This window comes from Streptomyces bungoensis (assembly GCF_001514215.1).
GTDB classification, from domain to species: domain Bacteria; phylum Actinomycetota; class Actinomycetes; order Streptomycetales; family Streptomycetaceae; genus Streptomyces; species Streptomyces bungoensis.
On sequence record NZ_KQ948864.1, the window covers coordinates 29,558 to 144,026 of the forward strand.

The 114,469-nt window shown below is 70.9% G+C and carries 92 protein-coding genes and 12 pseudogenes; 50 read left to right on the forward strand and 54 right to left on the reverse strand.

Annotated features, from left to right (window positions below):
- Window positions 1-183: 183 nt before the first annotated feature.
- Window positions 184-669: a PAS domain-containing protein gene (locus AQJ66_RS24820; RefSeq protein ID WP_079060409.1), complete on the forward strand. Its 486-nt coding sequence runs from the start codon at window positions 184-186 to the stop codon at window positions 667-669.
- Window positions 670-755: 86 nt separating this feature from the next.
- On the opposite strand, the pseudogene AQJ66_RS37680 reads toward AQJ66_RS24820, so the two are convergent.
- Window positions 756-902, reverse strand: a pseudogene (locus tag AQJ66_RS37680) (superoxide dismutase); the annotation flags it as partial.
- A 635-nt stretch (window positions 903-1,537) separates the two neighbouring features.
- On the opposite strand from AQJ66_RS37680, the gene AQJ66_RS24825 reads away from it, so the two are divergent.
- Window positions 1,538-2,254 carry a TetR-like C-terminal domain-containing protein gene (locus AQJ66_RS24825; protein WP_061926430.1) on the forward strand — a complete coding sequence of 239 codons (717 nt, stop codon included), beginning with the start codon at window positions 1,538-1,540 and terminating at the stop codon, window positions 2,252-2,254.
- A gap of 91 nt (window positions 2,255-2,345) precedes the next feature.
- On the opposite strand, the pseudogene AQJ66_RS24830 reads toward AQJ66_RS24825, so the two are convergent.
- The 3 genes and pseudogenes from AQJ66_RS24830 to AQJ66_RS24840 all read right to left on the reverse strand — a co-directional run bounded on the left by AQJ66_RS24830 (window position 2,346) and on the right by AQJ66_RS24840 (window position 4,796).
- A pseudogene (locus AQJ66_RS24830) lies at window positions 2,346-3,125 on the reverse strand (transposase).
- Window positions 3,126-3,314: 189 nt separating this feature from the next.
- Complete coding sequence (locus tag AQJ66_RS40290; RefSeq protein WP_079060410.1) at window positions 3,315-3,905, reverse strand: VOC family protein; 591 nt, start codon at window positions 3,903-3,905, stop codon at window positions 3,315-3,317.
- Window positions 3,905-4,796, reverse strand: a pseudogene (locus AQJ66_RS24840) (ketopantoate reductase family protein). Before AQJ66_RS24840 ends, AQJ66_RS40290 begins: the two are co-directional and overlap by 1 nt.
- A gap of 630 nt (window positions 4,797-5,426) precedes the next feature.
- Between AQJ66_RS24840 and AQJ66_RS24845 the strand changes: the two are divergent.
- Complete coding sequence (locus AQJ66_RS24845; protein WP_061926432.1) at window positions 5,427-5,957, forward strand: SRPBCC family protein; 531 nt, start codon at window positions 5,427-5,429, stop codon at window positions 5,955-5,957.
- Window positions 5,958-6,600: 643 nt separating this feature from the next.
- Here AQJ66_RS24845 and AQJ66_RS24850 read toward each other — a convergent pair.
- Window positions 6,601-7,392, reverse strand: coding sequence for a TetR/AcrR family transcriptional regulator (locus AQJ66_RS24850; RefSeq protein ID WP_061926434.1), 792 nt, complete (start codon window positions 7,390-7,392; stop codon window positions 6,601-6,603).
- A 221-nt stretch (window positions 7,393-7,613) separates the two neighbouring features.
- Between AQJ66_RS24850 and AQJ66_RS24855 the strand changes: the two genes are divergently transcribed.
- The 5 genes and pseudogenes from AQJ66_RS24855 (at window position 7,614) to AQJ66_RS39515 (ending at window position 12,123) form a co-directional block, all read left to right on the forward strand.
- Complete coding sequence (locus AQJ66_RS24855; protein WP_061926436.1) at window positions 7,614-9,326, forward strand: MFS transporter; 1,713 nt, start codon at window positions 7,614-7,616, stop codon at window positions 9,324-9,326.
- Between the two features lie 237 nt (window positions 9,327-9,563).
- On the forward strand, window positions 9,564-10,676 hold the full coding sequence (locus tag AQJ66_RS24860) for an aminotransferase class V-fold PLP-dependent enzyme (RefSeq protein WP_061926438.1): 1,113 nt from the start codon (window positions 9,564-9,566) through the stop codon (window positions 10,674-10,676).
- A gap of 40 nt (window positions 10,677-10,716) precedes the next feature.
- Window positions 10,717-10,869 (forward strand): annotated as a pseudogene (locus AQJ66_RS38470) (M24 family metallopeptidase); the annotation flags it as partial.
- Window positions 10,870-11,024: 155 nt separating this feature from the next.
- A complete protein-coding gene (locus AQJ66_RS24865) occupies window positions 11,025-11,732 on the forward strand; it encodes a GntR family transcriptional regulator (protein WP_061926440.1) in 708 nt (235 codons plus the stop codon).
- Window positions 11,733-11,778: 46 nt separating this feature from the next.
- Window positions 11,779-12,123 (forward strand): hypothetical protein, encoded by a 345-nt coding sequence (locus AQJ66_RS39515; protein WP_167359185.1) that lies wholly within the window; start codon window positions 11,779-11,781, stop codon window positions 12,121-12,123.
- Here the strand turns inward: AQJ66_RS39515 and AQJ66_RS37695 are convergent.
- Window positions 12,086-12,735: pseudogene (locus AQJ66_RS37695) on the reverse strand (transposase). The gene AQJ66_RS39515 and the pseudogene AQJ66_RS37695 sit on opposite strands and share 38 nt — an antisense overlap.
- A gap of 327 nt (window positions 12,736-13,062) precedes the next feature.
- On the opposite strand from AQJ66_RS37695, the gene AQJ66_RS24875 reads away from it, so the two are divergent.
- On the forward strand, window positions 13,063-15,585 hold the full coding sequence (locus tag AQJ66_RS24875; protein ID WP_425264305.1) for a collagenase: 2,523 nt from the start codon (window positions 13,063-13,065) through the stop codon (window positions 15,583-15,585).
- 585 nt (window positions 15,586-16,170) lie between these two features.
- A complete protein-coding gene (locus AQJ66_RS40690) occupies window positions 16,171-16,416 on the forward strand; it encodes a hypothetical protein (protein ID WP_159052628.1) in 246 nt (81 codons plus the stop codon).
- Between the two features lie 463 nt (window positions 16,417-16,879).
- Here the strand turns inward: AQJ66_RS40690 and AQJ66_RS24890 are convergent, their stop codons facing one another.
- From AQJ66_RS24890 to AQJ66_RS39030, 6 genes are all read right to left on the reverse strand, one after another.
- Entirely contained in the window at window positions 16,880-17,881 is a 1,002-nt protein-coding gene (locus tag AQJ66_RS24890) for a proline racemase family protein (protein ID WP_061926451.1), read from the reverse strand.
- A gap of 2 nt (window positions 17,882-17,883) precedes the next feature.
- Window positions 17,884-18,780, reverse strand: a complete 897-nt coding sequence (locus AQJ66_RS24895) for a dihydrodipicolinate synthase family protein (RefSeq protein ID WP_061926454.1) — start codon at window positions 18,778-18,780, stop codon at window positions 17,884-17,886.
- Window positions 18,781-18,800: 20 nt separating this feature from the next.
- The gene (locus AQJ66_RS24900) at window positions 18,801-20,225 is read right to left on the reverse strand and encodes an FAD-dependent oxidoreductase (RefSeq protein ID WP_061926456.1); all 1,425 of its coding nucleotides are present in this window, start codon (window positions 20,223-20,225) and stop codon (window positions 18,801-18,803) included.
- Window positions 20,218-20,472: a (2Fe-2S)-binding protein gene (locus tag AQJ66_RS24905; protein ID WP_061926458.1), complete on the reverse strand. Its 255-nt coding sequence runs from the start codon at window positions 20,470-20,472 to the stop codon at window positions 20,218-20,220. Before AQJ66_RS24905 ends, AQJ66_RS24900 begins: the two co-directional genes overlap by 8 nt.
- Window positions 20,469-21,629, reverse strand: a complete 1,161-nt coding sequence (locus AQJ66_RS24910) for an NAD(P)/FAD-dependent oxidoreductase (protein ID WP_244162934.1) — start codon at window positions 21,627-21,629, stop codon at window positions 20,469-20,471. Before AQJ66_RS24910 ends, AQJ66_RS24905 begins: the two co-directional genes overlap by 4 nt.
- Window positions 21,630-21,898: 269 nt before the next feature.
- Complete coding sequence (locus AQJ66_RS39030) at window positions 21,899-22,069, reverse strand: hypothetical protein (protein ID WP_159052629.1); 171 nt, start codon at window positions 22,067-22,069, stop codon at window positions 21,899-21,901.
- A gap of 320 nt (window positions 22,070-22,389) precedes the next feature.
- On the opposite strand from AQJ66_RS39030, the gene AQJ66_RS24920 reads away from it, so the two are divergent.
- The 4 genes and pseudogenes from AQJ66_RS24920 to AQJ66_RS37705 all read left to right on the forward strand — a co-directional run bounded on the left by AQJ66_RS24920 (window position 22,390) and on the right by AQJ66_RS37705 (window position 24,120).
- On the forward strand, window positions 22,390-22,572 hold the full coding sequence (locus AQJ66_RS24920; RefSeq protein ID WP_061926464.1) for a hypothetical protein: 183 nt from the start codon (window positions 22,390-22,392) through the stop codon (window positions 22,570-22,572).
- A gap of 282 nt (window positions 22,573-22,854) precedes the next feature.
- A pseudogene (locus AQJ66_RS37700) lies at window positions 22,855-23,479 on the forward strand (integrase core domain-containing protein).
- Window positions 23,480-23,654: 175 nt separating this feature from the next.
- Window positions 23,655-23,858 carry a hypothetical protein gene (locus tag AQJ66_RS24925; RefSeq protein WP_061926466.1) on the forward strand — a complete coding sequence of 68 codons (204 nt, stop codon included), beginning with the start codon at window positions 23,655-23,657 and terminating at the stop codon, window positions 23,856-23,858.
- Between the two features lie 64 nt (window positions 23,859-23,922).
- On the forward strand, window positions 23,923-24,120 hold the full coding sequence (locus AQJ66_RS37705) for a transposase (RefSeq protein WP_159052630.1): 198 nt from the start codon (window positions 23,923-23,925) through the stop codon (window positions 24,118-24,120).
- Window positions 24,121-24,333: 213 nt separating this feature from the next.
- On the opposite strand, the gene AQJ66_RS24930 is transcribed toward AQJ66_RS37705, so the two are convergent.
- Complete coding sequence (locus AQJ66_RS24930) at window positions 24,334-25,155, reverse strand: Rossmann-fold NAD(P)-binding domain-containing protein (RefSeq protein ID WP_061926468.1); 822 nt, start codon at window positions 25,153-25,155, stop codon at window positions 24,334-24,336.
- A gap of 207 nt (window positions 25,156-25,362) precedes the next feature.
- On the opposite strand from AQJ66_RS24930, the gene AQJ66_RS24935 reads away from it, so the two are divergent.
- Window positions 25,363-26,808 (forward strand): flavin monoamine oxidase family protein, encoded by a 1,446-nt coding sequence (locus AQJ66_RS24935; RefSeq protein WP_061926470.1) that lies wholly within the window; start codon window positions 25,363-25,365, stop codon window positions 26,806-26,808.
- 32 nt (window positions 26,809-26,840) lie between these two features.
- Here AQJ66_RS24935 and AQJ66_RS24940 read toward each other — a convergent pair whose 3' ends face one another.
- On the reverse strand, window positions 26,841-29,048 hold the full coding sequence (locus tag AQJ66_RS24940) for a chorismate-binding protein (protein WP_061926472.1): 2,208 nt from the start codon (window positions 29,046-29,048) through the stop codon (window positions 26,841-26,843).
- A 194-nt stretch (window positions 29,049-29,242) separates the two neighbouring features.
- Here AQJ66_RS24940 and AQJ66_RS24945 point away from each other — a divergent pair, with 194 nt between their 5' ends.
- Window positions 29,243-30,403: an FAD-dependent monooxygenase gene (locus AQJ66_RS24945; RefSeq protein ID WP_061926474.1), complete on the forward strand. Its 1,161-nt coding sequence runs from the start codon at window positions 29,243-29,245 to the stop codon at window positions 30,401-30,403.
- A 29-nt stretch (window positions 30,404-30,432) separates the two neighbouring features.
- Here AQJ66_RS24945 and AQJ66_RS24950 read toward each other — a convergent pair whose 3' ends face one another.
- The 7 genes from AQJ66_RS24950 to AQJ66_RS24980 all read right to left on the reverse strand — a co-directional run bounded on the left by AQJ66_RS24950 (window position 30,433) and on the right by AQJ66_RS24980 (window position 38,250).
- Window positions 30,433-30,636, reverse strand: coding sequence for a tautomerase family protein (locus AQJ66_RS24950; protein ID WP_061926476.1), 204 nt, complete (start codon window positions 30,634-30,636; stop codon window positions 30,433-30,435).
- An 87-nt stretch (window positions 30,637-30,723) separates the two neighbouring features.
- Window positions 30,724-33,018 carry an ATP-binding cassette domain-containing protein gene (locus tag AQJ66_RS24955; protein ID WP_061926478.1) on the reverse strand — a complete coding sequence of 765 codons (2,295 nt, stop codon included), beginning with the start codon at window positions 33,016-33,018 and terminating at the stop codon, window positions 30,724-30,726.
- Between the two features lie 65 nt (window positions 33,019-33,083).
- A complete protein-coding gene (locus tag AQJ66_RS24960; RefSeq protein WP_061926479.1) occupies window positions 33,084-34,877 on the reverse strand; it encodes a gamma-glutamyltransferase family protein in 1,794 nt (597 codons plus the stop codon).
- A 105-nt stretch (window positions 34,878-34,982) separates the two neighbouring features.
- A complete protein-coding gene (locus tag AQJ66_RS24965) occupies window positions 34,983-35,858 on the reverse strand; it encodes a PhzF family phenazine biosynthesis protein (RefSeq protein ID WP_061926481.1) in 876 nt (291 codons plus the stop codon).
- Window positions 35,855-36,754, reverse strand: a complete 900-nt coding sequence (locus AQJ66_RS24970) for an LLM class flavin-dependent oxidoreductase (protein ID WP_061926483.1) — start codon at window positions 36,752-36,754, stop codon at window positions 35,855-35,857. The genes AQJ66_RS24965 and AQJ66_RS24970 overlap by 4 nt, the downstream gene beginning before the upstream one ends.
- Window positions 36,755-36,799: 45 nt before the next feature.
- Window positions 36,800-37,753: a hypothetical protein gene (locus AQJ66_RS24975; RefSeq protein WP_061926485.1), complete on the reverse strand. Its 954-nt coding sequence runs from the start codon at window positions 37,751-37,753 to the stop codon at window positions 36,800-36,802.
- The gene (locus tag AQJ66_RS24980; protein WP_341849427.1) at window positions 37,750-38,250 is read right to left on the reverse strand and encodes a VOC family protein; all 501 of its coding nucleotides are present in this window, start codon (window positions 38,248-38,250) and stop codon (window positions 37,750-37,752) included. The genes AQJ66_RS24975 and AQJ66_RS24980 overlap by 4 nt, the downstream gene beginning before the upstream one ends.
- A 252-nt stretch (window positions 38,251-38,502) precedes the next feature.
- Between AQJ66_RS24980 and AQJ66_RS24985 the strand changes: the two genes are divergently transcribed.
- Window positions 38,503-39,171 (forward strand): O-methyltransferase, encoded by a 669-nt coding sequence (locus tag AQJ66_RS24985; protein ID WP_061926653.1) that lies wholly within the window; start codon window positions 38,503-38,505, stop codon window positions 39,169-39,171.
- An 85-nt stretch (window positions 39,172-39,256) separates the two neighbouring features.
- On the opposite strand, the gene AQJ66_RS24990 is transcribed toward AQJ66_RS24985, so the two are convergent.
- From AQJ66_RS24990 to AQJ66_RS25015, 6 genes are all read right to left on the reverse strand, one after another.
- Window positions 39,257-40,828, reverse strand: a complete 1,572-nt coding sequence (locus tag AQJ66_RS24990; protein ID WP_244162926.1) for a 4-hydroxyphenylacetate 3-hydroxylase N-terminal domain-containing protein — start codon at window positions 40,826-40,828, stop codon at window positions 39,257-39,259.
- Between the two features lie 4 nt (window positions 40,829-40,832).
- Window positions 40,833-41,420 (reverse strand): flavin reductase family protein, encoded by a 588-nt coding sequence (locus AQJ66_RS24995; protein WP_061926489.1) that lies wholly within the window; start codon window positions 41,418-41,420, stop codon window positions 40,833-40,835.
- Window positions 41,417-43,417 (reverse strand): anthranilate synthase family protein, encoded by a 2,001-nt coding sequence (locus tag AQJ66_RS25000; protein WP_061926491.1) that lies wholly within the window; start codon window positions 43,415-43,417, stop codon window positions 41,417-41,419. The genes AQJ66_RS24995 and AQJ66_RS25000 overlap by 4 nt, the downstream gene beginning before the upstream one ends.
- Window positions 43,414-44,637, reverse strand: a complete 1,224-nt coding sequence (locus AQJ66_RS25005; protein ID WP_061926493.1) for a 3-deoxy-7-phosphoheptulonate synthase — start codon at window positions 44,635-44,637, stop codon at window positions 43,414-43,416. Before AQJ66_RS25005 ends, AQJ66_RS25000 begins: the two co-directional genes overlap by 4 nt.
- A 117-nt stretch (window positions 44,638-44,754) precedes the next feature.
- The gene (locus tag AQJ66_RS25010) at window positions 44,755-49,359 is read right to left on the reverse strand and encodes a non-ribosomal peptide synthetase family protein (RefSeq protein WP_061926494.1); all 4,605 of its coding nucleotides are present in this window, start codon (window positions 49,357-49,359) and stop codon (window positions 44,755-44,757) included.
- A gap of 71 nt (window positions 49,360-49,430) precedes the next feature.
- The gene (locus AQJ66_RS25015; protein ID WP_061926496.1) at window positions 49,431-51,260 is read right to left on the reverse strand and encodes a non-ribosomal peptide synthetase; all 1,830 of its coding nucleotides are present in this window, start codon (window positions 51,258-51,260) and stop codon (window positions 49,431-49,433) included.
- A gap of 650 nt (window positions 51,261-51,910) precedes the next feature.
- On the opposite strand from AQJ66_RS25015, the gene AQJ66_RS25020 reads away from it, so the two are divergent.
- Window positions 51,911-52,396 (forward strand): MarR family winged helix-turn-helix transcriptional regulator, encoded by a 486-nt coding sequence (locus AQJ66_RS25020; protein WP_061926498.1) that lies wholly within the window; start codon window positions 51,911-51,913, stop codon window positions 52,394-52,396.
- A 564-nt stretch (window positions 52,397-52,960) separates the two neighbouring features.
- Here AQJ66_RS25020 and AQJ66_RS25025 read toward each other — a convergent pair.
- The 5 genes from AQJ66_RS25025 to AQJ66_RS25045 all read right to left on the reverse strand — a co-directional run bounded on the left by AQJ66_RS25025 (window position 52,961) and on the right by AQJ66_RS25045 (window position 59,507).
- Window positions 52,961-53,236: a hypothetical protein gene (locus AQJ66_RS25025; RefSeq protein WP_061926500.1), complete on the reverse strand. Its 276-nt coding sequence runs from the start codon at window positions 53,234-53,236 to the stop codon at window positions 52,961-52,963.
- A gap of 298 nt (window positions 53,237-53,534) precedes the next feature.
- Window positions 53,535-55,142 (reverse strand): hypothetical protein, encoded by a 1,608-nt coding sequence (locus AQJ66_RS25030; RefSeq protein WP_063804082.1) that lies wholly within the window; start codon window positions 55,140-55,142, stop codon window positions 53,535-53,537.
- 1,391 nt (window positions 55,143-56,533) lie between these two features.
- Window positions 56,534-57,754 carry a hypothetical protein gene (locus tag AQJ66_RS25035; RefSeq protein WP_061926502.1) on the reverse strand — a complete coding sequence of 407 codons (1,221 nt, stop codon included), beginning with the start codon at window positions 57,752-57,754 and terminating at the stop codon, window positions 56,534-56,536.
- Window positions 57,751-58,308 (reverse strand): SigE family RNA polymerase sigma factor, encoded by a 558-nt coding sequence (locus AQJ66_RS25040; protein ID WP_061926658.1) that lies wholly within the window; start codon window positions 58,306-58,308, stop codon window positions 57,751-57,753. Before AQJ66_RS25040 ends, AQJ66_RS25035 begins: the two co-directional genes overlap by 4 nt.
- Before the next feature lie 206 nt (window positions 58,309-58,514).
- Window positions 58,515-59,507, reverse strand: coding sequence for a helix-turn-helix domain-containing protein (locus tag AQJ66_RS25045; RefSeq protein ID WP_061926504.1), 993 nt, complete (start codon window positions 59,505-59,507; stop codon window positions 58,515-58,517).
- Window positions 59,508-59,615: 108 nt separating this feature from the next.
- On the opposite strand from AQJ66_RS25045, the gene AQJ66_RS25050 reads away from it, so the two are divergent.
- From AQJ66_RS25050 to AQJ66_RS41035, 6 genes and pseudogenes are all read left to right on the forward strand, one after another.
- Window positions 59,616-60,650, forward strand: a complete 1,035-nt coding sequence (locus AQJ66_RS25050) for a saccharopine dehydrogenase family protein (RefSeq protein ID WP_061926506.1) — start codon at window positions 59,616-59,618, stop codon at window positions 60,648-60,650.
- A 255-nt stretch (window positions 60,651-60,905) separates the two neighbouring features.
- Window positions 60,906-61,202 carry a hypothetical protein gene (locus AQJ66_RS25055; protein WP_061926508.1) on the forward strand — a complete coding sequence of 99 codons (297 nt, stop codon included), beginning with the start codon at window positions 60,906-60,908 and terminating at the stop codon, window positions 61,200-61,202.
- Between the two features lie 57 nt (window positions 61,203-61,259).
- Window positions 61,260-61,427: pseudogene (locus AQJ66_RS39035) on the forward strand (IS5/IS1182 family transposase); the annotation flags it as partial.
- A 339-nt stretch (window positions 61,428-61,766) separates the two neighbouring features.
- Window positions 61,767-62,306 carry a M20/M25/M40 family metallo-hydrolase gene (locus AQJ66_RS25060; RefSeq protein ID WP_079060415.1) on the forward strand — a complete coding sequence of 180 codons (540 nt, stop codon included), beginning with the start codon at window positions 61,767-61,769 and terminating at the stop codon, window positions 62,304-62,306.
- Complete coding sequence (locus AQJ66_RS25065; RefSeq protein WP_061926509.1) at window positions 62,297-62,707, forward strand: hypothetical protein; 411 nt, start codon at window positions 62,297-62,299, stop codon at window positions 62,705-62,707. Before AQJ66_RS25060 ends, AQJ66_RS25065 begins: the two co-directional genes overlap by 10 nt.
- Window positions 62,708-63,168: 461 nt before the next feature.
- A pseudogene (locus tag AQJ66_RS41035) lies at window positions 63,169-63,272 on the forward strand (VOC family protein); the annotation flags it as partial.
- 19 nt (window positions 63,273-63,291) lie between these two features.
- On the opposite strand, the gene AQJ66_RS25070 reads toward AQJ66_RS41035, so the two are convergent.
- Complete coding sequence (locus AQJ66_RS25070; RefSeq protein WP_061926511.1) at window positions 63,292-64,233, reverse strand: SDR family NAD(P)-dependent oxidoreductase; 942 nt, start codon at window positions 64,231-64,233, stop codon at window positions 63,292-63,294.
- Window positions 64,234-64,399: 166 nt separating this feature from the next.
- Between AQJ66_RS25070 and AQJ66_RS25075 the strand changes: the two genes are divergently transcribed.
- Window positions 64,400-64,981, forward strand: a complete 582-nt coding sequence (locus AQJ66_RS25075; protein ID WP_061926513.1) for a TetR/AcrR family transcriptional regulator — start codon at window positions 64,400-64,402, stop codon at window positions 64,979-64,981.
- Between the two features lie 123 nt (window positions 64,982-65,104).
- On the opposite strand, the gene AQJ66_RS37720 is transcribed toward AQJ66_RS25075, so the two are convergent.
- The 3 genes from AQJ66_RS37720 to AQJ66_RS25090 all read right to left on the reverse strand — a co-directional run bounded on the left by AQJ66_RS37720 (window position 65,105) and on the right by AQJ66_RS25090 (window position 67,842).
- Window positions 65,105-65,335: a CBS domain-containing protein gene (locus AQJ66_RS37720; protein ID WP_079060416.1), complete on the reverse strand. Its 231-nt coding sequence runs from the start codon at window positions 65,333-65,335 to the stop codon at window positions 65,105-65,107.
- Window positions 65,336-65,487: 152 nt separating this feature from the next.
- Window positions 65,488-67,212, reverse strand: a complete 1,725-nt coding sequence (locus AQJ66_RS25085; RefSeq protein WP_061926515.1) for an acyl-CoA dehydrogenase family protein — start codon at window positions 67,210-67,212, stop codon at window positions 65,488-65,490.
- Between the two features lie 72 nt (window positions 67,213-67,284).
- A complete protein-coding gene (locus AQJ66_RS25090; protein ID WP_061926517.1) occupies window positions 67,285-67,842 on the reverse strand; it encodes a PadR family transcriptional regulator in 558 nt (185 codons plus the stop codon).
- A gap of 679 nt (window positions 67,843-68,521) precedes the next feature.
- Between AQJ66_RS25090 and AQJ66_RS25095 the strand changes: the two genes are divergently transcribed.
- Entirely contained in the window at window positions 68,522-69,052 is a 531-nt protein-coding gene (locus tag AQJ66_RS25095) for a GNAT family N-acetyltransferase (RefSeq protein ID WP_061926519.1), read from the forward strand.
- Window positions 69,053-69,066: 14 nt separating this feature from the next.
- Here AQJ66_RS25095 and AQJ66_RS25100 read toward each other — a convergent pair whose 3' ends face one another.
- Window positions 69,067-69,939 (reverse strand): helix-turn-helix domain-containing protein, encoded by an 873-nt coding sequence (locus AQJ66_RS25100; RefSeq protein ID WP_061926521.1) that lies wholly within the window; start codon window positions 69,937-69,939, stop codon window positions 69,067-69,069.
- Window positions 69,940-70,050: 111 nt separating this feature from the next.
- On the opposite strand from AQJ66_RS25100, the gene AQJ66_RS25105 reads away from it, so the two are divergent.
- Both AQJ66_RS25105 and AQJ66_RS25110 read left to right on the forward strand, forming a co-directional pair.
- Window positions 70,051-70,827 (forward strand): alpha/beta fold hydrolase, encoded by a 777-nt coding sequence (locus AQJ66_RS25105; protein WP_061926523.1) that lies wholly within the window; start codon window positions 70,051-70,053, stop codon window positions 70,825-70,827.
- A 125-nt stretch (window positions 70,828-70,952) separates the two neighbouring features.
- Complete coding sequence (locus AQJ66_RS25110; RefSeq protein ID WP_061926525.1) at window positions 70,953-71,645, forward strand: MBL fold metallo-hydrolase; 693 nt, start codon at window positions 70,953-70,955, stop codon at window positions 71,643-71,645.
- A gap of 380 nt (window positions 71,646-72,025) precedes the next feature.
- On the opposite strand, the gene AQJ66_RS39755 is transcribed toward AQJ66_RS25110, so the two are convergent.
- Window positions 72,026-72,355, reverse strand: a complete 330-nt coding sequence (locus AQJ66_RS39755) for a hypothetical protein (RefSeq protein ID WP_208611457.1) — start codon at window positions 72,353-72,355, stop codon at window positions 72,026-72,028.
- A 532-nt stretch (window positions 72,356-72,887) separates the two neighbouring features.
- Between AQJ66_RS39755 and AQJ66_RS25115 the strand changes: the two genes are divergently transcribed.
- The gene (locus AQJ66_RS25115; protein WP_061926526.1) at window positions 72,888-73,340 is read left to right on the forward strand and encodes a hypothetical protein; all 453 of its coding nucleotides are present in this window, start codon (window positions 72,888-72,890) and stop codon (window positions 73,338-73,340) included.
- Between the two features lie 88 nt (window positions 73,341-73,428).
- On the opposite strand, the pseudogene AQJ66_RS41040 reads toward AQJ66_RS25115, so the two are convergent.
- The 6 genes and pseudogenes from AQJ66_RS41040 to AQJ66_RS25135 form a co-directional block, all read right to left on the reverse strand.
- A pseudogene (locus tag AQJ66_RS41040) lies at window positions 73,429-73,770 on the reverse strand (hypothetical protein); the annotation flags it as partial.
- A gap of 26 nt (window positions 73,771-73,796) precedes the next feature.
- Window positions 73,797-73,937, reverse strand: a pseudogene (locus AQJ66_RS41045) (polysaccharide deacetylase family protein); the annotation flags it as partial.
- A gap of 623 nt (window positions 73,938-74,560) precedes the next feature.
- The gene (locus tag AQJ66_RS25120) at window positions 74,561-74,917 is read right to left on the reverse strand and encodes a hypothetical protein (protein WP_244162928.1); all 357 of its coding nucleotides are present in this window, start codon (window positions 74,915-74,917) and stop codon (window positions 74,561-74,563) included.
- A 372-nt stretch (window positions 74,918-75,289) separates the two neighbouring features.
- Window positions 75,290-75,829 (reverse strand): hypothetical protein, encoded by a 540-nt coding sequence (locus AQJ66_RS25125; RefSeq protein WP_061926528.1) that lies wholly within the window; start codon window positions 75,827-75,829, stop codon window positions 75,290-75,292.
- A 949-nt stretch (window positions 75,830-76,778) separates the two neighbouring features.
- Entirely contained in the window at window positions 76,779-77,738 is a 960-nt protein-coding gene (locus AQJ66_RS25130) for a ferritin family protein (protein ID WP_244162929.1), read from the reverse strand.
- Between the two features lie 230 nt (window positions 77,739-77,968).
- Complete coding sequence (locus tag AQJ66_RS25135) at window positions 77,969-82,699, reverse strand: HAD-IC family P-type ATPase (protein ID WP_159052633.1); 4,731 nt, start codon at window positions 82,697-82,699, stop codon at window positions 77,969-77,971.
- Between the two features lie 571 nt (window positions 82,700-83,270).
- On the opposite strand from AQJ66_RS25135, the pseudogene AQJ66_RS37735 reads away from it, so the two are divergent.
- From AQJ66_RS37735 to AQJ66_RS25155, 5 genes and pseudogenes are all read left to right on the forward strand, one after another.
- A pseudogene (locus AQJ66_RS37735) lies at window positions 83,271-83,432 on the forward strand (SDR family oxidoreductase); the annotation flags it as partial.
- 46 nt (window positions 83,433-83,478) lie between these two features.
- Complete coding sequence (locus AQJ66_RS25140; protein ID WP_061926532.1) at window positions 83,479-84,246, forward strand: glucose 1-dehydrogenase; 768 nt, start codon at window positions 83,479-83,481, stop codon at window positions 84,244-84,246.
- 540 nt (window positions 84,247-84,786) lie between these two features.
- On the forward strand, window positions 84,787-85,473 hold the full coding sequence (gene uppS / locus AQJ66_RS25145; RefSeq protein WP_061926663.1) for a polyprenyl diphosphate synthase: 687 nt from the start codon (window positions 84,787-84,789) through the stop codon (window positions 85,471-85,473).
- A complete protein-coding gene (locus AQJ66_RS25150) occupies window positions 85,470-86,939 on the forward strand; it encodes an oxygenase MpaB family protein (RefSeq protein WP_061926534.1) in 1,470 nt (489 codons plus the stop codon). The genes uppS and AQJ66_RS25150 overlap by 4 nt, the downstream gene beginning before the upstream one ends.
- Window positions 86,940-87,161: 222 nt before the next feature.
- A complete protein-coding gene (locus tag AQJ66_RS25155) occupies window positions 87,162-88,073 on the forward strand; it encodes a TolB-like translocation protein (protein ID WP_061926536.1) in 912 nt (303 codons plus the stop codon).
- A gap of 47 nt (window positions 88,074-88,120) precedes the next feature.
- On the opposite strand, the gene AQJ66_RS25160 is transcribed toward AQJ66_RS25155, so the two are convergent.
- On the reverse strand, window positions 88,121-88,684 hold the full coding sequence (locus AQJ66_RS25160; RefSeq protein WP_061926538.1) for a hypothetical protein: 564 nt from the start codon (window positions 88,682-88,684) through the stop codon (window positions 88,121-88,123).
- Window positions 88,685-88,847: 163 nt separating this feature from the next.
- Here AQJ66_RS25160 and AQJ66_RS25165 point away from each other — a divergent pair, with 163 nt between their 5' ends.
- Together AQJ66_RS25165 and AQJ66_RS25170 are read left to right on the forward strand one after the other, a co-directional pair.
- Window positions 88,848-89,783: a DUF5996 family protein gene (locus tag AQJ66_RS25165; protein WP_061926540.1), complete on the forward strand. Its 936-nt coding sequence runs from the start codon at window positions 88,848-88,850 to the stop codon at window positions 89,781-89,783.
- A gap of 533 nt (window positions 89,784-90,316) precedes the next feature.
- Window positions 90,317-91,477 (forward strand): S1 family peptidase, encoded by a 1,161-nt coding sequence (locus tag AQJ66_RS25170; RefSeq protein ID WP_061926542.1) that lies wholly within the window; start codon window positions 90,317-90,319, stop codon window positions 91,475-91,477.
- Between the two features lie 471 nt (window positions 91,478-91,948).
- Here the strand turns inward: AQJ66_RS25170 and AQJ66_RS25175 are convergent, their stop codons facing one another.
- The 3 genes from AQJ66_RS25175 to AQJ66_RS25185 all read right to left on the reverse strand — a co-directional run bounded on the left by AQJ66_RS25175 (window position 91,949) and on the right by AQJ66_RS25185 (window position 94,878).
- The gene (locus tag AQJ66_RS25175) at window positions 91,949-92,782 is read right to left on the reverse strand and encodes a PIG-L family deacetylase (protein ID WP_061926665.1); all 834 of its coding nucleotides are present in this window, start codon (window positions 92,780-92,782) and stop codon (window positions 91,949-91,951) included.
- 381 nt (window positions 92,783-93,163) lie between these two features.
- On the reverse strand, window positions 93,164-93,928 hold the full coding sequence (locus tag AQJ66_RS25180; protein WP_244162930.1) for a hypothetical protein: 765 nt from the start codon (window positions 93,926-93,928) through the stop codon (window positions 93,164-93,166).
- Window positions 93,929-94,134: 206 nt separating this feature from the next.
- Window positions 94,135-94,878, reverse strand: a complete 744-nt coding sequence (locus AQJ66_RS25185) for a hypothetical protein (RefSeq protein ID WP_063804087.1) — start codon at window positions 94,876-94,878, stop codon at window positions 94,135-94,137.
- Window positions 94,879-95,125: 247 nt separating this feature from the next.
- Between AQJ66_RS25185 and AQJ66_RS25190 the strand changes: the two genes are divergently transcribed.
- Both AQJ66_RS25190 and AQJ66_RS25195 read left to right on the forward strand, forming a co-directional pair.
- Window positions 95,126-95,668: a hypothetical protein gene (locus AQJ66_RS25190; RefSeq protein WP_061926546.1), complete on the forward strand. Its 543-nt coding sequence runs from the start codon at window positions 95,126-95,128 to the stop codon at window positions 95,666-95,668.
- A gap of 428 nt (window positions 95,669-96,096) precedes the next feature.
- Complete coding sequence (locus tag AQJ66_RS25195; RefSeq protein WP_061926549.1) at window positions 96,097-96,642, forward strand: hypothetical protein; 546 nt, start codon at window positions 96,097-96,099, stop codon at window positions 96,640-96,642.
- A 192-nt stretch (window positions 96,643-96,834) separates the two neighbouring features.
- On the opposite strand, the gene AQJ66_RS25200 is transcribed toward AQJ66_RS25195, so the two are convergent.
- Window positions 96,835-97,440, reverse strand: a complete 606-nt coding sequence (locus AQJ66_RS25200) for a dihydrofolate reductase family protein (RefSeq protein WP_061926551.1) — start codon at window positions 97,438-97,440, stop codon at window positions 96,835-96,837.
- Between the two features lie 282 nt (window positions 97,441-97,722).
- On the opposite strand from AQJ66_RS25200, the gene AQJ66_RS25205 reads away from it, so the two are divergent.
- The 5 genes from AQJ66_RS25205 to AQJ66_RS25230 all read left to right on the forward strand — a co-directional run bounded on the left by AQJ66_RS25205 (window position 97,723) and on the right by AQJ66_RS25230 (window position 103,945).
- A complete protein-coding gene (locus AQJ66_RS25205; protein ID WP_159052634.1) occupies window positions 97,723-99,480 on the forward strand; it encodes a serine/threonine-protein kinase in 1,758 nt (585 codons plus the stop codon).
- Window positions 99,481-99,702: 222 nt separating this feature from the next.
- Window positions 99,703-100,167, forward strand: coding sequence for a hypothetical protein (locus AQJ66_RS25210; RefSeq protein WP_159052635.1), 465 nt, complete (start codon window positions 99,703-99,705; stop codon window positions 100,165-100,167).
- 790 nt (window positions 100,168-100,957) lie between these two features.
- The gene (locus AQJ66_RS25220; protein ID WP_208611450.1) at window positions 100,958-101,599 is read left to right on the forward strand and encodes a DUF1345 domain-containing protein; all 642 of its coding nucleotides are present in this window, start codon (window positions 100,958-100,960) and stop codon (window positions 101,597-101,599) included.
- A gap of 189 nt (window positions 101,600-101,788) precedes the next feature.
- Window positions 101,789-102,733: a potassium channel family protein gene (locus tag AQJ66_RS25225; RefSeq protein ID WP_159052636.1), complete on the forward strand. Its 945-nt coding sequence runs from the start codon at window positions 101,789-101,791 to the stop codon at window positions 102,731-102,733.
- Window positions 102,734-102,901: 168 nt separating this feature from the next.
- Window positions 102,902-103,945, forward strand: coding sequence for a PP2C family protein-serine/threonine phosphatase (locus tag AQJ66_RS25230; RefSeq protein WP_244162931.1), 1,044 nt, complete (start codon window positions 102,902-102,904; stop codon window positions 103,943-103,945).
- A gap of 207 nt (window positions 103,946-104,152) precedes the next feature.
- Here AQJ66_RS25230 and AQJ66_RS25235 read toward each other — a convergent pair whose 3' ends face one another.
- Window positions 104,153-104,755, reverse strand: a complete 603-nt coding sequence (locus tag AQJ66_RS25235) for a cadmium resistance transporter (RefSeq protein ID WP_061926562.1) — start codon at window positions 104,753-104,755, stop codon at window positions 104,153-104,155.
- Between the two features lie 209 nt (window positions 104,756-104,964).
- Window positions 104,965-105,843: an NAD(P)H-binding protein gene (locus AQJ66_RS25240; RefSeq protein ID WP_425264306.1), complete on the reverse strand. Its 879-nt coding sequence runs from the start codon at window positions 105,841-105,843 to the stop codon at window positions 104,965-104,967.
- 63 nt (window positions 105,844-105,906) lie between these two features.
- Between AQJ66_RS25240 and AQJ66_RS25245 the strand changes: the two genes are divergently transcribed.
- Together AQJ66_RS25245 and AQJ66_RS25250 are read left to right on the forward strand one after the other, a co-directional pair.
- The gene (locus AQJ66_RS25245; protein ID WP_061926566.1) at window positions 105,907-106,503 is read left to right on the forward strand and encodes a TetR/AcrR family transcriptional regulator; all 597 of its coding nucleotides are present in this window, start codon (window positions 105,907-105,909) and stop codon (window positions 106,501-106,503) included.
- A gap of 293 nt (window positions 106,504-106,796) precedes the next feature.
- Window positions 106,797-107,438: a carbonic anhydrase gene (locus tag AQJ66_RS25250; RefSeq protein ID WP_061926568.1), complete on the forward strand. Its 642-nt coding sequence runs from the start codon at window positions 106,797-106,799 to the stop codon at window positions 107,436-107,438.
- Between the two features lie 27 nt (window positions 107,439-107,465).
- Here AQJ66_RS25250 and AQJ66_RS41135 read toward each other — a convergent pair.
- A pseudogene (locus AQJ66_RS41135) lies at window positions 107,466-107,546 on the reverse strand (L-threonylcarbamoyladenylate synthase); the annotation flags it as partial.
- 393 nt (window positions 107,547-107,939) lie between these two features.
- The gene (locus tag AQJ66_RS25255) at window positions 107,940-108,785 is read right to left on the reverse strand and encodes an SDR family NAD(P)-dependent oxidoreductase (protein WP_061926570.1); all 846 of its coding nucleotides are present in this window, start codon (window positions 108,783-108,785) and stop codon (window positions 107,940-107,942) included.
- Between the two features lie 82 nt (window positions 108,786-108,867).
- Here AQJ66_RS25255 and AQJ66_RS25260 point away from each other — a divergent pair, with 82 nt between their 5' ends.
- Both AQJ66_RS25260 and AQJ66_RS25265 read left to right on the forward strand, forming a co-directional pair.
- On the forward strand, window positions 108,868-109,353 hold the full coding sequence (locus AQJ66_RS25260; protein WP_061926572.1) for a MarR family winged helix-turn-helix transcriptional regulator: 486 nt from the start codon (window positions 108,868-108,870) through the stop codon (window positions 109,351-109,353).
- A 230-nt stretch (window positions 109,354-109,583) separates the two neighbouring features.
- Entirely contained in the window at window positions 109,584-110,075 is a 492-nt protein-coding gene (locus AQJ66_RS25265) for a hemerythrin domain-containing protein (protein WP_061926573.1), read from the forward strand.
- Window positions 110,076-110,417: 342 nt separating this feature from the next.
- Here the strand turns inward: AQJ66_RS25265 and AQJ66_RS25270 are convergent, their stop codons facing one another.
- Window positions 110,418-111,128 (reverse strand): HAD family hydrolase, encoded by a 711-nt coding sequence (locus AQJ66_RS25270; protein ID WP_061926575.1) that lies wholly within the window; start codon window positions 111,126-111,128, stop codon window positions 110,418-110,420.
- 395 nt (window positions 111,129-111,523) lie between these two features.
- Between AQJ66_RS25270 and AQJ66_RS25275 the strand changes: the two genes are divergently transcribed.
- The 3 genes from AQJ66_RS25275 (at window position 111,524) to AQJ66_RS25285 (ending at window position 114,432) form a co-directional block, all read left to right on the forward strand.
- A complete protein-coding gene (locus AQJ66_RS25275) occupies window positions 111,524-112,153 on the forward strand; it encodes a ScbR family autoregulator-binding transcription factor (protein WP_061926577.1) in 630 nt (209 codons plus the stop codon).
- A 251-nt stretch (window positions 112,154-112,404) separates the two neighbouring features.
- Window positions 112,405-113,709, forward strand: coding sequence for an ion channel protein (locus AQJ66_RS25280; RefSeq protein WP_425264307.1), 1,305 nt, complete (start codon window positions 112,405-112,407; stop codon window positions 113,707-113,709).
- Between the two features lie 456 nt (window positions 113,710-114,165).
- The gene (locus AQJ66_RS25285) at window positions 114,166-114,432 is read left to right on the forward strand and encodes a hypothetical protein (protein ID WP_061926668.1); all 267 of its coding nucleotides are present in this window, start codon (window positions 114,166-114,168) and stop codon (window positions 114,430-114,432) included.
- Window positions 114,433-114,469 lie beyond the last annotated feature (37 nt).

Here is a 114,469-nt window from a genome sequence, read left to right on the forward strand (position 1 = left end):
GGGGGGGGGGGGGGGGGGGGCGGCGGGCGAGCTTTGAGGGCGGAGGGTGGTGCGGTGCGCGGCAGCGGACGGTGTGGGCGGGCGACGGCGAGGCGCGCTGACGCCGGTACCATTCCCGGGCCGAGTGAAGACTCGATGACGCCGGTAGAACGCATTGACACCCTGCGTCCTTGTTCTGCGTCCATGGCTATCGACTGCGCGGCAGTCTTCCAAGCGCTGCCCGGTGCGGTCGCTCTGATGACTCCCGACCTGGTGTTCGCCGACGCCAACCTCGCGTGGCTGCACCAGGCCGGACGCAGCCGCGACCAGGTGGTGGGCCGCTACCTCTTCGACGCCTTCCCCGGCAGCCCGCGGGACCCGGCAGCCTCCGGCGCCCGCCACCTGGAGGCACCCCTGCGCGCGGTCCTGGCCAACCGCGAGATCGACACTATGGATCTGCAGCGCTACGACGTGGAATCCGCGCAGCGCCCCGGCCAGTGGGAGGAACGCTACTGGAGCTCGGTCAACGCGCCCGTCTTCGCGCCCGACGGCCACATCGCCCTGGTGATCCACCGCGTCGAGGAAGTCACCGAACTTCTGCGCGCCGCCAGCCGGCCGGACGGCTCCGGCGACGCACGCACCCGCGAAACGCCCGGCTGCCCTGAGCCGATCCGGTTTCCCGGCCCGTAGGGTGCTGGCGACCGCCGCCGGGGCGGTCGCCGCCGTCCGGGGCGAGGCTCTGCCGGAAGATCGAGTGATCCGCTCCTTCTCGCGGCCTCGGCGACCTGCTCGAGGGTGTCGTTGGCGCCCTTGACGTAGGCGGCGTGGTGCTCGGCATGGTGCAGTTCCAGGATCTGCCCGGTGATGGCCGGCTCCAGTGCGGCGTAGTCGTAGGGCAGGTCGGGAAGCGCGTAGGTGCCCATCAGACACGTCCCCTTCCGGGTGAGTGATCGTCCCGGGACACCCTCCGCCTTCATTGCATATTCCTTGCAACAACAACGACAGTGATGCATCACCATGATCTTTGGCGGGGTCGGCCGTAGGGGGCCGTGCCGGCTGATGATCCGGCCGACGGTCGCCGGGAGATCCCGAACACAGCGGTGCGAACAGGTGCATGGTGAGGTCAGGAATGCTCTAACCGGGCCCGGACCTGCCGGTAGGAGGCGTTGTGCCGCTCCTTTCAGTCCGGGAGCCGTTCCTGTCCGGCCTGGCGCCGGTGGGATGAGGACCCTGGTGCCCTGGTCGCGTTGCCACAGGCGTCCTTCACGCCGGAGTCGGCGAAGGCGGCCAGTGCATATGCGAGTCCTGCGTGACGTGAATCCGCCGGGTCAGGACGGAGCGGTGCCCTTCGCGGGGCTCGCCCGGCTCTTCCGCCGTGATCTGTAGGGCCTGGCGACCAGGCCCGACAAACTGATCAGCCTTCAAAGAGACACGTTTTAGACGCCGTTCCGCGCCAACGGGGCCTGGTTCGAGCCCCTTGGCCAGAACTAGCCGCATTCAAGCCGTATTACCCGCCATGTAATCGACGCGATGCAGGACCTCTGACAGGGTCGGGATCATGACGACTTCCGAAGCTCATGACCCCCGCCAGGACAGCCCCGAGGCGGCCGTCTCCCGGCTCAGGGCCGAGGCGGGCGGCCGCCTCGCGGCCCGGCACCGCGTCGACCTGGACCCGGCCGAGCTGGCCCGCGCGGCCGGCGTCGACCCGGCCCTGATCGAGGAGCGATTCCCGGACCGGGACGCCCTGTTGACCGACCTGGTGCTGGCCGCCTACAACGCGATGGGCGACAGCGCGGAGCGGGCCGCGGCCGAGGCGGAGAAGGCCGGGGCCGAGCTGCTGGGCCGCTGGGTCGCGTGCTGCGAGGGCGTCCGCACGTGGGCGCTCGCCCACCCCGAGGAGTACGTGCTGATCTGGGGCCGCCCGGTGCCCGGTTACGACGCCCCGCCGGAGACGATGGCCGCGGGCGCCCGCACGGTCCTGGTCCTGCTCGGCCTGGTCCGCGAGGCGTTGGCGGCCGGCGAACTCGCCCTGGACCACGTGCCCGCGCCCGAGCTGTCCGAGGGCATGGCCCGCACGATCGAGCCGCTGGCCCAGGGCATGCTGAGCGGCCTGCCCACCCCGGTCATCACCCGTATGCTGATCGTCTGGACCCAGCTGCACGGCATGGTCGGCTTCGAGGTCAACGGCCATATCGCGGGTGTCGCCGCCGACCCGGCCGCCTTCTTCACCCACGCGGCCACCGCCATGGGCCAGTACATCGGCCTGCCCCACTGATCCCGTGATCCCGTGATCCCTAAAGGCTGTCTCGTAACTGCATCAGGGGTGGTTGAGTGAGGCCGGTGCTGGGTCACGGGCTTGGGGCTCGTTACTGGCTGAGAGTCAGGTTGCGCATGCGGGCGATATCGCTGGCGCCCAGTAGACGCCGTCACGGCGACGGCGGCAGTCTCGGAGGATCTTCCAGTTCTTCATGCGGGCGAAGGCGTACTCGACGCGGGCACGTACTCGGGCGATGGGAGGCGTTGTGGTCGTCTTTCCAGCCCTCGAGCCGGTCCTGGCCGGCCTTGCGGCGATGCGGGATGCGGGCACCGGTGCCCTGATAGCCGCCGTCGGCGAGGACGGTCGCTTTGCCGCAGGCAGCGTCGATGCCGGACTCGCGGAAGGCTGTGCAGTCGTTGCGATTTCCCGGCAGTGGACGGCCCAAGGCCAGCACCCGGCGAGTGTCGGCGTGCACGAGGACCTGCAGGTGCGCCGAGTACCGTTAGTTCGTGGAGGAAGCAGCCACGTTGCGGTCGCGGGTCGGCACGAGCGTGCCGTCGACGATGACGACCTCGTCCGACTTCGGCTTGCGGCGAGCCCGCGCCAGGGCGAGCAGCGGGCTGTGTCGGTCGATGATCCGGACGACCGCTGCCGGAGAAATCCCGAACAGGGGCGCCAGCTGCCGCATCGTGAGGTTGGTGCGGTAGTACATCGCCACCAGCAGGACCCGGTCCTGCAGATCCAGTGCCCACGGCCGCCCCGGCCGGGACGGTGCAAGGGCGCGTCCGCCTTTGATCCGTACCGCCAGCATCAGGCGGCGGAACTGGGCCGGACGCAGCCCGGTGGACACCTCGATGAACACAGTCCGTTGAGCGGAGAGCACCTGCACGACCAGCTCGACGCCAACCAACTCACCGATACTGCAGGCCGAGGGCTACCTGGTCACCCGTCGGCTCGGCCACCCGAGTCGCCGCCTGCGCACCCGCCGCCCCCGCATGGGACGCTCCTCGTTGCGCGGCTCTCGGCCGGAGGCCGGGGGCCGGGGGCCGGGGGCAACAGCTTCGCTCAGGGGGCCTGGTCAGGTATATGTGGAGATTTCGATCAGGTTGCCGTCCGGATCGCGCAGGTAGGTGCTGAGGATCGGGCCGAGGGCGCCGGTGCGCGGTACTGGGCCTTCCTCCACGGGTACCCCGCAGGCGGCCAGATGAGCCAGCACCCGCTCCTGCGGGGGCTCGGTGACCAGGCAGAGGTCGGCGCTGCCGGGGGTGGGCCGGGCGGCGTGGGGGACGAGTTCGCGGCCTGCCCGGTGGAGGTTGATCTTGCTGCTGCCGAGGCTCAGCGCGCGACGCCCGTCCCCGAAGGTGACGGGCCGCATGCCGAGGACCCGCTGGGAAGGCGGTGGTCCGCTCGACGCGCGATCGCCGATCAGTTCGGCGAGCACCCCGCGCTCGGTGGTGCCCAGGAGCGACCCGTCGAATCCGTCCGTTCCGTAGGCGGCGCGGCACAGCCCCGCGAGCTGGGCGTCGGGGTCGGCGCCCCAGGCGGAGAGCAGGTGGGCGACGCGGTGCAGATGTTCCAGGAGAGTTCCACCCGGATGGGCCGTCCGGTCGGCGCCGCGGGCGGACAGGAACTCCTCGGCCCGGGGCCATCGTGACGCGGGCCGCCCCATCAGGCCACCCGCTTTGCGGACTGTGCCACCTCGGCGACCAGTCGGGCGGTGGCCGGGAGGGCGATGCCGTGGGCGGCTCCGGCACGTAGGACGGCTGCGCCGATGGCGTCGAGTTCGAGCGGACGGCCGGCCTCGGCGTCGCGCTGCATCGAGGACCTCATCGTCCCAGGGACGCTGTCGAGGTAGGAGAGCAGCCCTTCGGCGGTCATCGGCGCGCCGGCGGCGCGGGCTACGGCCGCGATCTCGTCGAGGACGGTGAGCAGCTCGGGCCGGTGCCGATCACGGACGGCACCGACGTCGGCCTGGTGGCGGCTGGTCAGCAGGGCGAACGGGGCGAGGAAGGCCAGCTTGTCCCAGAGCATCGCGCTCTCGTCCTCGCGTACGGTCACGCCCAGACCGGCCTGTCGCAGCAGTTCCGCGAAGTCGTCCTCGCGGGGGCGAGTTCGAGGTCGGCGAACGGGCTGGTGTGGGCGATGCGGCCGGGCGCCGTGCGGGTGGCCTCGACCCGGATGGTGCCCGCGACGACCCGGGCAGAGGGGAAGCGCTCGCGGAGCACGGCGAGATGGTCGAGGCCGTTGAGCAGCGGGACCACGACCGCCGTGCCGAGCCCCTCGGCCGGGATGCGGTCGAGCGCCTCGGCGAGCGTGGTCTGCTTGACCGTCACGAAGACGGCGTCTACCGGCTCGCGCAACTCGTGTCGGACTCCACCGCCGCGGTGAAGTCCCCGTAACGGTTGCTGTCGACGCGCAGCCCGTCCTGGCGCAGCACGACGACGGTCTGTTCCCCCGCCAGGCAGACGACGCGGTGTCCGGCACGGGCGAGCAGCGCGCCGACCAGGCCGCCGACGCCGCCTGGGCCGAGAACCGCCACGGTCGTCCTGGTTGTGCTCATGTGTGCTCCTGTCCGGGAACCGATGAGTCGAGAGGCCGGGCGGCCGGGCCGGGAAGCCGGTCGGTCCGTGGCGGGGCAAGACGATCGCTCCCGCTGCCACCGTCGACCGACCGGCCGACGCACCAAGGAGCGCTCCGGTGGGACTCCTCCGGCCCCCGCCCCCTCCACCGGTCCGTGAACTTTTTCTGCCGGGCATCACCAAGATCCGCCTGCTCGTGGCCGCGCACCTGAAGGCACGCCAGGCGTTGCCCGTGGCAGCCGCAGGACAATGGCCGCCCACCGCTCGCGGCAGCCAATGCCGACGGCTGGCGCCCCGGGCTCGCTCAGGTATGTTCCAAAAGGCGCACCGGTGACGCTGTGATCACACGATGGGGCTTGCCAGGAGGCAACACCCTGACGGGCGCCTGCCACACTTGATCAATGCCTGCAAGTGCGACTTTGAGATGCCGAGCGCGTCGCGGCCTGCGGCATGCTGATCGTGACCGGCCATCGCGAGTCTCGTCGAGCGTAGGGCACCGCTTCTCCGTGACGGCTACCTGTTCATGAGGCAGAGGCCAGGGGGAACTCAAGCCCGTTGCGAAAGTGGATCAAAGCCGTGAATGATTCCGGAGTCTGACATTGGGGAGCGACATGCGATTTGCCGACGGCCCGAGCGTGCACTGCGAAGTTCATGTCGAGGCAGGCGTGCCGCGGGTCTGGGGGCTGGTGACCGACATTCGTCTGCCTGCCCTGCTCAGCCCGGAGCTGCAGCGCGTCGCTTGGCTCGACGGCGCGGACGGGCCTCTGGTAGGCGCGTGCTTCGAGGGCTACAACTCTCACCAGCAACTCGGTGAGTGGCGAACCGTCTCCCATGTGGTCGAGCTGGACGAACAGCGGGTGTTCGCCTGGGTCGTCACGGATGCGGACGGTCGATACGGAGAACCGACGTCGGATCCGGCGAATTCCATGGCGTCCTGGTGCTATGAACTCGAGGCCGAGGGCGACGGGACCCGGTTGCGGCAGTCGGCTCTCATGGGGCCGGGCCGCAGCGGAGTCACGTTGGCCGTCGAGCGCCGGCCGGACCGGGAGGAGGAGATCGTCACCTTCCGGATGAAGGAACTGCGCGCCGGAATGAAGGCCACCCTTCGCGGCATCAAGGCGCTTGCTGAGGGCCGCAGCTGAGGTCCTGTTACGGGGTGCCACGGCCATACGTCAGCGCGGGCCACCGCGGCACGCGCCCACTGCCGCCGCTGTACGGTTCACCAGGCTTCGGGCAGGTGTTCGTCGCCGACCACGGCGGCCAGGGCGCGGCGACCGTGAGGCGGAGGCGGAGCGGCTGCGTCGGGAAGTAGCGAGGGGGTCGGTGGGGGCGCGGCGTCGGGCTCGATGGGCGTCATCGGATGCTGCTCGGTGACGGTCACGTACACGTAGGCGTCGGGGTCGGGCCGGTGGTCGGTGCCCGCCCATTACAGCGGCTCAGTGCGGGTTGCGGGCTACGTCGACGGCGACCTCCATCACGACGTTCGGGCTACACCTACGTCGACGTCCCACAGATCACCGGCAGCACCCGCGGCCCGCTGGTCACGCAGAAGACAATCCCGCCGGTCCGTCACCGTCACCGTCGGCAACAGCGTCATGAGGCGGTCCGGCTCACGGACGAGGACCCTGCCGAGTAGGCGACGAAGCGGTCACCGGGTCAGCGCGTGCTCAGGCATGTTGGCAGCCCAGTCGTCACCGCCTGCCATGTGCTCACCTCCCTCACTCGGCAGTCCGCCGGGTGTCCAGCGACCTGCGGGTGTCACGCCGGCGGCGGCTGGGCGGATCGTCAGTCGTCCGGGACGGGGCGGTCCGGCTGGTCCGGCAGGTAGCTCGCCAGGCCACGCAGGATGATCTGCAGGCCGATGTCGAACCTCTCGTCGGAAGAGTCCGTCACCATGAGTCCGGACAGGGCGCGCAGGTGGGGGAAGTTCGCCTCGGGCAGGGACGCGAAGTAGTTCTGCATCTCGCCGGCCATCTCACGCCAGTCGGGGCGGGCCAGCGAGGAGGCGTCACCGCCCTGCTGGGCGGCGCGGTCCTGCCACATGCCCTCCTCCAGCACGAAGCCGTCGATGTACGTGGAGATGAGGCCACCGGCCTCCGCCGCGATGCGGTCGGGCAGGCCCGCGGTGCGGAATATGGCGAGCAACCCCTCCACGTGCGGGAGCAGTTCGGCGGTGAAGGGGACGTGGGCCATGGAGATCCTGGCCATGTCGCGATGGGACAGCAGACGCTGCCTCCCGGCCCGCGCGAAGTCCAGCAACTGCTCCTGCCACCGCTCCGGATCGGCTTCGGGCACCTCGAAGCCGTCGAAGAGACGTGTGTACATCAACTCCAGGAGATCGTCCTTGGAGTGGACGTGGGCGTAGAGGGCGGAGACGGTCACGCCCAGTTCGGCGGCCACCTGACGCATCGACAGCCCGTCGAGTCCCTGCCGGTCCAGTACGGCGAAGGCCGCCTCGACGACGCGCTCCCGGGAGAGCGGCGTGCGCGCGGGAGCCGCGTGCGTACGAGCGGGACGCTCGCGTTCCCACGGAGACGGCGGTGGGGTTGCTGGGCTGTCGGCGGCCGCGTCTGTCATGGGGCCAGTCTAGGAGCACGGGAGAACAGTGTTCTGCGCCGGTGAGCGACGTTCACACGCACTCACCCCGGCCGCCCAGGACGCGATATATCTTGTGCGGTCGGCCCGAGTTGCGCTATATCTTGATGAACAGCGTTCACTGGATGAGCACTGTTCTGTTACGGTGAACACCGTTCACCTCCGAGTTCTTCCGTTCATGCACCTCTCTGCGAGGAGTTCCGATGTCCACCACCGGCGTCGCGTCCACGGAGACGCCCACCAACTCGCCCACGCCCTACCGCTGGCGCTGGGTTGCGCTCTTCGTGATCCTCGCGGCCGAGGTGATGGACCTCCTCGACGCCGTCGTCACAAACATCGCCGGCCCCTCCATGCGGGCCGATCTCGGCGGCGGGGCCTCCACCCTGCAGTGGCTCGCCGCCGCGTACACGCTGTCGATGGCCGTCGGCCTCGTCACCGGAGGCCGGCTCGGCGACATTCACGGACGCCGCAGGCTGTTTCTGGTGGGCGCCGTCGGCTTCACCGTGGGCTCGCTGCTGTGCGCGGTGTCCGTCTCGCCCGGGATGCTGATAGGCGCGCGCGTCGTACAGGGCTTGTTCGGCGCGGTGATGCTCCCGCAGGGCCTCGGCATGATCAAGGAGATGTTCCCGCCGAGGGAGTCGCAGAAGGCCTTCGGGATGTTCGGTCCGGTCATGGGCCTGTCCGCGGTGTGCGGGCCGATCCTGGCGGGCTGGCTCGTGGACGCCGACTACTTCGGCACCGGCTGGCGGATGATATTTCTGATCAACCTGCCGCTGGGCGCCGTGGCCTTCCTCGGTGCGCTGCGTTATTTGCCCAGGGGTCGAGCCGAGAGCAAGCCGCGCCTCGACATCCCCGGCATGCTCCTGGTCTCGCTGGCCGCGCTGCTCATCATCTTCCCGCTGGTCCAAGGCCGTGAATACGACTGGCCCGTGTGGGCGTTCGTGATGATGGGCGCCTCCGTCGTCGTCTCCGCGGTCTTCGCCCGGTACGAGTCGCGCCGCAGCAGCGCCGGTCTGGACCCGCTGGTCGTCCCGAGCCTCTTCCGCAAGCGCGGGTTCAGCGGCGGCATGATCCTCGGACTGGTCTTCTTCTCGACCATGCAGGGCTTCATGCTGGTCTTCAACCTCTACACCCAGATCGGCCTCGGCTATTCGCCGCTCAAGGCGGGTCTGGTCATGGTGCCCTGGTCGGGGGGCATGATCGTCGGGTTCGGTATCGCCCAGGGTGTCGCCCGGTTCGGACGTGCCGTCCTTCAGGCGGGCACCGTGGTCATGGCGGCCGGCGTGTTCGGGGTGTGGCGGACCCTCGAAACTGTGGGAAGCGGCGTCGGCCCCTGGCAGCTGCTGCCGTCGCTGCTCGTCACCGGCATCGGCATGGGTCTGCTCATGGCACCGTTCTTCGACATCGTGCTGGCCAGCGTCGAGCAGCACGAGACCGGTTCGGCATCCGGCACGATGACCGCCATGCAGCAGCTCGGGGGCGCCTTCGGCGTGGCCATCCTCGGCACCGTGTTCTTCGGCCTGCTGGGCGGCGGGATCGCCACCGCCGTCGACCACCGCGCGGACGGTCTGCGCGGGCAGCTGGCCGCCGCCCACGTCGCGCCCGCCGCGCAGGATCGCGTCGTGGCGGACTTGCGCAAGTGCGCCTCGGACCGCGCCGTCACCAAGGACCCCGCCGCCACCCCGGCCTCCTGCGCGCGCCTGGAGAAGGACACGCGGGCCGCGATGACCTCCCCCGAGGCCGGTGCCCGGATACCCGCAGCCCTGAAGGCCACCGCGTCCTCGGCCTTCGAAGGCGGCTTCGGCTCGGCCATGAAGACGGTGCTGTGGGTCGTTGACGGCATGCTCGCCCTGACTTTCCTCCTCTCCTTCCTCCTGCCGCGCCAGGCCCGCCCCGAAGAATCCGGCGCACACTGACACCGGCGCGGGCCGCAGGCAGCAGGCCGAACCGGCGAACGGACCGGCCGGGTCCCCCCCTTCAGCGGGGTGCCCGGTCGTCCCGTTCTCGACGACCAACGCGTACCGTGCGTGCATGCGGGTGGGGACATCGAACACGCCACGCTTCCCGCCCGGCGCTACCGGCACACCCGCCGGCCCGCTGCCCACCCCGCACGTCGCCCACCCACCGTCCACCGTGGCGAAAGGACCAGCCCCGTGCTCACGCCGTACGCAGCCCACTTCGACACGCCCGCCGGGTACCTCGACTTCGCACGGTTCGGCCCGCCGTCGCGTGACGTCGTGACCGCCACCACGCGCGCCATGGAGGAGTCCGCACGCGCCGACCACACCACCGTGGACGGCCTGATGCGCGCGGATGGCGTCGCCCGGGACACGGCCGCGCGGCTCGCGGGCGCCGACGCCGAGCACACCGTGCTGCTGCCCAACGCGTCCACCGGCCTGTTCCACGCCGCTCTCGGCGTCCGGGAGGGTGTGGTCCTCGCCCCGCGCACCGACTTCCCGGCCAACCACTACCCGTGGCGCCGCACCGCGGAGCTGGGCCGGGCCACGCCGCGCTGGATCGACCCGGCGCCCGGAGGCGGGGTGACCGCCGACCTCGTGCGCTCCGCGCTGACCGACGATGTGGTCGCCGTGTCCGTCAGCGCGGTCGACTTCCGCACCGGTTTCCGTGTCGACCTTGCGGCACTGCGCGAGGCGATCGGCCCCCACCGCCTGCTGATCGTCGACGCCATCCAGGCGTTCGGCGTGGCCGAGATGGCGTGGGACGCGGCCGACGTCGTGGTCGCGGGCGGCCAGAAGTGGCTGCGCGCGGGCTGGGCCACCGGCTTCGCGACGCTGTCCGGCCGCGCGCTGGAGGCCCTGGAGCCGGTCCTCACCGGCTGGACGGGGGTCGAGGGCGCCGGTGTCTTCGACGGGGCGGAACACTCGCCCGCCCCGGACGCGCGACGCTGGTCGATCACCCATCTCAGCCCGGTGACGGCCGCCGCGTTCGCGGCGGCACTGGGCCTGGTCGAGCGGTACGGCGTCGCCGCGATCGAGGACGCGATCGCTACGCGCGTCGCCGAACTCACCGACGTCGTCGAGCGCTTCGGCGGTCGCGTCCTCTCCCCCGCCGACCCGGCCCGGCGCGCGGGCGTGCTCTCCTTCGCCATGCCGGAGCACGATCCCGCGCTCGTCGCGAAGGCGCTGCACGCGGAGGGCGTCACCCCGACCGTGCGCGGCGACTCACTCAGGCTCTCCCCGCACGCCTCGACCCCGCCGGAGGCGTCGGAGCGGCTGGCCGCGGCGCTGTCGTCGCTGACAGCCTGAAGCAAGCGGGCTGTGGCCGAGCGCGCTCGTTCGCGCACGCCCGGTGCGGGACGGAGATCTGCTCCTACTGGACGCAGGCGTCGAATTCGACTCCTTCTACACAGGGGCCGTCACCAGGACACTGTCAGTAAGCAGGCATTTCACCGAGGTCCAGCGCCGCGTCTACGACCTGGCGCTCGCCTGCCACGCGGCGCCGGAGTCAGCACGCAGCCGATTCACTCTGTGTAGTCCTCGAATACGGCCGGCGGCCACCTTTCACGGGCCCGTCAGGCTACCCGCGCCGGTTCGCAAAGCAACGTGACATTGTATAGTGGGAGGTCATTGGGCTGGATCAGCGGAGGAGCGGAGATGCCTCATCTCGAATCACGGGCGATCCCCGTCCAGACCCATCTGCGCGACCAGGTGGCCAATGCTCTCCGGGCGGCTCTGATAGCGGGCGAGCTTCGTCCTGGGGTCATCTACTCCGCCCCCACCCTGGCGACGGAACTCGGTGTTTCCGCCACACCAGTGCGCGAGGCCATGCTGGACCTGGCCAGAGAAGGCCTGGTGGAAGCGGTGCGCAATAAGGGCTTCCGCATCACGGAGATGACCGAGCAGGAGCTCGACGAGTTCACCGACATCCGAGCACTGATCGAGGTTCCCACGGTGGGTCGCGTGGCCGAGACGGCGAGCGTCGAGCAGTTGGAGACGCTTCGCCCGCTCGCAGAGCAGATCGTCATGGCGGCCCAGGAGCACGATGTCATCAGGTATCTCGAAGCCGATCATCGGTTCCATCTGGAACTGCTGGCCCTGGCCGGCAACCATCACCTCGTAGAGGTGGTGGCCGACCTGCGCAAACGATCGCGCCTGTTCGGGCTGGCCAGCCTCAATGAGACAGGTCGCCTGATCGCTTCGGCCCAGGAGCACGTCGAGCTACTCGACCTGATGGCGGCCGGCCGGGTCCAGGAGGCTGAGGACTGCATGCGTCAGCATCTCGCCCATGTGCGCACCCTGTGGGCGGACGGCCGGGCAGAGGCCGGAAGGCGCGAACCTGCCCTTCGGCTCGGTGGCCGCTAGCTAGTCTAGACCGTGTCCGGCGGATCATGAGGTCACAGGTCTGACCGTGACTAACCTCCAGGTCCGAGGCGAGAACGGCACGATCGAGGCCCGCGCAAAGCACGGTGTGGTCTGGGGTCCGGAGCTGGCTGTTCTTGATCAGTCAGTGTTTCCAATGCTGGGACACCTGCTGCCGTACGCGGACACCGTTTTCAACCACCGGCTGGTGTCAACCCTGTTGGAGGAGGTACCGCGGCTGCCTGCAGGCGTGCTGACTGATGAGTTCGCCCGCGACTTGATCGAGCTGGGCCAGATGGTTCTCGACGGACAGGCCTGTACCTGTGGTTCCTCAAGGCCTGAGACTGCAGGCCGGCTCAGCCCCGGAGCCATAGCCGGACAGCCGCGGTGGTGACGGTGCCGTGGAAGACATAGGCCCTCTTGTCGTAGCGGGTGGCGACGGCCCGGAGTTCTTGAGCCGGTTGATCGTCCGCTCGACCTCGTTGCGGTGTTTGTAGATCTCGCTGTCGAAGCGGGTGGGCCGGCCGCCCCCACTGGATGCCTCGTCGCCGCCCAAGTGGTCCGGCCTGGTACGGGGGCGACCGCCCTGGGGGGCGGGAAACGCGGATGCGTTCGAGAACCTCGATCATCTGCGGCGCGTCGCCCCAGTGGCCGGGCGTGATCAGGAAGGCCATCGGCCGGCAGCCGCCTTCACCCGGGAGGTGAATCTTGCAGGTCACCGGCCCGCGAGGTCGGCGTCGGCCTGGACGGCACACAGGATCCGCCTCCACGTGCCGTCCGCCGACCAACGCCGGTGCCGTTGATGAACAGTCTTCCAGCTGCCGAAACGCTCGGGAAGGTCCCGCCACGGTATGCCCGTCCGGACCCGGAACAAGATCCCGTTGATCACTCTGCGGTGGTCGTTCCACCGCCCCCCACGCGGCCCCGAGGCCGGCAAGTGCGGCTCCAGCCGGACCCACTCGGCATTCGTCAGATCACCCCGCCCATGCCAGACGCAACGAGCCAGCAATCTGACAGTCACATGATTTACCGGACATGGCCGGTCAAGTCACGGCTCGCGTACACCACTTGGCAACTTCGAATTGCGCCAGACGACTTCCCCAGCACATGTCACCTGTGCAATGGTACATGTCACAGGTCGTGGCCATGCCAATCGTGGCGCTGGTCGTGGTGCTCCCTTCGCATCGACGGCGCGGCCCTCCCCTCCACGGCCCTCCTCCACCCCATCGGCCACGCCCCGCGTGGCCCGCCCCTCATGGGAGGCGTAGTGAGAAGGTCACTGGTCGGACGAAGTCTGGGCGGCGCGGCGCTATCGCTAGCCCTGACCCTCGCCATGGGCACCGGCCTATTGCCACAACCCGCCAGCGCACGCACCGGAGCGCCCCTGTCCACCACCACGCACGCGGTGACGGGAGGCGGGAAGCACGCCGGTCCCGCGCCCGAGGCACAGACCGCCGGCGCGGACGCGGAACACGTCGGAATGGGGCGTCTGAAGGCGTCCGAGCTTCCGCCGCTGGCAGCGAGCAAGGACGCGCTCAAGGAGTCCTACGGCAGGGCCGCGAAACCGCCGGCCCGGCCCTCGACGACGTGGGAGACGGCCGGGAAGAGGAGCGCCGCCGCGGCCGCCGCGTGCAACGTCTCCGACTTCACCAGCCGCACCGGCAGCGCGCTGGTGCACCAGGTCAAGGCGTCCACGACCGACTGCGTCAACAGGCTGTTCAACGTGACCGGAAGCGACGCCTACAACGCCTTCCGCGAAGCCCAGATGGCCACGGTCGCGTACGCCGTACGCGACGACTCGGCGTCCTATCCCGGCAACGCCAGCACCGGTATGCCTCAGCTGGTCCTCTACCTGCGCGCCGGCTACTACGTCCACTACTACAACACCGGCACAGTGGGCACCTACGGCAGCAGCCTGCGGACCGCCATACGTTCTGGTCTGGACGCTTTCTTCGCCAGCCCGCACTCTCGCGACGTCACCGACGCCAACGGTGAGACCCTCGCCGAGGCCGTCACCCTCATCGACAGCGCCGAGGAGAACGCCCGCTACATCTACGTCCTCAAGCGGCTGCTGGCGGACTACAACTCCTCGTGGAACGCGTCCTGGTGGATGCTCAACGCGGTCAACAACGTCTACACCGTGACGTTCCGCGGCCACCAGGTGCCCGCCTTCGTGACGGCCGTCCAGAGGGACTCGAGTCTGATCGACTCTCTGTACAGCTTCGCCTCCGGCCACCTCTCGCTGCTGGGGACCGACCAGTCCTACCTCACGTCCAACGCGGGACGCGAACTCGGCAGATTCCTGCAGGAGTCCCCTCTGCAGTCGAAGGTGCGTCCGCTGGCCGTCGGCCTGCTGAACTCGAGCTCCATCAAGGGCACCTCCGCTCCGCTGTGGGTCGGCGTGGCCGAGATGACCGACTACTACGACAAGGCCCACTGCTCCTACTACGGCACCTGCAACCTGCAGTCGCAGCTGGCCAGCTCGGTGCTGACGGTGACCTACCCGTGCAGCTCCAGCATCACCATCAAGGCCCAGCAGATGACCTCGAGCGAGTTGTCGTCGAGCTGCTCCAGCCTGCGCAGCCAGGACGCGTACTTCCACAACATCGTCCACGACAGCGGCCCCGTCGCCAACGACAACAACAGCACCATCGAGGTCGTGGTCTTCGACTCCAGCACCGACTATCAGACCTACGCCGGTGCCATGTACGGCATCGACACCAACAACGGCGGCATGTACCTCGAGGGTAACCCGGCGGCAGCCGGCAACCAGCCGCGCTTCATCGCCTACGAGGCCGAGTGGCTGCGCCCGGACTTCCAGATCTGGAACCTCAACCACGAGTACACCCACTACCTCGACGGCCGGTTCGACATGTACGGCGACTTCAACGCCGGCGTCACCACTCCGACCGTCTGGTGGATCGAGGGATTCGCCGAGTACGTCTCCTACTCCTACCGCGGTGTCCCCTACAACGAGGCCATGACCGAGGCAGGCCGCGGCACCTACGCCCTGAGCACCCTCTTCGACACCACCTACAGCAACGACACCACGCGCATCTACCGCTGGGGCTACCTCGCCGTCCGGTACATGCTCGAAAAGCACCCCTCCGACATGAACACCGTGCTCGGCTACTACCGCTCGGGCAACTGGAACGCCGCCCGCAGCTATTTGACCAGCACCATCGGCACGCGCTACGACAGCGACTGGTACACCTGGCTGGCCGGCTGCGCGGCCGGTGACTGCGGCGGCGGCACCAACCCGCCCGGCAACCAGGCACCCACCGCCGCGTTCACCACCGCTGTGCAGGGTCTAGAGGTCGCCTTCACCGATCAGTCCACGGACGCCGACGGCACCATCGCATCCCGCACGTGGAACTTCGGTGACGGAACCACCTCGACCGCCACCAGCCCCAGCAAAACGTATGCGGCCGCCGGCACCTACACGGTGAAGCTGACCGTCACCGACGACAAGCGCGCCACCTCCACCGCCGGCAGGACCGTCACCGTCAGCAGCGGTGGCACCGGCACCGAGTGCACCGGCACCGACACCCGGGAACTGGGCCAGAACTGCCGGCGCAGCAACCAGTCCGCCACCACCGGCAACTACGCCTACCTCTACCTGTACGTTCCGTCCGGAACCACTCAGCTGAAGATCACCACCTCCGGCGGCACGGGCGACGCGGACCTGTACTACAGCTACAGCGGCTGGCCCAGCACCACCAGCTCCACGCAGCGCGCCACTGGTGCCGGCAACGGCCACACCCTGATCATCACCGACCCGACGGCCGGCGCCCAGTACGTCAGCCTGTACGCGGTGAGCAGCTTCAGCGGGGTCACCGTCAGCACCAGCTACTGACAGACGCTCTGCTCCATCAGAAGGACAGCTCCACCATCGGCCCGGGGTGGCTCCCCCCGCCCCGGGCTGAGTCCGGAGCGGGGGTGGTGGGGACTCTCGCTCCGGACTGCACCGCCTCGCCCGGCAGCAGCCGGGCGCTCTCGCCACCCGAGGAGGTCCCACATGAAGGCATTACCACCGGCAGGTACGCGATGACGCCTCTTCCGGCCGGTCCTGGCATCTCTCGCCGTCACCTGCACCCTCGCCTCGCCCGCCGTGGGAAACAGCAACCAGAACATGCCGGCGCTCAGCGCCTCACAGCGGGCCGCCGCCGCAACTCGCCGCGGACCAGCATGTCTTTGCCCTGGAAGCGCAGCGGCGTGCGCTCCGCCAGGACCACCTCACCGATGTCGCGGTCTCGCTGCGCAAGCGCCTCGGTGCCCGCTTCGGCGGTATGCCTGGATCGACCGGAAGCACGGCGGCCGACTCAGCGTCGCCGTCACACAGCCGTCCGCCTCGGCTCTCGCCGGACAGCAGGCGGCGCGGGCCCAGGCACCCGACACCTCCACCGCCGTCGTGCGTCACAGTCTTATGCAGCTCACCCGCATGTCTGACACCCCGGTCAAGCGGATCTCCGCCGCGAACAAGTCGGCCGCCCACCACGGCCTGCAGTCCGCCGTAGTGATGCAGGCCAACAAACTGCGTCTCGACTTGCCGAAGGGCAAGGACCTCACCGTCAGCACCTACGCGCACGCCTCCAAGCCGTTCGCCTGTGACGGCCAGTACTCCTTCGACCGGTCGCTACGCTCAGGACTGACCGGCACACCGTCGGGTTCGCGCGCCGGCGGCTAGTGCGAACCCGACGGCCAGGACGGCAGCCGAGTCGCGCACAAGGTGTCCGGCGACGACCGGTGCGCGGGCCGACGTCGCAGCGACGACGACGTCCGCGCCGCGGACGCGGTCGGCGACCGCCGTGTCGTCCGCCGCCAGGTGGCGGTCCGCCCATGCCGGGGTCGCGCCGCCGCGCGTGACGGCCGTGACATCGGCGACCGGTACGCGGGCCCGGATGGTACGGACGTGTCCCTCGCCCTGCGGACCTGTACCGAAGACCACGAGCCGCAGACCCTCGTCCGAGAAGTCCGCGAGCGTGCGCAGCCGCTCCAACAGGCCGCGACCGCAGGCGTGCGCATGCTGGTCAGCGCGACCCCGTCGAGGATCGCGACGGGGGTCAGCGTCTCGCTGTCGTGCAGGACGTACGGTGGTGGTGTGACTTTTCGGCCACCTCCTACGCCGCGAGGGCGGCGTACGAGGTCACTCACAGAGTGAAGCCGGCCGGGTAGGGATCCGACGGATCGAGCAGATACTGGGCGGTGCCGGTGATCCAGGCGCGGCCGGTCACGGAAGGCAGGACGGCCGGTCGGCCTCCGACCGTCGTCTCTTGCCTGATGCGCCCGATGAAACGGGAGCCGATGAACGACTCGTTGAGGAAGTCCTGGCCGATGGAGAGCTCTCCGCGGGCGTGCAGTTGCGCCATGCGGGCGCTGGTGCCGGTGCCGCAGGGAGATCGGTCGAACCATCCGGGGTGGATGGCCATGGCGTGCCGGGAGTGCTCCGCGGTCGATCCGGGGGCCTCGAGATAGACGTGGTGGCAGACGTTGATCTCCGGGTTCTCCGGGTGGGCGACAGGCTTGTGCTTGTTGATCGCGTTCATGACGGCCAGCCCGGCGTCGAGCAGCCGCTGCTTCTGCGTCCGGTCGAAGGGAATGCCGAGGTCCTCGGTCCGGACGAAGGCGTAGAAGTTGCCGCCGTAGGCGATGTCGTAGCGCACCGCTCCGTAGCCGGGAACGTCGACGACCTGGTCGAGTGCGTGGCAGTACGACGCGACGTTTTCCAGGGTCACCGATTCGGCGTGCCCGTCACGGACCCGTACCCGTGCCGTGACCAGTCCGGCCGGGGTGTCCAGCCGGACGTGGGTCTCCGGCTCGATGACCTCGACCATGCCGGTTTCGACGAGGACCGTGGCGACACCTATGGTCCCGTGCCCGCACATCGGCAGGCAGCCCGATACCTCCACGAAGAGCACGCCGAAGTCGGCGTCCGGCCGGGTCGAAGGCTGCAGGACGGCGCCGGACATCGACGCATGCCCGCGCGGCTCGCACATGAGCAGGGTGCGCAGGTGGTCGCGTTCCGCGACGAACCGCTGCCGCCTCTCGAACATCGTCGCCCCGGGAAGGACGCCCACTCCGCCCGTGATCACGCGGGTCGGCATCCCCTCGGTGTGCGAGTCGACGGCGTGGTAGCACACGGTCGAGCGCATCGTCAGCTCACCCCGCTGTCGATGAGGGCCTGGGTGGCGGCGCGGACATCGGCCTCCGTCTCCGGGCCGAGCGGCTGCCGCGGTGGGCGGCACCGGCCGCCGGGGCGGCCGATCATCTCCTGGCCGAGCTTGATGGCCTGGACGAACTCCGTCTTGCTGTCCCATCGCAGCACCGGGTGGAGCTGACGGTAGAGCGGTAGCACCGTCTCCAGGTCTCCGGCGACCGAGGCGTTGTACAGGGCGAGGCATGCCTGAGGGAACACCTGCGGGTAGCCGGCGATCCAGCCCTTGGCACCGGCGAGACCGACTTCCAGGACGGTGTCGTCGGTGCCGATCATGAGGTCGAGTCCGGGGGCGAGTTCGGAGATCTCGTAGCAGCGCCGTACGTCGCCGGAGAACTCCTTGACGCCGACGATGAGACCCTCGGCGTGCAGCTTGGCCAGCAGTTCCGGGCGCAGGTCGACCTTGGTGTCGATGGGGTTGTTGTACGCGGTGACCGGCAGGCCCACCGAGGCGACCAGTTCGAAGTGCTCCAGGACCGCACGGTCGTCGGCGCGGTAGGCGTTGGGCGGCAGGCACATGACGGCCTGGCAGCCCGCGTCCTTGGCGAACTGGGCGTGCCGTCTGGCTTCGACGCCGCCGTAGGCGCCGACGCCCGGCATCACGGTGAACCCGTCCGGAGCGTTGGCGACAGCCGTCTCCACGACGCGGTCGCGCTCCTCGTGGGTCAGTGTCTGGTATTCGCCGAGCGATCCGTTCGGCGCAACGCCGTGCAGCCCCTTTTCGGCGAGCCAGGCGACGCTCACCCCGTAGGCCTCGAAGTCGACCGTGAGGTCCTCGTTGAAGGGCAGACTGGTCGCGACGATGACGCCGTGCCAGGGCTTGCGGTTGTCGTTCATGCAGGCTCCTTGTCCGGTTTTCACTGTTGTTCATCGAGGTCGGCGAGCGCACCGAGGGTGACGGGCGTCGCGACGAGTCGTTCCGCGGGCGTGTAGACCTGGTTCTGCGAGGTGAGGCAGTGCACGGCCGGTCCGCACATCCGTCCTTGGCACCAGCCCATGCCGGCCCGGGTCAGCTGCTTGACCTGCCGGTGATCGTGTGCGCCGCCCTCGGTGCAGGCGGTGCGGACCGCGCCCGCGGTCACCTCCTCGCAGCGGCATACGACGGTCTCGTCGGTGAGCCACGAGGACCATGCCGCCGGGATCGGATGGGCAAGGGCCATCGCCCGGGCGAAGGCCCGTTGCCTGGCTACGGTTGCGCGCACTGCGACCAGGCGCCGGTTGCCCAGCACCGCGGCCGATCCGGAATCGGTGAGGGCGGATTGTGCGGCAAGGTGTCCCTCGCCCACTGCGAGTGCCGCTCCACCCACACCGCACGCCTCGCCCGCGGCGTAGAGACCGGGGACGCTTGTGCGCTGTCCGCCGTCGACGGCGACGACCGCGTTGCCGTCCGCGGAGTTGGTGAGGTCGCAGCCCAGGGGGATGAGCAGGTCGAGTTGAGGCGTGAAGCCCCAGCCGACGCCGACGGCATCGACCTCGATCCGCCGCTCCGTGCCCGGGCGCGGGCTGCCGTCGGACGCCACGGCGGCGATCCGGACCGCTGTCACCCGGTCGCCTCCTTCCGCGCCGGTGATCGCCGTGCGCGGGCGGACCCGAATGCGGTGTCGGGCGAGCCCGAAGGCGTAGCCGGCTCCTTCGGCCCACTTGCCGGGGTTGCGCAGAACGGGGAGCGGATGACGCAGCCATGCCAGCGGGTTGCCCGCCTCGCACACCGTGACCACCTCGACGCCGCGCGCCGCGAGGCCGGCAGCCACCGGCAGCAGGAACGGCCCGGTCCCGCCCAGTGCCACGCGGCTCCCGGCCGTGACGCCCCCTCCTTTCAGTAGCGCCTGCAGGCCGCCGATGGTGAGCACACCCGGCAAGTCCCAGCCTTGGAAAGGCAGTTGCCGGTCGTAGGCCCCGGTCGCCACGAGCAGCCTGGGCGCGTGCAGGGTCACGGCGCTCTCCCGCGGCGCGTCTCGCCTGTCGACCGCGTGGACCGCGAATCCGTCGCCTTCCCGGACGGCGGACCACACGTGATGCGCCAGGCGCAGGTCGAGCCGTCCCGCCTTCCGGGCCATCGACAGTTCGCGCGAGAGGGCGCGGTACTCGCGCAGTCCGTGATGGAGATCGTCGGTCGGAATCGCTGATCGCGCGTGCTGTGGCGGGTGCCGCCAGAACTGGCCGCCGACGGCGGTGCCGGAGTCCACCTGCGCCACGCGCAGCCCGCCGGCCAGGGCTGTTGCCGCCGCGGCCATGCCGGCCGGGCCCGCGCCCACGATGATGATGTCGCTTGGTCTACCCATCGCCGTCCCTCCCGGTCGTCACGGCCATGCCCGGGCGCGCCGGCACCAGACAGGCGCGCTGGCCGCCGGCTCCGTCGATGGTTACCAGGCAGTCGAAGCAGACGCCGATGCCGCAGAAGACACCGCGCGGGCGGTGCTGGACGCGGGTGGTGCGCCAGGCGACCCGGCCCGCGGCGACCAGAGCGGCGGCGACGGTCTGTCCCTCGATGAAAGGCAGGAGCTCGCCGTCGATGATGATCTCGCTCATTGCGGCGCACCTCCGGAGGTGAAGAAGCGGTCGGGTAGAAGACCGGTGTGTGCCGCCGGATCGGCGCCGCGCCAGGGACGGCCGAGCAGGTGGGCGGTCACGAGCGCGCCGGTCGCGGGGGCGAGGCCGATCCCCGCCCCTTCGTGACCGCAGGCGTGGACGACCCCCGTCACCCGCGGGTCGGGGCCGACGACCGGCAGGTGGTCCGGGCAGTACGGCCGAAAGCCTCGGTAGGCGCGGATCAGGTGCACCTCGCGCAGGAAGGGGAACAGCCGGCAGGCCTGTACCGCGAGCCGGGCGACCACGGCGGTGTTCATCGTGGTGTCGAAGCCGACGCGTTCGCGGCTGGCGCCGATGAGGATGGTGCCGCCGCGCGTGCCCTCCACGACGCACGAGGTCTCCAGTCCGGCGTCGGACGAGGCGACGTTCGCGACGTAGTCCGCCGAGTAGACCTTGTGCCGGACCACCACCGGCAGCGGCTCGGTCACCAGGACGAAGCCTCGGCGCGGCAGCACCTCGACGGGAGCGCCGAGCCGGCGGCCGACCTCGCCGCCCCAGGTCCCGGCGGCATTGACGACGGCGTCGGCGGGCAGGACCTCGCCGGCCCCCATCCGGACACCGGTGACCCGGCCGGCCCCACCGGTCACGGCGCCGACGACCTCCCCTGTATGAAGGCGCGCGCCGCGCCGCACGGCGGCGCGTAGCAGCGCGGCCGTCGCGAGAACCGGCTGAACCTGGGCGTCCTGCGAGTACAGGACGCCGCCGCGAAGTCCGGGGGTGATGAGGGGCTCGACCTCGCGGAGCCGGGTGACCGGCTCGATGTGGACGCCGGCCGCTGCCTGCCGTGCGGCGAAAGCGTGAAGCGCCGCGAGGCCTTCGGCTGTGCCGGCGACGACCAAGCCGCCCTTGGGCTCGAGCTCGAAGGATGCCGGACCGAGTTCCTGACCGATCTCCTCCCACAGCGTGCGACTCAGGCGGGCCAGGTCGAGTTCAGGGCCGGGTTCCTTGTCGGAGAGAAGGATGTTGCCCTCTCCCCGGCTTGTCGTCCCGGCACCCACAGGTCCACGGTCGACGACGGCGACGTCCATACCCGCCGAGGCTGCATGGAAGGCGCACGCGGCGCCGACGACGCCCGCGCCCACGACGACGACCTTCAGGGTCACCGACTCCCCCTTCTGTGCAATGTCACATGCCATTGCTTAGGCTATAGACCCGAGCGACCCGAGACAACGACAAGTTCTGCGTGACTTTGTCGAGACGTCGTTTCGAACGGACAAGCGCAGGGAGCACTGTGATACTGACTCGAAACTCGATCGTGGCCGGCCATGACGTCGCCGGGTACGGGGGAAGCGTGGCGCGCCTTCGAAGCCGCGACCGATGAGCCCCGAGGCCCCCAACTGCGGGACGCCTCACCCGACCTCGTCGCTCAGGCCGCACAGCAGGCCGCCTCAGTCGCGCGGGTCTTCTTCCCGACCGGGGTGAGCGCGGTGGCGTGGTGTTCGCCCTTACCGACGTCCAGGCCGAGGTAGACGTCGATGTCGCCAGTTCGATCACGTGCCGGGTCCTCCGGTCGTACTCGTCCGGCCTGCCACGGCACTTGGCTTCCTCGATGTCAGTGTCGTCGCTGTTCCAGGCCCAGCGGTCGAGATCGTCGGGAGGTGGCGCGGCGGCTCGATGAGGAGGATGGCGGCTGCGCGGACGATGGCGGCGGCTTGTTCGAGTCAGTCGGCGAGATCTTGCGCCGGGCCACTGAGGGCGATGCCGTTACTGCCGGTCCAGATGGCGATAGCGAGTTCGCCGGGGTCGACGGTAGCGCCGCGATGTCCTCGCCGGGGAACAGGAGTTGCGCGCCGCTGGTGATGTCGGGCCATTCGAGTCGGTTGGACATGTAGGGGTGCCTCGAGTCTGTTCATCACCGTGCTCGTGCTCGTCCTGTGCGTTGCGCTGCTCCTGGTCGTCGTCGACCTGGCCGTGGTCGTCGGCCTCGGCTACGTCGTTCACCGCCGTCCGGCGCTCGCGGTGCCGGTCGGAGTTTCCCTCACTGCCGCCGGTGTCCTCATCACCGCCACGGTCGGCATTCTCCAGGCCGCCGTGTCGTGACCGGACGCCGTACCGGGGAAAGGGCTGTGGGGACCCGGCGGGACCGGGCCGGTACCGCCGGGGAACTTGCCAGGGAAGTAGTCGGCACGTCGAAGCGTCCGGAATCAGGGCGATGAACTGGGATTTGATAGGCCCCGGGACGACGTCCGGCGCGACCCGGGACGCGACCTAGGTGTGCTGTCCCGGGACGTTGGTGACACGCGGCCTGGGTGCTTGAACAGGTGAGGGCCTTCTGGGTTCGGTGTGGATTGCGAAGTCTGCACCGACGTCCAGGAGGCCCTCGTGTCCCACCGTAATGCCCCGCTGACTCCGACCGGCAGGCTGCGTCTGGCCCGGTGTGTCGTCGACGACGGCTGGCCGCTGCGCCGGGCCGCGGAACGTTTCCAGGTCAGCCACACCACCGCCGCACGCTGGGCGGGCCGTTACCGGCAGCACGGCGAGGCGGGCATGCGGGACCGCTCCAGCCGCCCGCACCGTCAGCCGCGCCGGACACCGGCCCAGATGGAGGCACACGTCGTGCGGCTGCGGCGAGAACACCGCATCGGCCCGCTGCGGCTGGCCGCCCGATGCGGCATCGCTGCCTCCACCGCACACCGCATCCTCATGCGGCACGGTCTGCCCGTCCTGGCCATCCTGGACCGGGCCACCGGCGAACCCGTCCGCCCCTACGAACGCTCCCGGCCCGGTCAGCCCCCGCTGGACCAGGACCTGGCGGCCCCAGACCAACGGCAAGGTCGAACGCTTCCACCGCACCCTGCTCGAAGAATGGGCCTACATCCAGCCCTACACCTCAGACAGCGAACGTCAGGCAGCGTTTCCCGGCTGGCTGGACTGGTACAACTACCACCGACCCCACACCGGCATCGGCGGCCACACCCCAGCCAGCCGCGTCACCAACCTGTCCTGACAGCACACCTAGGGCGGGACCCGGGATGCGACTTGAGAGCTCGTTACGGAATGAGCCGTCCGCGACTGGTCGGGTTTCCTGCCCGTCCCTCTGTCCCGGCGCCGCAACCTACCCGTCGCCGACCGTTGGCCACCGGTCTTGGATAGGCTGCGTGGGGAGCCTTTCAGGAGGGGTCATGGCGAAGGTCACCATCAGTCTGGACAGCGATCTGGCTATCGAGGTAATGCTGCTGGCTGGTACCAGGAGTCCGCAGGACGCTGTCGAGTTGATCGTCCGGGACTACCTGGCACGGGGTCACCGCACCGAGGCTCGTACCGGTAACGTCGCCGACCAGGATCGCCTCGCCGATCGGCGGTCCGCGCCGGAAGAAGGCCGATGAGCACTTCGGGTGAGATCGGCGTGTCGGCTGGTGGTTGAGGGTCCTTCTGGGCAGGGTCCGGCTGGTGTCTATTGATCTTGTTTCCGACGACTTTTGGGAGCGAACAGCTCCACTGCTGCCAGAGCGGCCGCCCCGACGTCACCGTCATCCCGGACGGCTGCCGGTGCCGGACCGGGTTGCGGTGGCGGGCATCGTGTACGTGCTGCGCAAGGCAGTGGCCTGGTGCGACGTGCGAGTCCAGGTCGTGGGCTGCTCGGGGTGACCTGACTGGCGCTGGCGGCTGGCCGCGGCGGGCGACGCCTTCGCCATGAGGGTGCTGGCCGCCGCGGGTGGGCCCGAGGGCAGCAATGGCGTCTGCTGCTCAGGCCGCCGGGCCCAGATCGCTGCTGTTGCTCGCCAGGCGGGTCAGGCGGCGGGTCATCAGGATGATCGCCTCCTAGGTGCTCAATGTCTCCGTGTGCTGGCGGCGGAGGGGTCAGGGGCGGGGCCAGTCGGGTCCCGTCGCCGCGTCGGTGACGTACTCCCGGAAGGTGCGGGCGCGGTGCCCGGTCAGCCGCGGGACCGTGTCCAGGGGCTCGGTGTCGCCCAGTGCCCGCAGCGCCGCGTAGGAGGCGAGTTCTCGTTCGACCGACTCCTCGGGGCGGCCGGCGGCGGCCTGTGCGACGCGGTAGGCGTCCTCGCTGCCGTGGAACGTCATCGGCCGGCCGGTGACATCCTCGATGACGGCGCAGGCCTCGGCGAAGGACAGCGCCTGCGGCCCGGTGAGTTCGTAGGTCCGGTCGGTGTGCCCGTCCTCGGTCAGGACGCGCGCGGCCACGGCCCCGACGTCGTCGAGGTCCACGAATCCCTGCCGACAGTCCCCCACCGGGACCGCCAGCTCCCCCGCCAGGACCGCTCCGCGGAAGGGCCCCTCGTCGAAGTTCTGGTCGAACCAGTCGACGCGCAGGACCGTCCAGGCCGCGCCGCACTTCTTCACGGTGTCCTCGGCCTCGATCAGCCGCTGGTCCCCCATGGTCTCGATGGCGCGGCTGGACAGCAGGACGATGTGACCAACCCCGAGGTCCGCGGCCAGGCCGGCGAGGTCCGGGTCGACGGGGATGCCGTCGGGGGCCATGAGGAACATGCGTCCGGCGCCGCGCAGAGCCGGTTCCCAGGTGCCGCGGTCGTGCCAGTCGAACCGGGTGGCGCCGTGCCGGGACGCGGGCCGGACCGGTACGCCCAGGGTCCGCAGGTGCGCGGCGACGCGTCGGCCCGCGGAGCCGGTCGCCCCGAGGACGAGGATCGGTGTGGTGCCCATGCCCTCGTGAACGACGGGCGGGCGGCAGGGCAACGGTCGCCCGCGAGGTGCACTCAATTGCCCTAAGGCAGTCGTTGCGTGCCTGCTTGCCATCAACTCGCAGCAGTATGGCCGGTTTAGTCGCATGCCGCACGTCCATATGATTTCCTGTTTTCAACCATATGGACGTGACAACCCCGCGCCGTCGCGGGTGAGAGGGGAGGGCCGATGGCCGAGGTCACACAGACCGACGTGCGTCGCGAGTTCGACCGGGGCATGCCCGGGGTGCGGGTGCCCGGCAGGGTCGTCGTCATCGGAGCGGGTCTGTCGGGCCTCGCCGTGGCGTACGAACTGGCCGAGCGGGGCGGGGACGTCACGGTGCTGGAGGCGTCGGACCGCCCGGGCGGGCGGGCGTACACCCTGCGCGCGCCCTTCGCGGACGGCCTGTACGCGGAGGCCGGCGCGATGACCCTGACCCCGCACTGCCACTACGCCATGCACTACCTACGCGAGCTGGGGGTCGAGCTGGACACGGCCGACCTGGTCGGCAGCCGGTTCTCGTACTTCGCCGGCGGCCGATTCTTCGGTCCCGACGCCGACTCGCTCGACCGCTCCGGGCTCCCGCTCGCCCCGCACGAGAAGGGGCTGGGCGTCACCGACATGATCGACCGTTACGTGCGCCGCACCTACGCGACGTTGGAGCCCGACATCACGGCGGCCGACTGGACACCGACCCCGCTGCTCGCACCGTACGACCGGCGGTCGGTGTACGAGGTGCTGTCCGAGCGCGGTGCCTCGCCGACGGCGATCGACCTGGTGGAGCCGCACTTCCTGGAGATGCGCGGCGGCGACCTGAAGACCGCCTCGGCCCTGTCCTGGCTGCGGCACGAGGCCAGCCCGCACTCCCTGGCCAACGCCGATCCCCGGTGGTCGAAGGTCAAGGGCGGCACCGACCGGTTCCCACGGGCGTTCGCCGAGCGGCTGAAGGACCGCATCCGCTACCGGGCTCCCGTGGTGCGCGTCACGCAGGACGACGCGGGCGCACGGGTCACCTTCCTGCACGGCACCCGGATGCACACCCTGGACGCCGACCGGGTGGTGGTAACCGTGCCGTTCAGCGCGATCCGGCACATCGACCTCACCGACGCCGCACTGTCCGGTGCCAAGCAGGACGCGATGCGCAGGGTGAAGTACTCGTCGATCGTGCGCGTCTACCTCCAGATGCGCCGGCAGTTCTGGCCCCAGGACAACGCGAGCTTCTCCACGGACCTGCCGGTGCGGTGGGTGCGGGACGCCACGCCCCGGCTGCCCGGACCCCGCAAGATACTGGAGTGCCTGATCACCGGCTGGCGGGCCCGCGCCCTGGCCGTGCTCAGCCCCGAGGAGCGGATCCGGTTCGCCCTGGACCAGGTCGAGGTGATGCTGCCCGGCGCCCGGGAGCACTTCGAGACCGGCACGTCCGTGGTCTGGGACCAGCAGCGGTACATCGAAGGCGCCTACATTCTGCCCGAGGTGGGGCACAGCTCCCTGATGCCGGCCATGCGCAGGCCGGAGGGCCGGCTGCACTTCGCCGGCGACCACACCTCGTTCGAGCCCAACGGCGGTTCCATGACGCTCGCGCTGGAGTCGGCCGCGCGGACCGTCCTCGAACTGGGGAGCGCTACGACCGCGTGACCGGGCCGGGGCCGCGGCCCGGTGCGCCGCGCTCACTCCAGCAGCAGGGTCAGCAGTTCCGCCCCCTCGACGCTCAGCACCGACGCGGGGAGGAAGGCGCAACCGCCGGTACGAGGGCCCCGCAGGGCCGCCAGCTCGCCGTCGCCGGGGCCGTACCAGAGCGTCAGCCCCAGCCGCCGGGCCAGGGCGTCCGTGTGCGGGCCGGCCAGCACCGCGTACGCGCCACCGTACCCCACCGTCGCACGCCGGCCGAGGACGTCGATCTCCTGCTGGGCGGCGGCCTCGCCCCGCGGCCGAACGGATCCGGCCAGACCCAGTCGGGCGAGCAGGGGGTGGAAGCCGAGTCCGACGCCGACGGTGCGCGCCCCCTGGGACATCAGGCCGGCGACCAGAGCGCGCAGGGCGGCGATCCGGTCGTCACCGGTGGCGAACGGGTCGCCGGGTCCCGGACCGACGACCACCGTGGTGCCGGGCGCCAAGGGGTCCGCGGCACGAATTGCGCCGCCGTGGGCCGTGGGCCCCGCGCAACGTGTCCCGGCGCCCTGCATACCGCGGTCCGCGGAACGCACCCGGGCGTCGGGCGCCACGGGGTCCCCGGGACGCACCCCGGCCGCGTGGGCCACGCGGTCCACGGAACACACCTCGACGGCACGGCCGAGTCCGCGCAGCATGGCGGCGAGCGCCGCCGTCTCCTCGCCCCCCGCGTCGACCAGCAACACCGGCCCGCCGGGAGCCGGCCGGCCGCCCGGCCGCGACCGGCCCCGCCAGTGTGCGGACAGCAGCGCACGGCGCCGGTCCAGTTCGGCGCTCACCGACGGCCACGCCGCCGGGTCGACGGGGACGGTGGAGCGGGGCCCGGTGCGCCGGTGGCCGGGTGTGCGGCCACCCGGCGCCCCGTCGCCTTGTGCTGCGGCCGGGGTGTCACACCCCTCCAGGGCGTCGTGCGGCGCGGGGTCGCCGGGGACGGGGTCCGCCCGTCGGCAGCCGGCGGCGGTGTCACCGGGGGCGGTGGCGGCGGTGCTCTCGAACACCGACAGCAGGGCCGATGCCTTGGCGCGGGTCTCGGCCGCCTCGTCGGCGGGCACCGAGCGCGGCCCGACGGTGGCTCCGACCGACAGCTTCACGGTGCCCCGCCCGGAGAGCTCGAAGGTGCGGATGAGCACCGCCGTGTCCAGCTGCTCGCCGCCCGAGGCGTCGTGGCCCAGCAGCGCGATCAGCCCGCCGTAGTAACCGCGTCCGGAGGGTTCGCGCCGGGCGATGACACGGCAGGCCTCCGCGAAGGGACGGCCCACCGCGGTCGCCGCGAACAGGGTGCCGGCGAGGGTGTGCCGGACGTCGAGCGCGGCGGTCCCGCTGATGCGGCACTCGGTGTGCAGCACACGGGCCAGCGGACGCAGGCCGGGTCCCTCCAGCCGTACGTTCCCGGCGGTGACCCCGCACAGCATGGCCAGCTCCGCGTCGACCACGGCTCCCAGTTCCTCGGCCTCCTTGCGGTCGCGCAGGAAGGCGGCCAGGTCCTCGGCGGCAGGCAGGCCACCGGGCGGGAGGCGCAGCGTCCCGCACATCGGGTGCATCACCACCCGGCCCTGCTCCACGCTGACGTGGCCCTGCGGGGAGGCACCGGCCAGTGCGGCGCCGCGCGGACCTCCGGTGTGGACCGCGAACGTCCAGTGCGCGCCACGCTCGGCGGCGGACAGCCGGCGGAACAGCTCCCCCACGGCGGCGGCCCCGTGGCCGGGCAGCCGCGCGGTGAAGTCCCGGCGGATCAGGACGTGCAGGCCGGTGCGCGCCACCTCGTGGGCCAGGAGGTTGCGCACCCGGCCGGCGTACTCCTCGTCGGTGTCGTCGAAGGCCGCCTCCTCCCAGCGGAGGTCTCCCGCGGGCCGCACGGCGGCGAGGGCCGCGGTGAGCGTGGCGGTGTCGGCCGTGTGCCACCGGCGGATCTGCATGACCCGCACGGGGGTGCCGTCATCACGGCAGTCCAGCCCTCGTTCGGCCAGACACCGGTACGGCAGCACGGCGAGCGCGTGGGGCCCGCCGCCCGGCCGGGGCGGGCCCGACGGCAGGTCCGTCACCCGCCGTACCGTGTGCATGGCGCCTATGTACACGTCGAACGGGTCACTGGCACTTCCGTCGTGCGGGTGGCGGCGCACGAGGGCGAAGGGCGGCGGGTCGGGGGCCGAGAACAGGTCGGCCAGGTCGGCCGCCGCGAGCGGAGTGGGCGTCGGGACGTCCGGCATGAGGCGCCCTTTCGTGGAGGGACTCGTGGGAAGGGAACCTGGCAGGTAGGAACTTGGTTACGTTCGGGAAATGAATGGCGCGGCTCGGAGCGGTAACACTCCTCATGTCTTCGGTAGTTGATTCTCCGTTCATTTCCACTCAGATATCATGTTCGGCACGTCCATCCCTCCCCTCAGAGCCCCAGCGAGGTGTCATGCGGATAGCGGTGATCGGAGCCGGTCCCGGCGGGCTGTACACGGCCTGCCTGGTCAAGCGCCTGCGACCCCACGACGTCGTGGAGGTCTGGGAGGCCAACGCGGCCCGGGACACGTTCGGGTTCGGGGTCGTCTTCTCCGACGGCGCCCTCGGCGGCATCGAGGCCGCCGACCCGGCCCTGTTCGAGGCCGTCACGGCCGAGTTCGCCCGGTGGACGCGGATCGACGTCCACTACCGGGACCGCACCCAGCGCAACGAGGGGTACGGGTTCGCCGCGGTCAGCCGCCACACCCTGCTGCGGCTCCTGCAGGAGCGCTGCGCCGGTCTCGGGGTGCGCCTGCACTTCGGCACCCGGGCGCCGGAGGTGGCCCGGCTGCGCGCGTCCCACGACCTCGTCGTCGCGGCGGACGGCGTGGGATCGCGCACCCGGGCCCGGTACGCGGCCGCGTTCGGCACGGAGCGGCAGGAGGCGGGGTCGCGGTACATGTGGCTCGGCACGGACCGCCCGTTCGACGCGCTGACGTTCGCCGTCGTCGAGACCCAGCACGGCCCTGTACAGGCCCACGCCTACCCGTACGCGCCCGGCCGCAGCACGTTCATCGTGGAGGTGGGCGACGCGGTCTGGCGGGCGGCCGGCTTCCGGTCCGCGGAGCGCCGGCCCGCGGACCCCGTGGGCGACCGGGACGGCATCGACGAGGTGGCGCGGTACTTCTCCGGCCTGCTGGACGGGCACGCGCTGTGGGGAAACCGGTCGTACTGGGGCCGCTTCACCGCCGTGCGCAACCGGAACTGGAGCCACGGCAACCTCGTCCTCCTCGGCGACAGCGCGCACACGACCCACTTCTCGATCGGTTCCGGTACCAAGCTGGCCATGGAGGACGGCCTCGCCCTCGCCACGGCCCTGCACGAGCACCGGACGGTGCCCGAGGCGCTGGCGGCGTACGAGGCCGAACGGCGGCCCGCCGTGGAGCGGATGCAGCGGACCGCGCTGACCAGCCTGGAGTGGTTCGAGAACATCGACCGGTGCGTGGGGCTGCCGCCGGACGCCTTCAACGCGCACCTGCTGACGCGCAGCGGCCGGCTCACCCGGGACGATCTGCCCGCGGTCGACGCCGAGCACGTCGGGCGGATCCGCCGGCGGTTCGCCGACGCGGCCTGAGCCGCGGCGCCCGGGGCGGCCTGGCCGGGTCAGCCGTCCCGGGCCGCCTTCTTGTCCGCCACCGAGGTGCCGCCGACGAACCAGTGCCGCGGCGGGCATTCGTCCACCGTCACCCGGATCGCCTCCCGGGGTGTGCCGAGCGCGGTGTGCGCGGCCTCGGTGAGGGCCCGGCCGAGTGCGGCGATCTCCTCCTCGCTGCGGCCGCTCAGCAGGGTGACGTGGATGAGGGGCATGGCAACTCCTTGTCGGGGTGGCGCCGGAGCACCTGGCGTGCCGTCGGGTGCTCCGGGCCGGTCGGAGGTGGTGGTGCGCGGGGCCGGTCAGAGGTGACCGTGCGCGGCGAGGTCCTCGGCCAGGCAGCGGCCGGTGTGCGAGTCACGGCGGCGGACCAGGTCCGCGGGGGTGCCCTCGAACACCACCCGGCCACCGTGCCGGCCCGCCTCCGGGCCGAGGTCGATGATCCAGTCGGCGTACTTCAGTACGTCCAGGTCGTGTTCGATCACCACCACCGTGTTGCCGCCGTCGACGAGGCGGTCGAACAGGGCGAGCAGATTGCCGAGGTCGGCCATGTGCAGTCCGGTGGACGGTTCGTCGAACACGTAGACGCTGCCGGAGGTGTGCAGCCGGTGCGCCAGCTTCAGCCGCTGGCGCTCACCGCCGGACAGGGTGGACAGGGGGCGGCCGAGCGTGAGGTAGCCGAGTCCGACCTCGGTGAGCAGGATCAGCTTGCGGCGGACGGAGTCCTCGCCGAAGAACGCGATCGCCTCCTCGGCCGTCATGGCGAGGACGTCGACGATGGTCCGGCCGGACAGCGTGTGGCGCAGCGCCTCGTCGTTGAAGCGGCGCCCTTCGCAGCGCTCGCAGACGGTGGTGACCGGGTCCATGAAGGCGAGGTCGGTCTCGATCACCCCGCGGCCCTGGCACTCCGGGCAGGCGCCTGCGGAGTTGAAGCTGAACAGTCCGGAGTCGGCCCCGGAGGCGCGGGCGAACAGGCGCCGGACGGTGTCCATGATGTCGGTGTACGTCGCGGGGGTGGACCGGGAGGAGATCCCGATCGACGACTGGTCGACCACGACCGCTTCGCCCGGGTGCCGGTCGACCAGTTCCCGGGCGAGCGAGCTCTTCCCCGAGCCGGCGACGCCGCTGAGCGCCACCAGCACACCGGTGGGCACGTCGACCGTGACGTCCTGGAGGTTGTGCAGCCGGGCGTCCCGGATCGTCAGCTTGCCCTGGGGGGCCCGCAGTCGCTCCTTCAGCCCGGGCACCGAGTCCAGGGCCCGGCCGGTCGGGGTGCCGGCTTTGCGTAACCCGGCCGTCGAACCCTCGTAGACCACTTCGCCGCCCTGGCTGCCCGCGCCCGGGCCCATGTCGACGACATGGTCGGCGATGGCGATGACGTCCCGGTCGTGCTCCACCACGAGCACCGTGTTGCCCTTGTCGCGCAGCGCGAGGAGCAGTTCGTTCAGGCGGCGCACATCGCGCGGGTGCAGGCCCACGCTCGGCTCGTCGAAGATGTACGTCAGCCCGGTCAGACTGCTGCCCAGGTGGCGCACGGTCTTCAGGCGCTGCGCCTCGCCGCCGGAGAGGGTGCTGGTCCGACGGTCGAGGCTGAGGTAGCCCAGTCCGACGGCCTGGATCCTGCGCAGCGCGGACAGGGACGCCTGCACCACCGGTTTGACCGACGGCGCGTCGATGCGCTCCAGGCGGCCGATGAGGTCGGTGACCTCGAGGGCGCAGTAGTCGGCAATGGTGTCGCCGGCGATGCGCGAGGCGAGCGCGGCCGGTCCCAGCCGGGCGCCGCCGCAGACCTCGCAGGGCCCTTCCGTCACCACCTCTTCCACGGCCGCCCGTTCCTTCGCCTTGAGGGCGTCGAGGCCGCCCTTGAGGTAGCGGCGGGTGAAGCGCAGCACGATCCCCTCGTACTCGTTCTTGTAGACGCCGTGCCGTCCGGCCCGGTCGACCTTGAACCCGGAGCCGTGCAGCAGCAGTTCGCGGTCGCCGGCGGAGAACCGGCGCAGCGGCAGGTCGGGGTCGAACAGGCCGGACTCCGCGTACAGCTGCCACTGGAAGGTGCCGACGGCGAAGGCGGGGAAGCGGATGGCGCCCTCGTTGAGGCTCTTGTCCTCGTCCAGCAGCCGGTCCAGGTCCAGGCGCAGCCGGGAACCGAGCCCCTCGCACCGCGGGCACATGCCGCGGGGGTCGTTGAAGGAGTACATGTGCGAGGGGCCCGCGCTGGGCGTGCCGTGCCGGGAGAACAGCACCCGCAGCATGGCGTGTACCTCGGTCATGGTGCCGACCGTCGAGCGGGCGTTGCCGCCGACCGGCCGCTGGTCGATCACGATGGCGGTGGAGAGGTTCTCGATGACCTCGGCGGCGGGCCGCTCGTACTTGGGCAGCCGGTTGCGGATGAACGCGGGGTACGTCTCGTTCATCTGCCGCTGCGACTCGACGGCGATCGTCGCGAAGACCAGGGAGGACTTGCCCGATCCCGACACGCCGGTGAAGACGGTCAGCCGTTCCTTCGGGATGCGCAGGCTGACGCCCTTGAGGTTGTTCTGCCGTGCTTCCCCGAGAACGATGAAGTCACCCGGGTCCGGTGACGGGTGGGACACCATGCCGTTCCTCTTCCATCCGCCGAAATGGTTTCTTCACAGAAACTTATTCCATCGCGAGACAATCCTCAATCCGCCACAGCGTAGGCCTGCGCGCCGCGCGGGCTGGCCGCAGCCGTGACCATGTCGTCGCTGCTCAGAGCCGTGGCGCAGACCTTGCTCAGACTGTAGTCGGCGACCGTGCGCACCTGGTGGCCGCGCCGCCGCAGTTCCTCGATGGTTTCCTGAGGCATCCCCTCTTCCAGGACGACCGTCCCGGGGGCGAAGCGTCGGGGGGTGAAGGACGTCGGTACGTGGTCGGTGTGGAAGGTCCGCGCCTCGACGGCCTCCTGGAGTCCCATGCCGTGCTCGGTGTGGCGCAGGAAGAACTGCAGGGTCCACTGGTCCTGCTGGTCGCCGCCCGGTGTGCCGAAGGCGAGGCAGGGTCGGCCGTCCCGGAGCACCAGGGTCGGGCTGAGGGTGGTGCGCGGGCGCTTGCCGGGAGCCAGCGCGTTGGCGTGCCCCCGGGTCAGCGTGGCCATCTGCCCCCGGGTGCCGAGCGGGAACCCGAGGCCCGGCACCACCGGCGAGCTCTTCAGCCAGCCTCCGCTGGGGGTGGCGACGACCATGTTCCCGCGGGCGTCGGCGGCCGTGACGCAGCAGGTGTCGCCCCGGGCGGCCGTGGAACGCACCACGGCTGGGATGCCTTCCTCCAGCTCACCGAGCCATGCGGGGCCGGCGGGGCCCGCGGACTCGTCGTGGACCGGGGGCAGCACCGGCGTCCGGCCGCCGGGCGAGCCCGGTCGCAGTGCGGTGGAGGCCTCCCGGCCGATCAGTTCGCGGCGGGTCGCGGTGTAGGCGGGGTCGAGCAGGTCGTCGACCGGCACGTCGGCGTGGGCGGGGTCGCCGTACCAGGCCTCGCGGTCGGCGAAGGCCAGTTTGGCCGCCTCGGTGACCGTGTGCAGGAACTCGGCGCTCACCGGTCCCATGGCGGCCAGGTCGAAGCCTTGGAGCAGCGCGAGCTGCTGGAGGAAGACCGGGCCCTGCGACCAGGGACCGGGCTTGTGCACCGACAGGCCGCGGTGGTCCAGGCACAGCGAGGGCTCGACCGTGGCGCGCCAGCCGGCCAGGTCCGCCCCGGTGAGCAGGCCGCGGTGGCGGCGGCCGGTGGCGTCGATCTCCTCGGCGGTGGCAAGGTAGCGGTCGATGGCCTCGGCCACGAAGCCCTCGTAGAAGGCGCGCAGGGCCGCGTCGATCTGCTTGTCGCGGTCGGCGCCGGCCGCTCCGGCCTCGTCGAGGAGGCGCCGGTAGGTCCGGGCCAGGTCGGGGTTGGTCATGCGCTGACCGGGCCGGGGCGCGGCCCCGCGGACCAGGTACGTGCGACCGGACTCCGTCCACTCCTCGCGGAAGAGCTCCCGCAGCGCCCCGATCATCGCCGCCGCCTTGGGGAGCAGCGGGTACCCGTGTTCGGCGTAGCCGATGGCCGGCTCCAGGACGTCCTTCAGGCGCAGGGTGCCGTACTCGGCGAGGACGCGCAGCCACGCGCCGAAGGCGCCGGGCACCACCGCGGGCAGCAGGCCCGAGCCGGGCACCACGGAGAGGCCGAGCTGCTCGAACCTGTCGATGGTCGCCGCCCGGGGCATGGGGCCCTGGCCGCAGACGACGTCGACCCGGCCGGACCCGGCCCGGTGGGCGAGGACGGGTACGTCTCCGCCGGGCCCGTTGAGGTGGGGTTCCACGACCTGGATGACGAACGCGGCGGCGACGGCCGCGTCGAACGCGTTGCCGCCCTTGTCGTACATGCGCAAGCCCGCGGACGAGGCCAGCCAGTGGGTCGAGGCGACCGCGCCCCGGGTGCCGCGCAGTTCTGGACGGAACAACACAGTCGGGTTCCTCTCCTCTTCGTACCAGTTCTTCTTCGGCGGGTTCTTCTTCGTCGAGCTCTCCGTGACGAGCTCTCCGTCCCGTGTGGTGCGTGGAGCGGTGGTTCAGCGAGCGACGGCCGCCGTGCGGGGCAGGTGCATGCGGCCGGCGCCGGTGGCCGCGACCTCTCCGGTCACCTCGGCCGCCACCGCCCGGCCCCCGCGCACGGTCACGGCGCAGTCGAGCCGGGCCGGGCGGCCCAGTACCGCCCCCTGCCGGACCTGGTACGCGCTGGTGCCGTCCACCACTGGCACCAGTCCCGCACGGACGAGCCAGGCGCCCAGGCCGAGGGCCGCGGAGGCGCACGCCGGGTCCTCCGGCATGCCGTACCCGGGAGCGAACACCCGCACGTCGGCCCGCTGCCGGCGGCTGTCGTAGGCGACCACCACCGCGTCGGGGCAGTCGTCCCACACCGGGTGCGCCGCCTGGTGCACGGCGCGGGCGACCGCCCCGCTCGCGACGGGCAGCACGTGGAACGCCGGCCCGAAACCGGTCACGCACGGCTCGGCCACCAGGTCGTCCCCGGTCAGTCCGCACGCTTCCAGCAGCGGTTCCGCGTCCCAGGCGGCGGGCGGCGCGGGCTCACCGCGCACGGCGAGCGTGGCGCGGTGGGCGCTCGCGCGCACCGTCATCAGCCGCCCGCCGCACTCCTGGACCAGCTCCCCCGCCCGCAGCCGGCCCAGGCGGACCAGGGTGGCGGCCGTGCCGACGGCGGAGTGCCCGCCGTACGGCGACTCCCGCTGCGGGGTGAAGACCCGGACCCGGTGGGTGGCAGCGACCGTCCCGGGGGGCAGGACGAACGCGGTCTCGGTGAGACCGACCTCGCGGGCGACGGCCTGCATGCCGGCGTCGTCGAGTGCGCTCGCGTCCGGGACGACCCCGAGCGCGCAGCCCTCGAACGGGGTGCCGGTGAACATGTCGACGATCTCGTAGTCGATCACGGCTGCTCCTCGCTCCGGACGGTCAGCACGTCGCGTGCGATCCGCTCCAGCACCCGCACGCTGCCCCGGTAGGGGAAGGACGGCCGGGGCCAGTGCACGACGAAGTCGGTGACGCCGAGCTCGCCGAAGCGTCCGACGGCGTCGCGGTACGCCTCGACGGAGTCGAGGGTGCCGCCCACCATGGCACCGGTGAGCAGCAGCCGGCGCAAGGTGGCGGGGTCGCGTCCGGACCGCTCGCACGCCTCGTCCAGGCGTGCCAGCTGCTCCTTGATCTCCGGCAGCGTCTCCTCGTACGGCCGGGCGTCGAAGTCGCCGGGCCGCCCCGCGGTGACCCACAGATCGGCGTGGCGAGCCGCCAGCCGCATGCCGCGCGGTCCGGTCGCCGCGATGGCGAACGACACCCGGGGCGCGCCCAGGCAGCCCGGGTGCATGGGGACCTCCCGGACGTCGTAGTGGGTGCCCGTGTACGTGGTGCTGCGCCGGGTCAGCAGTTCGTCGAGCAGCTCCACGAACTCGGCGAAACGGTCGGCACGTTGCCGTGGGGAGTAGGCGGTCGGGTCCACGACGCGGTCGTCGAGGCCGCCGGCTCCGGCTCCCAGCCCGCAGATGAAGCGGCCGCCGGCGATGTCCTCGAGCGTCATCACGTCCTTGGCCAGCGTCACCGGGTGCCGGTAGGTGGGGGTGGCCACCATGGTGCCCACGGTGAGGGTGGAGGTGGCCTCGGCCGCCGCCGCCAGGGTGGGCACGGCACCGAACCAGGGTTCGTCGCGCAGCCACCGCCACATCAGCTGGTCGTAGGTCCAGGCGTGGTCGAAGCCGAACTCCTCTGCGCGGACCCACTGTTCGCGGGCCCGTGACCAGCGCTGTTCGGGCAGGACGACGACTCCGTGCCGCACGGTCCGTCAGCTCCTCTCCTGTCGTGTGTTCCGGGGGGCGCGGGCTCAGCGGGCGATGCTGCCGTGGAGCAACCGCCCGTCGAGCGCGGCCGCCAGGCCGTCGACGCGGGCGAGCACGGCGTCGAAGTCGCGTTCGCAGGCCCGGGCGTCCTCGCCGCGCAGTTCCTCCGGGAGCGCGGCGTCCTCGGGCTCGGTCAGTCCGGGGTACAGGCCGTTGACCGAGACGTCCAGGCGCACCGCGGTCAGCCGGCGCCGAAGCTGGTCGAGCACATCGGCGGTCGGCACGTCGGCGCGCAGGGTGAGGAAGTAGTTGTCGTAGACCAGCGACTGCAGCCGGGGGTCGTGGGGCCGGGCCGCCGGGACGGTGTCCTGGAGCAGGGACCTGCCGCCGGGCACGAGCTTCGCGGCGACGCCCGAGTGCACCAGGTGGTAGAGGCGGACCTCGTCGGCCAGCCGTCCGCCCTCGGGGGTGTCGTGCCACGGTGTCTTCCTGCCGCGCAGCAGCCGGCGGACGGGGGCGAAGTCCGGTGCCCAGGTGCCGCTGAAGCCGCGGTGCTGCAGGAACATGCTGGGCCGGATGACGTCGCCGTAGACGTCCTCGGGGCAGGAGCTGGTGTAGAGCAGCATCGCCGTGTAGGCCCGGGTGAGTTCCGTCATGGCCTCCAACGAGGGGGCGGGGTCCGGCCGCTCGTGCGCCTGGTGCAGCGCGTGGCCGAGCAGCTGCCAGACGGCGAAGGTCACCTGGTGCCCGGTGATCCAGCGGAACCAGAAGAGCTGGTGGGCCAGTTCGGGGAGGCCGGGAGCCGGTCCGGTGCGCGGGCAGGGTGGCCCGGCCGCACCGGTGGCGGGCTCGGCGCACAGCACGTCCGGGACGTCGGCCGCGGGCCGGTGCGGCGGTTCGGGCAGGGTCAGCGGCTCCAGGCCGTAGGGGAAGTCCCCGAAGTCCCAGCCCTCGGCCACCGGCAGTTCGGTGACGGTCCTGTGCGGTCCGGCGCTCATGCGGCACCCCCCGGGACGTAGGTGAACTCGAACTCCAGGCCGTTGGGGTCGAACAGGTAGCAGCTGTGCACCCCGTCGGCGTCGACCACGATGTCGGTGGGCTGCTCGTCGGTCGCGAAGTGGTAGCGGCCCGAGCGGTACAGGTTCAGCCAGCGGTCGCGCCAGGCCCGCAGCTCCTCGGGGGAGCCGGCGGCGAGGCAGACGTGCTGGAACTGGGCCTTGTTGCCGCCGGGCAGCACCGGCTCGTGCCCGGTGCGTTCGAACAGGTGGAAGCGGACGTCGGCGACGCTGACCTCGGTGAGCCGGGTGATGCCCGGGAGCCTGCTGAGGGTGAGGTCCGAGAAGGTGGTGAGCGTCCACGTCTCGGCGCAGCCGAAGAAGTCCTTGTACCAGGCCAGGCAGTTGTCCAGGTCGCCGGTCTGGACGCCCAGGTGGTGCATCGCCGGGACCAGTTTCGCGGGGGGTGCCTCCATGGTGGGGGCCGAGCTTTCTCGCACGGTGTGACACTCCTTGACGGGATGGTTTATCGCATGGTTCCGAATAGAGAGGCTAGGGAGCGGCGAAGACCGCAGTCAATGCCGTACCCAAAGAATTGAAGGATACCCCCAAGAAACTTCTCTAATTCACTGATCCGGAATTCAGGGCAGCCTGGATCAGGCCGCTGACCTGCACATTCAACAGATCCGCGACAGCATTACAGCCGAATCGCGCTCTTGCCACCCACGATTTTCTCGTGAATTATGGCGGTCATGGAACAAGAGCGATGGAACAGTGTCGACGCCTACTTCAGCTCCCTTCTCGTGAAGGAGGACGAAGCACTTTCGAAAGCCGCCAGGGCCCATGAGGACTTCGATCTGCCGGACCTGGCCGTCAGTGCCCCGCAGGGCAAGCTGCTGCATCTGCTGGCGCGTATCGGCCAGGCGCGGCGCATCCTGGAGATCGGTACCTTCGGCGGCTACAGCAGCATCTGGCTGGCCCGCGCGCTGCCGCCGGACGGCCGTCTGGTCACCATCGAGTGGGAGCGGTCCTTCGCCGACGCGGCCGCGTCCCGCCTCGCCGAGGCGGGGGTCGCCCACCTCGTCGAACAGCACGTCGGCCGGGCGCTGGACATCCTGCCCGCCCTGGACCGGCCCGGTACCACCCCCTTCGACATGGTGTTCGTGGACGCCAACAAGCCCGACATCCCCGAGTACTTCACCTGGGCGCTGAAGCTGTCCCGGCCGGGCGCGGTGGTCGTCGTCGACAACGTCGTCCTGGGCGGCGCGGTGACCGACCCGGACCACACGGACGCCGGTGTCCAGGGGGTGCGCCGGTTCCACGAGCTGCTGGCCGGCCGCACGGACGTCACCGCCACCTCGATCCAGACCGTCGGCACCAAGGGGTACGACGGCTTCACGCTGGCCCTGATCACCGGTTGAGCCGGGTGGAGCGGCACGGGGCGGGCGGTCCTCCCCCGCCCCGTGCCGTGCCGTACCGTCCGGCTCGCCCGGCGGGCGGCGCCGCTCAGTCGATGTCGGGCGGCACCAGGTCGGGGGCCGTCCAGCCGTCCAGGTCGTACTCCGCCATGCACTGTTCGGCGAACCCCTTGTACTGGTCGACGAGGCCGGAGGCCGTCTGGGCGTGCAGCAGTTCGATGCGGACGCTCTCGTGGTTGCCGGAGTAGTTCCGCTCGTAGAGCTCGTGCCGTCCGGCGAACTCCGTGCCCACCGAGTCCCAGATGAGCTTCATGAGCTTGGCGCGCTCCACCGCCTCGTAGCCGCCCGAGCCCCGCATGAAGCGGTCCAGGTGGGGCCGGAGTTCGGGTTCCTGGAAGTCCTTGGCGGACGAGGTGAGGTAGATCAGACCGCTGCTGAGGTCCTGCATGATGATCTCGCGCACCCTCGGGTAGCCGACGGTCATGAACCACCGGTACGCCATGCCGTAGTCGAGGTTGGGCAGCAGGGCACCGTCGTGCCAGGGGTCCGGGTTGTGCGCCATCGCGTCGCTCAGCGCCCAGAACATGTTCCGCCAGGCGAGCACCTCACCGACCCGGGTCTGGATGCCCCGGAAGTCCTTGGTGCCGGTCACCTCCAGGCCCTTGAGCAACAGGCCCGCGAGGAAGTCGAGTTTGACGGCCAGCCGGGTCACGCCGTGGAAGGTCAGCCGGTGGGTGAATCCGGACGTCTGCAGGAACGTGCCGGCCCGCGCGGTGTCCCCGTAGATGAGGACGTTCTCCCACGGGATCTTGACCTTGTCCAGGATGAAGATGGTGTCGTTCTCGTCGAGCCGGCTCGACAGCGGGTAGTCGAACGGGCTGCCCATACGGCTCGCGGCCAGTTCGTAGGACTGGCGGCAGACCAGCTTCACACCGGGCGCCCCCAGGGGCAGGGTGGCGACGAGGGCGAACTCCTTCTTCTTCACGGGCAGTCCGTAGTGCGCCACGAAGTTGAAGTGGGTGAGCGCCGATCCGGTCGCCACCACCTTGGCACCGCTGACCACCAGGCCGTCGTCGCACTCCTTCTCGACGTGCACGAAGACGTCGTCGACCTCGTCCGCGGGCCGGTGCCGGTCGACCGGCGGGTTGATCACCGCGTGGTTCCAGAACAGCACCTGCTCCTGGGCGGTGGCGTACCACCGGCGGGCGTTGTCCGCGAAGTCGCCGTAGTATTCCGGGTTCGCTCCCAGTGTGACCAGGAAGCTGGCTTTGTAGTCGGGGCTGCGCCCCATCCAGCCGTAGGTCAGCCGGGCCCACTCGGCGATGGCGTCCCGGTCCCCCACCAGGTCCTGCACGCTGTGCGGCACCCGGTAGAACTTGTGGGTGAAGCCGTCGCTGCCGGTGTCGGTGGGCGCGGTGAGGGTGTCGTGGTGCTCGGGGTCGTGCAGGGCGTCGTACAGACGGGCCGTCATCCGGACGGTGTTGCGGAACGCCGGGTGCTTGGTGACGTCGTCGACCTTCTCGCCGTACGCCCAGATCTCCCGCCCGTCGCGGATGCTTTCGATGTACTCGTCCCCCGTCAGCGGCCGGGTGACCCGGGCGCCGCCGGCGGGCTCCCCGGCCGTGCCGGGAGCTGCGGACTGTCCGTTGTCGGGTGCCATGTCCCTACTTCCGTATCTGGTGATCGGTGACGAACTGCTCCATGGCCGGTCCGGGGCCGTCCAGACAGAGCGACCACACCGCCGCGGGCCCCTGCGGCTGCGGCTCCTCCGGCATCAGACGGGGGAAGAGACCGCAGTGGAACAGCAGCGGGCGGCCCCCGGTCGCGGCGAACTCCTCGACGCGGCCGACGTGCAGCGTGTGGTCGCCGCCGTCGTAGGTGCGCCACGGGCGGCACACCAGGTGGCCGAGCGTGCCGTCCAGCCGGGGCCGTTCGCCGTCGCCGTCCGCCCAGGGCACGGCGTGTGCCGAGGGGCGGCCGGCGAAGTGCAGCGCCAGGTCCTGCTGGTGCTCGCCGAGCAGGTTGACGACGAACGGGCCGTCGTCCAGCAGGGCCGCCAGGCGGGTGCGGCGGTCCAGGGCGACCAGGGCGAGCGGCGGGTCGAGCGACACGGAGGTGAAGGAGTTCACCGTCGCCCCGTGCAGCAGGGTGCCGCGCCGGCAGGTCACGACCGTCACACCGGTCGCGAAGTGGCCGAGTGTGCGGCGCAGTTCCCGCGGGTCGACGGCGGGTGCGGTTCGGGTCGGGCTCACGCGTGCTCCTCCGCTCGGTGGGACGTCAGGACGCCGGTGCGCCGCCCGGTCCGGCGGGCCCGGTCCACCAGTTCGCGCAGGAGGTCCGGACCGTCCTCGGTGAGCAGCGACTCGGCATGGAACTGGACGGTGGCCAGCCCCGGGCCGTCCAGCGCGATCACCTCTCCCCCGTCCTCGCGCCACACGCGGGCCGCGGCGTCCGGCCCGGGCAGCGTGCACCGGTCGGTGTCGCAGCGCGCGGTGAAGCTGTTGTAGAAGCCGACGTGCCGCTCGCGCCCCCACAGGCCGACCCGCATCCGCGCTCCCTGGCGGGGCCGGGCGAGCCGCACCAGGCGCAGTCCCAGCACCCCGCAGACAGCCTGGTGGCCGAGGCACACCGCGGCCAGGGGCAGCCGCTGGGCGAGGCGCCGGGCGGCCAGCGAGCGCAGCCGCGCCACCCGGGGGTCGGCCACGTCCCGGGGGTCGCCGGGCCCCGGCCCCAGGAGCAGGACGGTGGCGGGGTCGTCGGCCGCCTCCAGGGCCGACCACCAGGGGTGGAGGTCGACCCGGCAGCCCACCGCGCCGAGCTGCTGGGCGAGCATGCTGGTGAACCGGTCCTCCGCGTCGACCACCGCCACCCGCGGGCCGGGGCGGCGGGGCCTGGGCGGCCGCGCCCGGTCGCCGAGCCAGAAGGCGGCGACGGCGTCGTTGCGGGCGCGCAGTGCCGCGCGCACCGCCGGGTCCGCGTCCAGCGAACCGTCCGGGCTCGCGGCAGCGGGGGCCGGGAGGCGGGCGCGGTCGTCGCGGGTCAGCGCGGTGAGCAGTCCGGCGGCCTTCGCCGTGGTCTCCGCGGCCTCCTCGGCGGGTACCGAGTCGCGCACCACGGTCGCACCGGTGCTCAGGCGTACGGCGCCGTCCGCGGTGATGTCGGCGGTGCGCAGCAGGATGACCGCGTCCAGGGCGCGCCGTCCGTCCTCCCGGCCGGCCAGGGCGAGCACGCCGCTGTAGTAGCCCCGGCCCGCGGGTTCGTGCCGGGCGATGACCCGGCAGGCGTTCTCCACCGGGCTGCCCGTCACCGTGGGCGCGGGCAGGGTGGCGCGCAGGACGTCGGTCAGCGGCAGCGCGGACTCGCCGTGCAGGTGGTACTGGGTGTGAGCGAGGCGCGACATCCAGGCGAGCGTGGGCCCGCAGACACGCACCCGGGGTCCGCACAGCTCGGTCATCATCTTGAGTTCCTCGTCCACGACCATGTACAGCTCGTGGATCTCCTTGGGGTCGGCGAGGAACCGCAGCAGGCCGTCGCGGTCCGGGCCGCTGCCGGGCGGGTAGCGGTAGGTGCCGCTGATGGGGTTCATCGACACCCGTGTGCCGGTCGCCCGCACGTGCTGTTCGGGGGAACTGCCGATCAGGTACCGGTCGCCGGTGCAGACGAGGTAGGTCCAGTAGGCGCCGCTCTCCACGGTCAGCAGCCGCCGCAGGGCGGCCAGTGCCCGGGTCCGGTCGAAGTCGCGGATCCGGCCGCGCAGGCTGCGGGCGAGGACGAAGTTGGCGCCCTCGCCCCTCTGGATCTCCCGGCGGGTGAGCGCGTCGACGCCGGCCGCGTACCGGTCGTCGTCCAGGTCGAACCCTTCCTCTTCGACGTGCAGTTCCCGCTCCGGCAGGAGCGCCAGCAGCCGGTCGAGGAGGACGGTGTGCTGGGTGGTGATGTCCATGGCGAGCAGCGGGGTGCCGTCGTCGGGGGCCGCGAAGCCGCGTTCGGCGATCTGCCGGTGCGGCACCAGGGCGAGGACCCGGTGCGCGGGGCCGGGGCCGTCCGGCGGTGCGGCGGCCGCGTCCGGCAGGCCGGGCGCGGGGTCGAGGCGCAGGTCCGCCAGCGTGGCTGCGGTGCGGACGGGCCCGCTGACGACGTCCACGGTGTCGGGGTGTCCGGCACCCGGACGGTGCAGGAGAGCGAACGGGGCGCCGGGCGCGGGCAGCAGGGCGGCGAGGCCGCTTGCGGAGTGCGCGGGACCGTTCATGCGGCGGCCCCCAGAACGGCGGGCAGTCGCCAGTAGGCGGTCGCCGCGACGGCCTGCACCAGGTTCAGCCGGGGATCGCACAGGGTGCGGTAGGCCGGTCCGGGTGCGGGGGTGAAGCCGGCGCCGCTGCACTCGACGATGTCGTCCGGGGACGCCTCCAGGTGCAGTCCGGCGCTGCGGCCCCCTTCGGCGGAGACGATGTCGACGAACCGGCTGATCTCCGTCATGACGGCGGTGAGCCGGCGCGTCTTCAGCCCGTGCACGGTGCGTTCCCCGTTGCCGTGCATCGGGTCGCACAGCCACAGCACCGGGTGGCCGGCCCGCCGCACCGCGCGTACCAGGGGGGCCAGGCCGTGGATGCGGGAGGCGCCGAACCGGGCGACCAGGGACAGCCGTCCCGGTGAGCGCTCCGGGTCGAGCTCGGCGCACAGGGCGAGCACCTGCTCCACGGTCGTGGTCGGGCCGATCTTGCAGGCGACGGGGTTGTCCATGTGCGCCAGCAGCCGTACGTGGGCGCCGTCGGGCTGCCGGGTCCGTTCGCCGACCCACGGCCAGTGGGTGCTTGCGAGGTAGCTGCGGCCCGAGCGGTGCCGGCGCACCTGGGGCAGTTCGTAGTCGAGCAGCAGTGCCTCGTGACTGGTCCACACCCGCGCTTCGGCGGGCGACCCCTCGCCGCGGCCGAGCCGGTCGAGGGAGGCGAGGGCCCGTCGGGCGGCCCGGTGGCAGCGGAGGATGCGGGCGGGGTCGGGGCGGCGCGCTGCGGGGTCGGGGTCGGGGGCGTTCACCAGGGGACCCCGGAAGACCGGCAGCCGGACGCCGTCGTGCTCCTCCTCAGGCTGGGAGCGGGGTTTGGCGTACTGTCCGGCGATCCGGCCCACCCGGACGACGGGCCGTCCGGCGCCGGTGCGCACGATGTCGCTGAGGACGTCCAGCATCTCGGCCTTGGGGGCCAGCGCGGCCGGGTCGCACTCGGCGGGGTCCTCGGCGCAGTCACCGGCCTGCAGGACGCACAGTTCGCCGTCGGCGGCGCGGGACAGCAGCCGGCGCAGGGCGAGCACGCTGTCGTAGGTCACCAGCGGTTCGGCGCGGGCCAGTTCGGCGTGGACGCGGGCGAGACGGCCGGGGTCGGGCCACTGCGGCTGCTGGGCGGCCGGCAGTGCCGCGACCACGGAGGGGATGAGGCTGTCGTATTCGGTGTCGGGGCAGGAGCTCGTTGGCATGGCTTGCTCGTGCTTTCCGGTGTCCGGCGACCGCCGCGGCGATTGCCGTGCTGATGGATGGTCGGTAGGCGCCGGGTCGGCGGCGCCGTCGGGAGGGCCCGGGACACAGGGGTCTCCTCAGTCGCCGGCCAGTTCTCCGACGGAGCGGAAGTAGCGGATCATCCGCGCGATCGCCTGCTGGTCGATGGCGGGCCACGCCAGGTCGAGTTCCGTCAGCAGGCGGGTGGTGGCGGCGTTGCCGTAGGTGTTGTCACCGAGTTCCAGTGCGCCCTCGCGGAAGAGGGGCACGGCTGCCGCCAGGGCGTTGCCGCCGGGGCGTCGGGCGGACTCCTCCAGGCGGGCCAGCCAGGTGTCGGCCGGGACGATCTCGAGGCAGTGGCCGTCGGCGCGGAGGGCCGCGTGGACCGGGGTGAAGTCCGATCCGCTCGGGTGGAACACGTGCAGGGTGCGGTTGTGGGTGGCGGGGTGGCGGGCGAGGGCGACGACGGCGCGGGCGACGAAGTCGACGGGCAGCAGATCGGTGGTCAGGTCCTCGGCCGGCGGTGCCGAGCCGAGTTCGACGAAACTCTTGATCTGCCGCCACAGGAAGTCGTCGCTCTGGCAGGCGCCGGTGACGCTGTCGCCCGAGATCCGCCCGATGCGGTGGATGGTGACGGGGACGCCGTGGGCGCGGGCCGCCAGGGCCATGCGTTCGGCGACCCACTTGCTCTGGGTGTAGCCGATGCCCAGCCCCTCGCACGCGTCGGGCACGTCGTCCTCGGTGAGGACCGCGCCGTCGGGCGACTCGCCCGGTGCGAACACGGCGATGGTGGACATGTACTGCAGGTGCTTGGGCCGGCCGGTGGCGGCGAAGCGCAGGACGTGGCGGAAGCCGTCCACGTTCGTCGGCTTCACCGAGGCGTACGGCAGCACGAAGTTGATGTGCGCGGCCGCGTGGTAGACGACGTCGACGGTGCCGGCCAGCGCGGCGTACTCGTCGGCGGGCAGGGCGAAACCGGGTCGGCCGAGGTCGCCGGGCACGGCGCGCACCCGGTCCCAGTCGATCTGCCCGTCCAGCAGGTAGCGGTCGGCGGTGGCCCGCAGCCGGGCCGTGCCGGCCCGTGCGTCGGCCGCCCGCACCAGGCAGTGCACCCGGCCGCCGGGCCGTGCGGTCAGTTCCCGCAGCAGGTAGGCGCCGAGGAAGCCGGTCGCACCGGTGAGCAGCACGTCGCCGGCCTGGGCGACGGGAACGGGGGTTCCGGTGACGGCGGGCAGGTCGTCGGTGAGTTCCGCGTCCGCCCGCAGCGTGGCGGGGGCGGTGGCGGGCGGTGCCGTGCCGGCGCCGAGCCGGGTGGCCATGCCCGCGACCGTGGGGTTCTCGAACAGGGCGCGCAGCGAGAGGTCCTGGTCGAACGCCCGGCGCAGCCGGTAGACCAGTTCGGTGGCGATGATGGAGTTGCCCCCGATGGCGAAGAAGTCCTCGTCCCGGCCCACCGCGGGCACCTTCAGCACGTCCGCCCACTCGGTGGCGATCCGCTGTTCGAGCCCGGGCCGGGGCGGTTGCGCGGGTTCGGGGGGTGCGGTGCGCGCCTCGGTCGCCCGTGCGGCGGCCAGGCCCGCGACGGCCCGGCGGTCGATCTTCCCGCTCGGGGCCGTCGGCATGCGCTCCACCGGCACGACCAGTGCGGGCACCATGTAGTCGGGCAGCGTGCCGGACACCGCGCGGCGCAGCTCGGCGGTCTCCCAGGTCCGCGCGGACTCCAGGACCGCGACGAGGCGGCGGTCGCCGGGGGCCAAGTCCACGGCGGTGACCGCGGCGGAGGCGACGCCGTCCAGGTCGTCGAGCGCGGCCTCGATCTCGGCGGGCTCGATCCGGTAGCCGCGGATCTTGATCTGGTCGTCGGTCCGGCCTAGGTACTCCAGGTCGCCGTCGCCGTTCCAGCGCACCAGGTCCCCGGTGCGGTAGAGCCGTTCGCCGGGACCGCCGAAGGGGTCCGGCAGGAAGCGGCGGGCCGTCTCCGCGGGCCGGTTGCGGTACCCGGGGGACAGCACGGGGCCGCCGATGTACAGCTCGCCCGGGACGCCGGGGGGTACGAGGCGCAGACGGGCGTCGAGGACCAGCAGCCGTACGCCGTCCACCGGGCGGCCGATCGGCGGGGTGTCGGGCCAGGTGGCGGGCGCGCCGGTGAGCGGGTGCCAGCTGGCGAGGTGGGTCTCCGAGGGGCCGTACATGTTCACCAGCCGGAGCGCCGGGTGGCGGGTGGCGAACTGCCTGATCTGCGGGGAGACGACGAGGGCCTCGCCCACGGAGGTGACCTCGCGCAGGTCGTCCAGGCGCAGGCCGGCGTCGGTGGTCAGCGAGGCCAGCTGCTGGAGCGCGATGTAGGGCAGGTAGACGCGGTTGACGCGGTGCCGCGCGAGGAAGCCGGCCAGGGCGTGCAGGTCCTTGCGCAGTTCCTCGGGGACGAGCACGAGGGTGCCGCCCACGCACAGGGTGCCGAGGATCTCCATGACGGAGACGTCGAACGACAGCGACATGTACTGCAGCGTCCGCCCGGTCGCCCCGCACGGGGAGCAGCGGTGCTGGGCGCGCACGAGGTTGGCCACGGTCCGGTCGGCGATGACGACACCCTTGGGCAGGCCGGTGGAGCCCGAGGTGTGCACGACGTAGATCTCGTCGTCGGGTGTCTTGGTGCGGCCGAGTCCCGTGGCGGGTGCCGCGGCGATCGGCCCGGTGTTCCGGTCGAGGAGGAACAGTTCCTCACCGGGCGGGAGTTCACCGGCCAGCGTGCTGTCCGTGACGGTCACCAGGACGTCGGCGTCACGCAGGGTGTGGCTGAGCCGCCGGCGGGGGTAGGACGGGTCGAGCGGGACGTACGCCGCTCCGGTCTTCAGGACGGCGAACAGGGCGACGACCATGTCGCGGGAGCGCGGCAGGCAGATGCCGAGCCGGGTGCCGGGCGCCGCGCCACAGGCGCGCAGGACGTGGGCGAGCCGGTTGGCGCGCTCGTCGAGTTCCCGGTAGGTCACGGCGGTGTCGCCGTCCTCCAGCGCCACGGCGTCGGGGGTCGCCCGGACCTGGGCCTCGAAGAGCTCCATGACGGGGGCGTCGTGCGCGGCGTGCGCGGTCAGGTCCCCGCGGGCGAGCACCGTACTGCGCTCCTCGGCGCCGAGCGCCTCCAGTTCGTGCAGCGCCGCGTCGGGGTGCCGGACGAACTGCTCCATCAGGTGCCGCAGTCGGCCGCCCATGGCCCGTACGGTCGCCTCGTCGAAGAGGTCCGCGTCGTACTCGATCAGGCAGTTCAGGCCGTCGGGTGCACGCTCGAAGACCAGGGACAGGTCGTACTTGGAGCCGTGCGCGGCGCCGCGCTCGACGCGCAGTTCGGTGCCGTCGTGGCGGATCGCGGGGCCGTCCTGGGTGAGCACGAGCATGGTCTGCACGAGCGGCGTGTAGCCGTTGCTGCGCGGCGGCTGGAGTCGCTCGACCACCTTGTCGAAGGGGGCCCACTTGTGCCGCAGCGCGTCGCCGACCTCCTGGCGGGCCTGGCGGACCACGTCCCGGACGGTCATCCGGTCGTCGATCTCCTGCCCCAGCACGACCAGGTTGACGAAGTAGCCGATCAGGTCGTGGGTGGCCGGGTCGTCGCGGAGCGAGACGGGACTGCCGATCAGTACGCGCCGCTGGCGCGTGTGCCGGGAGAGGAACACGGCGTACGCGGCGACGAGGGCCATGAACAGGGTGACGCCCTCCTCCCGGGCGAGCGCCTCGAAGTCGTCGGCCAGGGCGGCAGGCAGGTGCAGTGCGAGGGTGCCGCCGCGGTGCCGCTGCACCGGGGGGCGGGGCCGGTCGGTGGGCAGGTCGAGCACCGGGAGCTCCCCGGCGAGCCGGTCGGCGAAGTGGTCGAGGGAGCGGGTCAGGACCTCGTCGGTGAGCCGGTCGCGGTACCACTGGCTGAAGTCGGCGTAGGTGGGCCGCAGCGGATCGGCCTCGACCGGCAGGCCGCGGCCGATGCGGTCGTAGGCGTCGAGGAGTTCCCGCACGAAGATGCCTGCGGAGGCCGCGTCGGAGGCGATGTGGTGGATGTTGCAGATCACGGCCGACTGCTCCGCGGGCCCCAGGGCGCACGTCACGGCGACGACGGGTCCGCGTGCCAGGTCGAGGCGGAGGTTGGCCGCGCGGTGCACCAGGGCGCCCAGTTCCTTGTCGTCGCCGTACCGGGCGACGTCGAAGAGGACCGCGTCGTCGTCCTGCGAGACGGTCTGCCGGAGCGTACCGCCGTCCAGGGTGTAGGTGGTGCGCAGGACCTCCTGGCGGCGCAGTACCCCGCGCACCGCGGCGTGCAGGCGTCCGGGGTCGGCCGGGAACGGCAGCCGGACTGAGAACGGGCCGTTGTAGGCGGCCGGGTTGGGCAGGTACTGGTCGATCAGCCAGATGCCGCTCTGGCCGTACGACGCCTCCACGGCCCGCCCGTCGCGTGGGGCGAGCCCGGCGCGCAGTTCCGGTTCCCGGGGCGCTCCGCGCCGGTCGGCCAGGCGTCCGGCGACGTCGGCGACGGTGGTGCCGGCCGCGAGGTCGGCGCCGGTCACCTCGACGGCGAACACCGCCGTCAGCGTGGCGGCGAGGCCGTCGAGCACTTCCGGGCGCCCGCACCGGTCGGCGAGTGGTTCCTGCGCGGTGAGGTCGGCCGTGCCGAGGGCGGTCCGGGCAAGGTCGAGTACGGCGGTTTCGAGGGGGGAGTTCACCGGTCGTTGTCCTCCGCGGAGATCCACCGGCCGTCAGCGACGGGCGCCGTACGGCCGCAGCCGGGCGATGCCTACTGGGTCCGGGCGGGATTGCGTCCGGTGTCCCGCGCCTGCTCCACGAAGCGGGCCAGCTGCTCCACGGTGCCGTGCCGGAAGACGTCCTCGGTGCTGACCTCGACGCCGAATATCTTCTGCAGCCGGGAGGCGAGCTGGACGAAGTGCAGCGAGTTCCCGCCGTGGCCGAGGAAGGAGTCGGTGGGGGTGAAGTCCTCGGCGCCGGAGATGTCCTTCCATGCCTGGAGCACGACGGTCTCGAGCGGGTTCTGCATGGCTGTGTCACCTTTCTTCGGCTTGTCCGGGGTCGCCGAGGGGTCCGTGAGGGCGGACCGGTCGACTTTTCCGTTGGCGTTCCTCGGCAGGTCGCCGAGGTGGTGGAACGAGGAGGGGACCATGTAGGACGGCAGTTGGTCGCCCAGTCGGCGTGCCAGGTCGGCACCGTCGAGCGGCCGTCCGTCGGGGGTGGTGTAGAAGGCGGTCAGGGACTTGTCGCCGACGTCCTCGGGGAACGCCTTGACCACGGCGTCGTGGACCCCGTCCAGCGCGCGCAGGGCGAGGGTGACCGCGGTGAGTTCGACGCGGTAGCCGCGGATCTTCACCATGCTGTCGGCGCGGCCGATGAGGACGACGTCCCCGTCCCCGGTGGTGCGGGCCAGGTCGCCGGTCAGGTAGCGGGGCCGTCCGTCCGGCCCGGTCACGAACTTGCGGGCGGTGAGTCCGGGCTCGTCCAGGTAGCCCTGGGCGAGGCCGAGGCCGCCGACGGCCAGCTGGCCGGGGGCGCCGGGCGGGCAGGGCCGCAGTGCGTCGTCCAGGACCTCCAGGGTGACCCCGGGCAGCGGACGCCCCACCGGTACGCGTTCCTCGCGGGTGACGTCGTCGGCGCTGCGGACGGGGTAGAGGGCGGTGATGGAGGAGTTCTCGGTGCAGCCGTAGCCGTTGTAGATGACGGCGCGGGTCGCGCGGGCCGCGCGGGCGAGGTGCTGCGGCGAGGGGAAGTCGCCGCTGAGCAGGATCAGCCGCACGCCGCTCAGGCACTCCGGCTCCTCGTCCACCAGCAGGTTGAACAGACCGCAGGGCAGCGAGAGGGCGGTGACGCCGTGCCGGACGATCGCGTCCTTGAGGACGGGCAGGCTGGGCAGCCCGTGCGGCATCACGACGAGGCGTGCGCCGTGCAGGAAAGCGAGCCAGATCTCGATGGTGGACGCGGCGAAGGAGAACGCCGCGGACTGGACCAGGCAGTCCCCCGGTCCCATCCGCAGGTCACCGCTGTACGGGCCGAGCCGTGCCAGCCCGCGGTGGGCGATGCGCACGCCCTTGGGCCTGCCGGTGGACCCGGAGGTGAACATCAGGAAGGCGGTGCCCTCCGGGTCGGACACGAGCGGCAGCGGGACGCCGTCCTGCGGCTCCGCGGCCGCGGTCAGCTCGTCGGCCTGCACCCACAGCGGTGCACCGGCGATGCGGGCCGCCGCTCGGGGCCCTCCCGTGTCGTGCACGACGGCGGTGGGCGCGGATTCGGCCAGCACCCGGTCGACGAACGGCGCGGGGTGGTCCGGGTTGACCGGCACCACGCAGGCGCCGGCCTTGAGGATGCCGAGCATGACCGCGTACAGGTCGGGTGACCGGCGCAGGTACACGCCGACCCGGTCACCGGGCGCCACCTTCCGGGCGATCAGTGCGCGGGCCACGCGCTCGGCCCGCTCGTTCAGTTCGCGGTACGTCAGGGTCCGTGTGCCGGAGACGAGGGCGACCTCGTCTCCGGCGGTCCGCACGACCCGGTCGAAGCCCTCCGTGAGGGTCAGGGAAACAGCGGTACGTGCCTCGCCTAAAGCGTTCTCCGTGAGCACAGGTGCTCCTTGCCTCGCTGGCGGATGGCCACCGGGCGTCCGCAGAGACGAACACACCTGACGTCCAGTGACCGGCTTGTCGAGAGATAAGCACAAATCGCCTGAAAAGCGATGGTTGCCGTTCGGAAATCACGTTAGGTCGACGTTCTTCGACGTGTCAACCCCGATCTTGAGGGGTCAGAGCCGGCGCTCCACCCCGCTGCAGCTGCTCCTGCCCCGGCTTTCGCTTGGCACACCTGGAGCCTCGGGGCCGAGTTCCGCCCGCTCGGCGCAGCTGGAGGGCCTCGCCGGCCGACTCGAGCCCCCTCGCACGGAACAGACCCTTTCAGCCAGTTGTTTTCCGCCTGGAAAGCAGCTGCATACCGATCACTCGTCTCGCAACTCGGTTTCCAATAGGAAATCACTCGCTCCCGGGTGACGGTGAACCAGTACTCTCGGCAGCGAATCCGGAGGGCATACTTCCCCTGTCGGCGGAGAGGTGGGCCACGATGCGCGGTGGCTCCTCGGACGGAGGGGCTACCGCACGGGGATCACTGGTATAAGATTTCTCTACAGAAATCATTCCATGTGGCGAAGTTCATATCGACGCAGCCGGTGCACCCCGGAGCATCCTGGTCGTTGATGATGGGCAACCAATCGGAGGGGCGCTGATGACCCGAACCGACAGTCCAGGACGCGCGAGCGAGGCCCCGGCCGTGCCCGGCGAACTCGAGGACGCGCTGTCCCACCTGCAGTGCATCCTGGTCGCCCGTCGCACCCGCTCGAACCCGGAGGGCGTCACCTGGCAGCAGTACGACGTCCTGGAACTGCTGCGCATCCGCGGCCCCATGACGCCCTCGGTGCTCAGCTCCTCCCTCGGGGTGTCCCGGGCGACGACCTCCAAGGCTCTGCGGGTGCTGAAGGACCTGGGGCTCGTCGGGCAACAGACGCTCGGCGAGGACCGGCGCGAACTGACCACCTCGCTCACGCCGACCGGCGAGTCCTTCCTGACCCGGGTCGCCGAGCAGCGACGCGAAAACGCCCGCATCGTCGGGTCCACCTTGAGCCCCGGCGAGCGGGCGATGTTCGTCGAGCTGTGCAACAAGGTCGCCGACGCCCTGGAACCGCACCTGGAACCGGCGGAGGCACGCCCCTGAGCCGTCCAGTACGCACGGGCGCCGGTACCGGGCGACGGACTTCCGCGACCGCCGGCCTTCACCCGGCCCACGGTGCCTGGTCCGCGCCCGTTGCGTGACCCCCACACCGACGACGAGGCGGACGACGGCGAGGCGGAGCAACGCAGGGGCCGCGCGAGGCCTGAACCTTCCGTCGGCACCGGGATGGTGGGCGTGGCCCTCCGCACGGGCGGGGGAACTGGAGTCCGCCGCCGGATCTTGGCCGGCGCATCTGCTCCCGCTCGACCCGTCCGGAGGCCCGCGACGCCAGCCCACAGGAGTGGCCCGCTCGATGACCTTTCGGCCGTGACTGCCGTGCCGCCGCCTCGCTGAGGGTACGCGTGTCGAGGCGCCCGCCGGCACGCGCGCTTCGGACCGGGCCCCCGTACACCGCCGTGCAGGGGGCCCGGGAGCGCGCTGCCTCCCGTGTCCCTCGTGGTGGCGGCACTCGAACGGGCCTGTCGACCCGAACCCTTGCCATCCGTTCCCGGGAAGACCGCCGAGCGGATGCTCCTGCAGACCTCTTTTCCGAGCGGACTGCCCGCGCTAGCGCGTGACCGTCACAGTGACGTCGTAGCGGCCTTGGCCGGGCGGGCATCGCATCGCCTCGCCGCACGCATCGCGTCGGGCGGTGACGTGAGCGGTGCCGGACCCGCGAGCGGTGAACCGGGCGGAGGAGATTCCGCAGCCCCGTCCGGGCGGGCACGTGCCGGTGGCTGTGGTTGCGCCGCCGGCGGGGGCGAGCACCCGCGGGTTCGAGCCGGTGGGGGTGGACCAGTAGGCGCTGTGCAGGCGCACCACGATCAGCGTGCCGACGGTCACCCGGACCGTTCTCCCGCGCTCTCGTTCGTCGAGGACGACCGACCGAGTGGTGGATCCGGATGGCCCGGCCGACGCGGAAGACGGCGACCCGGCGGAGCCGGACGAACAACCGCCGAGGGTGCCGGTCAGGGTCGCTGCGGCCAGCGCGGCGAACCCGGCATGCAGCACCCGCCGGGCGGGGCACGAGCGGACAGTTGACGGGAACACGGGTCCTCCTGCGGTGGATGCCGCCCGCGCGGGCGCCTCTACAGGGGTGGGGGCGAGCCGTCGGCTCGCCCCCACCGTACGGCGTGACAGGTCAGGACAGCGTCACGTCGTCGTAGTAGGTGTAGGTCGCGTCACCCGCGTAGTTGTCGTCCTTGTTGGTGAGGGTGAGCGTGTAGTTGTGGCCCGCGGTCACGGTGCCGGAGACCTGCTTCCAGCCCGCACCCTGGGTGCAGGTCTTGCCGAGCAGCGTCGTGGTGGTGCCGGCCGTGGTGTCCTGGAGTGTGGCCGTCGCCCAGTCGTAGCTCACCGTGTCCGGGCAGGTGACGTTGTACCAGAAGGAGACCTTGCTGGTGCCGGACGGGGCGGTGAAGGACTGGGAGACCGAGGAGGTGTTCGTCGGGCCGGTGGAGCCCACCGTCGCGCCGTAGCTGCCGCTGTGCGCCGCCGAGGTGGTGGCGGAGGCGGTACCGCTGGTGGTCCAGCCGGACAGGCTGCCGGTCTCGAAGGTGCCGTTGGTGAGGGTGCCGCCACCGCTGCTGCCGCCGCCGACGATCGCGTGCGAGATGGCGCAGTTGTTGGTGTCGTTGGACCAGCTGGCCTGTTCGGCGAAGGTGCCGGTGCCCATCGTGACGTTGGCCGCCCCGCCCGTGCTGCCGGGCGCGATCCAGGCACACTCGTCGGAGTTCTCCTGGCCGTTGTACGAGCTGCCGGTTTGGTTGGTCCAGCCGCCCGCCGGGTTCTGGTCGGACATCATCTCCTGCCACTCGTGGCCGAGTGTCATGGTCCAGCCGTCCAGCGTGCCGGGCGAGTTGACGAACCCGACACCGCAGCCGGAACCGGAGTCCATGTTGTACGGCTGGTTGCTGAACGCGATGTCCCCGTAGGAGGAGGACACGGGGCCGCCGGAGAGTGTGCTGTCGCCGTTGTAGTCGTGCCAGGCGCAGTACTGACCCTGGTAGTTGTCAGGGTTGGTGTTGTGCGGCGAGAGGATGACGTAGTAGGCGTCCCGGTTGGACGCGGCGGTGGTGTTGCCGAAGTGCCCGGCAGCCTTGACGGCTTCGGCGCCGAGCTGGTGCCCGGTCGCGGCGCTCGGCGAGGCCGCCGAGTTGTCGTACCACACGCCGGACAGCACGCCGCCGCTCTGGTACGGGATGAAGTTCGCGTTGGACGGGCAACTGGTGGCGCCCGCCGACACGTTCGGCCCGTCACACCACTGGGTGAGATCTGCGGACCACCGCTCGTTCCCGGTGCCTATGTCCTTGAACATCTCCTGGGCGACGGGGGCCGCGCCGTCCGGGTCGCCGGAGAACGTGGCGTCGCCGCTGGCGTTGGTGCTCTGCGTGCCCCACTGCGAGCCGTAGAAGACCAGGTAGACCTTGGAGTGACCGCTCTGGACGCCGATACCGTCGACGCCGCCACCGTAGGAGAGCGTCTCCGGGCCCGTCGCCGTGGCAGCGGCCGGGTGGTTGGCCGCCCAGGACTTCATCTTGGCGTTCCGCTGGATGGTCGGCAGGACGCCGTGCCGGTAGGGGTGCTGGTAGGCCGGGCTGTAGGGGTTCGGTCTCGCCGAGTGGGCCGCGGGCTGGGGGGCGGCTGCCGCCTGAGGGATGGAGGCGACTACCGCACCGGTGACGAGTGACAGCGACGCGAGACCGGTCAGGGTTGCTCGGACTGCGCCGCGGGTGTGGGGATGACCCATGGGTGATGGGAACCTTTCTTCGCACGAGCCTCCGCCGTCGGTGCGGCGGAGGTGAGCTGCATGGGGTGTCGACAAGGCGCATCACCTGTTGGGCCCGCTCCGGCCGTCGGTTGACGCCCGTTACGTACCGGAACAGGAGCAGAGCTCCGCGCGGCACCGGGCGACTGCGCGGGCAGGAGCCCGGCAGCTGGGGAACTCACGCACGGCGTTGCGATCCGCGAAGAGACTCACGTCCTGGACCGGACAATAGAAAGACAGCGAGAAGGGGCTCGCACTGCCACATCTTGCCGGCCGAATTGGTGATGACCTGTCAGACGCGGAGAAGCAAAGCAGAATTGACGGGTTCAGGTCAACGCAGGAGCAGAGCTTTTACACAGGAAAGCGAGAGCCCGCCGACCCGAAGCGGCGGTCGCGGCGTCGCGCAGGCGCTACAGCAGCTGGCTGTCCGTCAGATCATCGCAGGTCATGCCCGGTTGAGCGCCTGCCGGACGACGGGGCGGGGGCACTCCGTGCGCCTCCCCGCATCCGTTCCCTGCACAACATGCCGTCAGCACCGACCAAGTTCGAGAAAACGCTCACCCAAAAAGCGGCAATCAAAGCTCAATTGTTTGCCGTGGTCGCCATTCGGATTCCCCCTGACGAGCCAACGCCGGGTCCCCGGGCCCGGGCAATACCAGCGAACCCCCGGCATCGTGCCGCCCTCACCGACCCAGCAGGCCTACGACCGGGCGGCGATGAACAGTCGTCGCAGCGGCCGACTCCCTGACACGCCAGCGCCCACAGCGGCATACATCACCCGCCGAGCACAGCACACGGCCCGGACACCGACGCACACCAGACCACCGACGACCACACACCACACGGACCACTGCGAACGGCGAACGGCCGCAAGCGCACCGAGCAGCCCGCAGCGCGGTCAAGACAACGACCCTTCCTCACGACGAGAGGAAGTACACGAGGCAGCAGGACCGCCAGCGGACGACACGACACCACCAGCGACACCAAGACGGGCGCTGGGTTGGAGTTCGACGTCGACGTCGCCGTCGGTCAGGACCTCGTCTGTCAACTCTTCCATTTGCATCAGGGAGTGCCGTTTGGGTGCCCGAGGCAAGCCCGGGAAGCGGACGTGGTTCTGCTGATCCAGCCGCTGCGCCCAGTGCGAGCCGAACACCTCGTGGGTCCACGCAGGAGAGGTCGCGGGCCAGCGGATGTCCCTCTTGGGCTTCGTCGTTCGGGTCGGCGAAGACTCCCTGGGTGCACACGACACACGTTCTCGGCTGCCTGCCCTTTCTCCCGTAGCCTCGGGGTGTGCCGAGGCCACGGGAGCTGGGTACCGGTGCCGGCAGGGCCGGTCACCATCGGACGGGATGCCGGCCGAGGTGGGCAGTTGGTCAGCGTTTGCTGAAGATGGGGGTCCAGCGGCCCGGGTAGTCGGCGCTGGCCTTGCGGAAGCCGCTCAGGGGGACGACCTTGTTGGTACCGACGGTGACCAGCAGCAACTGGTTGTGGAACTCCCCCTTGCCGTCGCACTTCTTGGGGTCGCAGCCCCAGGCGATGAGGCGCTTGTTGTCGGCCCAGGCGAGTAGTTGTTGCACCGGGACTGTGGTGATCTGCCGGTGCGTGTGGGGGTCGAGGATCGCGGCGGCGATCGTTGCCCCGTAGCCCGCGAACTCACCCGCGAGGAGCTTGCCGTCGGGCGAGAGACCTGCTTTGGCGGAAGCGCGGCCCTTTTCGTCGGCCGGCCAGTCAGCACGGTCGCCGTCCAGACTGTAGTAGTCGCGGAAAGGCTTCATCGGGGTCTCGGCGTAGACGAGCGTGCCGTCATGACTGAAGGCGAAATCCGCGCGCGCATTGCCGAACCACCCCGTCTCGTCCGTCGGGTGCGGCGCCTTGTGCCAGTCCGATTTGCCCGAGTCGACGTCCACGACGGTGAATCCCGTGCGGCTCGGCACCGGGCCGGGGACTTCCTTGCCGTCGATGTCCTGTTTATGGTCGGCGAACATGCGGTCTGGGTTCTTGGCGTAGGTGGTCGCGACGAGTTTGGTGCCGTCGGGTGAGAAGGCGACGCTGGCGACGCCCCGGTCCGTCTTGATCCAGCGGTCCACGCGCCCGGTGATCAGGTCGAGCAGCCCGATGCGCCTGGCCGGCAGTTCGCCCTCGAGTACGGCGGCGGTGCGGGAACCGGGGGCGACGTCCAGGAAAGCCCAACGGGTCTTCTTGTAGACGCCCGTCTTCTGGTCGAGCAGCCCGTAGGTGCGGGTGAGAACGTCGTCACCGTTGGGCTGCTCGACGGCCTTCGTGACGTAGAAGGCGGAGAGCACCGTGTCCCCGGCCGCGATGAGGGTCCTGGGCGGCGACTGGTCGGGGTGACCGATGACGTCGTTGTGGTTCAGCTCGCTCGCGGGCCGTACATCGTCCCGTCCTGTGCTGAGGCGGGGTCCGGCCACCGCGACGGCGACCGCGGTGACGGTGGCCGCTGCGACGGACACGAGCCTGCGGGTACGGCGGCGGCGCCGCACGGCCAGGACACGGTCGGCGAAGTGCGGGGGTGCGGGCATGGTGTCCGCGGCTTGCTCGCGGAAGGCGTCGGAGATCAGTTCCTCGACGTTCACGGACGCACCTCCACGGGTGACTTGTGCTGGGACGGCTGCTGCTCGACCGTGGCCGGGCCCAGCGCCGCGAGTTCGGGCGCTAGCGCGCGCAGGCGAGCCAGCGAGCGGTGCGTCGTCGACCGTACGGTTCCCACGGAGCACCCCAGGATTCGGGCCACGTCGGCCTCCGGGAGGTCCTCGAAGTAGCGCAGGACGAGAACGGTGCGCTGCCGGGCGGTCAGCCTCGCCAGCGCACCGCGCATCACCAGGCGCAGTTCGGCGGCGGACGCCGCGTCCGCTGGGGTGCTCACCTCCGGCGTCGTGGCGACGCTCAGTTCACGGCGCGGCCACTTCAGCCGCCAGCGGCTGATGTGCTGCCGGTAGAGGACCTGGCGTACGTACGCCTCCGGTTCCTCGATGCGGTTCCAGCGGCCGGCCACCTTGATCAGCGCGTTCTGCAGCAAGTCCTCGGCGCCATGGCGGTCCCCGCCACTGAGGAGGACGGCCGTCTTCAACAGTGCCGACGACCTGTTCGCCACGAAATCCCTGAAAGTCTCATCTGCTTGCGCATCCATCGTCACCTGCTCTTCCCCGGCGGCCTCCGTGGCCCACCCCTGTGTCCCAGATGACGCGCGCTGCCGATCCTCACTATGCCTCTCGACATGATCAAGGCCGAAAAATCTTCCCGGCCCCCGTAACAACCGCGTGCAGGACGGCTCCCCCGGCCGCACGCGAAGCGTGCGCGATCGACCTCAGCCGAGGATGGTCGGTGGTGAGGGCGCTAGCAGGTGTCGGTCTCCCGGTGGTGCTGCTCGCTGACATGCGGGATGGAGTCGGCTCTCGCACGGAAGGTGCGGCGGTAGGTGTCCGGTGGTACGCCGACTGTGCGGTTGAAGTGCCGGCGCAGGGTCGTGGCGGTGCCCATGCCGGTGGCAGCCGCGATGGTGTCGATGCCCTCACCGGTGGTCTCCAGCAGTTCCTGGGCGTGGCGGATCCGCTGGGTCAGTAGCCACTGCAGTGGGGTGGTGCCGGTCGCGGCCTTGAAGTGGCGGCCCAGGTTGCGTGAGCTCATCCGTGCCTGGCGTGCGAGGTCCTCCACGGTCAGCGGCTGGTCGAGTCGTCGCAGGACCCAGGGGAACAGGTCGGCGAGGGGGTGGTGGTCCGGGGCGGGTACGGGGGTGGTGACGTACTGGGCCTGGCCGCCGTCGCGATGGGGCGGTACGACCAGGCGGCGGGCGACCGCGTTGGCAACGGAAGAGCCGTGGTCGAGGCGGACGAGGTGGAGGCACAGGTCCATGGCGGCGGCTTTGCCTGCGGAGGTGAGCACGCTGCCGTTGTCCACGTAGAGGACGCCAGGGTCCACGATCACCTGCGGATGGCGGGCGGCCAGGTCCTCGGTGTGTGCCCAGTGCGTGGTCGCGCGCAGGCCGTCCAGCAGGCCGGCGGCGGCCAGCACGAAGGCGCCCGTGCACAGCGAGGCCACGCGTGCGCCTGCCTGGTGTGCCGCGCGTACGGCGTCGACCAGCTCGGTGGGTGGGGGCTGGTCGACGTCGGCCCAGCCGGGGACGATCACGGTGTCCACGCGACGCAGATGGTCGAGGCCGCGGTCGGGCTCCAGCCGGAACCGGCCCACCCGCACGGCGCTCGGCCCGCACACCGTGACGTCGTACCACGGGCCCGGTGTGCCGGCCGGCGCGGAGCCGAAGACCTCGTAGGCCAGGGACAGTTCGAAGTGCAGCATGCCGTCGGTGACAGCGAGCGCCACAGTAGTCATGTCCGAAAGTGTATGGGCCATGTCGTTCCAGACACTCGTGTGAGGGCGCCTGGTGCCGAAGGATGATCGCAACGCAATGAGCGAGTCGTTCGAGCGGAGGAAACATTCATGGCAGCGGGGCTGACGGTGGCGGTGTTCGGGGCGTACGGGCACACCGGGCGCTTTGTGGTGGCGCAGTTGCTGGACCGGGGATTCGTCCCTGTCCTCTCCGGCCGCGATGCCGGGAAGCTGCGGGCGCTGGCAGCGCGGTTCGCGTCCGATCCGGACATCCGCCCGGCGTCGGTCACCGACCCGGCGTCGCTGGACCGGGCGCTGGCCGGTGCGGCAGCCGTGATCAACTGCGCCGGCCCCTTCGCCGCGACGGCCGCCCCCGTGATCGAAGCGGCACTGCGCGCCGGCATCCCGTATGTCGATGTGGCGGCCGAGATCGAGGCCAACATGGACACCTTCACGCACTTCACGGATCGTGCCCGCGCCGCGAAGGCGGTCATCGTCCCCGCAATGGCCTTCTACGGCGGTCTCGGCGACCTGCTGACCACCGCCGCGATGGGCGACTGGACGGCGGCCGACGAGGCGCACATCGCCTACGGGCTGAGCGGTTGGCACCCCACCGCCGGTACACGGGCCGCGGGCGCGGTCTCACGGCAGCGGCGAGACGGCCGGGCAGTCCGCTACACCGCTGGGCGGCTGGAGTACCACCAGGACGACCTGCCGACCCTGCAGTGGCCCTTCCCCGACCCGATGGGTACCCGGGACGTCATCGGCGAGTTCACGATGGCCGACGTCGTCACCGTCTCCCGCCACCTGCCCATCCCCGACGTAGCCACCTACATGACCGTCGAGGCGGCCAGGGACGTGTCGAACCCCGACACCCCGGCACCGACCGCGACCGACCGAAGCGGGCGGTCCGCGCAGACCTTCCTCGTCGACGCCCTCGTACGCCGCAACGGCCGCGAACGGCGTGCCGTCGCCAAGGGCCAGGACATCTACGCCGTCACCGCACCACTCGCCGTAGAAGCGATCAACCGCATCCTCGACGGACGGACCAGGGCAGTCGGAGTCACCCCCGCCGGCGAGATCTTCGACGCCCCCGACTTCCTGCGCTCACTGTCACCGCACATCACCGTGGAACTGTTCCAGTGACGCAGGCAGGCCGCGCGCGAAGCCGTTCCAGGCCAGTCGGTCTCCAGACGTGGGACGGTTCGAGACGGCAGACGTGTGTACGGCCGGGACGCAGCGGCGGACGTGGGGCCCCTGTACGCATCGGGTGAGCGGGCTCAGCCGATGCGCAGAAGTCCCACCGTGTCTGTGGGCGGGGACTCGATGGCTCGACCGAGCAGCCCGGCGAGAGGGCCGCCGCCCCGCGCCGCTCGCGCACCGCGGGGACCTCCGGGTCGGGTGTACGGTCAGCCGCCCTGGCCGGCGCTGCCCACCGGGCCGACCGTGATCTGGGACGTGGTCTCGTCCGTGACGGGCAGCGTGGCGGCGCCGGGCCACTTCATCCCGCTGCTCTACCTCGCGGGGCTCGCGGCAGCGTCCGGCCACGGTGCGGAGATCCTCGTCGACGGCTATGCCTACGGATCGCTGTCGATGACCGCGTACACCCTGGACACCGCGTGCCCTGGCGCCGACAAGGGAACCGGATCCGCAGCCGGGCTGCCCGACGGCGTTCCCGCAGACGGCACCAACACCTGACTCCTCGGCCGACTAGGCACTGGCTTGATCACCAAGCTGGCGGCGGCCGCGAGGGCGATGGTGGGGCGTCTGGTGCCAGGCCGGCTGTGGGAGTCGTTCTGGCGAGTGGTCCCGGCTGCTGTGGTGCACCCGCAGGGCGGCGGACGACGCCGCTACGGCGATCGCGAAGTGCTGGCGGCGATCCTGTTTACGGCCACGACCGGTCGCACCTTCGGCCATCAGCCGCGGCGTCCGCGTCGGCTGCCGTGACGTCCGCTCCAGGGCCGGGTCCGGCGCCGTGCCCCGGCCCACTCAGCGATCGTGCCACCGGCGAGCCGGGGCTCCTTGCTGCTGCGGCGCGTTCGCAGAGCAGGTAGGCGCCGCCGGTTCGATGATGGAAGAGCGGAGAGGTGCTGTTCTGCCAGCGCCGGGTTGTCCCCGGACACTGCCGATCGGGGGGGCATCGACCGCTGCCCAGACCGTCGCACCGGCGCAGGTGGACATCACCCGCGCGGTCTGCCCGCAGCCCTCCGCCCGGGTTACGACGCCTCATTCAGCAAGGCGGGAAGGGGACGGGATCTCACGATGACTGCAGTCGGCACGGCTCAGCGGGTCCTGGCAGGACTGGACGCCGCCCTGACCCAAAGGCTCGAAGCGCTGTCCAAGGACCTGCACGCTCACCCCGAGCTTTCCTTCGAGGAACACCGCACGGGCGCGGAAGCCGCACGCCGTGCTCGGGAACTGGGCTACGAGGTGACCGAGAGTGTGGGGCGGACCGGCGTAGTGGCCAGACTGGCAAACGGTCCGGGCACGACGGTGCTGCTGCGCGCCGACTTCGACGCGCTGCCCGTGACCGAGCGGACCGGGCTGTCCTACGCCTCGACGAAACGGGGCGTCATGCACGCCTGCGGGCACGACATGCACACCGCTTGCCTGCTGGGCACCATGACGCTCCTCGCCGGGGCACGCGACGAGTGGTCGGGAACGGTCCTGGCCGTGTTCCAGCCCGCTGAGGAACTCGGCCAAGGGGCCCAGGCCATGATCGACGACAACCTGTACGCCCGGTTCGGCACCCCTGACGTCTCCGCGTCGTACGCGCGAGCGCCTGGTACGACCTGGTCGTGACGGTGGGATTCGCAACTCCGTGGACCTACGCACTGGTACACGACGCGCTGTCATGGTGCGGCAAGGCACTGGGGTTCGGCGCTTTGCCCGAACTCGATACGTGGCAGGTCCTGTTCGCCAACCTGATGGGCTCGGTGGTGGTCGTCTGGGCCGTTCTGCGAATCGTCAGGCCGCTGCCGGAACACGGACTGTTAGACGGCATCGCGCGTACCCTGTTCGCGACGTGGCAGGCGTACGCACTGGCCCACGGTGCGTCTCGGCTCCTGTGGCTGTTCTTCGGCGTCGAGGTGGCGTTCGGCGTCCTCCAGCTGGTGCCGTGGAGGTGGGGCCGATACGCAGGCCCCGTGCGCAACGATGCGAGCCCGGCCGACGGACGCCCGCTCGACACGGCGCGTCGGTGACGCTCAGGGAGGAGGCACCGCGACCGGTGGCCTCTCACTAGTGGGTGAGCCTGCCTTCTCGTTCTCACCGTCTTCCGGCCGCGTGGAACAGGTCGCGAACGCGGCTGGATGCCCCATGTGGAAACCAGGGTGGGCGCTCTGTTTCATGGGCGCCATTCAATTATCGCGGCGCGAGGCCGCCGCGCCTGCGACAGCAAGTGAGGGTGGCGGCGACGCCGTCGGCGGCGAGGCAGTGCGCGGTGTTGCGGGTGAGTGGAGCCGCCCCTGAGTCGTGCGGTGTGCGGCCGGGCGGCACGGCCGGTTCGGTGGAATTCATGACGGGCAGAGTTCGGCTGCTGGCGCATCGTCCTCACGCGGACACAGTCCCTGAACTTGTCAGCAATCAGCACCAACACCGTTGGGCACGACACGGTGAACGGCCATCGACGACTCCAAACAAGGAGAGCCGGGAGTTCTATGGCCTGCTGGGCTGGGAGGAGGTCATGAACCACGGTTGGATCATGACGCTCGCTTCTCCGTCCAGACCGCAGCGCAGATCAGCGTCATGGCCAGCGACAAAACCGCGCGGTCGGTCGGCGCCGGTCTCACCGGTCGCCGGCGGTCAGCCGCACCGACAGGTCCCAGAGCTTGCGGGCGCTGTCGGGGTCGACGGCGTGGGCGGCGACACCGCGGCGTATTCCCGGGGTGTGCGGTCCGGCTTCCTGGCAGTCTTCGAAATACCGGCCGGTGACCCCGTCGACCAGGGGAGACGCCGCCAGCAGGACCGAGGTGGCGGCACCCTGGGCGATGTTCTTCTCGGAAACACCAGTGACGCCAGACGGATCGAAGGAGGCGGGCGGCGCGTCCATGTGGCGGCCGAGGCCGGTTTCCCAGATGCGCCCGGGGTTGAGTGCGTTGACGGCGATGCCGTCGGCGGCCCAGCGCTTCGCGGCCTCCACGGCGAAGAGCACGTTCGCCGTCTTGGACTGGGCGTACGCCAGCCACGGGTCGTACGGCTCCTTGGTGAAGTCGGGGTCGTCGAAGCGAACCGGCCCGTTGACGTGCCCGACCGAGCTCAGGACGACCACGCGGGCGTCGCCCGCCGCCGCGAGGGCGTCGTGAAGGCCCACGGTGAGGGCGAAGTGGCCGAGGTGGTTGGTCGCGAACTGCAGCTCCCGGCCGGTGGGGGTGCGCAGCTCGGGCGTGGCCATGATCCCGGCGTTGTTCACCAGGATGTGCAGTGGTCCGCGCCGGTCCGCGACGAAGGCGGCGACCGACGCTGGGTCGGCGAGGTCCAGCCGAGCCGCCCTCGTCAGGCTGTTGCCGGTCTCGGCGGCGATCTCCTGCGCGACGGCGGTGGCGCTCTGCAGGGTGCGTCCCGCAACGGTCACTTCGGCGCCCGCCGAGGCCAGGGCACGGGCGGTCTCCCGGCCGAGGCCTCCGGTGGCGCCGGTCACGACGGCTCGGCGGCCGGTGAGGTCGATACCGGCGATGACCTCGGACGCGGTCGACTGCGCGCCGAAGGGTGTGGCGAGGCTCTGCGTCATGGTTGTTCCCTGTTTCTGGTGCACGCGCGGCCGGAAGTGTCCGGCGACTGTGTGCTCGTGAGGGTGGGCGGAGGAAGAACATCCGCCTACGATGGGGAGTAAACGGAGTCGGGTCCGTTTACGCGTCGACAATAAGCGGAGCTGGCTCCGCTTGCAAGGAGAAGTGATGCAGCGCTCGCTGCGGGCGGACGCCCGGGCCAATCACGACCGCCTGCTGGAGGCGGCCGCCCGTACTTTCGCGCAGCAGGGCGCCGACGCCTCGCTGAAGGCGATCGCCGCCGAGGCCGGCGTCGGAATCGGCACCCTCTACCGCCGCTTCCCCACGCGCGAAGACCTCATCGAGGCCACCTACCGGAACGAGACCGACCGGCTGTGCGCCTCGGCCCGCGAGCTGCTCGCCGACCGCGCACCCCTGGCCGCGCTGCGCGAGTGGGCGGAGGCGTTCGTGGACTACATGCTGACCAAGCAGGGCATGGCCGACGCGCTGCCCGCGATCCTCGCCGCCCGCGAGGGCCTGCGCCAGCACAGCCGCGACGCCCTGGGTGGGGCGGTGGCGACACTCCTCGAAGCCGGCACGGCGGCTGGGCAGGTGCGCGAGGACACGGAGCCGAACGACGTCCTCATGGCGCTTGGTGGAATCACCCTCATCAGCGGGCACGAGCACCAGCGCGACCTCGCCTCACGGCTCATCGTCCTGCTCCTCGACGGCCTCGCCGCCAGTCACGGGACTGCGGCGGACCCGGCGTAGCCGCATCGCCGAGGATTGTTCGCATGTTCGATTCCAGGAGATGGGCTGCCCGCCCACACCACCAGGGGGCGAGCCGGCCTCTCGCGGTGAAGGCTGAGCACCACGCCTTCGCACCACGTGCATCTACCGTGCGGTATGGCCGGAAAGCGGGGCCCGCGTCAGCTCGGGGATCAGCGCGGGTCCCGCCTGTCCGCAGGCGTGGCAGGTGTCACATCGCCGGTCGCTGTCGCTGACCAGCTCGCGCAGCTCCTCGTCCTCGATGACCAGGACGGCCCCGGTGCTCTCGTCACGCATCTTCTGAGCCACCGCCGTCACCGAGGCCTGCGGCTGCACCGTCACCAGCCGGCTGGTCATGATGTCGCGAACATGCTGGGGCGACTGCTGTCGTTGTTCCCGAACCCCGTCGTCCTTCGGCCAACCGCTCCACGCTCACCGGCGGGCACCTGGCGGAGTACGGTGGTGGCCACCGTACTCCGCGGGAGGGTGCGAGGCCGCGCTTGGATGCCTCAGGGCATCATCTCGTACGCCCCCGCCAGGGCCTCGACGCGCTGCCAGACGCGCTGCGAACGCGCCGTGTCGACGACCGGGCGCCGGACCGCGCCGAGCGCCCAGCGCTGCTGCTCTTCAGTCGCGGAGTCCTTGCCGTGCAGCTCGACGGCGTGCGCGGAGAAGTCCCGCACGAGGACGGCGAACAGCTCGTCGAGGACGTCCTCGTCGAGGCTCGTCAGGGCTGCCTGCTCCAGGACCAGTTGCCCGTGGACGACGAGCGCGAAGAGCTGCCCGACAGCGAGGAGCAGGTCGAGATCCCGGCTCTGCTCTTCGTCAGGCGCGGCCGTGCGTACGAACTCGCAGAGTGCGTCGGCCTGTTCGCGGAACCGGGCGACGTTGGACAGGCGGGCATACGTGTCGAAGGCCGGACGCCAGTCGTGAAAGCGTACCGAGCCGAGGCCGCGGGCCGGGCCCTGGCGGAAGAGGAAGTCGTCGTCGGCCGCGTCGAGGCGGGTGGGGACGGGCTCGTACGCGACGGGGTCGAGGAGGTGGTTGCGCATGAACTTGAGGATCAGCGCCAGGTTGACGTGGACGGTGCCCTCCAGCTTCGGCAGGCCGCGGATCTCGACGGCGGCCTGGCCGAAGTAGTTGTCCTTCTCGAAGCCCTTGGCGGCGATGACGTCCCACATCAGGTCGATGACCTTCTCGCCCTCGGTGGTCACCTTCATCTTCGTCATCGGGTTGAAGAGGAGGTAGCGACGGTCGTCGGGGCCCGCGGTGCGGAAGTAGTCGACGGCGCGGTCGCTGAACAGCTTCATGCCGACGAGCCGGACGTAGGCGTCGGTCAATTCGCGCCGCACGTGCGGGAAGGCGGTGACGGGGCGGCCGTAGAGTATGCGGTTCTGCGCGTGGGCGACGGCCTCGTACATCGCGTGCTCGCAGATGCCGATCGAGGCGGTGCACAGGTTGAACTTGCCGACGTTGACGGTGTTGAGGGCTGCGTCGAAGGCGGCTCGGCCGGTGTGCAGGACGTCCTCCGGGGCTACGGGATAGTCCTCCAGGCGGAACTCGCTGACGTACTTCGACGAGTCGACGACGTTCTTGACCAGGTGGTACGCCGGGTGGCGGCTGTCGGCGGCGAAGAAGACGTAGCCGTCGGGGCCCTCGACGTCGGTGCGGCGGCCGAAGACGGAGACCAGTCCGGCGGCGTTGCCGTTGCCGATGTAGTACTTGGAGCCGGTGGCCCGGAAGCCGCCCGTGCCGTCGGGCTCCAGAAGCATGTCGGTGGAGTAGATGTCGGCGCCGTGGGCCTTCTCGGACAGGCCGAAGGCGAACACCTCGCCCTGTGAGAGCAGTTCGGCGGCGCGGGCACGGGTGGCTGGGTTGTCGCTCTGCCAGACGGGGCCGAGGCCGAGGATGGTGACCTGCCAGGCGTACCAGTAGTCGAGGCCGTAGAAGCCGAGGATTTCGTTGAGTGCGGCGATGCGAGCGGTGTCCCAGCGCTTGTCGACCTCGCCCTCTCCGGCGGCGGAGGCGGGGGTGAGGAAGGTCGCGAAGAGCCCCTCCTTGCCGGCGAAGGCGAGGAAGTCGCCGAGCCAGGCGCGGGTCCGGTAGTCCTCGATCAGCCGGCGCTTGCCCCGCTCCTCGAACCAGTCGACGGTGGCGCGCAGCAGCCTGCGGGTCTCCGGGTCGAAGTGCGCGGGGTCGTATGTCCGCGGGTTGAAGAGCAGCGCGTCGGTCACGGGTGTCGCCTTTCGGTTTGGGAGGGTGAGGGCGGGTCCGGGTAGGGGTCCCGGGAGGGTCTGCTGGGCCGGTCAGTGACCGGTGTCGAAGCCGGCGAGTGTGGCGAGGACGTCGTCGAGCCAGGCGATCATCATTCGCTCGTAGGCGATGCCGCCGCGCAGCACGACGTGCTGGAGTTCCCGTTCGGTGTCGAGTGGGCCGTCCGCCTGGGGTTCCTTGAAGTCGCGGGCCTCGCCCACGAGGTAGTGGGCGAGGCGGTCCGTGTGCGCCTGCCGGTGCCGCTCGACTTCGCCGATGAGGGCGGCTGGATCATCGAAGGCGGCACCCCGGACCTTCACCGCCAGGTCGTGCCGCACGCTTTCGGGTTCGGTCGGTTCGTGGAGCCATGCGGAGAGCGCGTCCCGTCCGGGCCTGGCGACGGAGTACTCCTTCTTGTCCGGGCGCCCGGACTGCGGGACGTCCCGGACGTCGACCCAGCCGTCGGCCTGCATGCGCTTGAGCACGCGGTAGATCTGCTGGTGTGTGGCGGTCCAGAAGTATCCGATGGACCGCTCGAACCGCCGGGCCAGCTCATAGCCGGAGCCCGGCTTCTCCAGCAGTGAGACGAGGATCGCGTGCTCGAGCGCCATGAGCACGATCCTGTTATGCACCTCGTTGCATAGCAACGCTGCGGCGGTGAGATACGGCTCACCCGGTGCGGGTCGCGCAGATCACCCGTTGCGGCAGCGCGCTGGGGTCCGGTATGAACCCGGCCGGGCGCGTTCGGCGGCCGGGGCCTCATGGCTGACGGACACCTTAGGAGGCCACCCACGGTTCCATCGATCTCGTCGTCCTCACCAGGCGGGCGGACGATCTCGCCGACCAGTGCGGCGAGCAGCTCCTTGGCCTTCAGGCGCGGGCTTCTTACAGAGAGATGACGTAACAGCCGAACAAGCACGACATGCACACCTCACCGGCGACGCTGGTCCCGCCCCGCCGCCCTTGGGTGGAAGGGAGCCTCAGATAAGAGGGCGTCGCTGCGGTGTAGGGAAGCGGCTGCCGCAGCGATTTCGGTGCCCCGGGCCAACACCCGGGGCACCGTCTGCGGCGTGGTCTGATCGCCCCGTCCGTCCCGGGTGCGGCAACGCGCGGCCCCGTCCCGCGACAGCCGATCGGAACGTCGCAGTGGTGCGGACACAACCTCCGTCTCGGGGGCGGCTGATCCGGGTTGTTGCGACGACCGTTGACCAGTCCGGGGTGTTGTGACGGGCGGTGCCCGGTCGGGATATTCGCTGGTCGCCACTCGTTGACGGTGGTCATACTGCCGCGATGGATCCAGTGACTCTTGAGACCGACCGTCTGGTGCTGCGGGCCTTCACACCTGCCGACGTGGACGCGGTGTACGAGGCCTGCCAGGACGAGGACATCCAGTTCTACACCCCGGTGCCGGTGCCGTACCGGCGTGCGGACGCGGAGAAGCTCGTCGGCGAGAAGCTGCCCGCTCAGTGGGCCGAGGACAGGGACTACACCCTCGGCGCGTTCCGCAAGGACACCGGCGCACTGGTCGGCTCGTACTGCCTGACCCTCGTCAGCCGCGGCGTCTGGGAGCTCGGTTACTGGGCGGTCAAGGAACAGCGCGGACGCGGGTACTCGGTGGAGGCCGCTCGGGCCCTGTGCGACTGGGGCTGGGCCACCCTCGACGTCCACCGCATCGAGTGGTGGGCCATGGCCGGGAACACCGGCTCACGAGCCGTCGCCGAGAAACTCGGCTTCACTGTCGAAGGGACACTGCGCAGTCGCGGCTTCGCCAACGATGGCGAGCCGCACGACTGGTGGGTGGGCGGACTGCTGAGGCCCTGATGCTCGGGCCGGTGCTACGCCGGCTGCGTTGACTGCGTGCCCGCCTTGCCCGCATCACCTCTCCTGACGGCCACCGTCGCCTGCCACGCACCCGGGCGCTTGCCTGTCGCCTTCTGGAAGAACACCGAGAAGTTGGATGCGTCGGGGAAGCCGAGTGCGGCGGCGCAGCGGGCCGCGGTGAGGCGGTCGTGCGCGAGGAGTCGTTTGGCTTCCAGGACGACCCGGTCGACGATGTAGGCCTTCGCGGTGCGGCCGGTGGCCTGCTGCACCGCTCGCGAGAGGGTGCGGGGGGCGTATCCCAGTGTCCGGGCGTAGTAGCCGGCGTCGTGGTGTTCCCGGAAGTGCGCTTCGACGCTGGACCGGAACAGCCGAAACACCGGATGCGTGGATCGTGCTTCGGCCTGAGGTGGCCGCAGCCGGGCTATGAGCGCGGAGAGCAGGATCTCGGGCAGCTCCGTCGGGATGTCTCCGGACGGGTCGGACGCCTCGAGGAGGAGATGGTTGCGCGCGGCGTCGACGAACGGCCAGTCGGCGTCGGGAATGCTCCAGTGCGCGACCAGGTCCGGGGACGCGGCCAGTTCCCGGGTGGCGTGGGTGACCGGCGCGGTCGGCACGAACAGCACGAGGTGCCCGGCCACACCGGCGATGTCGTCCCACCGGTGCACCGCGCCGGGAGGAACCCACACCGCGGACCGCTCCTCGATCGGGTGCTGGAGGAAGTCCACCGTGACGCAGCCGTGTCCGGCGTCGATGACGGCGAGGACATGGAAGTCGGCACGCTGCGTGCCGCCGTCGTTCAGCTTGCGAAGGCGGTCGAACGTCATCGTCTCGACCGCGGCGGCGCAGCGCCCTGCGGGCTGGTAGGTCATCTGCCGGATCACGGTCACGTGTCCAGTTTCCACCACCGGGCGACCAGTCAGGCCGATGCCCCGTCCGAGCGGAGAGGTTTGAATGGAATCACAGGTCAAACGCCCATAACGCTTACCGGGAGAGCCACGATGACCAGGACGCAGCAGCCGCTCCTGCCCACTTACGACCATCGGCCGGGGACCGGACCGACGCTGGTGTTCCTGCACTACTGGGGTGGTTCCGCCCGTACCTGGGACTTCGTCGTCGACCGCCTCACGGGTCGTGACGTGCTCACGGTCGACTTCCGCGGGTGGAGCCGGTCGAGCGGTCTGCCCGGCCCCTACACGCTCGGACAGCTCGCCGACGACACGCTCGCCGTGCTCGCCGACGCAGGCGTCACCGACTACGTCCTGGTCGGGCATTCGATGGGGGGCAAGGTCGCGCAGCTGGTCGCGGCGACCCGGCCCGTCGGTCTGCGCGGCATCGTCCTCGTCGCCTCCGGTCCGGCGAAGCCCGCCGCACAGATCACTCCGGAGTACCGGGAAGCCCTTTCCCACGCTTACGACTCCGACGAGTCCACAGCCGGGGCACGCGACCACGTCCTCACCGCGTCCGAGCTGCCCGCGTCGGTCAAGGCGCAGATCGCGACCGATTCGCGGGCCGGCGCCGACGCCGCCCGTACCGAGTGGCCGCTGCGCGGCATCGCAGAGGACATCACCGCGCACACCCGCACGGTCAGCGTTCCCGCCCTCGTCGTCGCCGGGGAGAACGACCAGGTCGAGCCCGTCGACGTACTCCGCGACAACCTGGTGCCCTACCTCTCCCAAGCCGACTTCACGGTGATCCCGCACACCGGTCATCTGATCCCGCTGGAAGCACCGGCCGACCTCGTGGACGCCATCACGGCCTTCACGCCGGCAGCCTGACCATCCGCCCGGCCCGCCGGCGCCATCTCCCACCTCAACTACGCGTGGAAGGTCGCCCAGTTGCCCAACCTGCTGCTGGGCAGACGACCGATCGTCGGTGACGCGGGAACACCCGGCAGCGCCGCGTGAACCCCAAGGACATCCGCCTGATCGTCGTCACGCACGGGCACGTGGACCACTTCGGCTCCGCCGCGGAACTCACCCGGCTCACCGGCGCACCGATCGCCGGCCACATCGCCGATCTCAGCGTCTACCGAGCGGGCGGGGTCAGTGACCCGTACCTGCCGATCGGAGTGTTCGGGCGTCTCTTCGTCCGCTCGGCGAGGGTGCGCGAGACCACCGAGCCGTTCGAACCGGACGTACTCGTCCGGGGTGAGGCACATCTGTCGGATTTCGGTGTCGAGGCCCGCATCATGCCGACCCCGGGACACACCGCCGGCTCGGTCTCCGTCCTGACCGACCACGGCGACCTGGTGGCCGGAGACCTCGTGGCGACCCCGTTCCTGGGCTTCGGCAAGCGTCCCGCCAACCCGCCCTTCCACGACGACCGGCTCGGGAACCTGGCCGGCCTGCGCGTGGCGATCAGTGCCGTGCGGACCCCGACACCGCTCTCTCCGGTCACCGCGACCAGACAGCCCACCAAGAGGAACGGCCAGAAGTTCCGGACGGGCAGGTACAGCAGGAGGGCCCCCGCGTTGACGAGGTGGACGATCATCAGGACGAGACGGAGACCGTACCGGTCGGCGAGCATGCCTACCGGTGCGGCCGCTGCGATGCCGAAGACGCCGGCGACCAGGGCGCTGAGGCCGACCTGGTAGGCGGACATGCCGACGGAGCGGGTGAAGAACAGGACGTAGCACGCCACCCACACACCGCGGCCGGTGTTGGTCAGCGAAGCGACGAACAGCAGGCGTCCCAGTGGCGTCGGCGAGCAGGTCCTCGGCGGCGTTTCTCCACATCTCCCGCTGGAGGACGACACGGCCCGTCACCAGTCGGGGCACGTGGTGCCGCTGGGGGGGCCGCGGTGAGGGCAGCGACCCGGGCGGGGAAAGCGAAGATCTCCATCGGGTTGACCGGCAGCCCGCACCACGCCAGCGGGGCGGCCATCAGGCGCAGGTGGCGTCCGCTGCCTTGGTGGCGCAGGCGCAGGGTGTGCGCCCCCGGTGACGAGGGCGCACACCACATTCATCGGGTTGTCTCAGCGGCCGCCGTGACCTCCGCCGCCATGGTCCCCACCGTGATCCCCGCCGCCATGGTCGTAACCGCCATGGTCATACCCGCCGTGGTCGTAGCCACCGTGGTCGTAACCGCCATGGTCATACCCGCCGTGGTCGTAACCACCGTAGTCGCAACCGTTGTCCCACCAGTCACCGCAGTAGTCGTCGCGGTTGAAGCCGTGGGAATAGGAGGAGTGATGAGCCGGTGTGGCGGCCGAAGCCGTCCCCGCCACGCCGATCGCGGCGCCGCCGGCCAGCAGGGCGCCGGCCGCGGAAACCGCGAAGAGGCGCTTGGTGCGCTGTGCTCGCATGATCTTGCCTTTCGTTCCACTGTCTCGCGCGACGGAAAGAGCGCGAGAACCATGGCCGCACCGCAGTGGCGTGGCGCGGTCTCAGGCGTGCCGCATGGTGCAAATAACGCGTTCGACATCCCAACTGTGCCGGCGGGGAGAGCCCCATATGGTGGCATCGCCACACGAATCAGACTTTCCTGCTGTTGAATCGCGACCAAGGGCCGAGCGGTCCTGAACCGCGGGTCGACCGTTCCAGTACCCCCGGGCCCTTTGGCCCAGGGTTGCCGGAACGTGCGCGTCCCGCCACCACGGCGCCCGTCCAGAGTGCGGCTGCACACCGACTGCTCTGAGTAACCAGTTACTCCAATTCAGTGACACATCGCAAAGCTGAGGTGACCTGCGGATTCACCGAAAACAAGGACGTTTCAACGCCTTTCTTCACCCGCTTCGACATGCCGCTCCGCCCTGCTCGGGCCAGCCTGGATTCGCGAGCCGCCCGAATGGCCGACTCGCCCCCCAGGGGGAACTCCGACGAATACAGGAGACCCACATGAGCGTCACCCGAAGCCACCGCACCCGTGCCCTCGCCGCCGGTGTCCTGGCCGCCGTTTTGCTGTCGACCGGTACGACCACAGCCGTCGCCGCGACCGGAACACCGACCCCCAAGCCCTCCATGACCCACACGGGCATGCCGAGCATGAAGCCGTCGCGGATGCCGACCGCCATGGGCTCGATCACCGTCTCGGCCAACCACAAGGCGATCAAGGTGGGCAACACCGTGGTGTTCACCGGCCGGGTCAAGGGCATCAAGGCCGGCTCGACTCTGGTGCTCCAGCACCTGCGCAACGGCAAGTGGACCACGCTGAAGACCACGGCAGCCGTCAACAAGAACGGCACCTACACGATCAAGCGGACGTTCACCAACAAGGGCACCCAGCAGGTGCGGGTGACGACCAAGTCCGGCACGTTCCACTCCTCGCCGGTCACCGTGAAGGTCAGCTGACGTGAGCTGATGCGGGTCTGCAGCCGATGACGGCACATCCGGACCTGCAGCGGGGCTGGGCAAGGTGAGTACTTGCCCAGCCCCGCTGTCATGCCAATTGTCTCTTGGCCGACGTCGCCGTGGTGGCCGTGGACCTGCTCATCGCGGATGTAGCGGGATCAGGCTCCGGGGCCGTGGTGGTAGACCGCGCCGGGCCGTGTTCCTCCGCTGTCGGTGAACAGGTGGGGGATGGTGACGAAGGTGTACCCGCGACCGGCCAGGTCGGTGAGGATGAACGGAAGTGCCTTGGGGATGCGTGCAGTCCTGGGGGTCCAGGCTCCACATCACCACGGCCAGGGGGTCGTAGCAGCGTAGGCCGGTGGCCGGTGACCGAGGCGATGTCCCGCGCCGCGCCGTCAAGCTCGAAACGGATCCTGGCAGAGGAGACGGCTGTGAGGTGAGGATGCGTGACCGCGTGTGATCGCCGATCGCGTCACCGTCGCGCTGCTCGCGCCGGACCACGCCCGGCCGTAGGAGGGCGTGGGGACCGATCACGAAGAAGGTCGCCACTGCGTGGTGTCCCTCCAGCAGTCGCAGGATGGAGGGCGTGTACTGGGTGGGGCCGTCGTCAGGTCAACGCCACACAGCTGGACACCGCGCAATGACAAGCAGGAACAGTGGCCGCGGGCACCGCGGCCGGCACGCCCACAGCCGCGAACTGGACCGCCGCCAAGGAGGCCACGACTTCTCTGCTCGCCGCTGGGCGCTGTCGGCGACGGGCACTACGGACCCGCATACCCCGAGGCTATACCCGCTGTGCGGCCTCACCGAGACGGACTGGGACCCGGTCACGGTGGGCCGTCAGGCTGCTCCGGTGTCTGGTCGGGAGGTGGTGAGGAGGGCGGGGGAAACAAGAAGTCTTCGAACGCGTCCAGCGCAAACATCATGAGCATGAGCACAACCGGGACGAGCAGGGCGAACACGGCCATGACGCCTCCCGGAAGGGAAGGACGCGGCGATTGTCGGTCCGCTTCCAGCGTGGGCCGAACAGGGGAATGGCGCATGCCCGGAACGGAAAGATGTAGGCCGTTCGGGTGGAACAGGCGGCTACGGATCCCGGGCCTGCGACGGTCTGCCGACCGCTGCAGACTGCCCTCGTCCGGCCGTGGTCATCGCCGCCGGTGTCAGCCCTCCCATTGCCACCAGGGCCGCATTCGCACGCTCGCTGCGTTTGATCTCAGTCAGCGTGAGCCGTGAAGCATGCGTGCGCCCGCTCCGCCGTTCGTCGGGGACGGACGGAATCTGTGGCTGAAGTTCAGGGTGATGTCCAGTGCCAGGAAGTTCTTTCCGCTGTCCGTCCGAGCGCGCAGCAGGATGCGGTGCTCTGCCACCGGCACTGCCTCGGGGAGCTGGAGGTTCCATGTCTGGCGCCACGGTCCGGCGGCCGGCCTGAGGTGACCGGAGAGCTTCGCGCCCATGCCCTTCAGCAGGTCGGGCAGCATGTACTTCCTGTCGAGCATTTTCACCGGACCGAACTTCATGATCACGTTGCAGGTGACCCGGGTGAGGTCGACGGGTTCCTTTAGGTGGCCGGTCATCTCCGAGCGGGCCTGGTGTCCCAGCCAGGGCAGAGCCGGGGTCAGCGTGATGTCGAGAGGCGGTCCAGGACGCAGGTGCCGTCGCTCACGTCTTCCACAAGCCGGATGCTCATATCACTCCTCACCCGTTCGCGGGCCGGGAAAGCGCCGGGAGGACAGCCCGGGTAGCGGCCTGGGAACGCGCACGGAAGGGCGGCAATCCGCTGGTGGGGCGGCCGGTGAAGGCATGGGGCGGCCGCGCGGATGGCGCGCGCCCGGCATCCGGTAGGGGCAGGGGTGTGCGCGGCGCGTGGCCGTCGCACAATGAGGCAAACTGGGACCCCGGCCCGATTCCGGCGGGCCGGGGCTCCACAGTATGCGGTCGGCCGCGGACTAGTCCTCGTCGTGGTGGCGCTTGATCACCCGGAAGCTGGCCACGACACCCTTGTCGATGTCGATGCCCTCGACGCATCCCGGGCGCACGCCGTCGCTGGAGGAGTGGGGCCCGACGGTGGCGACGGGGGCGCCGTTGTCGCAGACGGCCCCGCGGAAGACCTCGACGGTCCGGCGGCTGTCGTTGCGGATGTTCAGGCTCTTCGCGCCCAGGCCGCTGACCACGGTGATGCAGTCGCCCGCGCGGGTGGAGTACGACCGCTCGTTGATCTGGATACGGCCCTCGTCCTTGCCCCCGTGCCCGTTGTAGTCGTTGTCGTCGTCGTTGCCCTCGTTGCCCTTGCTGTTGTTGTTGCCCTCGTTGCCCTTGCCGTTGTTGTTCCCTCCGTTGCCGCCGCTGGGTGCGGCGGCGGCAACGGCCGGGGCCTGCTGGGGCGCGGGCGCGGAGGCGGAGGCGGCCGAAGCGTAGGTGATGCCGGTCGCGGCCAGGGCGGCGGCGGCCGAAACGGCGGCGGTGATCACCGTGGAACGAAGCTGCATGTCGCGATCTCCTTCTCAGAGATGCCGGCCTGTCAGCCGGCTCGTGGATGAACGTATCCACAGCCGGCATGACGGGCATCTCGGAAATGCGGCTATACGGCTCCGATCGGCGTATTTAAGCGCCTTCGCCGCAAGCTGATGTCACATCACATGACTTACAAATAAAGCCGATTGACATACTATTAGCCCATTCGAATGGTGTTCTGACGCTTACTCACTCCTGTTTTCCAGCGCGTCGCTGCGCATACGCGGAAGTGAGTCGTGTTAGGCAGCGCTTTCTAGTGATCATGAGTGGAGCCAGATGACGACTGCTGCTGTGGCTGCGGCGCCGAGGCAGACGTAGCCGCGCTTGTCGTATCCGACTGCGCAGGTAGCGGCGGGTTCGGCGGTTGCTGCGTGTCCATGACCGGCTCGAACTGGATGCAGCCAGCGCACTGCCCGGGTGTGATGACCAGGGAGAGCGCCCGGCAGGGCTATCCGCCCTCAGGTGGGTCTTGGTGGTGAACCCGCCGCGTGAGCGGCTGAGCGCCTGACCTGGCGCAGCAACTCCTCACGCCGGTCGATCAGTTCCGCCTCAGTTCCGCCCGGATCCAAGCGGCTTTGGCCTCTCAGGCGAAGCCTTGCCTCGGCCTGGATCCGTTCGAGGAGCATCTCCCACGTTCCATCAACTGACCAGCGAGGGTGCCGCACATACACCGTGCGGCTCCGGCCACTTCCACTGAGTACCCGTCAAATTATTTGTTTCCAGAGTTCGTTGAGCAGGTGGCGATCAGTAGCCGTGGTGACCGTGTCGTGCCCGTTCCCCGACCAGCCGCCGTGTAGGTGCGAGACGGTAGTAGCACACGGGAGGTCGTCCGGCCGGCCTGTGTGAGGCGCCGGCCGGCCGGACTAGCCGGACTGCCTCGCGTGATGCGTGCGGTCGGCCGGTCTCCGGGTGCGGCTGGGGCGGTCAGCGCAGTTGGTTGAGTGCCTTCTGGAAGGCTGCTGCGTGCTTGGCCTCGTCCGTGGCGGTGTTGCGGAAGTAGCGGGCGGCGGCGGTGTCGCCGACGGCGGTGGCCCGCTTGGCGAACCCCGGGTACACCGTGGTCGCCTCGTTGTGTTCACCGGTGATGGCCGTGCGCAGGTTCGTCTTCGTCGTGTGGACCAGGCCGGCCAGGACCGCTTCGCCGGCGAGGTGCTCGTGCAGTTCGACCATGGCCGTGCCCTCCCAGAGGCGGGCGAGGGCGGCGTGGCCGGTCTGGCGGGCGTGGGCGGCGAAGAGCATGTACTTGGCGTGGGCGAGCGCCTCGCCGTGCAGGGCGGTGTCCAGGTTGGTCTTGGTGCGGGCGGCCTTGACCTGGGCCATCCCGGCGGACACTTGCACCGTGTTGGCCTTCATCGGTGCCGGGATGGTGCTGCGGCCGGTGGTGACGGCCGTGAGGGCCGTGCGGAAGGCGTCGCGGTGGCGGCCCTCGTCCGCGGCGAGCTCGGTGAAGAGCTTCGCGGCCGCGAGGTCCCCGTCGGTGCGGGCCCGCTCGGCGAAGCGGCGGTACATGACCTGGTGCTCGTAGGTCTCGCCGCTGATGGCCTGGCGCAGGTTCGCCGCGTTCGAACCGACGGCTCCGGCCAGGGTGGCCGCTTCGCGCAGGTGCTCGGTCAGCTCGGTCTGCGCCGTGCTGCGGAAGAGCCTGGCGACGGCCGGCAGGCCCTGGCGGTCAGCCTCGGCGGCGAAGAGGTTGTAGACGGCGAAGGCGAACGCCTCACCCTTCATCGCGGTGGTCACGTCGGCGAGCGTCTGCGCATTCAGAGCCCGGGCGGCGGTGTGCGGCGCCGGCTGCGGCGGGCCCCCGGCCAGGGCCGGCGTCGCCGGCGCGGCCGCGGCCAGCGCGCACAGACCCACGATGAACGAACGTGTCGAATGGCGGAACACGAGGTCCTCCTTCCGGGGCACACCCTCATGGGTGCGAACGTCCCCTGCTCATGCCACCCGCACAGGCGCACACCCGCCCCTTCACGTCACCCACCCGAGTGATTACGCACAGTCACCCCGAGCCTTTCACCGATGTGCATCGCTCTCTCAGCGGGCTCATTCCTGCCCGTTGCGTGGACACCGCGCCGACGAGGGTGAGGGGCACGTCCACAAGAGCCGGCTTGGCGCGGTCACGTCGTGGCGGTGCGCGTCGGTGGCTGGGTGGGGCTGAGCAATCGGGGGGCGAAGGCGGCGGTGAGGGTGGCTGTGGTGGCGCTGGCGGCGACGGTGGTCCAGGCGACGGGGCCCAGGGGTGTGCAGCCGAAGAAGTGGCTCATTCCGGGGGTCTGCACGACGGCGAGGAGGGCTGCCGTGGACAGGCCGGTGGTGGCCAGGACGAGGGGGCTGCGCCAGTCGGTGATGAGGGTCTGGCCGAGCTGTGCGGTGATCAGGGCGGCTAGTCCCATGGTGTCGGCGCGGCGGGCGCGGCCGGTGAGGCGGCCGGTCTGCCACGCGGCGGTGGCCGCCAGGGCGGTGGCGGTGCCGCGGATGGCCAGCAGTCGCGCCAGGGCGGGGCCCATGAGGGCGGGGGCCGGCTGGTTCATGGTGGTGGTCTGGGCGGCTGTGGTGCGGTGGGCGAGGGCGACGGCCAGGGCGGGGAGCATGTCGGTGAGGAGGTTGACGAGGAGTAGTTGGCGGGTGCCGAGGGGGGCGCGGCCGGTGAGTGCCGTGCCGAGGATGGTGAAGGCGACTTCGCCGGCGTTGCCGCCGACGAGGATGGCGACGGCGTCGCGGACGCTGGCCCACAGGGCGCGGCCTTCGTGCAGGGCGTCGAGGATGCGGGTGAGATCGGGGTCGGTCAGGACGAGGTCCGCGGCGGCGCGCGCGGCAGTGGAGCCGTGGGTGGCGATGCCGATGCCGATGTCCGCGAGGCGGATGGCGGCCGCGTCGTTGACGCCGTCGCCGGCCATGGCGACGACGTGCCCGGCGTCGCGCAGGGCTTGGACGATGCGGACTTTGTGTTCGGGTGAGACGCGGGCGAAGAGGCTGGCTTCGTCGATGGCGGTGGTGCGGTCGGCGGCCGTGAGGGCGTCGAGGTCGGTGCCGGTGAGGACGGTTCGGGGGTGGGGGATGCCGAGGTCGCGGGCGATGGCGGCGGCGGTGGCCGGATGGTCGCCGGTGATCATGACGATACGTACACCCGCGTCGGTGAGGCGTTTTACGGTGTCGGCGGCTGTGGGGCGGGGGGCGTCGGTGATGGCCAGGAACCCCAGCAGCGTCAGATCGTGGACGAGGCCGGCCACCGTGTCGGCCGGGACGGCGGTACTGGTCGTGTGTTCCGCCGGTCGGTCTCGGTGATCGTTGGCTGGTCCGGTCGCGGGCAGTGCGGCCTGGGCGACGGCCAGGACGCGCAGGCCCTGGTCGGCGAGCTGTCGCATCATGTGATGAGCGGCTGCCAGCTGCTGGTCGTCGAGCGGAATGAGACGACTTTCCCTGCCGCCTTCCCAGTCCGGGTTCTCCATGGAGTCGGCAGCGGGATCGAGGGTGGTGGTGCAGCGCTGAAGAACGATCTCAGGTGCCCCTTTGACCGCGAGAGTGCGGTGGCCGTTGTCGGTTCCTACGGAGGCCGAGTAGCCGCGACTGGCCTCGAAGGGCTGTTCCGCGTGCTGTACCCAGTCGGGGTCTTGGATGCCGTATGTGTGGGCGGCTTCGAGTACGGCGCGGTCGGTGGCGTGGGACGCGGGTACGTCGGGGGCTGGGCAGGCGCGGGCTGCGGTGCGCAGCAGTCGGTGTGCCCCGGGTGTGCCGGGAGGAAGGAGTGCCTCGGTGGAGGCCAGGCGGGTCAGGGTCAGGCGACCTTCGGTGAGGGTGCCGGTTTTGTCGAAGCAGATGACGTCGACGCGCCCGAGGGCTTCGAGCGCGCGGGCGGAGCGGGGCAGCACGCCGTGGCGGGACAGTCGGCGTGCGGCCGCCGACTGAGCGACGGTGGCGACCAGCGGCAGGCCTTCGGGGACTGCGGCCACCGCGACCGCGACACCGGAGGCCAGCGCCTGGCGCAGGGGTAGGCCGCGCAAGAGTCCCAAGGCGGTGACCGCTGCCCCGCCGATGCCGACCACGGGCAGTGCCGTCTGGGTCAGCGCCGCGAGGTGTCTCTCGATGCCGGGCGCGGTGGTGGCCTGTCCGGCCAGGTCGGCGGCGCGGCCTGCCTCGGTCTGCTCGCCGGTCGCGACGACCACGGCCACACCGGTGCCCGCCAGCACGGTGCATCCCTGGTAGAGCATGCACGACCGCTCGGCCAGGTCCGCCCCCGGCGTGGCCTCGCTCTTCTTCACTACGGGGGTGGGTTCTCCGGTCAGTGCCGCCTCGTCGATCTCGAGGTGGTCGCCGACCAGCAGCCGGGCATCCGCCGGGACCACCTCGGACGGGCGTAGGACGATCACGTCGCCCATCCGAAGGTCATTTGCGTCGATGACGTCGAAGTCCGGCGATCCCAGCAGGGCGCTGAAGTGTGCGCCCGGGCCGTCCGGAACCCGGCGCAGGCGGCGAGCGGTGATGCTCTCTTTCGCCAGCAGACCCTGCAGAGCTTGCTCGGCGCGCATGCGCTGGGCGCCGCTGATCACGGCGTTGCCGGCCATCACCCCGCCGACCAGCAGCGAGTCGACACTCGATCCGACCGCGGCGGACGCCGCGGCACCAAGAGCCAGTACCGGGGTGAGAGGGTCCCGCAGTTCTTCCCGCACCGCATCCAGCAGCTCGCCGGCATGCCGTGTCAGCGGGGTAAGACCCAGGGACGCCACCGCTGAAGTGACCGCATCGGCCGCCGGACGCCGCATCCGGGCCCATGCTGTCGGTGAAACGACGGCAGACGTCGTGCGCGCGATGTCGGCGCGGTGGCGCACCGGCTGAAGGAGTCGGAAGACGTCGTCCGCGTCCATGGCGTGCCACGCGCCGCGGACATGGCCGGGAGGCCGGGGCCGGCGGGAAAGGCGCTTCGCCGCCCGGACACCACCCATTTGCGCCAGAAACGTGGCGCCATGGACGGGAGAGGTCGTCAGACCCCACATGCGATGCCGCGAACCGGTGGCCGCGATCAACGCCCCGAGCGCGGACCCACCCATGGACAGGCGCGCTGAGGCCGCACTGACCTGGTGCGCTACGTCCACGGCGGACAGCACGCGCCACGCGTGCTCCAGCCCCGGTCCGCACACGAGGTCCGCCGACCACAGCGCCGAAGGAGCCGGGGCTGCGAACTCCGCCGACAGGGGAAGAGCCACCCCCACGTCCGCGGCTGCGAGCGCTTCGCCGTCGCAGCAGGTGATCAGCGCGACCACGTGGCCGTCTTGCTGCAGGGTGCGCACCCGATCGGCCAACGCCATCGAGTCCGACACAGCGTGATCGGCCCACCGCAGCACCTCCGCAACGCTGGCGTGCTGGGTCATCTCCAGGCGGCGATCGCCGGAGCGGGCCGCGGCGATCACCGCATCGGCCAGCGGATCAAGATCGCATCCCACCACGACCCGCCCCAGCGGCCGGCCATCGGCGTCATGCACCTCCAGATGCAGACCGGTACCAGAATCAGGCCGCTGGCCGGGACCGTCCGGCCGGCGCCGCAGCCGGACGCCGCCCGCCTCCCACGGGCCGGGACCAGCCATGTCCTTCAGCGTCCGTCCGGTCAACACCTTCTGTGCCGCATGCCAGAGCGCTGCCTCGTCCTGCTCCTCACCGGCCGCCACCGACAGCAGACGCACCCGCGGAACGTGCAAAGCCGGGGAATCGATGACAACGGCCGATACCCGGTCCAGCAGACGCAGCGCTGCCGGATTCATCGGCACCACGCCCGCCTGCGCGAGGTCACGGCCCAGCACCGTGCAGAACGCCTCACGCCCCGCCCCAGCGGCCTTGGGAACCGTCGCCAAGACAGCTTGCCCCGCCTCCTCCACATGCCTGGTCCAGGCCGCCATCCCGGCTGCCCCCAGCAGGGCGGTGAGCGACGTCCGCTCCACGCACTTCTCCACGGGTCCCGCCGGCACCGCGACCGGCCGCGGCTGCGGCGTGATGGCCTGCCGCGGAAGACAGGCGCCGTCGGCCACCAGCTCGGCCTCCCGGCGCTCCCACACCGACCGCCGACTGCGTGCCTCATCAAGCTTGAACCACTGTTGGAACGCGTCCAGCGCCAGCGGCGTCATTCCACCGGTGGCCGAGTACACCAGCGCCCCGGCCATGGTGAGGAACGCATCTGCGTGGGCACGGCCCACACGCCGCTCCAGCCATCGGCGTACCCTCGGCTGGGTATCGGCCACGACCAGCGGAACCCGCACAGCGCGCGGCAACCGGGCGAACGACGCCGTCCAGCCCACCACGGCGCCGACCAGCCCCACGCAGTCGGAGAGCAGAGCGACCTTGGCCAGCACCTCAGGGACGTCGTCGAACGCCGCACCCGGCTGCCCATGCGTGAACGGCTGCTCCGCAACCTGGTGCGCCTGCTCCACCGCGCACACCACCTGCAGAACTGCCTCGAGATCCCAGCCGTCCTCCGCCGCGTCGACCACCACATGGCCCAGCGCCGCATTCACCTGAACCCAGCGCACCCCCGCCAGCTCGGCCAGCGCCGATTCCAGCCCTGCGGCCAGCCGCTGCCGTCGCGTCCCCGCTCCGGCCAGGCCCCGCACTTCGATGTGCGCCCTGCCCGGCTGCGACCACACTCGCCTGCGGCGCCTGGCCGGACCCACGTCCCGTACCACCTCGGCCGCCCTGACCACCTCGTGTGAGACGGCGTCGCCCACCCACTCAGCCATCTGCCGCCCCCTCTCCAGCGCCCGCAGCGCCTCCACCGGCGCCCGCACCGCGTACGAGGCGATCACCCCGGCGGACTCGGCCGCCACCGAAGGCGCCTGCGTCACAAGCCGGCGGCCCAGTGACACCACCACAGCATTTCGCAGCACCGGCGAGACTCCCTCACTCAAAAGTCCGGGGCACATGGCGGCCGCTGTGCTCAACCACCGACCGCCGATCCGAAAGCGAACAGATTCTGAAAGCTACATGAATCGGACATAACGCAGGGGGTCGGAGAGGGTGATGGAGTGATCCGATATCCCGGACGACAGGTCAGCCCCCAGTCGCCGCCTGAATCGGCATCGGCTACGCCGTCCTACGTTGCGGAGGTTCACCCCCTCCACTGACTCCAGCCATTACGGGAAATCGCATCACGCCTGCGCCACGTACCCGGCGCCAAGCAGACAATGTGATCACCGAGGCTGCGCCGAGCCGGCTCGCCGACAGCCATGGGGTATGTCCAGCCTTCGACGATACGTCCCGCCCACCGCCACAGGGATGTACCGGCGGTACACCCCTTGATGGTGTCTCGCTCCGGGCGCCGGGAGCAGGTTACCTGGGTGACGTGTCCGCCCGCCCCGTCACGGCGGGCGGGCACAGGCCCCGCACTCGACGACGGCCCCGGACGTCCGGGGTTGCACGCCTGGCACGCGCACCGAGATGACTCGCCGCTTCGGCTCCACCCGCCCCGGCGGGCGCGAAGGACTCATCGCGGACGAGGCCATCGGCCGCCTCGGCAGACACGAGGAGATCGCCTCCACCGTGCTGTGGCTGTGCTCCGACGGCGCCGCCTTCACCACCGGCACCGCCCTCGTCGTCGACGGCGGCCAGACCGCCTGCCCCACCCCACCCGCACAAGGAGAACCCCGTGAACCCCACGTACGACTTCACCGGCCAGGTCGCCTTCGTCACCGGAGCCGGCTCCGGCATGGGCCTGGCCACCGCCCAGGCATTCGCAGCCTCCGGCGCCGCGGTCGCCCTCGCCGACATCGACGAGACCGAGGTGAACCAGGCGGCGAAGTACCTCACCGACGCCGGCCAGCAGGCCCTCGCCCTGGTCTGCGACGTCACCGACGAGGACCAGGTCGCCGCTGCCGTCGACCGCACGGTGGAGACCTTCGGCCGCCTCGACATGGCCTACAACAACGCCGGCGTCCAGATCCCGCCCACCGACGCCGCCGACGAATCCCTCGACCAGTTCGAGCGGGTGCACGCCGTCAACCTGCGCGGAGTCTGGGCATCCATGAAGCACGAGTTGCGCCACATGCGCACCCAGGGCAGCGGCGCTGTCGTCAACTGCTCCTCCCTCGGCGGCCTGGTCGGCATCCCCGGCCGGGCCTCCTACCACTCCTCCAAGCACGGCGTGATCGGCCTGACCACCAGCTCCGCCCTCGAATACGCGCCCCGCGGCATCCGCATCAACGCCATCTGCCCCGGCACCATCGACACCCCCATGGTCGGCGACATGATCGCCAAGGGAGAACTCGACCGCACCGAAGCCGAAGCAGGCCAGCCGATCGGCCGTCTCGGCACCGCTGAGGAGATGGCCCAGGCCGTTCTGTGGCTGTGCAGCCCCGGCGCGAGCTTCGTCGTCGGCGTCGCCCTCCCCGTCGACGGCGGCTACACCGCCCGGTAACCGCACGCTCGGCGGGTTCTCACGGCCTCATGCGCTCGACAGCGGTCAGGAGCACCCCGGACCACTCCCGTCGCCATCCCGCATGCGCGAACCTCAGCCGCACCGACAACCGGATCGCGGTACGCCGAGGGCAGGTTCGGCTCACGCCGGGTCCACAGGGCGACGGTGGCTCCGCGGAGGCGGATGAGATCGTCGATCGCGGTCACCGCAGAAAGCCACCGATGCCGAAATGAGGAATCGGGCATATGAGCCAGGGGTGGTGGCCACCCGTTTGGCCGGTCAGGACCCTTTCGCGCCGTCAGACTCCTGGAAGGGAACGCTCCGGTGGGGCGTGGGTATGGGCGATACGGGGTGGACGTGACCGAGCGCGGTAGGGCCGACCGTGCCGCTCCGGGCGAGACGGGGCTGGGTGTGACGGACCACGGCGTCCAGCGCGCACGCGCGGCGCCGGAGGGCCGGCCGGGCGGGCGACAGTACGGGGACGGGCAACGGCGGGACGACGGGTCGGCGCGTGCGGTGCCGCGGCACGTAGCCTGCGTGATGGACGGCAATGGCCGCTGGGCGCAGCGGCGTTCGCTCCCTCGTTCGGCGGGCCACCGGGCCGCGGAGACCACCGTCATCGACATCATCGAGGCGGCGCGGGCCGTCGGCGTCGAGTGGCTCAGCCTGTACGCCTTCTCCACCGAGAACTGGAACCGTCCCGGCACCGAGGTCGACTACCTCATGCGCCTGGTCCGCCGGGTCGTGCGCAAGCACGCGCCGCTGCTCCTGGCCCGCGGCATCCGCTGCCGCTTCCTCGGGGCCTCCGATCCGCGAATCCCCCGTGAACTGGCTCGGGACTTCGACGACCTGTCGGTGCTGACCGCCGACAACCGGGGGATGACGCTGACCGTCGCCTTCGACCACGGCGGGCGCCGGGACATCGTCGAGGCCGCAAGGTCCCTGATCCGCAGCAAGACGCCCGCTGATGAGGTGACGGAGCGGCTCTTCGCGGACCACCTGCCGTTCCCCGACACCCCCGACGTGGATCTGGTCATCCGCACCTCCGGCGAGCAGCGCATCTCCAACTTCATGCTCTGGCAGGTCGCCTACGCCGAGTGGGTCTTCCCCGAGGTGCTCTGGCCGGACTTCCGGGCCCCCGACTTCCTCGCGTGCCTGCACACCTACCGGCGCCGCGCCCGCCGCTTCGGCGGCGTGCCGCCCCGGACGAACGGAGACCCATCATGACCACAGGAACCACGGGACCGGCCGACGCGACGCCCCTGTTCGGCCCGGAATCGCAGTTCAGCGCCTTCTTCGACGATCCGCGCTGGGCGCTGGCCATGATCCGCGCCACCGTGCTGGAGGCCGCTCACCCGCAGATCGGCGCCGCCCTCGCCGACAACTCCACCTTCGTCGCCCACCCCTGGCGCCGGCTGCGCAACACCTTCCTCAGCATGCGGCTCATGTTCGGCGCCGACCCGGTGGCACGCGAACGGGAGGCCGCGCGACTCAACCGGCTGCACGCCCGCATGAGCGGCTCCGACTCCCGCGGTCGCGCGTACGACGCCATGGACCGCGGAACCCGAGCCTGGGTGGTCGCCACCCTCTTCGAGAGCGCCGTCACCATGTGCCGGCTGAGCGGCCAGCCGCTCGACCAGGACACGATGGAGCGGATGTACGCCGAGTACCGCACGTTCCTCGCCGCGCTCGACGGTGACGCCGGGGCGCTTCCCGAGGACCTGAACGACTTCTGGCGGTACTTCGACCGGGTCGTCGAAACCGAGCTGGAGAACACGGAGGCGGCCCGCGTCATCCTCTACCGGCTCTTCGACCACCTGCCCGCCCCGGCGCTGTTCGAGGGCGCGCCGACGCTGTGGGCGGCCGGCCGGGCTGTCGCCGGTCCCCTCCTCGGCGCTGTCACCGTCGCCTCGCTTCCCGAGCCGTACCGGCGCCGGGCCGGCCTGCCGGAGATGCCCGGCGCGCGCACCCTCATGCAGGGCGCCTACCTCGCCGCCGGGCTCGCCCGCTTCCTGCCCGAGGGCTGGATCAACGCCGAAAGCATCATCGAAGTCCTCTCCCTCACGCCTGGCAGCGACGACCCCCGCGCCCGGACCGTCACCGCCCTGCGAGCCCGCATGAAGCAGGCATCGGCTCTGCTCCGCCTGCTCACACCACTGAGCGGCGACGCCGACCTCACCCCGGAACCGGCACCTTCAGCGGGCACAGGGTCAAGCCGGCGCTCGGCGGAGAAGTTCTTCCGTCAGGTGCTGGACCAGACCGGTGACGGCCACCTCGACTGGCCCGACCTCGCCGCCATGGCCCGTGAACTCGCCACCCGCCTGGACTTGGACGAACCCGAGGAGACCCGGCTCTACGACGCCTTCGCCGCCTGGTGGCGAGAGCTCCAGGCCGTTCTCGACACCGACGGCGACGGCCGCATCAGCGCGGGCGAGTACGCCACCGCCGTCCCCACCCTCGCCGGACCCGCGCTCATCCGCGTCGCGGAGGTTCTCTTCGAAGCCACCGACAAGGACGGCAGCGGAACCATCGATGCCGACGAGTACCGAACCCTCTTCCGCACCGCCTTCCACCGCGACCTCACCACCACCGACGGCACCTACGGCAAAAGCGCCTTCGTGGGCGACTTCCTCTCCTTCATGTCAGGCCGCCGCACGAACACTCCGTACGACCCCCTCCTCGCCGACGCCTGACCTGGACAACGAGCCCATCTCGAACCTCCCCCCCCGGTAGTACGACTACGTAGTGTTACGCCCCTGTGACACCGAACGAACAGTTCCAAGATCGGGACCTGACAGGCTGTTCCCACAGCCGGAGCGGCAGGCGCTCGCGTGGCCCTCAGCGGGCCCGGGGACGGTGCAGCGGCTCCGGCGTCGCCGCACGACACGACATGACCATGTTCCTGGGGGATCACCATGACCACACGCACCCGCACCACCGCCGCCGCCATCGCGGTGGCCTCGGCCGTCATCGGCACCGCGCTGCTGGGCGCCTCGGGCGCCGCCTCGGCGGCCACCACCGCCGCCTCGCACGGCACCCTGACCGTCAGCAACGGCACCAAGTACGTACAGATCAACGGGCACCGGGTGAACTTCGGGGTGAGCGTCCGCGACCTCGCCTGGTCCCCGGACGGCGCCAAGGCCGCCTTCGTCGACGGCTCCGGCGACCTGGACATCGCCAACCCCGACGGCAGCGGGCGGGTCGTCGTCGCCAAGAACCCCGGCGGCCAGACCTGGTCCCACCCGACCTGGCAGGTGACCAAGAAGGACACCCGGTACGGGATCCCCGCCAAGGACAACCTCATCTTCGCCGCCCGCGCCAACGGCGTCTCCCGGCTCAAGTACGTCTCCGCCAAGGCCGTCCACGGCACCCCGAAGACGCTGACCCTGAACGGCTCCCCGGACCCGGACGGCGCGGTCCCGCAGACCGGCAACGTCTGGCCCAACGCGGCCGGCCGTTACGGCACCTCGGTCTACGCCAACACCGACACGGGCGCCGTCTACATCCGTGACGACTACCTGCGCCAGCAGGGCGGCAAGCTCACCAAGGGCTCCCAGCCGGCGCTGTCGCCGAACGAGGAGGAGGTCGTCTTCGTGCGCTCCGTCGCGGGCCACGACCACCTCTTCGTCGAGGACCTCATGCACGGCAACCACGTCAAGGACCTCACCCCGCACGCCACCACGGACTACACCGAGCCGGCCTGGTCCCCCGACGGCAGGACGCTCGCGGCCCGTACCCCCGCCGGCACGGTCACCCTGCCGGCCGACGGCACAGGCCGGCCGGTCAAGGTCACGTCGACGGCCGGCCTGGCCGCCTACCGTCCCTGAGCGTCCTCACGCCCACGGCAACGGGCCGGGCCCGCCCAGGCGCGGAGTCACTCCGCCGCCCGGGCGAGCTCGGCCCGCAGTGCGTCCAGGTGCGCGTCGGCCGTGTCGTGCGGCAGGAACTCGACGACGTCGAGGAACCGGAACAGCACCTGGCTGCTCGTGACGGCGTACTCGTACTCCCCGAACCCCACCACCGCGCCCATCGCGCCCCGGACGGCACCCCGCACCACGTGCGCGGTCATCTCGTCCGGTTCGGTCGCCGACATTCCCCGCCGGGCGTTGGGCCGGGCCAGGTACGGGCACACCATCGAGGCGTACAGCATGCACGCACGGTGCCCCGGGCCCTCGAGGGTCGGCGCGAGATTGAGGTACGGCCGCCCGGCGGCGAGCGCCTCACCGATCGCCGCGCTCTCCGCGGCCCCCACCACGCGCCACACCGGGCCCTGTGGCATGCCCCGGTCGCACACCGAGCACAGGCGTTTCCGGGCGCACGCCGCGCTGCGCTCGTAGTCGGTCAGCGCGAACTGCGGCTCGTCGCCCTCCCACGGAGTGATCGCCGGCACCGGATACCCCCGTACGTCACGTGGCCGCGCCTCCACCGCCGACGGCATGGGAACACTTTCGAATCGCACCCCCCATGCCTACCAGACCGGCGGACACGGGAGGAACCGGGGCCCTGTTCCCGCTTACTCGGCGGCGTGCCGGATGTCGCCCGCGGGGTCATGATGAGACTGCCCGGCCGCCGCGGGAGCGCCGGGCGGGAAGGGGCAGGCGATGGAGCTGTTCCCGCCGGTGCTGCTGGCGGAGTGGCGGGACACCAAGGAGACGCTGCACCGCTTCGCGCAGATCGTCGGCAAGATCCGCTTGGCCGCGAGCGCCCGGCGCAACCACTGGTGGAACGTACCGTTCCATGTCACTGGGCGCGGCATCACCACCCGACCGATGGGTCAGGTCGACGGGAATCCGATCTTCACGATCGACTTCGACTTCGTCGACCACCGGCTCGTCGTCATGACACTGGACGGCGAAACACGGTCCTTTCCGCTTCCGGGCCAGTCCGTCGCGTCCTTCTACGACCAGACCCTGGCCGCCCTGGCCGCGCTGGGCGTCCGGGTGGACATCGCTATCCCCAGGCCCTTCGATCTGCCCGACGCCGACCGGCCGTTCGCCGAGGACACCGAGCACGCGGCCTACGACCCGGTGGCCGCGAACCGCTACTGGCGGGTGCTCAGCCAGGTCGCGTCCGTGCTGGAGGAATTCGCGGCAGGCTTCTCGGGGAAGACCAGCCCGGTGCACCACTTCTGGCACACCTTCGACATCGCCCACAGCCGGTTCTCCGGGCGCCGGGTCGACCAGCCCGGGCAGGTCGACCCGGTCACTCGGGAGGCGTACTCCTCGGAAGTGATCAGCTTCGGCTTCTGGTTCGGCGACGACACCTTCGCCGAGCCCGCGTTCTACTCCTACACCGCGCCCGAGCCCGCCGGCCTGGCCGAAGCGCCGCTCAGCCCGGCGTCCGCGCAGTGGATGGCGCGCGGCGACAGCCACCTGGCCGTGCTGCGCTACGACGCGGCCCGCGCCGAGCGCGATCCGCGGGCCGCCGTGCTCGCCTTCTACGAAAGCGCCTACCAGGCCGGGGCCGAGCACGCCGGATGGGACATCGCAGCGCTTGCGTGCCCCGGCGGAATCACGGACCCGGTCCGCCGCAACTGACACATTCGGTCAGCAGTGCCGTGCTGTGGTCAGGCGTCGGTATCGGTGCGCGCCAGGAGGCCCTTGAGCAGTAGGCCCATGGACTGGCCGACCTCGATGAGGCAGCCACCCGGGTCGCTCATCCAGCAGCACAGCTCGGCGCGCCGGTCATGGGCGCGGTGAGGAACTCGGCTTCCTTGGCGCGCCCGTTCCAGCCGCAGCCCGGAACGGCCAGCAGGGCGAGGGGCCGCCCTGGCACCTGATGGACCTCACCTCCGACCTCAGCGCCCTGCCGGACGCGCGTATGCGGTCGTCACCTGCCGCCTGGTCCACCGCTGGACGGACGACAAGGCGGCCTTCCTCGACCGCGGGTACGTCAGGGCCACTGTCCACGAGGCCGGTGGGTCAGGCGGCTTGCATCACCGAATCGATCCGTGCATTGGCATGGACCTGACGCTAAGACCGGACTAGGCTCTGCCTCTCGCCACCCATGAGAGCGCTCTCACCATCGGCTGTTCCACCCCCACTACTGGAACGACGAAGGGCAACCCGCCATGAGACGCACCAGACTCGCCCGCGCGGTCACGGCCGCACTCCTCGTCCTCGGCGGACTGGGCGCGGCCGGCGCCTCCCCCGCCTCCGCGGCCGGCTCCGGTACTCCCGCCGCATCCGCCGCGCCCGCCGCCGAGGGCATCGTGAACGCCATGCAGCGGGACCTCGGCCTGACCCGCACCCAGGCGGTGGCCCGGCTCGCGGCCGAGAAGACTGCCGCCGGCCTCGCCCCCAAGGCGCGCCGTGAGGCCGGCGCCACCTACGCGGGCTCCTGGTTCGACGCCCCGAGCGGACGCCTGACCGTCGCCCTCACCCCGGACGCCCCGGCCGCCACCCGCCGGGCGATCGAGCGCTCCGGGGCCGTCGTCCGCACCGCCGAGCACAGCGCCCGGCAACTGGACGCGGCCAAGGCGCGGATCGACCGGTTGCACGCGCCCTCGGGGATCACCGGCTGGCATGTCGACCCGAAGGCCAGCACGGTCGTCGTCGAGGTTGTACGCGGCAAGCAGGCTGACAACGATGTCCAGCGCTTCCTGTCCCGGGCCCGCCGGACCGGGCCCGTCACTGTCGAGGCCTCCGCGGCCCCGAGAACCCTCGCCGCAGGCACCGTGGGCGGTGACCCGTATTACACCGGCAACGTCCGCTGCTCCATCGGCTTCTCGGTGTACGGCGGTTTCGTCACCGCCGGGCACTGCGGACAGCCCGGCGCCGGAGTCAGCGGCTGGGACGGCTCCTACATCGGCACCTTCCAGGGCTCTTCGTTCCCGGACAACGACTACGCCTGGGTCAGCGTGGGCAGCGGCTGGTGGACGGTGCCGGTGGTGCTCGGCTGGGGCACGGTGCCGGACCAGCTCGTGCGCGGCTCGGCCGTAGCGCCCGTCGGCTCCTCGGTCTGCCGTTCCGGTTCCACCTCGCACTGGCACTGCGGCACGGTGCTGGCGCTGAACGAGACCGTCAACTACAGCCAAGGCGCGGTGTACCAGCTCACCAAGACCAGCGCCTGCGCCGAACCCGGTGACTCGGGCGGCTCCTTCATCACCGGGGACCAGGCGCAGGGCGTCACCTCCGGCGGCTGGGGCAACTGCTCCAGCGGCGGCGAGACCTGGTTCCAGCCGGTCAACGAGATCCTCGGCCGGTACGGCCTGACCCTGCACACCTACTGACCGCACACAGCGGCCCGGGGTTCCGCGCATCCGGCGCGGAACCCCACCCGCGGTCCCCGGGCCCCGGGGCGGAAGGCCGTCCGCGTGCCGGCCTCCGGCAGGCGAGGGCCGCGCGCGACGGCCGGCAACACGCGGTATGGCTGCTGCTTCTTCCGTTGCCTCGCGGCGTGTCGGGTGTCGGAGCCTCAGCTTTGTGTCGCCTCCTCGGCGGTCCGTCCTGATCGGAGCAGACCGCCGGGCTTGCGATCTGAGGTGTCCCACACCTTCCGAGCCAGCAACCTGCAGGTGGGGTTGCCAGGTGATGGGGGGAAGAGCGGTCGGGCCGGAAGCCGGGCACGCGTAGACGCCGTCGGCGAGGACTTGGACGCGGGCTGCCCGGAGCGGAACTCCCCTGGGCAGGGCTCCGGGTGGGTGACCCGCTTGATCACGCCGTGCGGTCGTGGCGCGTTCCCGGCCGGACGGACGGGCGGATCAGCGCAGTCCGGCGAAGAGATCGTTCTCGGGGACTGGCGCGCCGGTGGCGTCCTGGACACGTACGAAGGTCTCCATGCCCATCAACTCGCCGAACTTCTCCTTGCCCATCTTGAGGAAGAAGATGTTCTCGCCCTGACTGGCGTGCGCGGCCAACGCGTCGAACTTCTGGCCGCTGAACGCGGTGGTGTCCACCCAGGTGGTGATCTCATCGTCGGGGAGGCCGAGCTCGGCCATCGCGGCAGCCTCGGCAGGATCCGGCTCCGGCATGTCCTCATGAAACTCGCGCATGATCTCGCCGAACCGCTGCATCATCGAGCGGGGCACCGTCGTCCAGTACACCTTCGGTGTCAGCGCGGTCATCTCCAGCGCCGCCACCGTGATGCGGTGGGCCTGGATGTGGTCGGGGTGACCGTAGAAGCCGTTCTCGTCGTAGGTGACGACCACATCAGGTCGGTAGTGCCGCATGAGTTCCGCGAGCCGGGCCGCACCTTCTTCCACGGGGGTCTGCCAGAAGGAGCCGGGGGCGTCGTTGCTCGGCCAGCCCGTCATCCCGGAGTCGGCATAGCCCAGCATCTGAAGGTCGCTGACCTTCAGGACGTCACAGCTCGCCTCAAGTTCTCGACGGCGCATCGTGGCGACCGCCGCCGGGTCATGCCCGGGATCGCCCGGCTTGACGCCTCCCGGTCCGTCACCGCAACCGCCGTCGGTACACGTGACGAGAACGGTGCGGATGCCTTCCGCCGCGTACCGCGCGAGGACCCCTCCGGTTCCGGTGGCCTCGTCGTCCGGGTGGGCGTGTACTGCCATGAGCGTCAAGGGGCGGTCAGGCATGAAACTGTCCTCCTGCAGAAACACGTCTTGGTCCGAATGCGTGGCGGGTATTCCGCCGTCCTGGGGCCCGGATCCTGGTGGGGCGGACGACCTTGCCGTCTCTGTGTCCCCTGCCGTGCGGCGCCGGTCCCTCGGTCGGTGCAACCGTCCCGGCCGGACCGGCTGTTCCCGTCCCCGCCGATTGGCCTCCCAGCGTAGGCGTTTCAACGCGAACGAGGGGCAGGCGCGACCTGCCTGTCTCAGTGCCACGTGGGGTCCGACTTCCATCCGGCAGCAGCCGTGGGATTCCGTCACGGCACGCGAAACCCTACAGTCCCACTCGGCAGCCCTCCGTGACACAGCGTCGTCTGCCCTGTCGGCACCATGCGCCAGTAGCGGCACCTAGCTCTCCGGACAGCACGCCTGGACGCCCTTGCGACGCAGCCAACCGCGCCGCGGCGCGACCGGAGCGGCCGGTCCGGAGTACGGCGGTGCGGGCGGGACCGGGCCACTGCGGGGCGACGGCGACGGTCCGGGTTGAGACTGGGGCCCCGCCACAGGGCCGGGGAACGGCGGCAGGACCTTGAACTGCTCGTGCAGTTCGACGGTCGGCGTGATCCGGTGCAGCGCGGCCCGTACCAGGGTGAGGGGATGGTCGGGGAACTGCGCATCCCATTGCTCCAGGTCGGCCACGTGGTACGGCAATCCGCCCAACTGCCCGTCACCGGTGTACGGGTGGGGCCGGAAGTAGTTGGCCGGCTCCACCCGATCCGCCACCACAGCCTCCCGCAGACCGGTCGTCGCGCCCTCCGCGGCCTGTACCTTGACCACGGTGCTGCAACGGTCCTTCGGCAGCGTCCAACTGCCGATGAAGGCCTGCCCCGGCCTGCTTCCCAGCGGCATCTTGATCAGCTGGCGCAGCGCCGTGACCCCGTCCACGGTTCCCGCCACCGCCTCGATGAGACCGCCCCCGGCCCTCGCCACGTCTCGGGCGCGTTCGAACCGCAGCCGCTCCAACTCGTGCAGCGGCGCCGGCAGGTCCGGGACGAGGGGGAAGAAGTGAACCGACAGGATGATCCCCGCCGCGTCGGTCCACACGCCGGGCTCGCGCTCGGCGAATCCGGTGAGGTCCAGGCCGGTGACCGGAGTCTGGGCTATCGAAGTCATGCCGATCATCATGACGCCAGCCGCACCCCGCCCGTCACATGACCCAGCGGACGGATGGCGGCCGAGCCGGAACCCGCCCAGCCGGCACTTCGCCCGGCGGGCGTCCTTGGCCATGCCGGGATCCGCCGCGGTTGACGCAGTGGCGGTTGGTCAGGGTCGTCCACCCTTGACGCTCCCCCGGTGTCTGGCACCTGCCGTGGATCCGTTCAGGACGTGGGCGCGTCCAGCTTCGGCTTGCGTTTCACGTCGGTCACCTTCACGTCCTCCGTTTCCGGAGCCCCGAACGCTTCGACGATCACCCCGCTGCTGGTGCCGGTGACCTCCAGGGCCAGGTTGCTGCCGATGAAGCGCAGGTCGAGCCTTGCCCGCGGCGCACCTGCATGGCTCGGCATCCGGTGAATCCGCGACGCCGGGTACTCCATGCTCGTGAGCGTCGTGTGCATCACCTGATAGCTGGTCGTCTCGGTGTTCTTGAACGCCTCTGTGACGCGTTGTGCGTGCTCGCTGCCGCTGCACCTTTCGATGCCGGTCAGCGGCACTTCCCTGGCCGGCTTGGGCTTGACGGCGGAAGGAGTCGACTCCGGCGGCCGGGTCGCATCCGAAGGAAGGGGAACGGGTATGTCGCCGCCGGTGTCCGGGCCGCCCGGCGGGGTCTCGCCCGACCCGTATCTCGGTGGGGGCGCTTCCTCCCAGCCGGGCAGGTCCTCCGGCTGGGGCACCTCAGCTCTGTCGTCGGGGGCGTCCGGGGCGCAGTCCACCGTGATGCGGGTGATCAGCTCAAGGAAACGCGTCTCCGGGTCGTCCAGAGGAGCATCCAGCGGGGTTGCCGTGGAGACGGCGCTGCCTGCAGAGGCCTGATCGGTGGCGGCGTTCTGAGTGCCGCAGCCGGACAGAACCATGCAGCCGAGCGCGGCCACCAGAACAGGCTTCGCCAGGGGTATCGATCGCATGCACGCACCATGCAGGAAGCCGATCACTGCGCACATGAGCACTCGTACTCACCTTCGCCCGAGTAACGCTCAGGGCGCTCCGACACGGATTCTGGAAGACCCTCTGGTGTGTCACCGCGACGGCGCCGCCAGCCGCCGCCCCGCGGCAGGGCGCCCTGAGTCCCACGTCTGTGGCGCCAGGGCCTGCAGAAGGCCTCATGAGCGTTGTCCGCAGGGGGTTGTCAGTCCCCGTTCATAGGATCACGGCATGTCTGACGCATTCACCGTCTTGTGGACCCATGACACGTGCCGTGCGCTGCGCAGGTCGGGCCGGGTGGGCGAGCGGCCGCCGGTCGCCTTCAGCGGTGCTCACTCCTCGCTGCCCGCGTGGGCGGGTGCCCGTTCTGGGGACGAGGTGTACGCGCTGCACGTGAACCGGCGCGAGGTGTTCGTGGTGAGTCGCATGCGAGTGATCGACATGGAGCGACGCGACTGCTGCGGCACGACCCCCGCTACCTGGGAGGACGCTGCGTATCCCGGGCACGGTGACTGGTCGATGCTCGGCGCCGGCGGCTGCGGAGCCACAGCGGTGCACGTGGACGCGACGCCCGTACGCTTCGATGCGCCTCTCCCCGGTGACCTGCTTGCGAGGCTTACCTGGCGCAACCGCCGAGGTCAGACCCGCGGTCTGAAGTACGTGGTGGATGGCCGTCTCGAGAAGTCGGTCAGCCTCCAGGGGTTTTATCGTCTGACCCCCGAGGCCGCTGACGAGTTGGCGGAAGCCGTCGGCAGCGTTGTCCCCTTGATGTAGCTGAGTACTGAAGTGGGGGGGGCCGATTCCGGCTGATCAGGCTTCGCGCCATGAGCGGACTGGTGTTGTTCCCTCCTCAAGTACTCGCTCCAGTGCGAGACCGGCCGATGCGCGCAGCGAGGCCGGCAGCTTGGGGAGCGGCTGCCTGGGAGGGCCGGTCCCCCACGTTCCCATGCCTGACTCCTGGTGTGGCTGTCTTGGAGGAGGCAGGATTCCAGGTCCTGTCGGCCACCTCGGTGCTTCCTTTCGTCAGCGCCGCACTGGGCGAGGGCCCGGCATGCCCCTGCGGTGGCCACGAGCCGAGGAAGGCCGTCGATCGGATAACCTGACCGCTGCCTCGGCGCGGACGATGACGCTCCAGGTCCCGGGTCGGGCGGATGCCCTGCCGAGGCCTTGTCCGGGGGCGTCCGGCAGCGCGAGGGGGAAACATGTTCGGCAGACACCTGATGGTGGCCTGGGTGACGGCGGTCCTGACGGCGGGGCTCGTCGCGTGCTCCGGCGGGAGCGGGGGCGCCGACGGGGGCACGGGCTACGTGGTCGGCGCGGACGACAGCGGCGGCGCCGCCACAAGGCGGACGGCGCCGGAGCCGGACACCGTGTCCGGTCGCCGGGACACGGTCCGCCACTGGCCTGTGAAAACAGCCCGGGCCACCCGCCCGCACCTGGTCAGGAAGTGCACCACCGGCACGCGGCGGGTCAGGCACACGTCGGGCACGGGCACGGGCACCAGGCGGCGAACCCGCACCTGGTACACCACCGAGCGGTACAGGTCCTGCAGGAAGGTCCGCAGCGGCACCGAGAGCTACCGGCGGGTCGTGCGCGCGGAGAAGTGGTGCGTGCGTCTGGACGACGTGGACGGCGACAAGGCCAGGGACGACGTCTGGTACCGGGTCACCCGCGCGGTCTACGGCGACGCGCTGGACACGGACAGGCACGCCCGCATGAAGTTCACGCCGGCCGGCACCGGCTGCTGAGAACCCGCTCCCCCAGTCACCGGGCCGCGTCACACAGGGCTCACCGTCAAGCCTCACCGGCCCTGGCCTGACAGCCATCGGGGGGGCGTTGCGGCGCGCGACGCGATCGCCCGGCCGGGGCGGGCGTCGACTTCAACCGACGGCGGAGGGATCCTCGTGGAGGGCGACGCCAACCTCAGCGCCAACGAACCTCTAGTAGCTGTCGAAGCTGGGCTTGCCGGTCGGCCGGTAGACACCGACGACAGTGCCGCCCTTCGTCGTCGACACGGTGACCGGCTCCAGCGCAGTGGGGATCGCTCCGTCGGCGAACAGCCGCTTGCCGGTGCCGATGATCACCGGATGGACGGTCAGCCGGTACTCGTCGACGAGGCCGTGCCGCATGAGGGTCTGGGCGAAGTCGCCGCTGCCGACGACGTTGATGTTGCCGCCGTCGGACGCTTTCAGCTTGCGTACGGCGTCGATGATGTCGCCCTCGAGCAGCGTGGAGTTCTGCCATTCGACGGATGTCAGGGTCCGAGACGCCACGTACTTGTGCATGCTGTTCATCCGATGGGTGAACGGGTTGTCGGGATCGGCGGTCGGCCAGTACGACGCGAAGATCTCGTACGTCTTGCGGCCGAGCAGCATCGCGTCGGAATGCTCGTACCACCCGGCGACGGCCGCGCCGACCTCGTCGTCGGCCACCGGTTTCTGCCAACCGCCGTGCTCGAAGCCGCTCTCAGCGTCCTCGTCCGGACCGCCCGGCGCCTGCATGACGCCGTCCAGCGTCAGGAACGTGCAAACGATGATCTCGCGCATGGTGCACTCCCTTCGTCGACATAGAGACCGCACCACCGCCGGAAAGTCATCGACGCTATTTCCACGGCGTTGTCTGCAGTGACTGTGCCGGGCGACTGCTCCCTGCTCGACGGACGGCCGCCGGTGGTCGACGGAAAAGCATGGGCCGGCGTGCCGAGGAGCCATCCTGGCGAGTGACTCCGTGCGAGACGGGGACGGGAGGCCGCGGCAGGTGCCCCACCGCCAGCGCCCCGCCCGTATCCTGCTGCGGTTGTGTGGGTGAGGGGAACAGGGGGGGCGTACGTGCAGCCGTTGGAGGCCACGGATCCGGCCGCGATCGGCGGCTACCCGCTGCTGGCGCGACTCGGCGCGGGCGGCATGGGCCAGGTCTACTTGTCGCGCACACCGACGGGTCGCCCGCTGGCTCTCAAGACGGTTCGCCCCGACCTCGCCGCCGCCTCGGACTTCGAGTCGCGTTTCTCCAGCGAGATCCGCACCAGCGACCGGGTCCGCTCCTCGTGGACCGTCTCGGTGGTGGACTTCAGCCCGCCCGGCCACCGCCCGCAGTGGCTGGCCACCGAGTACATCGCCGCACCGGCCCTCGCCGACTGGGTCACCGCTCACGGCCCGCTGCCGCCTGCCACCCTGCGTGTCCTGGCCTGCGAACTCGCTGCCGCGCTGGCCGCTGTGCACGCCTGCGGCCTCACCCACCGGGACGTCAAGCCGTCCAACGTCCTCCTGGGTCGTGCCCGGCCCGTCCTCATCGACTTCGGCATCGCCCGGGCCGTGGACGACTCCCGTCTCACGATCACTGGGGGTGTTATCGGTTCTCCCGGCTACATGGCCCCTGAACAGGCCGCACAAGGGGCGGTCACGGAGGCGGGTGACGTCTTTTCCCTGGGGGCGGTGCTCGTCTTCGCCGCGACCGGCACCGGCCCGTTCGAACTGCCGGGCGAGCAACCTTCGGCGGCCTCGCTCCTCTACCGCATCGTCCATGAGGACGCCCGCCTCGACGGCGTCCCGGCAGGCCTGGCACAACTCGTCGCCCGATGCCTGGCGAAGAAACCGCAGGACCGGCCGCGAAGCGAGGAGCTGGCAGCATCGCTGCGGCGGGAAGCGGACGCCGGCGGTTCGTGGGCTGGGGCGTTCGGAGCCGGGACCGTGCGGGCGACCGGTGCCTGGGAGCGCGCGCTCCCGCCAGGGCTCACCGCCGACCTCGCGGCGCGGGAGGCGGAGGTCGCCCGCCGGTGCGCGGTGCCGCCGGACCACCCGATCTCGGGGCCCCCGACGGCGCCCCCGCACGGGGGACCTCACGTGCCGACGACCATCGAGGCGGTGGTCCCGCCGGCCCTCGCCGGTCGTACGGTCCCCGCCCTGGGCTCCTACCCGGCCGCTTCGTGTCCCCCCGCCGCCACCGCCGGGACGTACCCGCCCGAACCCCCGGACTCCTTCACCGGACAGTCCTCGCTTCCGTCGTACGGCGGACACCAGCCCGCTTACCTCCGCGCACGGCGCCGCATCCGCTGGATGGCCGCGGCTTGTGCCCTCACCATCGCCGCCGTCGCGACCGGCCTGCTGCTGTCGCACCCGTTCGACGCGGCCGCCCGCAGTAACGGCACCGCGTCCTCCTCGTCCCTCCCCAGCGCCTCCGCTCCCGCCCTCTCCGCGAAGTGGGCCGGCGTGTGGACCGGTGCGGGCCCCGGCACCCCGCATGCTGACGGCCAACTGCATCCGCGCACCAACTCCTTCAAGGTGATCCTCACCTTGCACACGGCCGCCGTGGGCGAACTGGCCGGCAAGCAGGTCAGCCACGTCACCGAGGTCGGTACCGGCCGGGATGTCGGTTGCACGGAGGCCCTCGCGCTACGAGCCGTGCGCGGTACGACAGCCACGTTCGAAGCGGTCACCAGTCACCCCACCGACCGCGCGGACACGTCGCTGCAGTGCGAGACCCATCACCTGTACGTGGTCCAGCTCACCGACGCCGGCACCATCACCCTCGGCGAGGAGGGCGCCCAGTCCGCCGGGGCGCCTCAGGCTGTGCACCGCACTCCCTCGTAGCGGCGGATGCGTAGCCGTGCCCGAGCTTCCCAGGTTGGGTGGGGACGGCCACGCCAGAGGCGGACAGCACGGCGTGGCAGCGACGTTCGTCGAACAGGACGGCGAGCTCACCCCGGTCGCCCCTGCGGACGCCGCCGCGCAGGCCGCGCAGCACGCACAGCCTTCGTCACGCACGCTGCGTGGATCGACGCGCTGTGCGCGCCGGCGTTCCTCCTAGGCTGCGTGTTCCTGTGCACGTGCTGGTACTTGGACTTCCGGTGGCTGCTGTGTGCGGTGTGCCTCTTCGGGGTGCTGGTCCTGCAGAACCTGGAGCTGGATCAGCAGGCACTGCACCAGCACGGGCATACCGAACACGTCAGGGTCCGACAGATTCAGTGGTCCGCCGGCGACGGCATGGATGCCGGCGTCCACCGCTACACCGTCACCGTCATCGACGGCCCACCGCTGGCTCCGTTGGAGGAGAACGGGCTCATGGGCTGGAAGCGGGTGGTGGGCGGCACCTACGCGGTGACCGTCGATCCGCAGGACCGTGCCCGGCTCGGGCGGGGGGACAAGCCCGGACCTCCGGTGATCCAGCAGTACCTGCAGATCCCGTTCGGCCTCGGCCCGGCCTTCGCCCCGCGGCGGCCTGCAGCCCTGCTCCTGCGCCGACGACGCGTCCCATCATCCGGACCCACCCAGACGTAGGGGGCTGTGATGGAGCGGCGCCGGGGCGCCGACAATCTCACCTGCTCTGGTCCCGGACGTGATCAGGCGGTGGCCTACTACGCCGCTGTCCCCGGCCCGGCCTCCCTCGGATCCCCCAACGGCCGAGTCACCCCGTCATCCGCACCCGCCCGGCGACCCGGCTCCGTCTCATCGAACTCCCAGTGCTCCCGGCAGTCATCGCACCGGTACACCAGGATCCCCGCATCGATCGTCACCACGGCTCCGTACGGACACCGGTCGCCGTCTCCGCGGCCCGCACACTCCTGTACCCACGTATCCCCCATGGTGAGACCGTGCGGCGGGCGAGCCGCGGTCGTGGAGAGGGCGTGCCCGGCGCACAGGCGCTCATCTCCGGCACCACGCCTCAACACCGGCCAGCAGTCCCATCAGCTCCCCGACAGCGGCCGGACAGCCGAGAACGGGCATCTCTCGGCACCGGCCGACGCCACCCACCGGGTCCAACGCGTGGGGCTGTTTCACAAGGAACGCGCGCGCCGGCGCCCGGCGACGTATCGGGACGCATCCGACGACTCCTTCCCATCGGCGGACCGGTCTCGGGCCCCCGGCCGATCGTGGCCGCAGGCACTGGCAACGGGCTTCGGGGTACATGCTGGGCATGCCCGGCGCCCCGCACCGGAAAGGGATGCGAGGCGCAGTGGCAGTGTCTGTGGCAACGACCGGAAGGCCAGGTGGTATGACGCGTACACGTGCGGATGCGAGCATCAGGCATCCTCGGCATGAGCGGCGGGGTGAGGCACGGCTGCCGGCGGTGGTTGCGACGCTTACCGCGATCGCTCTGTACCTGCTGCTGCCGCAACGGCTGTTGATCGCTCCTCGATACGTGCTGCCCGTCCTGGAATGTCTGCTGCTCGTACCGCTCATCGCGATCAACCCGAAACGGCTGACCCGGCAGACCAAGGCGTTCCGGGTGCTGTCGCTGACGCTCGTCGGGGTCATCGCGGTCAGCAATCTGGTGGCGCTGACCATCCTGATCCATGAACTGGTGTACGCCGGTGTGAAGGACGGCCGGTCACTGCTGGTGGCCGCGCTGCAGGTCTGGCTGACCAACGTCATCGTTTTCGGTCTGGCCTACTGGGAGCTGGACCGGGGCGGTCCGGTCAGCCGTACCCAGGCGCCCCGCTCCGCTCTGCCTCTGGCGGACTTCCGCTTCTCCCAGGACGAGAACGACGACGCCGTCCAGGAAGTCGCCGACGGTGCCAGTGCCACCTCGGACTGGGTCCCCACACTGATGGACTACCTGTACCTGTCCACCACCAACTCCACGGCCTTCAGCCCGACCGACACCATGCCGCTGTCGACCCGTGCCAAGGCCATGATGGCTGTGCAGAGCGTCTCCGCCCTCCTGACCTCGCTCCTGGTGATCGCCCGGGCCGTCAGCATCCTGCACTGACTGGGGCGAGACAACTCCTTCACCGCCCGCCACCGCGCCGAGGACGGCCCTTGACGTCGCCTACGGCGCGTGGACGCTCCTCCGGGCGTCGTGTTGCTCCCGGATGCCCGGCGAGGACACTGAGAGAAAGGGCGAGGGGCAGGAGGTGCTGTGTGGCCGCCACGGGGTGTAGGGCGGCGGGTGCTCCTGGTGGCGTTCGCGCTTGTGGCGCTGCTCGCATGCGGCGTCGGCGGGTTTGCGCTGCTCGGGTTCTCCCTGCCGGAGGCCGTCTACATGACGGTGATGACGCTGTCCACGGAGGGCTTCTCGGGCGCCGACCGGCTCACCGAGGGCGGCAAGCTCTTCACTGCCGCGCTGGCGGTGGTGGGTGTCGCGGTCTTCGTCGCCGCCCTGGGGCTGATCGGGACGGCACTGGTGGAGGGGCGGTTCGGGCCTGCGGGAAGGAAGCGGCGCATGCAGCATCACATCGACGCGCTGCGCAACCATTTCATCGTCTGCGCCTACGGGCGGGTCGGCCAGGCCGTGGCCCGCGAATTCGAGGCCGAGGGCATCCCGTTCGTGGTGATCGAGAACAAGGCGGCACTGGAGGAGGAGCTGCAGCGGGATCACGTGCCCTATCTGATCGGCAACGCCGCCTCCGAACAGATACTGCGCAGCGCGGGTATCGAACACGCCCGCGGCCTGGTCTGCGCGGTCGACTCCGACGCCGAGAACGTGTACATCACCCTGATCGCCCACTCCCTCAATCCCTCTCTCGCCATCGTCTCCCGCGCCTCGGAGGCCGCGTCGGCCGAACGCCTCACCCACGCCGGTGCGAGCAGCGTGGTTTCGCCCTACACCACCAGCGGCCGACGTATGGCCCTGCTGGCGGTCCGCCCGCACGTCGTGGACTTTCTCGAGTTCACCCGGCCCGGCAGCTCCGAATTCCGGATCGAGGAGATCCGCATCGACGCCGACTCCCGGCTTCTGGGACGGCCTCTGCGACAGGCTTGTGGTGGAGCGCTCCCCCTGCTGATCCGCCGCGCCGACGGCGCCCTGGAGCCCAACCCCGATCCCGACACCGCCGTGCGGGCCGGTGACACCATGATCGTGTTCGGCGACCCCGGCACCCTGCGCCCCATCGAAGACGAGTGAGCGAAGCAGCGGGACATCGCCTGGACCTCACCGGTCGAGATACGCAGCACCCGGCCCCCGGAGCGGCGCGTTCGCGCATGTGGAGGCGAGTGGAAGGCTTGGAGCATGGGCTTGCGACCGTGGCGGGACCTCCGGCGTTCCTGGCAGCCGGGTCACGCTCCCGCGCTCATGGTGATCCCACTGGGGCTGATCGTCACGGTCTGCGTGGCTCCGCCGCACATCCACCTCGGGCCACTGCTGGTGGCGGCACCGGCGATCACGGTGGCATTCGCCGGCGCCCGTGTGACGGCGCTGATGGGAGTGCTCGCAGTGGCGGCCCAGGTGTTCATCGGCGTGCTCAGGGAAGGCCTGTCCAGCGCCAACATCCAGGCGCAGATCACCGCGCTGGTCGTCGTGTCCGTCGTCTGTGTCAGCGTCTGCGTGGTGCGAGACCGGCATGAGCGCCAGTTGCACCAGGTGCGGTCCGTCGCCGAGGCAGCGCAGAGCGTGCTGCTGCAGCCACTGCCCGCCCGCACCGGCCCGCTGCGGATCGCCGGCCTGTACGTCCCCGCCGAGGAAGAAGCCGATCTGGGCGGAGACCTCTACGCGGCCGCACGCACCGACCACCACAGCACCCGGCTCCTCATCGGCGACGTCCGGGGCAACGGCCTGGACGCCATCAACAACGCCGCTCTGCTGCTCGGCGCCTTCCGCGCGGCCGCCCACCGCCAGGCCACCCTGCCGCGCCTCGCCGTCCACCTCGACGCCGCATTCCGCTGGGACACCAGCCAGTGGCATCAGACAGATCAGGACACCGCCGAGGACTTCGCCACCGCGATCCTGCTCGACATCCCCGACCACGATCCGGTCGTCCACCTCATCAGCTGCGGCCACCCACCGCCGCTGCTCCTGCGCGGCACCCACATCACCCCGCTCACCGCTGAGGCGAGCCACCTTCCGATCGGACTCGGCGGATCCTTCGGCATCGCCGCCTACGACGTCCAGACGTTCCCGTTCGAGGTCGGCGACCTGCTGCTTCTCTACACAGACGGTGTCATCGAGGCACGCGATGCCGACGGCCTCTTCTACCCCCTCGCCGAACGGGCGCCCGAGTGGACCGAGGACGACCCCGACGAACTCCTGCACGCTCTCCACGACGACCTGCTGGCCCACGTCCACGGACACCTCGACGACGACGCGGCCGCAGTCGCCATCCGCCGCACGGCCCACTGAGCCCCCGCACCTGGGAACCTCCCGGCCGTATGTCTCCGAAGACCCGGTGCGCGTCTTCCGGGCCTGCTCCGGCTTGCCGAGACGGGGGCGTGGACCTGGGGGTGTCAGGCTTCCGGGTGCCACTGCACCGCCGGCCGGAGGGCGGCGTGACGGTTGCCGTCCACGCCACCGGCCGGCCTCAACTCGAGGCCGGGGGGCGGCCCGGGGTCACAGGCCGAAGGCGCCGCCCTCGATGAGGATGAGCAGGCCGATGGCGATCAGGACCAGGGGCAGCAGGACGTGGCCCCAGCGGGCGAGGGCCTTGGCGATGACGGGTCGGGTGGCGAAGAACTCGCCCGCGAGACACCACACGGCCACGAGCACAAGGAACACCACGGCGTACACGCTCATTCCGCCGTTGCCGGCGGTGGCGAGGACGGGCACGTAGACGCCGATGTTGTCGCCACCGTTGGCGAAGGTGACCGCTGCGACCTCCAGCGGGACCGGCCCGCCTTCCCGAGCCTGTTCCTCCTCGTCCCCGCTGCCGTCGCGGTGGTCCTTCCATGCCTGCCGGGCGGCCTTGAGGCCCAGGGCCAGGGGCAGCAGGCCGAGATAGGGGATGGCGGCCTCGGGCAGGAAGGTGGCGCCGAAGGCGGCGGCCACCGCTACGGCGAGGATCGCGGCGAAGCCCAGGTACTGCCCCAGCACGATGCGGCGGGTGGATCCGGGGTGACCGGCTCCCTGGGCGAAGAACAGCGCCAGGACCAGGATGTCGTCGATGTTGGTGACGGCGAACAAGCCGGCGGCCTGCCCGATGATGCCCAGATCCACGAGTAGCTGCTCTCCTCCGGCGCGGTTTGTCCCGGTGACGCTACCGGGAGCCCGTAACGCAGCGATCGTGGGCCAGGGTGGTGCTGTCCCCAGGGGGCGCTCCAGGACCTCGGTGCTGATCTGGGCGGCGAGCGCGGCGTTCGGGGGGCCGGGGCGACGGCGGGCTGGGGGCTGCTCGCGGCCGCGGGCGAGAGGGCGCGGCCGCGAGGTTACGAACCCTCCGTGAACGCGGTGGCGTGGTCGGCGGCCCACTGGCGAAACGTTCGCGGCGCCGTCCCGAGGATGTCCGCCACCGCAGTGGTGACGTACGCGGGCTGTCCGACCGCCGCACTCCACGCGGCGAGCAGCATGTCGACGACCGAGCTGGACGCCGTACCCTCCGACAGGCTCCGGAACTCGTCCGGCGTCATCTCCTCGAATGCGATCCGGCGCACCAGGGCTTCACCGATGACGTCCACCTGCGCGGCCTGGGTCAGCGATTCGGGGCCCGTGAGGACGTAGTCCCCTCCGGCGTATCCGTCCTGGTAGAGCGTCCGCGCCGCGACGGCTGCGACGTCGCGGTCGTCGACCGGTGCCGTCTCGGCAGCGCCATAAGGCCAACGGACGACCTTGCCCGTCCTGATCGCGGGCGCCCACCAGGCCAGCGAGTTCGACGCGAGCATCCCCGGCCGGATGATCGTCGACTCGAGTCCGGTGGCCGCGATGAGCCGCTCGATGTCGGCGTGCAGCGCCGCCACGGGATTGGGCTGCTGGAAGAAGGGGTGCGGCGTCCGGTGCGGGGAGGAGAGGAAGACGACCCGCCGCACGTGGGCTTCCAGTCGCTCGACGACTGCCGCGGTGGTCTGGGGCGGGGCGGTCCAGACGAGGAAGACCGAACCGGCGCCGTCCAGTGCCGGGTCGAGCGACTCGGGCACGGTGAGGTCGCCGGTGAAGACCTCGACCTTCGCCGGCAGCGTCGCCGCCGCCTCGGAGCGGCGGGCGAGGACGCGGACGCGCACGCCCGCATCGAGGAGTTGGTCGATGACGACGCGGCCGACTCGGCCCGTCGCCCCGGTCACGAGTACGGGAGGAACGTCCAGCTGATTCACGCGGCCCATCAAAACGTTACCCGGTTAAAAAAGCAACCTGGTTACAACTGTTACGGTGGTCAGGTGAGCGAGTCGACGGGACTGCGGGCCCGCAAGAAGGAGCGGACGCGTGACGCCATCGGCGACGCGGCCGTCTCGCTGTTCCTGGAGCGCGGCTTCGACCGCGTCTCGGTCAACGACGTCGCCGCGGCGGCCGAGATCTCCAAGCCGACCCTCTTCCGGTACTTCCCCACCAAGGAAGACCTGGTGCTGCACCGGTTCGCGGACCACCAGGGCGAGGCGGCACGCGTCGTACGCGACCGCAGGTCCGGCATCGAGCCGGTGACAGCGCTGCACCGGCACTTCCGGGCCGCCCTCGATCGGCACGACCCCGTCACCGGCCTCAACGATCATCCCGAGGTGGTGGCGTTCCACCGGCTGGTTTTCACCACACCGAGCCTGGCGGGACGACTCACGCAGTACCAACTCGACGACGAGGCGGCGCTGGCGGACGCCCTCGGCGACGGCATCCAGGCCCGCCTGCGCGCCGCCCAAGTACTCGCGGTCCAACGGGTGCTCGCCCGGACCAACTGGCAGAAGATCGCCGACGGCCGGACCGCCCACGACGTCCACCCCGAGGCCGTAGCCGATGCCGACCTGGCATTCGACCGGCTGCGGTGACAGGCGAACCCCGGTCGAACGAGCAGGCCAGGTGCACGCCGTGCCACGGGCCCAGTCAGGCCGCTCCCGCGGATGCCGGCGGCGACCGCCTCGTCGGAGACAGGCCGCCGGCATGGCCTTGATCACGGAAGGTGAGGGGCGCCGCCGGACAGCCGCTCCTCCCCCGCTTGGCCGGCCGGCGCAGCCTCGGAGGATCCCGACCGAGGGCGCTCACCCCGCCACCCCGGACATCGTCTTCCCACACGGCGGGACCAGGCGGTGCGTCGACTGGTTTCACCTCGTAGGCTTCCGCCATGACCGACTTCCACGCCCTGACGCCCCGCGACGCGTTCGAGCTGCTCATGGCCGGCAACAAGCGCTTCGTCTCCGGCGCCACGGAACACCCGAATCAGGACGCCGCCCGCCGCACCGAGACCGCACCGTCCCAGCAGCCTTTCGCCGTGCTGTTCGGGTGCTCCGACTCCCGGCTGGCCGCAGAGATCATCTTCGACCGCGGTCTGGGCGACCTGTTCGTGGTCCGCACCGCCGGGCATGTCGCTGGTACCGAAGTCCTCGGATCCATCGAATTCGGTGTGAGCGTCCTCAACGCGCCGCTGATCGTCGTCCTCGGCCACGACTCGTGCGGCGCCGTCGCCGCGGCTTGCTCCGCCCTGGAGAACGGGCAGACGCCGGGCGGCTTCGTCCGGGACGTCGTCGAACGGGTGACTCCGAGCGTGCTGGCAGCCCGCGCCGCCGGACGCGAGACGGCTGAGGAGATACTGGCCGAGCACATCGAGGCCACCGCAGACCTGCTGCTCGAACGCTCTCGCGTCCTCGCCGAGCGGGTGGCCGCCGGCCGCCTCGGGGTGGTGGGGCTGTCCTACCGGCTGACCGACGGAAGCGCACAGCTCGTCGCCGCCCGCGGCCTGGACGCGGTGGTCCCCACCGCGCCCTGACCGACCCCGCCGCGGCCGCTCAGGCGGAGGGCCGGGCCCCGCAGCCCGGCGAAGCCGGTTGGCGATCGCGAGACCCAGCCCCTCCCCCACCGGCAGGGACGCAACGATGAAGGGGCGGACGATGGCGGCCCGGTGCGCGTCGTTGACGGCTTCGTCGACGGGTGGCCAGGACCAGCGGTCGGCGTGTCCGCCTTCACCGTCCGCTGCCGGCCCTCGGGCTCGATCGCGACGGACAGGGCGCGCGTGCCTTGGCCACCCGGTGCGGACAGGGGATCGGCAGCGGCGCGCCTGCTTCCCGAGTTACGGGAGCCTGCGCCGCGCGCCTTCGCGCGGGAGTCGTCCGTCAGTCCCGCCGCCTACCGGCGTCGGCGACCGCCCGCCGCGAGCCGGCCGCGAGTGGTGTCCGGCGGACGGCGGCGGTGCGGACCACTCCACCCCGAGGACGACCCTTCGGCCGCCTCGATGGCCTCCGAAGGGTCGGACGTCGCCGTGCCACGCCGGTCAGGCGACCCAGGCCGCGGTGAGACCCTGGACCGCCGAGCCGTCCGGGTCGGCGAGCTTGGTGGCGACGAAGGCGCGGGCCCAGTCGGAGGTCTGGATCCGGAAGGCGGGCCGGTCGGCGTCCAGTGCCTCCATGACCGCTTCCGCCACTGCGGCCGGTGTCTGCGCGCTGCCTTCGCGGAACTGCTCGACGGTGCGGTCGATGTAGCGGCGCAGGGCGCCGGAGTAAGGGCCGGCGTCGATGCCGGCTTGCAGATCGATGCCGATGTTGTTCACGAACTCGGTGGCGGCGGCGCCGGGTTCCACGACCGACACGCTGACCCCCAGGGTGTCCGCCACGGGAGCCAGGCTCTCCATATAGCCTTCGACGGCGAACTTGGCGGCGCAGTAGGCCTCGTTGAACGGCTGGCCGATCACACCGCCGACGCTGGTGACCGTGATCAGACGGCCACCGGTGGCGCGCAGGTGGGGCAGGGCGGCCTTGGAGACGTTGAGGACGCCGAAGAAGTTGACCTCCATCACCTTGCGGACGTCTGCGATGCCGTCCCTCTCGAGGGTGCCGAGGTGCCCGGCGCCGGCATTGTTGACGACGGCGTCCAGACGGCCGTAGTCGCCGATCACGCCGTCGACGGCCGCGGCGACGGATACCTCGTCGGTCACGTCGAGCTGGCGGATGTCGAGTTCGACGCCCGCGTCGGAGGCGGCCTTCCTCAGCGCGTCGGTGCGAGTGGTGTCGCGGAGGGTGGCGACCGTACGCCAGCCTGCCCGGGCGGCGGCGACGGCAGCGGCAAGGCCTATGCCGGAGGACGTTCCGGTGATGAGGACGGTGCGCGGGGTGGTGGTCATGGTGGGCCTTCCAGGTTTATGTGCGTGCACACACAACATAGCTTCATGTGTGTGTGCACGCAACCTCTCCTATACTCGTGCCATGGCGAAGAAGCTGCAGCAGGCCGACATGCCGGCCACCGACTACGCCTTCTACGGGCTGGTGTGGGCGGGCACGGTGTTGACCGAACGTGTCGACCGCGCCCTCGTCAAGGCCCACGACCTCCCGGTGTCGTGGTTCGAGGTCATGCTCTGGTTGGCATCCAGCCCGGATCCCGTGCCCGCCTCCGTACTCGGCAACAGCACCATGCTCAGCCGCAGCCAGGTGTCCCGGGTCGTGGACGCCCTCCAGGCCAGAGGGCTGGTGACCCGTACCCCCTCGGCCCGCGACGCGCGCTCGGTCGAGGTCTCGCTCACCACGGACGGCCGCAAGGTCTTCGAGCAGGCCGACGCCACCCGCCGGGAGGTGCTGGCACCCGTCTTCACCGATCTGCTCGACGAGCACGACATCAACGCTCTGGGCAGGGCGTGGCACAAGCTCAAAGCCGAGAAGGCCGGTCAGGACCCGGCGCCCCGGTCCTCCCAGTAGGCCGCACCCCGGCGACGGCCACGGGGCCCTGGCGCGTCGGCCTCCGCCTCGTGGGACCGAGCCGGTGACGGGTGCCGGACGACGGGTGGCGAGGTCGCGGAGACACAGCGTCCGGGTGATCGCGGTCCGCCGAGGGATCGACGTGGCGGCGGACCCGGGAAGCCATTATCGCGGACGATGGGGGTAAGCGATCGTGACCCCAACCGTTCGCACGAAAGTGGTGCCCTGCCATGGCCGATACACAGGACGTCGTCGAGCTCATCCTCCAGGACCACCGACACATGGAAGACCTGTTCCGCCTGATGCGGAGCGTCGAGGCCGACCGGGCCGCCGCGCTCCGGGAGTTCGCCGACCTGCTGATCGCCCACGCGCTGGCCGAGGAGTCCGAGGTCTATCCCGCCCTGAAGAGGTACAAGAACATCGACGACGAAGAGGTCGAGCACGGCGAGCACGAGCACGACGAAGGCAACAAGGCCCTCCTGGACCTCCTGGAAGTGGAGGAGGTCGGCTCCGAGGAGTGGGACTCCAAGCTGGAGGAGCTGGTGGAGGCCGTCACCCACCACGCCGATGAGGAGGAGCGCACCATCCTCAACGGAGCGCGCGAGAACGTGGCCATGGAACGGCGAGAGGAACTGGGGGCGGCGTTCCGCGAGGAGCGTGAGCGTCAGCTCAAGGCAGGTTGCGGCTCGATCGACAACGTACGCAGCATCGTCAACTCCTGACCGCTGCCCCTCAGCCACGCCGTAGCCGGAGCACGTGCCCGGGCCCCGGGGGCCCAAGGTCCCGGGCCCGGCCTCACGGGCCGGCACTGCCGCGGTTCGTCCGGTCTCACCTCTTCGTCGGCGATCACTTGGCCCTCGACTTCGCCGCCACGGTGGCACGGCGCACCACCCGTCCCAGGGAACTGCTGGTCGAGCCCGCTCGAAGCGGAGCTGCGGAAGCAGAGCCAACGCCGGCGCCTGCCGCAGCCGAACTCGCGAGGACGAATCGGCACAGTCCGGTTTCCACTCCGGGGCGCCGTATCCCACCGTCAGTCGTACGACCACGATCGGTCCATGACCCGTCTACGGCTCCGGAGTCGGCTCAGAGCTGTCGAGGGACTGGGCCCAGATCAGCAGTTCGGGGGCGTGCAGCGCCGGTAACCACAGGTCGGCACGGGCGGCGCCGTCGCCCTGCGGCCGGGGGCCGACACCCACGACCCGCAGTCCGGCACGGCGGGCCGCTTCCACACCGGTCAGGGAGTCCTCGACGGCCAGGGCCCGGTGCGGGCGGACACCGCAGAGCCGGGCCGCCACGGTGTAGACGTCCGGGTACGGTTTCGGGCGCACGCCGTCGCCGGGGTCGGGGACGACGATGTGCTGGAATCGCGCGCGCAGTCCGGCCCGCTCCAGGCTGCCTTCCACCACTACCCTCGGGCAGTTGCTGGCCACGGCCAGCGGCAGCCGTTCGGAGAGCAGCCGGACGAGCCGGCTCGCGCCCGGCATCGTCACGGGGTCGTCGGTGACGAGCGCCAGGAAGTGGTCGAGAACCGCGGCCGTCAGGTCTTCCGTCAGTTCGGGTTTGTGCACCGACCGCGCCATCAGCCGGCCGCAGTCCTCGTAGTGCAGGCCTTTGGCCCGTTCCGCGAAAGCGGGCGGTGGCTGGAGCCCGTACTCCCGGAAGGCCCGGTTGCGGGCCTCCTGCCAGTGGCGTTCGCTGTCCATCAGTGTGCCGTCACAGTCGAAGACGACGGCTTCGGGCGCCCAGTCGAGCAGATCGTGGGTCGTGGTGGTCACAGGTCCTCCTATGTGTTCGCGCATGGCACGCAGAATTTCCGACTATCCGCAGAAAGCGAAAAGATAGTGACGGCTATGTTATTTCCAACCCGACAAATCGGGCAATAACTCTTTCCAGTGACGCGACGCCGCCAGGAATCGGGCGTACGGCCGTGCGGCGGTGACAGCGGGCGATCGGCGATCGGGGACGTCAACTGAGATGGAGGGCAGTCCAGTTGACACGTGGGCACCGGCCGTTCGCAGCCGAGGGTGAACCACGCCCACTACCACTCACCCGCGCTTCCTTTCGAAAAAGGGGCGTAATTACCGCACGAGTGTGACCGCTTTTGCTCCGGGCGCACGCTGGCGCACTAAATTCGTGACCGGCGGTACAACCGAGCGAGGGTAGACGGAACGTGCAGGAACGGGCGAAGGAAACCCGCAGATCACTGTTGGAAGCGGCTGCGCAGCTCTTCGCCGAACACGGTTACGCGGCCACCAGCGTCAACAACATAAGCGCCCGGTCGGGCCGGACCAGTGGCGCCGTCTACTTCCACTACGCCGGCAAGGAGGGCATCGCCGTGGCCGTCGTCCGGGACCGGTTCGCCGACTGGTCGCGGCTCGCCGCGCGCTACGCGGACGAGGCGGTACCCCCGGTCGAGCGGCTCGTCGCCCTCAGCTACGACATCGCCCATGCCCTCTCCGAGGAACCTGTGACGCGTGCCGGTGCCCGCCTGTGGGCCGAGCGCGCCACCATCAACGCTCCCCTGCCCGACCCGTTCGCGCTGTGGACCGCCGCCGCCACCCGACTGCTCGCGCAGGCCCGGCTCGCCGGCCAGCTGAACGCGCATGTCCGCCCGGCCCACACGGCCCGCGCACTGGTGCGTGCGTTCTTCGGCCTGTGCGCCCTCACCGAGGCACTGGAGAGTACGGCCGTCGTCATCGATCGGCTGACCGACTGGTGGCAGTTGACCCTGCCGTCCCTTCAGCCCCAGCACCAGCCCCAGCCCCAGCCCGTGCGCGAGGACCCGTCGACGGCACAGTGACGCCCGGCGATCCCGGGCACCCCGCACCGGTGACGGTCTTCTTGACCGGTGCCTTCGCCACGCTGCGAGGCATCCGGAGGCTCACGGAGGCAGGGCGGCACGACTGCCGCAGAGCTTCGGAGAACCGCATGCCCCGCAGCACGTCGGATCGCTCCCCGGCGAAGGGCCGTTCGACGACGGGATACGGCCCCCGGCGCGGAACGCCGTTGCATGCGAGGCATGCCGAGCCCGATGTGGTCGAGATGTCAGTCATGTCCGCTTATGGTGAGCGGGTGGTAGAGGATGCCGCGCGGCAGGCGCCGCCGGGAGGTGCGGCTCCGGCGCGGATGCTGCTGCGGCTCGTCCTGCCCGCCGCCGCCGTGGGCGTGGCCGCGAGCCTGGTCTTCGTGGGTGTGAGCGTGGCCGGGGAACAGCTCCAGCGGCTGCTGTGGGGGCCGCTGCCGGAGGCGCTGGGGGTGGGCCGGTACTCGGTGCTGTGGGTGTTCGTCGTGCTCGTGGCGACCGGGGTCGCCGTCGGGCTGATCGTCTGGAAGGTGCCCGGGCATGCCGGGCCCGACCCGGCCACCCTGGGCCTGAACGCCCCGGTCATGCCGCCGGCCGTCCTGCCGGGGCTGGTGCTGGCCACCGCTTCGATGCTGGCGGGCGGACCCAGTCTGGGCCCCGAGAACCCGGTCATCGCGGTGAACGTGGGCCTCGCGGCCTGGCTGGGCGGACGCTTCCTGCCCCGCGCGCAGGGGGCACTGTGGCCGGCGTTGGCGGAGTCGGCGACGATCGGGGCGCTGTTCGGCACGCCCGTGGCCGCAGCGCTGGTCATCTCCGAGGCGCTGGCCGGGCGGCCGATGCGGGGGCGGCTGTGGGACAACCTGTTCGCGCCGCTGACCGCGGCCGCGTGCGGGGCGGCGACGACCGAGCTGGTGTTCCATCCGAGCCTCGACCTCGGCCTGCCGCCCATGGGCCGTCCTCATGGCAAGGATCTGCTGGCCGCCGTGGTGATCGCCTCGGTGGCCGCGGTGCTCGGCATGTGCGCCGTGTACGCCTTCCCCCACGTCCACCGGGCGTTCGGGCGGCTGGGCCACCCGATGCTGGCCCTTCCGGCCGGCGGGGTCGTCCTGGGGGCGCTGGGGGCTCTGGGTGGACCTCTGACGCTGTTCAAGGGCCTGTCGGAGACCGCAGAGCTGGCGCACCATCCGGCGGGCTGGTCGGCCGGGCAGTTCGCGACGATGGCCGTCGTGAAACTGGCCGCGCTGCTGTTCGCCGCGTCCTGCGGTTTCCGTGGCGGCCGGATCTTCCCAGCCGTGTTCGTCGGCACCGCCCTGGGCCTGTGCGCCCATGCGCTCGTTCCGGCCGTCGACCCGACGCTGGGGGTGGTGACGGGCGTGCTGGGCATGCTGCTGGCGGTCACCCGGCAGGGCTGGGTGAGCCTGTTCACCGCCGCCGCCCTGGTGGCCTCGCCCGCCGTCATCACCGTCCTGTGCATCGCCTCGCTGCCGGCCTGGCTGCTCGTGACGGGGCGGCCGCAGATGCAGCTGCGCGAGGACGGCACCGCGATTCGCTGAACGGCCCGCCGGGCACCGCAGGCCGAGGGCGCGTCCACCACCCGGTTCCAACGCGTCCGCCGCCGCGGGGCCTTCCGTTCGGGGCGGCCGCCTGCCGGGCCGCCACCAGGCCCGATTCGCAGGCCGCGGTGACGGCCTGCGCACGATCTCGGGGCCGAGCTTGTCGCGATGGCGGTTCGCCGACGACTCGCGGGCGCGACCTGCTCAGTCCTGACGTAGGCGGAGATCAGCCGGGGCAGCGGTCCGGACGCTACGGCGGCTCGGGACAGCTACGGCGCCTCCGTCCGAACGGGCTGACCACGGCCCCTGCCGATGACAGGCACCCGGGTCAGCTGGACTGGCACGCTTCTTTCCGGCCAGTACTCGCGGGTAGCGATACGTGAGGCCGGCCCGAGGGGGATGATCGCGATTGTGTTCCGCGAAGACATGCCCGGCTGCGTGCGGTGGGAGATCTTGATGCACGAACGGTTCAGCGGCGTGTGGATCTGCAAAGACTTCGGGCGGGTTACGACCGGCGCGGATCCCACCGAGCTGGGCCGGGCGGTGCTCACCGCGTACCTCGTCGGCCGGCCCACCCGGGGGGAAACGTTCCGCGTCCTCGTCCGCGCGGACAACGGCAGCCAGTCGGTCATCACACCCGGCCAGCTCACCGACCCCGGCTGGAAAGCGGACCCGGCCATCTGCCGGGCACTGCCCGCCTACCTCCGCGATGCCCTCGCCTGACCCCTCACCGAATCCACCAGCACCATCGGGCCACTCC

What these genes read in the sequence shown, in the direction of transcription:
- AQJ66_RS25115 (WP_061926526.1), top strand. Translation starts at nt 72,888, where the DNA reads ATGAGCGTCACCCGAAGCCACCGCACCCGTGCCCTCGCCGCCGGTGTC.
- AQJ66_RS25070 (WP_061926511.1), bottom strand. Translation starts at nt 64,233, where the DNA reads ATGACGCAGAGCCTCGCCACACCCTTCGGCGCGCAGTCGACCGCGTCC.
- AQJ66_RS24875 (WP_425264305.1), top strand. Translation starts at nt 13,063, where the DNA reads ATGGGCACCGGCCTATTGCCACAACCCGCCAGCGCACGCACCGGAGCG.
- AQJ66_RS24930 (WP_061926468.1), bottom strand. Translation starts at nt 25,155, where the DNA reads ATGGGCACCACACCGATCCTCGTCCTCGGGGCGACCGGCTCCGCGGGC.
- AQJ66_RS25195 (WP_061926549.1), top strand. Translation starts at nt 96,097, where the DNA reads ATGTTCGGCAGACACCTGATGGTGGCCTGGGTGACGGCGGTCCTGACG.
- AQJ66_RS25005 (WP_061926493.1), bottom strand. Translation starts at nt 44,637, where the DNA reads ATGCCAACGAGCTCCTGCCCCGACACCGAATACGACAGCCTCATCCCC.
- AQJ66_RS25045 (WP_061926504.1), bottom strand. Translation starts at nt 59,507, where the DNA reads ATGACTACTGTGGCGCTCGCTGTCACCGACGGCATGCTGCACTTCGAA.
- AQJ66_RS25265 (WP_061926573.1), top strand. Translation starts at nt 109,584, where the DNA reads ATGGCCGATACACAGGACGTCGTCGAGCTCATCCTCCAGGACCACCGA.
- AQJ66_RS24940 (WP_061926472.1), bottom strand. Translation starts at nt 29,048, where the DNA reads ATGCCGGACGTCCCGACGCCCACTCCGCTCGCGGCGGCCGACCTGGCC.
- AQJ66_RS25020 (WP_061926498.1), top strand. Translation starts at nt 51,911, where the DNA reads ATGACCCGAACCGACAGTCCAGGACGCGCGAGCGAGGCCCCGGCCGTG.
- AQJ66_RS40690 (WP_159052628.1), top strand. Translation starts at nt 16,171, where the DNA reads ATGTCTGACACCCCGGTCAAGCGGATCTCCGCCGCGAACAAGTCGGCC.
- AQJ66_RS24900 (WP_061926456.1), bottom strand. Translation starts at nt 20,225, where the DNA reads ATGGGTAGACCAAGCGACATCATCATCGTGGGCGCGGGCCCGGCCGGC.
- AQJ66_RS24925 (WP_061926466.1), top strand. Translation starts at nt 23,655, where the DNA reads ATGGCGAAGGTCACCATCAGTCTGGACAGCGATCTGGCTATCGAGGTA.
- AQJ66_RS37720 (WP_079060416.1), bottom strand. Translation starts at nt 65,335, where the DNA reads ATGACCAGCCGGCTGGTGACGGTGCAGCCGCAGGCCTCGGTGACGGCG.
- AQJ66_RS25250 (WP_061926568.1), top strand. Translation starts at nt 106,797, where the DNA reads ATGACCGACTTCCACGCCCTGACGCCCCGCGACGCGTTCGAGCTGCTC.
- AQJ66_RS25165 (WP_061926540.1), top strand. Translation starts at nt 88,848, where the DNA reads ATGGAGCTGTTCCCGCCGGTGCTGCTGGCGGAGTGGCGGGACACCAAG.
- AQJ66_RS25285 (WP_061926668.1), top strand. Translation starts at nt 114,166, where the DNA reads ATGCACGAACGGTTCAGCGGCGTGTGGATCTGCAAAGACTTCGGGCGG.
- AQJ66_RS25060 (WP_079060415.1), top strand. Translation starts at nt 61,767, where the DNA reads ATGACTGCAGTCGGCACGGCTCAGCGGGTCCTGGCAGGACTGGACGCC.
- AQJ66_RS39755 (WP_208611457.1), bottom strand. Translation starts at nt 72,355, where the DNA reads ATGCGAGCACAGCGCACCAAGCGCCTCTTCGCGGTTTCCGCGGCCGGC.
- AQJ66_RS25125 (WP_061926528.1), bottom strand. Translation starts at nt 75,829, where the DNA reads ATGCAGCTTCGTTCCACGGTGATCACCGCCGCCGTTTCGGCCGCCGCC.
- AQJ66_RS24950 (WP_061926476.1), bottom strand. Translation starts at nt 30,636, where the DNA reads ATGCCCCTCATCCACGTCACCCTGCTGAGCGGCCGCAGCGAGGAGGAG.
- AQJ66_RS25040 (WP_061926658.1), bottom strand. Translation starts at nt 58,308, where the DNA reads ATGGATGCGCAAGCAGATGAGACTTTCAGGGATTTCGTGGCGAACAGG.
- AQJ66_RS25075 (WP_061926513.1), top strand. Translation starts at nt 64,400, where the DNA reads ATGCAGCGCTCGCTGCGGGCGGACGCCCGGGCCAATCACGACCGCCTG.
- AQJ66_RS24985 (WP_061926653.1), top strand. Translation starts at nt 38,503, where the DNA reads ATGGAACAAGAGCGATGGAACAGTGTCGACGCCTACTTCAGCTCCCTT.
- AQJ66_RS24850 (WP_061926434.1), bottom strand. Translation starts at nt 7,392, where the DNA reads ATGACAGACGCGGCCGCCGACAGCCCAGCAACCCCACCGCCGTCTCCG.
- AQJ66_RS25190 (WP_061926546.1), top strand. Translation starts at nt 95,126, where the DNA reads ATGTCTGACGCATTCACCGTCTTGTGGACCCATGACACGTGCCGTGCG.
- uppS (WP_061926663.1), top strand. Translation starts at nt 84,787, where the DNA reads ATGGACGGCAATGGCCGCTGGGCGCAGCGGCGTTCGCTCCCTCGTTCG.
- AQJ66_RS25150 (WP_061926534.1), top strand. Translation starts at nt 85,470, where the DNA reads ATGACCACAGGAACCACGGGACCGGCCGACGCGACGCCCCTGTTCGGC.
- AQJ66_RS25120 (WP_244162928.1), bottom strand. Translation starts at nt 74,917, where the DNA reads ATGACCGGCCACCTAAAGGAACCCGTCGACCTCACCCGGGTCACCTGC.
- AQJ66_RS25230 (WP_244162931.1), top strand. Translation starts at nt 102,902, where the DNA reads ATGGTGATCCCACTGGGGCTGATCGTCACGGTCTGCGTGGCTCCGCCG.
- AQJ66_RS25200 (WP_061926551.1), bottom strand. Translation starts at nt 97,440, where the DNA reads ATGCGCGAGATCATCGTTTGCACGTTCCTGACGCTGGACGGCGTCATG.
- AQJ66_RS25030 (WP_063804082.1), bottom strand. Translation starts at nt 55,142, where the DNA reads ATGGGTCATCCCCACACCCGCGGCGCAGTCCGAGCAACCCTGACCGGT.
- AQJ66_RS25260 (WP_061926572.1), top strand. Translation starts at nt 108,868, where the DNA reads ATGGCGAAGAAGCTGCAGCAGGCCGACATGCCGGCCACCGACTACGCC.
- AQJ66_RS25255 (WP_061926570.1), bottom strand. Translation starts at nt 108,785, where the DNA reads ATGACCACCACCCCGCGCACCGTCCTCATCACCGGAACGTCCTCCGGC.
- AQJ66_RS25050 (WP_061926506.1), top strand. Translation starts at nt 59,616, where the DNA reads ATGGCAGCGGGGCTGACGGTGGCGGTGTTCGGGGCGTACGGGCACACC.
- AQJ66_RS25160 (WP_061926538.1), bottom strand. Translation starts at nt 88,684, where the DNA reads ATGCCGTCGGCGGTGGAGGCGCGGCCACGTGACGTACGGGGGTATCCG.
- AQJ66_RS25175 (WP_061926665.1), bottom strand. Translation starts at nt 92,782, where the DNA reads ATGCCTGACCGCCCCTTGACGCTCATGGCAGTACACGCCCACCCGGAC.
- AQJ66_RS24895 (WP_061926454.1), bottom strand. Translation starts at nt 18,780, where the DNA reads ATGAACGACAACCGCAAGCCCTGGCACGGCGTCATCGTCGCGACCAGT.
- AQJ66_RS25155 (WP_061926536.1), top strand. Translation starts at nt 87,162, where the DNA reads ATGACCACACGCACCCGCACCACCGCCGCCGCCATCGCGGTGGCCTCG.
- AQJ66_RS24825 (WP_061926430.1), top strand. Translation starts at nt 1,538, where the DNA reads ATGACGACTTCCGAAGCTCATGACCCCCGCCAGGACAGCCCCGAGGCG.
- AQJ66_RS25000 (WP_061926491.1), bottom strand. Translation starts at nt 43,417, where the DNA reads ATGAACGGTCCCGCGCACTCCGCAAGCGGCCTCGCCGCCCTGCTGCCC.
- AQJ66_RS25105 (WP_061926523.1), top strand. Translation starts at nt 70,051, where the DNA reads ATGACCAGGACGCAGCAGCCGCTCCTGCCCACTTACGACCATCGGCCG.
- AQJ66_RS24945 (WP_061926474.1), top strand. Translation starts at nt 29,243, where the DNA reads ATGCGGATAGCGGTGATCGGAGCCGGTCCCGGCGGGCTGTACACGGCC.
- AQJ66_RS25180 (WP_244162930.1), bottom strand. Translation starts at nt 93,928, where the DNA reads ATGACTTCGATAGCCCAGACTCCGGTCACCGGCCTGGACCTCACCGGA.
- AQJ66_RS25280 (WP_425264307.1), top strand. Translation starts at nt 112,405, where the DNA reads ATGTCCGCTTATGGTGAGCGGGTGGTAGAGGATGCCGCGCGGCAGGCG.
- AQJ66_RS24905 (WP_061926458.1), bottom strand. Translation starts at nt 20,472, where the DNA reads ATGAGCGAGATCATCATCGACGGCGAGCTCCTGCCTTTCATCGAGGGA.
- AQJ66_RS24890 (WP_061926451.1), bottom strand. Translation starts at nt 17,881, where the DNA reads ATGCGCTCGACCGTGTGCTACCACGCCGTCGACTCGCACACCGAGGGG.
- AQJ66_RS25170 (WP_061926542.1), top strand. Translation starts at nt 90,317, where the DNA reads ATGAGACGCACCAGACTCGCCCGCGCGGTCACGGCCGCACTCCTCGTC.
- AQJ66_RS24820 (WP_079060409.1), top strand. Translation starts at nt 184, where the DNA reads ATGGCTATCGACTGCGCGGCAGTCTTCCAAGCGCTGCCCGGTGCGGTC.
- AQJ66_RS24865 (WP_061926440.1), top strand. Translation starts at nt 11,025, where the DNA reads ATGCCTCATCTCGAATCACGGGCGATCCCCGTCCAGACCCATCTGCGC.
- AQJ66_RS24975 (WP_061926485.1), bottom strand. Translation starts at nt 37,753, where the DNA reads ATGAGCGCCGGACCGCACAGGACCGTCACCGAACTGCCGGTGGCCGAG.
- AQJ66_RS24855 (WP_061926436.1), top strand. Translation starts at nt 7,614, where the DNA reads ATGTCCACCACCGGCGTCGCGTCCACGGAGACGCCCACCAACTCGCCC.
- AQJ66_RS24955 (WP_061926478.1), bottom strand. Translation starts at nt 33,018, where the DNA reads ATGGTGTCCCACCCGTCACCGGACCCGGGTGACTTCATCGTTCTCGGG.
- AQJ66_RS40290 (WP_079060410.1), bottom strand. Translation starts at nt 3,905, where the DNA reads ATGGGGCGGCCCGCGTCACGATGGCCCCGGGCCGAGGAGTTCCTGTCC.
- AQJ66_RS25185 (WP_063804087.1), bottom strand. Translation starts at nt 94,878, where the DNA reads ATGCGATCGATACCCCTGGCGAAGCCTGTTCTGGTGGCCGCGCTCGGC.
- AQJ66_RS24990 (WP_244162926.1), bottom strand. Translation starts at nt 40,828, where the DNA reads ATGGCACCCGACAACGGACAGTCCGCAGCTCCCGGCACGGCCGGGGAG.
- AQJ66_RS24935 (WP_061926470.1), top strand. Translation starts at nt 25,363, where the DNA reads ATGGCCGAGGTCACACAGACCGACGTGCGTCGCGAGTTCGACCGGGGC.
- AQJ66_RS25095 (WP_061926519.1), top strand. Translation starts at nt 68,522, where the DNA reads ATGGATCCAGTGACTCTTGAGACCGACCGTCTGGTGCTGCGGGCCTTC.
- AQJ66_RS25090 (WP_061926517.1), bottom strand. Translation starts at nt 67,842, where the DNA reads ATGGCGCTCGAGCACGCGATCCTCGTCTCACTGCTGGAGAAGCCGGGC.
- AQJ66_RS24845 (WP_061926432.1), top strand. Translation starts at nt 5,427, where the DNA reads ATGCGATTTGCCGACGGCCCGAGCGTGCACTGCGAAGTTCATGTCGAG.